104 protein-coding genes and 3 pseudogenes (1 of these 107 running past the window's edge) are annotated in these 114911 nt (G+C 57.9%); 55 read left to right on the forward strand and 52 right to left on the reverse strand.

What is annotated here, in order from left to right:
* Positions 1–118 precede the first annotated feature (118 nt).
* From pcaF to VRY85_RS03830, 4 genes are all read right to left on the reverse strand, one after another.
* Positions 119–1324, reverse strand: a complete 1206-nt coding sequence (pcaF, locus tag VRY85_RS03815; protein WP_414597282.1) for a 3-oxoadipyl-CoA thiolase — start codon at positions 1322–1324, stop codon at positions 119–121.
* 38 nt (positions 1325–1362) lie between these two features.
* Positions 1363–2373, reverse strand: coding sequence for a Bug family tripartite tricarboxylate transporter substrate binding protein (locus VRY85_RS03820; RefSeq protein ID WP_414597283.1), 1011 nt, complete (start codon positions 2371–2373; stop codon positions 1363–1365).
* 90 nt (positions 2374–2463) lie between these two features.
* The gene (locus VRY85_RS03825) at positions 2464–3186 is read right to left on the reverse strand and encodes an SDR family NAD(P)-dependent oxidoreductase (protein ID WP_414597284.1); all 723 of its coding nucleotides are present in this window, start codon (positions 3184–3186) and stop codon (positions 2464–2466) included.
* 291 nt (positions 3187–3477) lie between these two features.
* Complete coding sequence (locus VRY85_RS03830) at positions 3478–4413, reverse strand: LysR family transcriptional regulator (RefSeq protein ID WP_414597285.1); 936 nt, start codon at positions 4411–4413, stop codon at positions 3478–3480.
* A gap of 229 nt (positions 4414–4642) precedes the next feature.
* Between VRY85_RS03830 and VRY85_RS03835 the strand changes: the two genes are divergently transcribed.
* From VRY85_RS03835 to VRY85_RS03855, 5 genes are all read left to right on the forward strand, one after another.
* A complete protein-coding gene (locus tag VRY85_RS03835; RefSeq protein ID WP_414597286.1) occupies positions 4643–5824 on the forward strand; it encodes a CaiB/BaiF CoA transferase family protein in 1182 nt (393 codons plus the stop codon).
* Positions 5825–5877: 53 nt separating this feature from the next.
* Positions 5878–6882 carry an NADPH:quinone oxidoreductase family protein gene (locus VRY85_RS03840; RefSeq protein ID WP_414597490.1) on the forward strand — a complete coding sequence of 335 codons (1005 nt, stop codon included), beginning with the start codon at positions 5878–5880 and terminating at the stop codon, positions 6880–6882.
* A gap of 16 nt (positions 6883–6898) precedes the next feature.
* The gene (locus VRY85_RS03845) at positions 6899–7891 is read left to right on the forward strand and encodes a Bug family tripartite tricarboxylate transporter substrate binding protein (protein ID WP_414597287.1); all 993 of its coding nucleotides are present in this window, start codon (positions 6899–6901) and stop codon (positions 7889–7891) included.
* A 130-nt stretch (positions 7892–8021) separates the two neighbouring features.
* Positions 8022–8249 (forward strand): hexameric tyrosine-coordinated heme protein, encoded by a 228-nt coding sequence (locus VRY85_RS03850; protein ID WP_414597288.1) that lies wholly within the window; start codon positions 8022–8024, stop codon positions 8247–8249.
* Complete coding sequence (locus VRY85_RS03855) at positions 8233–8685, forward strand: PAS domain-containing protein (RefSeq protein WP_414597289.1); 453 nt, start codon at positions 8233–8235, stop codon at positions 8683–8685. Before VRY85_RS03850 ends, VRY85_RS03855 begins: the two co-directional genes overlap by 17 nt.
* A gap of 87 nt (positions 8686–8772) precedes the next feature.
* Here VRY85_RS03855 and lysS read toward each other — a convergent pair whose 3' ends face one another.
* From lysS to VRY85_RS03895, 8 genes are all read right to left on the reverse strand, one after another.
* Positions 8773–10299 (reverse strand): lysine--tRNA ligase, encoded by a 1527-nt coding sequence (gene lysS / locus VRY85_RS03860; RefSeq protein ID WP_414597290.1) that lies wholly within the window; start codon positions 10297–10299, stop codon positions 8773–8775.
* A complete protein-coding gene (locus VRY85_RS03865; protein WP_414597291.1) occupies positions 10296–11060 on the reverse strand; it encodes an SDR family oxidoreductase in 765 nt (254 codons plus the stop codon). Before VRY85_RS03865 ends, lysS begins: the two co-directional genes overlap by 4 nt.
* A 1-nt stretch (position 11061) precedes the next feature.
* Positions 11062–12166, reverse strand: a protein-coding gene (gene prfB, locus VRY85_RS03870) for a peptide chain release factor 2 (protein WP_414597292.1) whose coding sequence is annotated in 2 segments (ribosomal slippage) — positions 11062–12084 and positions 12086–12166 — 1104 coding nt in all. Because the reading frame shifts where the segments join, the coding sequence is not laid out codon by codon here.
* Positions 12167–12285: 119 nt separating this feature from the next.
* Positions 12286–14094 (reverse strand): methyl-accepting chemotaxis protein, encoded by a 1809-nt coding sequence (locus VRY85_RS03875; protein WP_414597293.1) that lies wholly within the window; start codon positions 14092–14094, stop codon positions 12286–12288.
* 81 nt (positions 14095–14175) lie between these two features.
* On the reverse strand, positions 14176–15048 hold the full coding sequence (locus VRY85_RS03880) for an ABC transporter permease (RefSeq protein ID WP_414597294.1): 873 nt from the start codon (positions 15046–15048) through the stop codon (positions 14176–14178).
* A gap of 25 nt (positions 15049–15073) precedes the next feature.
* The gene (locus tag VRY85_RS03885) at positions 15074–16306 is read right to left on the reverse strand and encodes an ABC transporter permease (protein WP_414597295.1); all 1233 of its coding nucleotides are present in this window, start codon (positions 16304–16306) and stop codon (positions 15074–15076) included.
* Positions 16284–17351: an ABC transporter substrate-binding protein gene (locus VRY85_RS03890; RefSeq protein ID WP_414597296.1), complete on the reverse strand. Its 1068-nt coding sequence runs from the start codon at positions 17349–17351 to the stop codon at positions 16284–16286. Before VRY85_RS03890 ends, VRY85_RS03885 begins: the two co-directional genes overlap by 23 nt.
* Positions 17348–18505: an ABC transporter ATP-binding protein gene (locus VRY85_RS03895; protein ID WP_414597297.1), complete on the reverse strand. Its 1158-nt coding sequence runs from the start codon at positions 18503–18505 to the stop codon at positions 17348–17350. The genes VRY85_RS03890 and VRY85_RS03895 overlap by 4 nt, the downstream gene beginning before the upstream one ends.
* A gap of 70 nt (positions 18506–18575) precedes the next feature.
* Between VRY85_RS03895 and VRY85_RS03900 the strand changes: the two genes are divergently transcribed.
* Positions 18576–19817, forward strand: coding sequence for a metallophosphoesterase family protein (locus VRY85_RS03900; RefSeq protein WP_414597298.1), 1242 nt, complete (start codon positions 18576–18578; stop codon positions 19815–19817).
* Positions 19818–23045, forward strand: coding sequence for an AAA family ATPase (locus VRY85_RS03905; RefSeq protein ID WP_414597299.1), 3228 nt, complete (start codon positions 19818–19820; stop codon positions 23043–23045).
* A gap of 16 nt (positions 23046–23061) precedes the next feature.
* Here the strand turns inward: VRY85_RS03905 and VRY85_RS03910 are convergent, their stop codons facing one another.
* Positions 23062–23895, reverse strand: coding sequence for a GlxA family transcriptional regulator (locus tag VRY85_RS03910; RefSeq protein ID WP_414597300.1), 834 nt, complete (start codon positions 23893–23895; stop codon positions 23062–23064).
* A gap of 263 nt (positions 23896–24158) precedes the next feature.
* Here VRY85_RS03910 and VRY85_RS03915 point away from each other — a divergent pair, with 263 nt between their 5' ends.
* From VRY85_RS03915 to VRY85_RS03940, 6 genes are read left to right on the forward strand one after another with little or no spacing between them, the layout of a single operon-like run.
* Complete coding sequence (locus VRY85_RS03915; RefSeq protein ID WP_414597491.1) at positions 24159–25412, forward strand: sarcosine oxidase subunit beta family protein; 1254 nt, start codon at positions 24159–24161, stop codon at positions 25410–25412.
* A 5-nt stretch (positions 25413–25417) separates the two neighbouring features.
* Positions 25418–25705 carry a sarcosine oxidase subunit delta gene (locus VRY85_RS03920; RefSeq protein ID WP_414597301.1) on the forward strand — a complete coding sequence of 96 codons (288 nt, stop codon included), beginning with the start codon at positions 25418–25420 and terminating at the stop codon, positions 25703–25705.
* Positions 25702–28656: a sarcosine oxidase subunit alpha family protein gene (locus VRY85_RS03925; RefSeq protein WP_414597302.1), complete on the forward strand. Its 2955-nt coding sequence runs from the start codon at positions 25702–25704 to the stop codon at positions 28654–28656. The genes VRY85_RS03920 and VRY85_RS03925 overlap by 4 nt, the downstream gene beginning before the upstream one ends.
* Positions 28649–29221, forward strand: a complete 573-nt coding sequence (locus VRY85_RS03930) for a sarcosine oxidase subunit gamma (protein ID WP_414597303.1) — start codon at positions 28649–28651, stop codon at positions 29219–29221. The genes VRY85_RS03925 and VRY85_RS03930 overlap by 8 nt, the downstream gene beginning before the upstream one ends.
* A gap of 30 nt (positions 29222–29251) precedes the next feature.
* Positions 29252–30136, forward strand: a complete 885-nt coding sequence (gene purU / locus VRY85_RS03935; RefSeq protein ID WP_414597304.1) for a formyltetrahydrofolate deformylase — start codon at positions 29252–29254, stop codon at positions 30134–30136.
* A 37-nt stretch (positions 30137–30173) separates the two neighbouring features.
* On the forward strand, positions 30174–30785 hold the full coding sequence (locus VRY85_RS03940) for a peroxidase-related enzyme (protein ID WP_414597305.1): 612 nt from the start codon (positions 30174–30176) through the stop codon (positions 30783–30785).
* Between the two features lie 54 nt (positions 30786–30839).
* Here VRY85_RS03940 and VRY85_RS03945 read toward each other — a convergent pair whose 3' ends face one another.
* Complete coding sequence (locus VRY85_RS03945) at positions 30840–31775, reverse strand: AEC family transporter (protein ID WP_414597306.1); 936 nt, start codon at positions 31773–31775, stop codon at positions 30840–30842.
* A 140-nt stretch (positions 31776–31915) separates the two neighbouring features.
* Between VRY85_RS03945 and VRY85_RS03950 the strand changes: the two genes are divergently transcribed.
* From VRY85_RS03950 to VRY85_RS03965, 4 genes are all read left to right on the forward strand, one after another.
* Positions 31916–32704 (forward strand): ABC transporter ATP-binding protein, encoded by a 789-nt coding sequence (locus VRY85_RS03950; RefSeq protein WP_414597307.1) that lies wholly within the window; start codon positions 31916–31918, stop codon positions 32702–32704.
* On the forward strand, positions 32701–33696 hold the full coding sequence (locus tag VRY85_RS03955) for an ABC transporter substrate-binding protein (protein WP_414597308.1): 996 nt from the start codon (positions 32701–32703) through the stop codon (positions 33694–33696). The genes VRY85_RS03950 and VRY85_RS03955 overlap by 4 nt, the downstream gene beginning before the upstream one ends.
* Before the next feature lie 69 nt (positions 33697–33765).
* Positions 33766–34494, forward strand: coding sequence for an ABC transporter permease (locus VRY85_RS03960; protein WP_414597492.1), 729 nt, complete (start codon positions 33766–33768; stop codon positions 34492–34494).
* A 71-nt stretch (positions 34495–34565) separates the two neighbouring features.
* A complete protein-coding gene (locus tag VRY85_RS03965; RefSeq protein ID WP_414597309.1) occupies positions 34566–35447 on the forward strand; it encodes an ABC transporter substrate-binding protein in 882 nt (293 codons plus the stop codon).
* 75 nt (positions 35448–35522) lie between these two features.
* Here VRY85_RS03965 and epsC read toward each other — a convergent pair whose 3' ends face one another.
* The 3 genes from epsC to VRY85_RS03980 all read right to left on the reverse strand — a co-directional run bounded on the left by epsC (position 35523) and on the right by VRY85_RS03980 (position 39239).
* The gene (gene epsC, locus VRY85_RS03970) at positions 35523–36479 is read right to left on the reverse strand and encodes a serine O-acetyltransferase EpsC (RefSeq protein WP_414597310.1); all 957 of its coding nucleotides are present in this window, start codon (positions 36477–36479) and stop codon (positions 35523–35525) included.
* A 136-nt stretch (positions 36480–36615) separates the two neighbouring features.
* A complete protein-coding gene (gene recJ, locus VRY85_RS03975; RefSeq protein WP_414597311.1) occupies positions 36616–38319 on the reverse strand; it encodes a single-stranded-DNA-specific exonuclease RecJ in 1704 nt (567 codons plus the stop codon).
* Positions 38301–39239, reverse strand: coding sequence for a hypothetical protein (locus VRY85_RS03980; protein WP_414597312.1), 939 nt, complete (start codon positions 39237–39239; stop codon positions 38301–38303). Before VRY85_RS03980 ends, recJ begins: the two co-directional genes overlap by 19 nt.
* 42 nt (positions 39240–39281) lie before the next feature.
* Between VRY85_RS03980 and VRY85_RS03985 the strand changes: the two genes are divergently transcribed.
* From VRY85_RS03985 to VRY85_RS03995, 3 genes are read left to right on the forward strand one after another with little or no spacing between them, the layout of a single operon-like run.
* Entirely contained in the window at positions 39282–40553 is a 1272-nt protein-coding gene (locus VRY85_RS03985) for a lipoprotein-releasing ABC transporter permease subunit (protein WP_414597313.1), read from the forward strand.
* On the forward strand, positions 40546–41241 hold the full coding sequence (lolD, locus tag VRY85_RS03990; RefSeq protein WP_414597314.1) for a lipoprotein-releasing ABC transporter ATP-binding protein LolD: 696 nt from the start codon (positions 40546–40548) through the stop codon (positions 41239–41241). Before VRY85_RS03985 ends, lolD begins: the two co-directional genes overlap by 8 nt.
* A gap of 43 nt (positions 41242–41284) precedes the next feature.
* Positions 41285–42091 (forward strand): TatD family hydrolase, encoded by an 807-nt coding sequence (locus VRY85_RS03995; protein WP_414597315.1) that lies wholly within the window; start codon positions 41285–41287, stop codon positions 42089–42091.
* Positions 42092–42176: 85 nt separating this feature from the next.
* On the opposite strand, the gene VRY85_RS04000 is transcribed toward VRY85_RS03995, so the two are convergent.
* Complete coding sequence (locus tag VRY85_RS04000) at positions 42177–42794, reverse strand: ABC transporter ATP-binding protein (protein WP_414597316.1); 618 nt, start codon at positions 42792–42794, stop codon at positions 42177–42179.
* A 344-nt stretch (positions 42795–43138) separates the two neighbouring features.
* Between VRY85_RS04000 and VRY85_RS04005 the strand changes: the two genes are divergently transcribed.
* The 9 genes from VRY85_RS04005 (at position 43139) to guaB (ending at position 57802) form a co-directional block, all read left to right on the forward strand.
* Positions 43139–45643, forward strand: a complete 2505-nt coding sequence (locus tag VRY85_RS04005) for a DNA internalization-related competence protein ComEC/Rec2 (protein ID WP_414597317.1) — start codon at positions 43139–43141, stop codon at positions 45641–45643.
* Between the two features lie 144 nt (positions 45644–45787).
* Positions 45788–47023, forward strand: a complete 1236-nt coding sequence (locus tag VRY85_RS04010; RefSeq protein ID WP_414597318.1) for a 3-methyl-2-oxobutanoate dehydrogenase (2-methylpropanoyl-transferring) subunit alpha — start codon at positions 45788–45790, stop codon at positions 47021–47023.
* A gap of 2 nt (positions 47024–47025) precedes the next feature.
* Positions 47026–48126, forward strand: coding sequence for an alpha-ketoacid dehydrogenase subunit beta (locus tag VRY85_RS04015; RefSeq protein ID WP_414597319.1), 1101 nt, complete (start codon positions 47026–47028; stop codon positions 48124–48126).
* Between the two features lies 1 nt (position 48127).
* A complete protein-coding gene (locus VRY85_RS04020; RefSeq protein ID WP_414597320.1) occupies positions 48128–49573 on the forward strand; it encodes a dihydrolipoamide acetyltransferase family protein in 1446 nt (481 codons plus the stop codon).
* Between the two features lie 109 nt (positions 49574–49682).
* Positions 49683–50639, forward strand: a complete 957-nt coding sequence (locus VRY85_RS04025) for an alpha/beta fold hydrolase (protein WP_414597321.1) — start codon at positions 49683–49685, stop codon at positions 50637–50639.
* 42 nt (positions 50640–50681) lie between these two features.
* A complete protein-coding gene (locus tag VRY85_RS04030) occupies positions 50682–51512 on the forward strand; it encodes a 3',5'-nucleoside bisphosphate phosphatase (RefSeq protein WP_414597493.1) in 831 nt (276 codons plus the stop codon).
* Between the two features lie 16 nt (positions 51513–51528).
* On the forward strand, positions 51529–52092 hold the full coding sequence (gene greB, locus VRY85_RS04035; RefSeq protein ID WP_414597322.1) for a transcription elongation factor GreB: 564 nt from the start codon (positions 51529–51531) through the stop codon (positions 52090–52092).
* 149 nt (positions 52093–52241) lie between these two features.
* On the forward strand, positions 52242–56297 hold the full coding sequence (gene purL / locus VRY85_RS04040; RefSeq protein ID WP_414597323.1) for a phosphoribosylformylglycinamidine synthase: 4056 nt from the start codon (positions 52242–52244) through the stop codon (positions 56295–56297).
* Positions 56298–56341: 44 nt separating this feature from the next.
* Positions 56342–57802: an IMP dehydrogenase gene (guaB, locus tag VRY85_RS04045; RefSeq protein WP_414597324.1), complete on the forward strand. Its 1461-nt coding sequence runs from the start codon at positions 56342–56344 to the stop codon at positions 57800–57802.
* Between the two features lie 76 nt (positions 57803–57878).
* Here guaB and VRY85_RS04050 read toward each other — a convergent pair whose 3' ends face one another.
* The gene (locus tag VRY85_RS04050) at positions 57879–59039 is read right to left on the reverse strand and encodes a YbfB/YjiJ family MFS transporter (RefSeq protein WP_414597325.1); all 1161 of its coding nucleotides are present in this window, start codon (positions 59037–59039) and stop codon (positions 57879–57881) included.
* A 67-nt stretch (positions 59040–59106) separates the two neighbouring features.
* Here VRY85_RS04050 and guaA point away from each other — a divergent pair, with 67 nt between their 5' ends.
* The 6 genes from guaA to VRY85_RS04080 all read left to right on the forward strand — a co-directional run bounded on the left by guaA (position 59107) and on the right by VRY85_RS04080 (position 66358).
* Entirely contained in the window at positions 59107–60693 is a 1587-nt protein-coding gene (guaA, locus tag VRY85_RS04055) for a glutamine-hydrolyzing GMP synthase (RefSeq protein ID WP_414597494.1), read from the forward strand.
* A gap of 422 nt (positions 60694–61115) precedes the next feature.
* The gene (locus tag VRY85_RS04060; RefSeq protein WP_414597326.1) at positions 61116–61937 is read left to right on the forward strand and encodes a type IV toxin-antitoxin system AbiEi family antitoxin domain-containing protein; all 822 of its coding nucleotides are present in this window, start codon (positions 61116–61118) and stop codon (positions 61935–61937) included.
* Entirely contained in the window at positions 61921–62868 is a 948-nt protein-coding gene (locus tag VRY85_RS04065; RefSeq protein ID WP_414597327.1) for a nucleotidyl transferase AbiEii/AbiGii toxin family protein, read from the forward strand. The genes VRY85_RS04060 and VRY85_RS04065 overlap by 17 nt, the downstream gene beginning before the upstream one ends.
* Before the next feature lie 12 nt (positions 62869–62880).
* On the forward strand, positions 62881–63864 hold the full coding sequence (locus VRY85_RS04070; protein WP_414597328.1) for an arsenic resistance protein: 984 nt from the start codon (positions 62881–62883) through the stop codon (positions 63862–63864).
* Positions 63865–64021: 157 nt separating this feature from the next.
* The gene (locus VRY85_RS04075) at positions 64022–65815 is read left to right on the forward strand and encodes a PHA/PHB synthase family protein (RefSeq protein WP_414597329.1); all 1794 of its coding nucleotides are present in this window, start codon (positions 64022–64024) and stop codon (positions 65813–65815) included.
* A 45-nt stretch (positions 65816–65860) separates the two neighbouring features.
* A complete protein-coding gene (locus tag VRY85_RS04080) occupies positions 65861–66358 on the forward strand; it encodes a MaoC/PaaZ C-terminal domain-containing protein (RefSeq protein ID WP_414597330.1) in 498 nt (165 codons plus the stop codon).
* 31 nt (positions 66359–66389) lie between these two features.
* On the opposite strand, the gene VRY85_RS04085 is transcribed toward VRY85_RS04080, so the two are convergent.
* From VRY85_RS04085 to VRY85_RS04110, 6 genes are all read right to left on the reverse strand, one after another.
* Positions 66390–66560: a hypothetical protein gene (locus VRY85_RS04085; protein WP_414597331.1), complete on the reverse strand. Its 171-nt coding sequence runs from the start codon at positions 66558–66560 to the stop codon at positions 66390–66392.
* A gap of 85 nt (positions 66561–66645) precedes the next feature.
* On the reverse strand, positions 66646–67464 hold the full coding sequence (locus tag VRY85_RS04090; RefSeq protein WP_414597332.1) for a quinoprotein dehydrogenase-associated SoxYZ-like carrier: 819 nt from the start codon (positions 67462–67464) through the stop codon (positions 66646–66648).
* Between the two features lie 4 nt (positions 67465–67468).
* The gene (locus VRY85_RS04095; RefSeq protein ID WP_414597333.1) at positions 67469–68482 is read right to left on the reverse strand and encodes a YeeE/YedE family protein; all 1014 of its coding nucleotides are present in this window, start codon (positions 68480–68482) and stop codon (positions 67469–67471) included.
* A gap of 11 nt (positions 68483–68493) precedes the next feature.
* Positions 68494–69789 carry an NAD(P)/FAD-dependent oxidoreductase gene (locus tag VRY85_RS04100; RefSeq protein ID WP_414597334.1) on the reverse strand — a complete coding sequence of 432 codons (1296 nt, stop codon included), beginning with the start codon at positions 69787–69789 and terminating at the stop codon, positions 68494–68496.
* Positions 69786–70139, reverse strand: coding sequence for a c-type cytochrome (locus tag VRY85_RS04105; protein WP_414597335.1), 354 nt, complete (start codon positions 70137–70139; stop codon positions 69786–69788). Before VRY85_RS04105 ends, VRY85_RS04100 begins: the two co-directional genes overlap by 4 nt.
* A gap of 238 nt (positions 70140–70377) precedes the next feature.
* Entirely contained in the window at positions 70378–70872 is a 495-nt protein-coding gene (locus VRY85_RS04110; RefSeq protein ID WP_414597495.1) for a ferritin-like domain-containing protein, read from the reverse strand.
* Between the two features lie 490 nt (positions 70873–71362).
* Here VRY85_RS04110 and VRY85_RS04115 point away from each other — a divergent pair, with 490 nt between their 5' ends.
* From VRY85_RS04115 to VRY85_RS04135, 5 genes are all read left to right on the forward strand, one after another.
* Positions 71363–72379 (forward strand): IS110 family transposase, encoded by a 1017-nt coding sequence (locus VRY85_RS04115; RefSeq protein ID WP_414597336.1) that lies wholly within the window; start codon positions 71363–71365, stop codon positions 72377–72379.
* 333 nt (positions 72380–72712) lie between these two features.
* On the forward strand, positions 72713–72901 hold the full coding sequence (locus tag VRY85_RS04120; protein WP_414597337.1) for a hypothetical protein: 189 nt from the start codon (positions 72713–72715) through the stop codon (positions 72899–72901).
* Positions 72902–73021: 120 nt separating this feature from the next.
* Positions 73022–73783 carry a glucosamine-6-phosphate deaminase gene (gene nagB, locus VRY85_RS04125; RefSeq protein ID WP_414597338.1) on the forward strand — a complete coding sequence of 254 codons (762 nt, stop codon included), beginning with the start codon at positions 73022–73024 and terminating at the stop codon, positions 73781–73783.
* Between the two features lie 4 nt (positions 73784–73787).
* Positions 73788–74654, forward strand: a complete 867-nt coding sequence (locus VRY85_RS04130) for an NAD-dependent epimerase/dehydratase family protein (RefSeq protein WP_414597339.1) — start codon at positions 73788–73790, stop codon at positions 74652–74654.
* Positions 74655–74693: 39 nt separating this feature from the next.
* Positions 74694–74909: a hypothetical protein gene (locus VRY85_RS04135; RefSeq protein ID WP_414597507.1), complete on the forward strand. Its 216-nt coding sequence runs from the start codon at positions 74694–74696 to the stop codon at positions 74907–74909.
* On the opposite strand, the gene VRY85_RS04140 is transcribed toward VRY85_RS04135, so the two are convergent.
* Positions 74834–75175, reverse strand: coding sequence for an Rpn family recombination-promoting nuclease/putative transposase (locus VRY85_RS04140; protein WP_414597340.1), 342 nt, complete (start codon positions 75173–75175; stop codon positions 74834–74836). The two genes, VRY85_RS04135 and VRY85_RS04140, sit on opposite strands and share 76 nt — an antisense overlap.
* Positions 75176–75529: 354 nt before the next feature.
* Here VRY85_RS04140 and VRY85_RS04145 point away from each other — a divergent pair, with 354 nt between their 5' ends.
* On the forward strand, positions 75530–77029 hold the full coding sequence (locus VRY85_RS04145) for an ImmA/IrrE family metallo-endopeptidase (RefSeq protein WP_414597341.1): 1500 nt from the start codon (positions 75530–75532) through the stop codon (positions 77027–77029).
* 994 nt (positions 77030–78023) lie between these two features.
* Complete coding sequence (locus tag VRY85_RS04150; RefSeq protein ID WP_414597342.1) at positions 78024–78923, forward strand: Abi family protein; 900 nt, start codon at positions 78024–78026, stop codon at positions 78921–78923.
* Positions 78924–79023: 100 nt separating this feature from the next.
* Here VRY85_RS04150 and VRY85_RS04155 read toward each other — a convergent pair whose 3' ends face one another.
* From VRY85_RS04155 to VRY85_RS04165, 3 genes are all read right to left on the reverse strand, one after another.
* Positions 79024–79692: a DUF4351 domain-containing protein gene (locus tag VRY85_RS04155; protein ID WP_414597343.1), complete on the reverse strand. Its 669-nt coding sequence runs from the start codon at positions 79690–79692 to the stop codon at positions 79024–79026.
* Positions 79664–79798 carry a hypothetical protein gene (locus VRY85_RS04160; RefSeq protein ID WP_414597344.1) on the reverse strand — a complete coding sequence of 45 codons (135 nt, stop codon included), beginning with the start codon at positions 79796–79798 and terminating at the stop codon, positions 79664–79666. Before VRY85_RS04160 ends, VRY85_RS04155 begins: the two co-directional genes overlap by 29 nt.
* 252 nt (positions 79799–80050) lie before the next feature.
* Entirely contained in the window at positions 80051–80254 is a 204-nt protein-coding gene (locus tag VRY85_RS04165) for a DUF5397 family protein (RefSeq protein WP_414597345.1), read from the reverse strand.
* 149 nt (positions 80255–80403) lie between these two features.
* Here VRY85_RS04165 and VRY85_RS04170 point away from each other — a divergent pair, with 149 nt between their 5' ends.
* The 3 genes from VRY85_RS04170 to VRY85_RS04180 all read left to right on the forward strand — a co-directional run bounded on the left by VRY85_RS04170 (position 80404) and on the right by VRY85_RS04180 (position 85813).
* Positions 80404–80709, forward strand: coding sequence for a hypothetical protein (locus tag VRY85_RS04170; protein ID WP_414597346.1), 306 nt, complete (start codon positions 80404–80406; stop codon positions 80707–80709).
* A gap of 152 nt (positions 80710–80861) precedes the next feature.
* Entirely contained in the window at positions 80862–82112 is a 1251-nt protein-coding gene (locus VRY85_RS04175; RefSeq protein ID WP_414597347.1) for a FliC/FljB family flagellin, read from the forward strand.
* Between the two features lie 179 nt (positions 82113–82291).
* Positions 82292–85813, forward strand: coding sequence for a methyltransferase regulatory domain-containing protein (locus VRY85_RS04180; protein ID WP_414597348.1), 3522 nt, complete (start codon positions 82292–82294; stop codon positions 85811–85813).
* 15 nt (positions 85814–85828) lie between these two features.
* On the opposite strand, the gene VRY85_RS04185 is transcribed toward VRY85_RS04180, so the two are convergent.
* From VRY85_RS04185 to rfbF, 8 genes and pseudogenes are all read right to left on the reverse strand, one after another.
* A complete protein-coding gene (locus VRY85_RS04185) occupies positions 85829–86335 on the reverse strand; it encodes an acyltransferase (RefSeq protein ID WP_414597349.1) in 507 nt (168 codons plus the stop codon).
* A gap of 42 nt (positions 86336–86377) precedes the next feature.
* A complete protein-coding gene (locus VRY85_RS04190; protein WP_414597350.1) occupies positions 86378–87121 on the reverse strand; it encodes a TylF/MycF/NovP-related O-methyltransferase in 744 nt (247 codons plus the stop codon).
* A gap of 19 nt (positions 87122–87140) precedes the next feature.
* Positions 87141–87893, reverse strand: coding sequence for a cephalosporin hydroxylase family protein (locus VRY85_RS04195; RefSeq protein ID WP_414597351.1), 753 nt, complete (start codon positions 87891–87893; stop codon positions 87141–87143).
* Entirely contained in the window at positions 87890–88714 is an 825-nt protein-coding gene (locus tag VRY85_RS04200) for an NAD-dependent epimerase/dehydratase family protein (protein ID WP_414597352.1), read from the reverse strand. The genes VRY85_RS04195 and VRY85_RS04200 overlap by 4 nt, the downstream gene beginning before the upstream one ends.
* Entirely contained in the window at positions 88711–89295 is a 585-nt protein-coding gene (gene rfbC, locus VRY85_RS04205; RefSeq protein ID WP_414597353.1) for a dTDP-4-dehydrorhamnose 3,5-epimerase, read from the reverse strand. The genes VRY85_RS04200 and rfbC overlap by 4 nt, the downstream gene beginning before the upstream one ends.
* A 231-nt stretch (positions 89296–89526) precedes the next feature.
* Positions 89527–89826, reverse strand: a pseudogene (locus VRY85_RS04210) (Zeta toxin family protein); the annotation flags it as partial.
* A gap of 37 nt (positions 89827–89863) precedes the next feature.
* Complete coding sequence (gene rfbG, locus VRY85_RS04215) at positions 89864–90934, reverse strand: CDP-glucose 4,6-dehydratase (protein ID WP_414597354.1); 1071 nt, start codon at positions 90932–90934, stop codon at positions 89864–89866.
* Entirely contained in the window at positions 90928–91698 is a 771-nt protein-coding gene (rfbF, locus tag VRY85_RS04220; RefSeq protein ID WP_414597355.1) for a glucose-1-phosphate cytidylyltransferase, read from the reverse strand. Before rfbF ends, rfbG begins: the two co-directional genes overlap by 7 nt.
* A 106-nt stretch (positions 91699–91804) precedes the next feature.
* On the opposite strand from rfbF, the pseudogene VRY85_RS04225 reads away from it, so the two are divergent.
* The 3 genes and pseudogenes from VRY85_RS04225 to VRY85_RS04235 form a co-directional block, all read left to right on the forward strand.
* Positions 91805–91993, forward strand: a pseudogene (locus VRY85_RS04225) (DDE-type integrase/transposase/recombinase); the annotation flags it as partial.
* Between the two features lie 238 nt (positions 91994–92231).
* Positions 92232–93311, forward strand: coding sequence for an IS110 family transposase (locus tag VRY85_RS04230; RefSeq protein WP_414597356.1), 1080 nt, complete (start codon positions 92232–92234; stop codon positions 93309–93311).
* A 16-nt stretch (positions 93312–93327) separates the two neighbouring features.
* Positions 93328–93645 (forward strand): annotated as a pseudogene (locus VRY85_RS04235) (integrase core domain-containing protein); the annotation flags it as partial.
* A gap of 279 nt (positions 93646–93924) precedes the next feature.
* Here VRY85_RS04235 and VRY85_RS04240 read toward each other — a convergent pair.
* On the reverse strand, positions 93925–95988 hold the full coding sequence (locus VRY85_RS04240) for a DUF262 domain-containing protein (RefSeq protein ID WP_414597357.1): 2064 nt from the start codon (positions 95986–95988) through the stop codon (positions 93925–93927).
* On the reverse strand, positions 95981–97420 hold the full coding sequence (locus VRY85_RS04245) for a DUF262 domain-containing protein (protein ID WP_414597358.1): 1440 nt from the start codon (positions 97418–97420) through the stop codon (positions 95981–95983). The genes VRY85_RS04240 and VRY85_RS04245 overlap by 8 nt, the downstream gene beginning before the upstream one ends.
* Before the next feature lie 220 nt (positions 97421–97640).
* Here VRY85_RS04245 and VRY85_RS04250 point away from each other — a divergent pair, with 220 nt between their 5' ends.
* Both VRY85_RS04250 and argG read left to right on the forward strand, forming a co-directional pair.
* Positions 97641–98018, forward strand: a complete 378-nt coding sequence (locus VRY85_RS04250; protein ID WP_414597359.1) for a hypothetical protein — start codon at positions 97641–97643, stop codon at positions 98016–98018.
* A gap of 98 nt (positions 98019–98116) precedes the next feature.
* The gene (gene argG, locus VRY85_RS04255; protein WP_414597360.1) at positions 98117–99445 is read left to right on the forward strand and encodes an argininosuccinate synthase; all 1329 of its coding nucleotides are present in this window, start codon (positions 98117–98119) and stop codon (positions 99443–99445) included.
* A 172-nt stretch (positions 99446–99617) separates the two neighbouring features.
* On the opposite strand, the gene argF is transcribed toward argG, so the two are convergent.
* Complete coding sequence (gene argF / locus VRY85_RS04260; RefSeq protein WP_414597361.1) at positions 99618–100565, reverse strand: ornithine carbamoyltransferase; 948 nt, start codon at positions 100563–100565, stop codon at positions 99618–99620.
* A gap of 114 nt (positions 100566–100679) precedes the next feature.
* On the opposite strand from argF, the gene VRY85_RS04265 reads away from it, so the two are divergent.
* Entirely contained in the window at positions 100680–100994 is a 315-nt protein-coding gene (locus VRY85_RS04265; RefSeq protein ID WP_414597362.1) for a DUF3579 domain-containing protein, read from the forward strand.
* A 50-nt stretch (positions 100995–101044) separates the two neighbouring features.
* Here VRY85_RS04265 and ogt read toward each other — a convergent pair whose 3' ends face one another.
* From ogt to VRY85_RS04325, 12 genes are all read right to left on the reverse strand, one after another.
* Complete coding sequence (gene ogt, locus VRY85_RS04270; RefSeq protein ID WP_414597363.1) at positions 101045–101605, reverse strand: methylated-DNA--[protein]-cysteine S-methyltransferase; 561 nt, start codon at positions 101603–101605, stop codon at positions 101045–101047.
* Between the two features lie 75 nt (positions 101606–101680).
* Entirely contained in the window at positions 101681–102916 is a 1236-nt protein-coding gene (locus VRY85_RS04275) for an OmpA family protein (protein WP_414597364.1), read from the reverse strand.
* Complete coding sequence (locus tag VRY85_RS04280; protein ID WP_414597365.1) at positions 102913–103797, reverse strand: motility protein A; 885 nt, start codon at positions 103795–103797, stop codon at positions 102913–102915. The genes VRY85_RS04275 and VRY85_RS04280 overlap by 4 nt, the downstream gene beginning before the upstream one ends.
* A gap of 130 nt (positions 103798–103927) precedes the next feature.
* Entirely contained in the window at positions 103928–104191 is a 264-nt protein-coding gene (rpsT, locus tag VRY85_RS04285; protein ID WP_414597366.1) for a 30S ribosomal protein S20, read from the reverse strand.
* A gap of 57 nt (positions 104192–104248) precedes the next feature.
* The gene (gene murJ / locus VRY85_RS04290; RefSeq protein WP_414597367.1) at positions 104249–105805 is read right to left on the reverse strand and encodes a murein biosynthesis integral membrane protein MurJ; all 1557 of its coding nucleotides are present in this window, start codon (positions 105803–105805) and stop codon (positions 104249–104251) included.
* Between the two features lie 12 nt (positions 105806–105817).
* On the reverse strand, positions 105818–106576 hold the full coding sequence (locus VRY85_RS04295) for a 3-hydroxyacyl-CoA dehydrogenase (RefSeq protein WP_414597368.1): 759 nt from the start codon (positions 106574–106576) through the stop codon (positions 105818–105820).
* A 50-nt stretch (positions 106577–106626) separates the two neighbouring features.
* Positions 106627–107283 (reverse strand): adenylate kinase, encoded by a 657-nt coding sequence (gene adk / locus VRY85_RS04300; protein ID WP_414597369.1) that lies wholly within the window; start codon positions 107281–107283, stop codon positions 106627–106629.
* A 93-nt stretch (positions 107284–107376) separates the two neighbouring features.
* The gene (gene kdsB / locus VRY85_RS04305; RefSeq protein ID WP_414597370.1) at positions 107377–108141 is read right to left on the reverse strand and encodes a 3-deoxy-manno-octulosonate cytidylyltransferase; all 765 of its coding nucleotides are present in this window, start codon (positions 108139–108141) and stop codon (positions 107377–107379) included.
* Entirely contained in the window at positions 108138–108365 is a 228-nt protein-coding gene (locus VRY85_RS04310; protein WP_414597371.1) for a Trm112 family protein, read from the reverse strand. The genes kdsB and VRY85_RS04310 overlap by 4 nt, the downstream gene beginning before the upstream one ends.
* Positions 108366–108393: 28 nt before the next feature.
* Entirely contained in the window at positions 108394–109476 is a 1083-nt protein-coding gene (gene lpxK / locus VRY85_RS04315) for a tetraacyldisaccharide 4'-kinase (RefSeq protein ID WP_414597372.1), read from the reverse strand.
* A complete protein-coding gene (locus VRY85_RS04320; protein WP_414597373.1) occupies positions 109473–109895 on the reverse strand; it encodes an ExbD/TolR family protein in 423 nt (140 codons plus the stop codon). The genes lpxK and VRY85_RS04320 overlap by 4 nt, the downstream gene beginning before the upstream one ends.
* Entirely contained in the window at positions 109892–110500 is a 609-nt protein-coding gene (locus tag VRY85_RS04325; protein ID WP_414597374.1) for a MotA/TolQ/ExbB proton channel family protein, read from the reverse strand. The genes VRY85_RS04320 and VRY85_RS04325 overlap by 4 nt, the downstream gene beginning before the upstream one ends.
* A 339-nt stretch (positions 110501–110839) precedes the next feature.
* Between VRY85_RS04325 and xseA the strand changes: the two genes are divergently transcribed.
* From xseA to VRY85_RS04345, 4 genes are all read left to right on the forward strand, one after another.
* Positions 110840–112204 carry an exodeoxyribonuclease VII large subunit gene (xseA, locus tag VRY85_RS04330; protein ID WP_414597375.1) on the forward strand — a complete coding sequence of 455 codons (1365 nt, stop codon included), beginning with the start codon at positions 110840–110842 and terminating at the stop codon, positions 112202–112204.
* Positions 112205–112325: 121 nt separating this feature from the next.
* On the forward strand, positions 112326–112904 hold the full coding sequence (sodB, locus tag VRY85_RS04335; protein WP_414597376.1) for a superoxide dismutase [Fe]: 579 nt from the start codon (positions 112326–112328) through the stop codon (positions 112902–112904).
* A gap of 148 nt (positions 112905–113052) precedes the next feature.
* Entirely contained in the window at positions 113053–114351 is a 1299-nt protein-coding gene (locus tag VRY85_RS04340; protein ID WP_414597377.1) for an acetyl-CoA hydrolase/transferase family protein, read from the forward strand.
* 65 nt (positions 114352–114416) lie between these two features.
* Positions 114417–114911: the beginning of an acetyl-CoA C-acetyltransferase gene (locus tag VRY85_RS04345; protein ID WP_414597378.1), read on the forward strand. Its footprint extends 711 nt past the window's final position; 495 of the gene's 1206 nt are visible here — the first part of the coding sequence; its start codon is at positions 114417–114419; its stop codon lies beyond the right edge, outside the window.

Consider the following 114911-nt stretch of genomic DNA (forward strand, 5'->3'; position numbering starts at 1 on the left):
GTTGGGGGGGGGGGGGTTTTGTTTTGTGTTTTTTTTTTTTTTTTTTTTTTTTTTTGTTTTTTTTATTTAAAAGGGGGGGGGGGGGGGGGGGGCCCCCCCCCCGCCAACCAACTGCTTATTAAACTCTTTCGAGCAATACCGCAATGCCTTGGCCAACGCCGATACACATGGTGCACAGTGCGTAGCGGCCGCCCGTGCGATGCAACTGGTTCACAGCCGTGATTGCCAGCCGTGCGCCGCTGGCGCCCAGTGGGTGGCCCAGAGCGATAGCACCGCCGTTGGGGTTGACGCGCGGGTCGTCATCCTTGAGGCCAAGCTGGCGCAGTACGGCCAAGCCTTGAGCGGCAAAGGCTTCGTTCAGTTCGATGACGTCGATTTGGTCGAGGCTGATGCCGGTTTGAGCCAGCAGCTTCTGGGTAGCGGGTGCGGGGCCGATACCCATGATGCGGGGAGCCACGCCTGCGGTCGCCATGCCCACCACGCGAGCGCGAGGTGTGAGGCCGTGTTTGGCGGCGCTGGCTTCATCGGCCAGTACTACCGCGCAAGCGCCGTCGTTCACGCCACTGGCATTGCCGGCAGTAACCGTGCCGTCGGGGCGAACCACGCCTTTGAGCTTGGCCAGTGCTTCCAGAGAGGTTTCACGCAGGTGCTCGTCATCCTTAACGATGATGGGGTCGCCCTTGCGCTGGGGAATCGTGACCGGGGTGATTTCCTCGGCCAGAATGCCCGCCTTCTGGGCGGCGGCGGCTTTGACCTGGCTGGCCAGGGCCATGCGGTCTTGGGCCTCGCGCTCGATGCCGAAATCGTCTGCAACGTTTTCAGCCGTTTCGGGCATGGAGTCGATGCCGTACATTTCCTTCATCTGCTTATTGACGAAGCGCCAGCCAATGGTGGTGTCGTAGACGGCATTGGCGCGTGAAAAGGCCGTTCCCGCCTTAGGCATGACGAAGGGCGCGCGGCTCATGCTTTCGGTCCCGCCGGCAATCATCAGGCCGGCTTCACCCACGCGGATGGCGCGCGCTGCCGTGCCAATGGCGTCCAGGCCGGAGCCGCACAGGCGGTTGATGGTGGCGCCCGGTACTTCGATAGGCAAACCAGCAAGCAAAGCAGACATGCGCGCGACGTTGCGGTTGTCCTCGCCGGCCTGGTTGGCGTTGCCAAACAATACGTCGTCGACCAGTTGCCAGTCGACTTTGGCATTGCGCTCCATGAGGGCGCGGATGACGATAGCACCCAGATCGTCGGGGCGGACGCTGGACAGGGCGCCGCCATAACGGCCGAACGGTGTACGTATGCCGTCGCAGATGAATGCTTGCTTGCTCATGTGTATTTTCTCCTGATTTGCGGTGATGACAATAACGTTTAGTTTACGGTAGCACCGGAGCGTTTAACCACATCGGCCCACTTTTCGGTTTCGGAAGCGATGAATGCGGCGAACTCTTCTGGCGACTCGGCAACGATGACAGCACCTTGTGCCGAGAATTTTTCGATGACCTCAGGGTCCTTCAAACCTTCGACAATAGCTGCATGCAAGGTTTTCACGACATCGTCGGGCGTGCCGGCCGGGGCAAACAGGCCGAACCAGGAAGTGGCTTCGTAACCTTCAACACCGGCTTCAGCGATGGTTGGGACCTCCGGCAGTTGCTCCGAGCGCTGAGCGGGTGTGACAGCCAGCGGTACGAGTGCGCCACTACGCACGTGCTGAATAGCGGAGGGCATGTTGTCGAACATGATGTCAACTTGGCCGCCGAGCAGGTCGGTCACAGCGCCAGCGCTTCCGCGGTAAGGAACGTGCAGCATGTCAACGTCGGCCAGCAGCTTGAACAGTTCGCCGGACAAGTGAATGGAAGAACCGTTGCCGGACGATGCGAAAGCCACTTCACCGGGGTGAGCCTTGGCGTAGGCAATAAGCTCTTCTACGCTGCGGTAAGGACGCTCAGGGTTGACCACCAGCAGGTTGGGAACCATGGCCACACGGGTCAGGGGCTGGAAATCATTGATGTGGTCGAAGTTCAGCTTGCTATACAGCGCGGCGTTGATGGCGTGTGTGCCTACCGTACCCATCAGCAGGGTGTAGCCGTCGGCCTTGGCGCGTGCGGCAGTCTGGGTGCCGATGTTGCCGCCAGCGCCGTCGCGGTTTTCGATGACCACGCTTTCGCCGAACTTGTTACCCAAGTACTGGCCGATGATGCGAGCCAGAATGTCAGTGGTGCCGCCCGCAGAGAAGGGCACAATGATGGTGACAGGCTTAGTGGGGAAGGACTGAGCGGCAGCCGTCGTCGGTGCCATGGCGCTCAAGCCGCCGAAAGACAAGGCGCTAGCGAGTGCAAGGGCGCGCAACACGTTGCGGCGGGTGTTTTTGAATGGACGCATAAAAACTCCGAGATAAACAAGGTAAGGGGTAAGGGTCAGCAACGTCGGGCAGTGTTGGAATTCATGCTGAGTCGGCCTTGAAAGGCTGGCTCAGGCGCCTCCCAACGAGGTGCCGCCGCAGACGTACAAGGTCTGACCGGTAATGAAACTGTTCTCCGGGTGAAGGAAGAACATGGCAGCCCTGGCGACGTCCTCGGGTGTGCCCAATCGCTTGACGAGGATGCTGTCAATGATTTTCTGGGTGCGAGGTGCGCCTTCAGGGTTGCTTTTACGGAAAAGTTCTGTGGCAATGGGGCCCGGGCCGATGGCGTTCACAGTAATGCCATCGCTGCCAAGTTCCATGGCCAGGGTGCGAGTCATGCCGATCAGACCCGCCTTGGTGGCGGAATAGACCACACGCTCCGGCTTGCCGAGAGCCGCGCGCGAGCTCATGTTGACAATTCGACCGTTGCCGCAAGCGCGCAGCGACGGCAGAACCGCCTGGATAAGAATCAGAGTGGCCTGAAAATGCAGGGCAACCACGTAATCGAGATCTTCCAGTGTTGCGCTGTCAATGGTCCCGGGGCGGGTGGCGCCCGCATTGTTCACCAGTGCCGTGATGGCGAATTCAGACGTAATGCGCTCGGCCTGTTCGCGGGTTTGCTTGGCATCCGTCAGGTCGGCCTGATACGACACCAAATTCGGGTGACTCCAGTCCGGCAGGACGTAGTCAAGATTAATAACGGTGCGGCCGCTCTCGAGCAGCATTTCGCTGATGGCGCGGCCAATGCCGGAACTGGCGCCTGTCACCAAAGTGGCTTCTTTCAGAGTCATGAGGCAGAGATGTTGTGGTGAGAAGGGAGAGTCAGCGCATACCGCCCAGGTCGAGTGCGACACAAGCAGAAAGTGGGAGCGCCGACATCAGCCGCCATGCCCTATGACTTAGGGCCCGGCAGGCCGGAGCCGCATCAAACTAAATCTCCAAAGGGTTTTATTCCAAGGGTTTTATTTGCGGAACGATATTCTACTAAAAAATTCGCCTATAGAACAATAGTTTGTAATTAGAACAAATTTAATGAGTCGGGAGGACCGAAAAAGGTCGGGGAAAGATCTGAAAAAGGGTTATCAAACTAGACTTGAGGGCCGCCGCCAGTGGACCTCGTGTTGGCGAACCTGCTCTGTAATGAAGTTCATCAATGTGCGGGTGGCAAGAGTCGGATAGCGGTTTGGGGCGGTCAGCAGGTATAAGCTGTCGCCGACGCCTTCGGGCTCGTACTCGGGGAGAACTTCGCACAACTGGCCTGCCTGTAGGTGTTCCCACACGGCATAGCGGGGTAGCAGGGCGACCCCCAGGTGCGATAGGGTCGCGTTAAGTATGTACGGGTAATCGCCGGACTGCAGTCGCGGCGCGACACGCAGCAGCATGGTGATACCGTTCATCTTGAGCTTCATATCGAAGCGGCGGCCATAAGAAGCGGGTGTGATCAGGGTGCAGCGGGTCAGTTCTTCCAGCCGCGTAATCGTGCCATGCTGCTCAATGAATTGAGGCGTGGCACATAAGCACCAGTGCACCGGACAGAGCTTGCGGGCGACATGATCTTCCGGCGGGGCCGAGGTGATTTTCAAGGCCACATCCACCTCGGCGCTGATTAAATCGCCAATGAAGTCATTAATCAGTACACGCAAGCTTACATCCGGGTATCGCTTCGCAAACTCAATGAGCACGGGCGCGAGATAAAGGTGGCCCAGGCCAGTGGGCAGGCGCAGGCGGACATCGCCTTTCACCACATCACCCAGGCTGTCGATAGCAGCCTGAGCCGTTTCCATCTCTTCCAACATGCGCAAGCTGTGCTCGTACAACAGCTGGCCGGCTTCGGTCACTTCTGTGTGTCGTGTCGTGCGTCGCAATAGCTGGGCACCCATGGCGTTTTCAAGGGCCTTGAGCTGGCGCGACGCGTTGGAGCGTGTCATGCGGGTACGGCGTGCCGCTTCGCTCAATGTTTCGCACTCAACGGCGGCGACAAACAGGCGCAATAGATTCAGGTTGAGGTTATTGTCCATTTTTATTCAACATAAAAGGAATAATTTGGGTAATTGTAGCGGTATGGTCACGGTGATAGCATTTCTTTCATACGAATAACGAAGTGGTTACGCGCCTTTGCGTCGGCTGCGTCCTTGAGGGCGCGGGCAAGCGAGGCAAATTTCAATTACGGCACCGCAGGTGCTTATGCAATGTGGCGAAGACGCTCTGGTCGACACGGCTGGGGGTCTTTACAAAGAGGCTTTTTCCATGGCAGAGAATCTTCCTTTCACCGGTTTGCGCATTTTGGATCTTAGCCAGGGGATCGCGGGGCCTTATTGCACTGAAATCTTCTGGCAACAGGGGGCGGAAGTTATCAAGGTGGAGCCGCCTGCAGGCGACTGGGGGCGCCATGTCGGTGTCAATCGCGACGGACAGAGCGCGGTGTCCACCAGTTACAACGGCGGCAAACAATCGGTCTGTATTGATGCGCGAACCGAGGCAGGCCAACAGGTGTTGCGCCGGCTGGCCGCACAGGCCGACATGGTGGTACAGAACTTTCGCCCCGGTGTGGCCGATAAGCTGGGCATGGGCTACGCCCAACTCGCTCAAGACCGCCCTGATCTGGTTTATGTGTCGATCAGCGGCTATGGCAAGGATGGCCCTTACGCTGCAGCGCCCGCTTCCGATTCAGTCATGCAGGCGGATTCCGGGCTGATGTTTTCCAACCAGGGGGTGGATAGAATGCCCCGCCGAGTGGGGTTTTTGCTGGCCGATATCGCCACAGCCCTTTACGCAGCGCAGCAGGCGACAACCGCTTTGTATCAACGCGCCGTGCAAGGTGTAGGCAGCCATATTGAGCTTAGCTTGTTTGAGGCTTGTGCCGCACTGCAAAGCAACGATATTGCCTCCTTCCAAGTGCTGGGCGACAAACCTGTCGGCGCGGTCAGTGCACCCAATGGCGTATTTGATACGGCTGATGGGCGGCTATCTGTTCTGGCCTTGAATAACGACCAGTTTGCGCGGCTGTGCAACGCGCTGGAGCGGCCTGAGTGGCTGGCCGATGAGCGCTTTGATAGTAACGAGAAGCGCATGGCGCATAGAGATTTTTTGCATGCTGCTCTGGCGGAGCAGTTGCGTGCCGCTGGGTCCGAGCACTGGGAAGCGAGTTTTCGCCAGCATGATGTCTTGCATGCGGTCGTGCGCGATTATGAAGACCTGGTCGCTCATCCCCAGGCCGTTCATTTAGGGATGTTCGAGCCCGTCACTCAGCCGGGTTTGGGAAATCTCTTCCTGCCTGGTTTGCCTGGTGGGCGTGGGCGCCGTCTGCAGCCTGCACCACGAATCGGTGAGCATACGGTTGATGTGCTTTCCAAAGCGGGTCTGGGCCAAGAGGAAATCAACCGCCTTTTATCGCAGGAAGTCATACGCCAAGCTCAGGCCGATAAGTAAGAGGAGAGACAATGAATATACAGCCCGGATTGAACATCAGCCCGTCAGAGACGATGCGTGCGCTGCAATGCGATGAGTACGGCAGTGTCGCGCAAGTGCGTTTAGTACAGAAAGAGGTGCCAGGCCAGCCCGGCCCTGACGAGGTGGTGATTGATGTGGCGTATGCCAGCGTCAGCCATGCCGTGGGCTTGATGGTGGAGGGGAAGTATCAAACCCGCCCGCCGTTGCCGTTCAGCCCGGGCACTGAAGCCGTGGGCGAAGTGGTTGCGGTCGGCAAAGACGTAACACGTTTGAAACCGGGTGATGCCGTTGTAGCGGTCGCACCTTGGGGGTGTTATGCCGAGCGCATCAAACTGCCTGAGTACACGGTTTATCCGATACCTGATGGTCTCAACCTGCTGGATGCCTTGCCCATTCCCATCTCTTACGGCACGGCCTATACCGGTCTGTTGTGGCGCTGCGGGCTCAAGCCGGGTGAATCTGTTTTGGTGCTGGGCGCTGGCGCAGGTGTCGGCCTGGCTGCTGTCGAATTAGCCACACAGATGGGGGCGCGAGTCATTGCTTGTGCCAGTACGGCGGAAAAGCGCCAGGCGGCATTGGAGCGTGGGGCTGTGGCCGCTGTCGTGCCCGGCCCGGACTTGGCCAGGCAGGTTAAGGAAGCCGCGGATGGGCGGGGTGCCGATGTGGTGGTTGACCCCGTGGGGGGCGAATTGTTCGGTTATGCGGTGAGAGCGGCGGCGCATGATGCGCGGCTGCTGAGCATTGGTTTTGCCAGCGGCTCCATGCCCGAAGTACCCGCCAACATCATGTTGGTGAAGAACTTAACTTTGCATGGGTTTTTCTTTGGGCGCTACATCGGCTGGACGCCCGCTAAAGAAAGCATTGTTCATGCTCCTGCTTTGCAACAAGCGATGCGAACGATGCTGACGTGGGCGCAGGAAGGACGTTTACGACCTTCTGTCGCCCGTGTGTTTCCAATGAGCGGCCTGGCCGATGCAATGGCGCTCTTACATAGCCGGCAAGTTGTCGGAAAACTCGCTATCAACATAAAAGAGTAAGAGAGGAGAATACCCTATGAGTACACTGTTCACTTCCCGTTTTTCCATGTGGGCCGGGCAGGCCGTCCTGTTGGCAATGAGTGTGGCCACACCGGCCGCAATGGCGGCAGACGCGTTTCCTGAAAAGGCCGTGAGGATGGTGGTGCCGTACCCACCGGGCGGGCCGACCGACCTGATGGCGCGCGGTGCAGCTCAGGCCATGACAAAGGCGATGGGGGAATCCATTATTGTCGACAACCGCGCAGGGGCCAGCGGCATGATTGGCGCCGATCAAGTGGCTCGTGCCACACCTGACGGCTACACCATTTTGGCTAATGCCTCGCTGCATGTGATCAACCCGCATATCTACGAAAAGATGAGTTACGACTCCTTCGAGGATTTCGTACCCGTTACTCAGTTGGCCGCCGTGCCGCTGGTGCTTGTTGTGCCCAAGGATTCACCTATTCAGACAGTTGCAGATGCGGTGGAACTGGCCAAAGAGAAAAAAGGCGCGTTGAATTTCGGCTCGGCGGGAACCGCGTCTTCGCAGCATTTGTCGGGTGAGTTGTTTAAAAAGCTGGCGGGCGTCGATATGCTGCACATTCCTTATAAAGGCAGTTCGCCCGCGCTGGTCGACCTGGTCGGTGGGCAGCTCGATCTGATGTTTGACTCCATGCCATCCGCCATGCCTTTCATTCAACAGGGCCAGCTCAGGGCCGTAGCAGTTACGACTCCCCAGCGTGTCGATGTACTGGCAGACGTTCCCACTATGGCGGAATCGGGTTTCCCTACATTTGATACCAGCACCTGGTATGCGTTGTGGGCTCCCAAAGGCACGCCAGAAAACATTGTCGAGAAACTGGCTTCTTATGCTCAGGAAGCGTTGCGCGACCCCGACTTGGTGAGGCTGTACAACGGTATGGGTGCGCAACCCGTGGGTTCTTCGCCCAAGGAGTTTGCCGAGTACACCCGCTCTGAAGAGAAAAAGTGGGCGGAGTTGATTCGCCTGGCCAACGTGCCGTTGCAGTAACCAGCGCTATTGAATACGGGCATGGCCGCGCTAAACCGCGCAAGCCAGCAATCTGCTTGGGGTTATGCCCGACCCAAAGCTCAGGCTATGGCATATTGGAAGTCTCCCGTCATACTAAAGAGAGGTTTCCATGTCAGACGCCTGGCTTCCCACCCTCAAAACTGCCAATGCCCAGGAAGGCTATGAGCTGGCGCTCAAGCTTTCCCGCTTGGCTGTGAAATTCACTCAACCTTCTGCTGAGATCCGCGACAAGCTCAGGCCGGTATATGGCGAAGACGCCAATGCGCTGATTGCGGTTTCCCAGGTTGTGGCCACCAACTTCCAGACGATTGCGGCAGCCAATGACTACTGGAAATGATGAGTTCGGTCTTGCGGAGCTGATTCTCGAGCAAACCAGTGACGCTTTGATCTACGCTGACTTGCAAGGTGTGATCCAGCGCTGGAACCAGGCGGCCTGTAGCCTGTTCGGCTATCGCTCCCAGGAAGCCCTGGGGGCCAGCCTGGACATTATCATCCCTGAACACTTGCGTGCGCCGCATTGGGCGGGCTACCACGCCGCCATGAAAAGCGGCAGTCTCAAGCTGCAGGGTCATCCCACCGTTACAAGAGCGGTCCACAAAAGTGGCGATAAGCTTTACGTGGAAATGACGTTTGCGCTAGTGAAATCAGCCGATGGAGCCGCCATCGGCTCGGTGGCCATGGCGCGCGATGTTACGGAAAGGGTTCAGAAGGAACGTGCGGCCCGTATTCAGCAGGCTGCAGAGAAGCAAGGCGAAACCCCTTCACGCAAATGAAAATGCTCGCGATAGCCGTACTATCGCGAGCATTTTCTGGTTTGGCTGTATTAGCCGCAGCGTCTCCCGCTGCGGCGGGCCGCCTGTTTACTGCGGGTCTTCCTTGCGCAAGTGCGGGAACAGGATGACGTCGCGGATGCTGGCGCTATCGGTCAGCAGCATAACCAGACGGTCGATGCCGATACCGCAGCCGCCGGTAGGGGGCATGCCATATTCCAGGGCGCGGATGTAGTCGGCGTCGTAATACATGGCTTCTTCGTCGCCGGCATCTTTGGCTTCCACTTGCTGCAAAAAGCGCGCGGCCTGGTCTTCCGGGTCGTTCAGCTCAGAAAAACCGTTGGCGATTTCGCGGCCCGTAATGAACAGCTCGAACCGTTCGGTGATTTCCGGGTTGGAATCCGATGCCCGTGCAAGCGGGGAAACTTCCACCGGGTAATCCACAATGTAGGTGGGGTTCCAGAGCTTGGCTTCAGCGGTTTCTTCAAACAGAGCTAATTGCAAGGCACCCAGCCCGGCGCGAGCCAGTACGGGGCCGTCGACATCGGCGCCCAGGCGGCGCAGTTCCTGGCGCAGGAAATCGGTGTCTGCCAATTGCGCCTCGGTGTATCCCGGGGCGTATTTCATGATGGCCTGGCTGATAGTCAGGCGGTCGAAGGGCTGGCCGAGATCCAGTTCGCGGCCCTGGTATTCAAGCACGGCACTGCCCGTGGCGTCGATGGCTGCGCTGCGGATCAGGCTTTCAGTGAAGTCCATCAGCCAGCTGTAATCCGTATAGGCCGCGTAGAACTCCATCATGGTGAACTCGGGGTTGTGCCGCGGGCTCACACCTTCGTTACGGAAGTTGCGGTTCACCTCGAAAACCCGTTCAAACCCACCCACGATGAGCCGCTTCAGATACAGCTCCGGGGCGATGCGCAGATACATTTCCATATCGAGCGCATTGTGGTGGGTAACAAAAGGCTTGGCGGCCGCACCGCCGGGAATAGGGTGCAACATGGGGGTTTCCACTTCCAGGAAACCCGCTTCCAGCATGTGGCGACGGATGCTGCCAATGGTTTTGCTGCGCGCCATAAAGGTGCGGCGCGTGTCGTCGGTCATGATGAGGTCGACGTAACGCTGGCGGTAGCGCAGTTCCTGGTCGGCCACACCATGAAATTTATCGGGCAGGGGGCGCAGCGACTTGGAAAGCAGGCGAATGCCGGCGGCGTGGACGGACAGTTCGCCCTTGTTGGTTTTGAAAATGCGGCCTTCCACCGCCACGATGTCACCGATGTCCCAGCCTTTGAAGGCGGCATAGGTGTCTTCACCCACCGTATTGCGGTCCAGAAATACCTGAATACGGCCCGAGCCGTCTTGCAAGGTGGCGAAACTGGCTTTGCCCATGACGCGCTTAAGCATCATGCGGCCGGCAACTTTCACCTGTTTATTGGCTTGTTCGAGCGCTTCTTTCTCTAGTTCGCCATAGGCTTGATGCAGGGCCGCTGCCTGGCTATCGGGCTGGAAATCGTTGGGGTAGGCAATGCCGTCGGCGCGCAGGCGGGCCAACTTGCCCCGGCGCTCCGCAATCAGGCGGTTTTCATCAGCGGCAAGCGGAGTGGGCGTCGGTTCGTTCATGTTTGGGAAGGGATATCGTAATTGCGTATGTCGTCCAGGATTTCGTGGCCGAAACGATCGCTGGTGACGTGTTGAAGGATGCGGCTTGCCGTTGATTCAGGGCTGGACAACAGCCCTTGTTCGTGTAACTGCAAAAAGCGGTCGAGGTCGGGGAATTGACGGCGATCGCTGCCGCGGATGTGTTCTTGCATGGCGGTGTCGATCACACCGGGCGCCACAGAAGCCACGCGCAGGTCGGGGTTTTCTTCGGCCAGTACACGAGTGTAGTGATCCAGGGCTGCTTTGGTGGAGCAATAGACTGGCCACCCGGCAGTGGGGCTGCGGCCCGCACCAGAAGAAATATTCACAACTCGCCGGTCTGCGTCCTTGGGCGTGGAGCGCAGAAAAGCGGCGGTCAGCACCATGGCGGCCACCACGTTCAGGTTGAAGGCGGTTTCGATGGATCCGGCATCGAACAGGCCATCAGCCAGGCTGACTGGGTCGACCGTGCCTGCGTTGTTCAGCAGCAGGTAATGTGAGGCCCCATCAGGCAGGGCGGCACTCATTAGCCCGGCCGCCGACTCAATGGAAGCAGGTTTGGAAAGGTCGGCCTGCAGTTGCTGCAACCGCGCACCGTGCCGCTTAGCGGATTCCGCCAGCTCAGGGCTGGTGCTGCGAGCCAGGGTGATGACCGTGGCGCCGGCAGATAAGAGCTGTTCGGCCATGGCCAAGCCCAGGCCGCGAGAAGCGCCTGTGATAACGGCGACGGTGGTGGTGCTCATGTCAGACTCCTTGTTTGAGACTGGCGATGATGAAGGGGTCGAGATCGCCGTCCAGCACTTTTTGAGTATTGGAGACCTCTACGTTGGTGCGCAGATCTTTAATACGGCTTTGGTCCAGCACGTAGGAGCGGATCTGGTGGCCCCAGCCCACATCGGTCTTGGAGTCTTCCAGTTTCTGCTGTTCTGCCATGCGCTCGCGCAATTCCTGCTCGTACAACCGCGACTTCAGCATTTGCATGGCTTCAGCGCGGTTGCGGTGCTGGGAACGGTCGTTCTGACATTGCACCACAATGCCTGTCGGCAAGTGGGTGATTCGTACGGCGGAATCTGTCTTGTTAACGTGCTGCCCCCCGGCGCCGCTGGCACGGTAGGTGTCGATGCGCAAGTCGGCCGGGTTGACTTCAACCTCGATGGAGTCATCGACCTCCGGGTACACGAATACGCTGGCAAACGAGGTGTGGCGGCCGCCCGAAGAGTCGAACGGGCTTTTGCGCACCAAACGATGCACACCGGTTTCAGTGCGCAAATGGCCGTAGGCGTATTCACCCGAGACTTTGATGGTGGCGGATTTCAGCCCCGCGACTTCACCTTCGGACTCTTCCAGCACTTCAGTGCGGAAATCCTTGTGTTCGCAGTAGCGCAAATATTGGCGCAGCAGCATGGAGGCCCAATCCTGGGCTTCTGTACCCCCTGCGCCCGCCTGAATATCCATAAAGCAGTTCATGGGGTCGGCGGGGTTGGAGAACATGCGGCGGAACTCGAGTTCTTCGAGTTGTGCGCCAATGGCATCGACATCGGCTTCGATGGCTTGCAGCGTGGCATCGTCATCGTCGGCCGAGGCCAGTTCGAACAGGTCGCGGGCATCCTGGAGGTTCTGGCTGACTTGGGTCAGTGTTTCAACGACTTTTTCCAGGCTTTTCTTTTCGCGGCCCAGTTCTTGGGCGTGCTTGGGGTCGTTCCAGACGTCCGGGCTTTCAAGTTCGGCATTGACTACATGGAGACGCTCGGATTTGGCGTCGTAGTCAAAGATACCTCCGTAAGGAGGCCTGACGCTCGTCGTAGTCTTCAATGCGGGCGGCTATCAGGTTCTGGCGTTCTGCTTCCATGGTCGTTCCGTAAAAAATCAGACCATCATTGTAGCGCGAGGAAGCGGTGAAGCCCCAGGCGCTGCACCCTGGCCTCTCGAACACGAACGCCACACGGAGGCCGGGCCCGTCGGTCACTTCTACCCGACCAGAATGCCGGATGGTTCTGGGTTCGCTGAGTGATACGGAGCAATGGGGGAGCCGCCCAGTGCCCAAGTGCGTTTTTCCTGCGGGCGGGGGGTGTCAATTCGGTGTGCGGAAGGGGGGATCACAGCGCCGTGTTTGCTGCGCAAGTTGTGTGCGCGTTCGCCGTCGGAACCCATGTCAAGAACGTCAGTCTCAGGGCTCTCCGCCAGCTTGAAGCGGCTAATCAATTCAGCCAGGCCTTTGGCCTGTTCTTCCTGGCTTCGGGTAGCCTGAGCCGCCAGGCCGACCTGGGTCACGGTTTCTGTTGTCAGCGCGTCGAGTTCAGCCACGGCGGTAGACACTTGGGCAATGCCTGTGGCCTGTTCGCGTGATGCTTCTGAAATGTCCGTCACCAGTTGGCGGGCCTGTTCGACGTTGTTGCGAATATCCCCCATGGCCTCGACCGTTTTGTCTACTAAGCTGGCGCCTGCATCCATATTGGCCACCGAGGTCTGTATCAACTTGGCGATTTCTCGTGCCGCTTCGGCTGTCTTGTGCGACAGGGTGCCGACTTCGGTGGCGACCACAGCGAAACCCTTGCCGTGTTGACCCGCGCGCGCGGCTTCCACGGCGGCGTTCAGGGCCAGAATGTTGGTCTGAAAGGCAATGGAATCGATCAGGTTGGTGATGTCTGCAATGGTGCGCGAGTTATCGCGCAGCGCTCGCATGGTGGTCAGGGCCGATTGGGCAATGTCATGGCCTCTTTGGGCGGCATCCGATGCGCCGGTTACGAAATCCCGCGCCATGATGGAGCCCTCTGCATTGTTCTGCACGGTGGCGGCCAGCTGTTCCATGGCAGCGGCCGTTTCCTGAAGGTGGCGCGCTTGGTCGTTGCTGCGCAGGTCCAGCAACGCGTTGCGCTGCGCGGTCTGATGGGCGGTGACAGCAATATTTTCGGCGCGTTGGCGCACTTCACCCACGGTGAGCGTCAGGGCTTTGCCGATGCCGTTGAGCGCCACCAGCAGCTTGCCCAATTCATCATGCCGCTCTACACGTACCTGGGCGGCCAGGTCGCCGGCGGCTAACTTCTCTGCCAGCGCGACGCCGGTATCCAAAGGCCGTTTGATGCCTCGGTACAGCATGCGAATTCCCAAGGCGCTACCCAGAAAAAGAATGGCAATCGCACCCAGCACAATGGTACTGCCGACCCAAATGTCGTGGCTGGCTTGTGCGACTTCGGCTTCATGGCGCTGGGACTGCATCTGATCGAATTGGTCAATCTGACTGGCAATCGCGGCCGCGGCGCTGGAATACTGCTGGCCGAAAATCAGCACTTTGGCCATGAGAGCATTGGGCAAAGCCACCCTGATACCGCCTTGGCCATCGTCGAACTGGCCACTGGCGGTTTCAATGGCTTCCTTTTCGACTTTCATGAGTTCAAGGTGGTCGGCGTAAGCGGCCTCTAGCGTTGCCATCTCTTCAGAGGTAAAGCCCGCGTTGCGGAAGCGTTCTAAGAGCGTGGGCCGGGCATCTGCCCCACGGTCGGAGGGCGTGCGCAAAAGGGCCAGGTGCCGTTCGTAGCTTTCCAGAAATTCCGGCTGTTCAGTGGATACAAAGGCCATGACGTCGCGGGTCATGGCCTGGGTGAGGTTTTTGTATTCCGTCGCCAGCAGGGTACTTTGATAGCGGCTTTCTTCCGTCTGGCGCAGGTGTTCAACACTGCGCGTGAGGTTGAAAATGGCGGTGACGACCAGCGCTGAAAGTACACCAAGTATCAGCAAAAAGGCGATAAAGCCTTTTTTTAGCGTCAGATTTTTGTTCATGAGTATGCATCCGTGAGGCGCCGGGTGGCGTAGTGGGGGATTTCCCGGATGCAATTATCAGAAATGAATATTACGTGAATGTTACGTCGTGTGTTCGGGAGCCGCTGTTGCCGCCGTGCGAATCCGTTCAGTGCGGCGGCGTAGCATTTCCAGAGTGAAGAGCAGGGCGAGCGACAGCAGAATCAGCAGGGTGGCGACAGCCAGTATCGTAGGGTTGATCTGCTCGCGCAGGCCGGCGAACATTTCACGCGGAATCGTGCGCTGTTCAGGGCCGGCCAAAAACAGCACGAGCACCACTTCGTCGAACGAGGTCACAAAGGCGAAGAGGGCGCCGGAAGCCACGCCGGGCCGGATGATTGGAATGACGACGTCGCGGAAGACTTTAAATGGCGACGCGCCCAGGCTCAGCCCGGCCCGGTAGAGCGACTGGTCGAAACCTGCCAGCGTTGCGGTGACGGTGAGAATCACAAAAGGCACGCCAAGTGCGGCGTGGGCAATGATGAGCCCGGTGTGGGTGGCCACCAGGTTAAAGCGTGTGTAGAAGAAGAACATGCCGGCCGCCACAATGATGAGCGGCACAATCATGGGCGAGAGCAGGATGGCGGTAATCAGGCGCCGCTGCGGCATGGCATCGCTGACCAGCCCGACCGCCGCCATCGTTCCCAGCGTTGTGGCAATAACAGTAGCAGCCAAGCCAATCAGAAAGCTGTTCTTGATAGCAAGTAACCAGTTTCCGGTAGTAAAAATACGTTCGTACCAACGTAGCGACCAAGCCTCGGGATCCAGGCGCAGCATGCCCGGCGTAAAGCTGAAGAAAGGCTCGGCGTTGAAGGACAGCGGCACAATCACCAGAATGGGCAGAATCAGGAAAAACAACACGGCCCAGGCGTAAGCGGCCACCAGAACGCGGCCTGCCCGCTGCCAAGGTCCGTAATGTATGGTCTGTTCGCTCATGCTCTGGTTCCTATTGGCTGGGGCGTCAACCCAGGCGAATATTGCGGGCGCCGACCAGCCGGTCGTATGTCCAGTACAAGGCCAGAATCAGCACCAGCAGCAGGCTGCCCAGGGCGGCTGCCAGGCCCCAGTTGCTGGATTGCTGCATGTGGAAGGCAATCAGGTTGGAAATCATCTGGCCATCGGTGCCGCCCACCAGGGCCGGCGTAATGTAGTAGCCCACCGAAATAATGAAAACCAGCAGAGCGCCCGCGCTCAACCCGGGCAAGCTCAAAGGCAGGACAATGCGCACGAAGGCGGCCAAGGGCTTACTACCCATAGACATCGCTGCTCGCATATAGCTGGGGTCCAGCCCTCGCATCACGCTGTAGAGCGGCAGAATCATGAAGGGCAACAGAATGTGCGTCATGGCGATAATGGTCGCCGTGCTGGTGTAAAGGATTTCCAGCGGGGCGTCGATGATATACAGCGCCTGCAGCACGGAGTTGACCACGCCATTGGTTTGTAGCAGTGCAATCCAGGCGGTAGTGCGCACCAGCAGCGAAGTCCAGAATGGCAAGAGCACGAAAATCATTAACAAGTTGGCCTTGCGCGAGGGGGCTTGCGACAGATACCAGGCCAGGGGGTAGCCCAACATAATGCACAGCAGAGTAATCACCAGCGCCATGCCCAGCGTTTTGCCGTAGAGCTGCAGATAAATACGGGCCGACTCGCGTTGCTGGATTTCGCCGTCGGCATTGCGTTCCAAGTCGAGTGCCGTTAAGTAGTGGTTGTCGGTATATACCGCGCCGACTTCATCAATGGCCCGCCAGAGCTCGGGTTGAGTCCAGCGTTTGTCGGCTTTATCGAGTAAAGCCGCGCCGTTGAGCAGGTCGTCGTCGCTCAAGCTGCGCATTTTGCGCGCGGTGGAATTAATAAGGCTGGAAGCGCCCGGGTAGGCGCGATTGACGGCGGCGGCCAATGCACCGGCGCGGCGGTCTTGCGCCAGGCCGCGCAGTTCACGGGCCAGGGTGGCGCGCGTGTTTTCTGATGGCGGGCCGTCGCCGTTCCAGGAAGACAGCGCCTCCAGTGTTTCGGGTATGAGTTCCACTACCGCAGGGTTGTAGACACTGCGGTAAAGCATGCTGGCAATGGGCGCGACAAAGGCGAAGAATATAAATGCCAGCAAGGGCGCGACCAGCAGCATGCTGGCACGCCTGCGACGTGCCAGCGCCTTTCGCTCTTCGGTGATCTCCTTACTGCTTAAGGAGCCATTCATTGAACTTCTCACCCAGGTTTTCGCCGTAGTCTGCCCAGAAAATGCCGTCTGCCTTCAGGCCGACATCAATGTGGGCAGTGGGCAAGTGCTTGGCAATTTCAGCATCCACCTGTGCCATGGACGATTTGCGTGGAGGGCCGTAGGCGACATCCTGGAAACCAGCCAAAGCTTTAGTGCTGGTGGTGAAGGCGACGAAGTTCAGGGCTTCTTGAAGTTTGGGCGTGCCTTTAACAATGCCCCAGGCGTCAAGGTCGTACAGGTGGCCATCCCACACAATGGTGAAGGGCTTGTCTTCGCGACGAATGGCATCAAAGAAGCGGCCATTGGCCGATTGCACGAACACTGCGCCGCCGTCGTTCAGCAATTGCGGGGCTTGTGACCAGCTGTCGAACCAGACGATTTCGTGCTTGATGCTGTCCAGCTTGGCGAACGCTTGAGCTAGGCCCTCGGGGGTGGCAAGGCGTTCATAGACTTCGGAGGCCGGTACACCGTCGGCCAGCAGCGCCCATTCCAGGTTCACTTGCGCACGCTTGCGCAAAGCGCGTTTGCCCGGGAATTTCTCCAGATCGAAGAAGTCCTGCATGGTGGTGGGCTTGTCGCCGGTCAGCGTGTCGTGGTTGTAAGCGTAGACGGTGCTCCAGACGATTTCGCCCACCCCGCATTCGTTTTCCAGGGCTTCAGGAATGAAGTCTTCCTCAGCCGGTGTGCCGTCGGGTGCTGCCTGAAGAATGTCTCGGGGAATAATCTCCAGCAAGCCTTCCGCACAAGCCCGTTCAAGGTCGATGGTTTCGATATCCACCACATCCCACTGAATATTGCCGGACTCCACCTGGGCCTTGATTTCAGCCACACCGCCGGTGTAGCTCTCGAAAAGCACCTTGTTGCCGGTGGCTTCCATATAGGGGTTGATCTGATGAACCTGCTGGGCCGCGCCATAGGCGCCGCCAAAAGAAACAACGGTAAGAGTTTGCTGGGCTGCCGCCGGAGCGGATGCGACAAGGCCGGTGGCCAGGGCGGCAGCACACAGCGTGCTGAGCTTCTTCATGGCGTATCTCCTTGGACTGCGCTGGGTTGGGGGTGAAAAGCGAAGCTGTGCTGCACGGACCAGTGCAGCTTGGTGGCCTGGCCTTCGGTCAGGGCGGGCGCACGATCGTCGTTCATGGTCTTGACGATAATGCGTGTGCCATCGGCCAGTTCAAAATAGTAGCGGATGAAATCCCCTACATAGTGCTGAGCCACGAAGCGGGCGTTCAGCACATTGTCGTCCTCGGGTATTGTATCTACATTGAATATTCTGAGCTTTTCCGGGCGTACCGAGATCAAGCATTCGCCCCGCGTTTGCTGGAAGTTGCCATGGGCGGCGCGCAGCACGGTGCCATCTTGCAAGGTAGCGTGTACGGTGCCATCAGGCCGCGCCGCGCCGGTGCCGCGTATCAGGTTGTTTTCACCAATGAAGCCAGCGACGAAGGCGTTAGCAGGCTGTTCGTAGAGCTGATCGGGCGTGGCGTATTGCTGCACCACACCATGGTTGAATACGGCAATACGGTCAGACATTGTCAGGGCTTCTGCTTGGTCGTGCGTGACGTAAACCATGGTGCAGCCGAGCTTGTCGTGCAGCCGGGAAATTTCAAACTGCATTTGTTCGCGCAGTTTTTTATCGAGGGCGCTGAGCGGTTCATCCATAAGCACCAGCGCGGGCTCGAAAATCAGGGCGCGGGCCAGGGCGATACGCTGGCGCTGGCCACCGGATAGCTGGCTGGGGTGGCGGTCGCCAAAATCCTCAAGCTCAACCAGTTTCAGATATTGCTCGACGCGCTGGCGGATCTGATCGCCAGGCATTTTGCGTACACGCAGTGGGTAGGCCAAATTCTGGGCCACCGTCATGTGTGGGAATAGCGCGTAATTCTGGAAAACCATGCCGATATTGCGCTCGTAGGGCGCGACGCGCGTGACGGACGTGCCGTCAATGACGATGTCGCCGCTGCTGACATGCTCAAAACCGGCCAGCATCATCAATACCGTGGTTTTTCCCGAACCTGAAGGCCCGAGCAGGGTGACGAATTCGCCACGGCGCACGTCCAGGCTGAAATCGCGCACCACCAAGCTGCGTCTGTCGTAGGTTTTCTTGACGTTTTTGAAACTGAGGAAAATATCAGTTTCCTCTTGCTGTGCGGGGTGCATGCCAGGGTTGATGCTCATCGGCAGCCTCAAATTATTTTCCGCCATTGTGGCAGACTAGGGAACCTTTGAGTATCGCCTTTTTCGACTTATGCGTTTCATTCATGCAGCTGACATTCATCTGGATAGCCCTTTAAAGGGTCTAGGTTCTTATGAGGACATGCCGGTTGGCACGTTGCGCGGCGCTTCCCGCGCGGCGTTCACGCGCCTGGTGGATGAGGCGCTAGCGCTGGAAGTGGACTTTATGGTCATTGCCGGCGACCTCTACGATGGCGACTGGAAAGACCACAATACCGGCATCTATTTTGCCCGTGAGATGGGGAGGTTGCGCAATGGGGGTATTCCCGCTTATGTGCTGCATGGTAACCATGACGCGGAAAGCGTGATGACCAAGCGGCTGGCCTTGCCCGACAACGTACATGTGTTCAAGGCGAATCGCCCCACCACGTTTGTTCTGGAAGCGCACAAGGTGGCGCTACATGGGCGCAGCTTTCCCCATGCCGCTGTAGAAGAAAACCTGGTGGCAGATTACCCACCACCTTTGGCGGGGCACTTCAATATTGGCGTGTTGCATACGGCATTGGAAGGTAATGCCCAGCATGCCAACTACGCGCCTTGCAGTCTGGAGCAGTTGCACACCAGTGGTTATCAATACTGGGCGCTGGGCCATGTGCACGAATACTGTGTGTTTCCCGGGCCGGTACCGGTGGTGTTTCCGGGCAACCTGCAAGGGCGGCATATACGCGAACAGGGGCCACGCGGCGCCGTGCTGGTCTCCTGTGTTGATGGTGCGGTGGTAAGCATCGAGCGCCTGGAAGTGGATGTATTGCGTTGGCACGAACTGCGCCTCGATGTCTCGGGCTGTGCCGCCTATGCCGAGGTGCTGACCTGCATCCGCGAGGGCCTGGAAGCGCAACTGGCCAGACAGGAGTCAGAAAAACCCTATGTGTTACGCCTGGTGCTGGAAGGCGAATCTGCCTTGCAAGGCGAGTTGGTGAGGCAGCAGACGCAACTACGCGCCGACGTCGTCGCCATCATGGCTGCACTAGCCGATGGCCGTTTGTGGTTGGAGAAACTGCAAGTGGTCATTCATGCGCCGCCGCTGAATGCAGCGGCAGGTGCGCCCGACGACCTAGCGGCCCTGCTTGCCGAGGCCGTGGCGGATCCTGAATTTAAGCAGGAGTTTTTACAAGGCCTGCAAGGTTTGCGTGATAAAGCTCCGTATGAGTTGTCGGGCGAGCCCTTGTTCAAAGCACTTAAGGCTGGGCAGGTGGACACCCTTTTACAAGACGCCGCAGCAGCCGTGCTTGATCGTCTTGGGCGGGAGGCTTGAATGCGTTTTGAATCCATAGAGCTGCTGCGTTACGGTCATTTTTCCGGTGAGCAACTGGCGTTTCCGCAGCGTGAGCATGATTTCCACCTGATTGTGGGCGGCAACGAAGCAGGTAAATCCACTTTGCGCCAGGCGTTTCGTGATCTGCTGTTTGGTATTCCCATGAATACACCCATGGCCTTTTTACATGCCGGCCCCGAACTCGCCTTGAATGCGGTGTTGGCCGGCGAACCAGGACGGCTGGCGATGGGGCGACGCCGCAAACGCGATGGGGGGCTGGTAGATGAGGCGGGTGAGAAACTCCCCCTGGATGCGCTGAACCCCTGGCTGGGGGGCGTGAGCGACGTCTTTTACGAACGCATGTTTGGTTTGGATCACCGGCGCCTGGAGCAAGGCAGCCGGGCCATGCTGCAGGCAGGTGATGATGTTGACGCTACGCTGTTTCAGGCTGCTGCCGGGCTGGCAACCTTGAATGGCGTGCTGGCGGGGTTGCGTGAGGAAGCAGCGAGCTTGTGGACGCCTCATCACAGCCGCCACCGCGCTTGGTATGCGGCTTCCGACCGATACAAAGAAGCCGATAAAGCGGTGAAGACAGCCACCGTTCGGCCCACGGCCTGGGCCGATGCAGAGCGTGAATGTCGCCAGATGGACGACGCTTTTGAGATGACGCGTGCCGAATGTACGCAGCTGCGCTTTATGCTGCGCGACATCGAGCGCCGCCGCCGCCTGGGGCCATTGCTGGTGCAGATTCGCGAATGTGAAACAGTGCTAGGGCAGTTGGCGACGATTCAGGACGAAGAATCACGCTTGCTGGAACTGGAAGCCGAGCTGCTTGCGTTGGATGAAACACGGCGACGTGTGGCGGCCCACCCAGCAGCCATTGCCCAATGCGAATCCCACGCAGGTTTGTTACGCGAACAATTAAGCAATCTGCTGCGGCAGCTGGGCAGGCAGGTGTCCACAGAGGCATCCGCCTCATCGTTGGATGAACTGGCGGCAGGTTTGCCGCCGCAGCCGTTGCGCCATGAAATTATCCAGCTATTGCAGGAGGGGCGCGAATTGCGTGCGCAACGCCAGACCTCAATGCAGGCCCAACAGGCCCGGTTGGCCGAAGTGGAAGAGTTTCGTGCCCGCGTCCGGGATCTGCCAGAAATAGCAGTCGGGCGGGCGTTAACTCAGGCATTGGAAGACGCCACCGCAGCCGGTGATATTGGCACGGCTTTGGATGGGCTCAAACGTAAGGCGCAGCAGGAAGCGCTTGAGCTTGACCGCAGGCTGGCTGCATTGCGCCAGCCGGAATTCGACGACATCACCGTGGCGGCTTTGCAGGCCATGTCGCCCTGGCCTGCGGAAGCGCTGGTCGAGCATGTTCAGCAGCGTCGGGATCTACGCGCTGAAGCCGATGCCGCCGATAAACGCGTACGTGAAGCCGGCCTCGAACTAAGTGCGGCTCAGCTCAAGGTCGAACAGTTCCGCCGTTCCCATCAGGCCGTGTCGCGCGATGAAGTGCTGGCGGCGCGGCGTGAACGCGATGCGCTATGGGAAAATCTGGTGGCTGGCCAAGAAAGCCTGGATGCTCAGGCGGAAAGCTTTGGCTCGCTGCTCAAACTCGCCGACCTGCTGGCCGACCGCCATCTTGAAGCAGTGGATGACGCCGCCCGCCTGCAGACGCTGGAACACGACTGCGAGCGCCTGCAAGTAGCTGTTCAAGGCTTACAGCAGGTACACGATGACGCTGCCGCCCGGCTGGCTGCCTTTGATGAACAATGGCGGGCCGATTGCGCACAACGGCGCCTGTCCGCGATGTCGCCGGCCGCTTTGCAAGGCTGGTTGCCGGGCCGCGAAGCTGCCTTGCAGGCGGACGAAAGGCTGCAAGCCACTCGCAGCGAGCTGGCGCGGCTGAACGAGCGCCATGACACACTTCTGCAGCGCTTGCTGGAGGCCATGCGTGCAGAAGCGATGGAGCAGGCTGGCGAGAACGCCGAAGCACTCGTAAAAGTAGCCAGCCTGGCTGAGGCGTGTGAAAAAGCTCGAGCCTGGCTGGCGCAGGCGGAAAAAGCGACAACCCGGCGCCAGGCGCTGACTGAACAGTTGCAACGCCTCGAACCACTGCTGCCCGCGCTTAAAGAGGCCTGCGATCGCGATGAGGCCGCCTATGAAAACTGGTCGGCTCGACGCCAGGCCGCGTTGTTGCGTGCTGGCTTGCCGGAGGATGCCGACGATGCGTATGTCGAGTCGGCCATCAGCCTGTGTGCCGATGCTGACGATTTATGGGTTCGCTTGCGTGAACGCCAAGCTGAACAACAACGGCTGCAAGCTGAACTGCAGTATTTCTCGCAAGATTCGGCGACGCTTGCCAACCGTTTAGGGGTCACGGATTTCCAAGCAGACACGGCCTCTGAGCACGTAACCCGTTGGGTGGCCCGGCTGGCGCCGTTGCGGGCGGCTGAACGAGACCGTGAACAGGCGAAAAAACAGTTAACCAGTCTGCTGGCGCGTCTGGCGGAGGAGGCCGAAGGGCGGGATCGCAAGCAAGTAGAAGAGGAGCTGGCAGAGGTCGACTTCTCGTCGCTGGCGGTTGAGGCTCAAGCATTGAGCCAGCGTCTGGAGCAGGCTGAACACCGGCGTGATGAGCTGGCTTTGCAACGCGAGAAGGCGCGCGCTGCTCTGGATGCGATTTCGGGCGGTGACGATGCCGCCCAGGCAGAAGCCCGCAAGCAGGAAGCCTTGGCAGATATGGCGGAAGTGGCCGAGCGATATGTGCGGGTCTACGCGCAGCATCGCCTGCTGGAGCACATCACGGAGCGGTATCGGGAACGCAGCCAAGGGCCGCTGTTGGTGCGGGCGGGCCAGTTGTTCGCCGAACTGACTTTGGGCGCTTACGACGGGCTGGTGATCGATGAGGATGGGGCGACCCTATGGGCGCGTCGGGTTGGCGGGCGCCTGGCGCCGTTGGACGGCTTGAGCGATGGGACACGTGACCAGCTCTACCTGGCATTGCGGCTGGCTGCTTTGGAGCTCTATATGGACAGTGCCACGGCCCTGCCATTTATAGCCGATGACCTTTTCGTGAATTATGACGATGGCCGCGCCTTGGCCGGCTTGCGGCAGCTGGCAGGCGTGTCGCGCCGCACCCAGGTCATTTTCCTGACTCACCACGCCCATATGGTAGAACTGGCCCAACAGCATTTGGCTGAACAAGTTCATGTGATTGAACTGGGAACTTGAACCCCCCGGAGCGCCCTCATTCCATGCGTAAGAACCGCACAGTGGGGGATTTCACCCCTTGGGCGCGCCGCTGAGCGGGGGTAACGCCAAACCGTTGTACAAAGCTTCGTGAAAAATGCGCGGCGTTGCTAAAGCCGGTGCTTAATGCGACGCGGGAAATCGGCAGGGCGGACTGCTGCAGCAGTTCATTGGCTTTATCCAGGCGCAGGTTGCGATAAAACTGCATCATGGGTTCGCCCAGTTGTTGGTTGAACAGGCGTTGCAGGTTACGCGCACTTTGCCCGCTGAGCATGCCAAGCTGCTCAGGGGTGAGCGGGTCGGCCAGGTGGGTATTCATCAGGCCGATGGCTGCCACCAGGGCAGGGTGGGTAACGCCGTATTGCTGTTCCAAGCTGGATTGTTGCGGGTCGCTAGAGGTTCGGATATCCGTGTGGATAAACCAATCGCTGACATGGGTGGCGAAGCCTGCACCGTGCTCCGCAGCAATCATGGCATGCATCATATCCAGCGCGGCCACACCGCCGGCGCAGGTGTAGCGGTCGCGGTCGATGACATACAGGCTGCGCTCGACCAGCAGATGCGGGTAAAAGTCGCGCATCGCCTGAACGTGCTGCCAATGTACGGTGAACCGGCGCCCCTCCATCATTCCATACCGCGCCAAAATAGCCGAACCGCCGGATATCCCGCCCAAGGTCACGCCTCGGCCGGCAAGGTTGCGCAAATAGCGCATCAATGCCGGGCTATCGTAAATCATAGGGTTGCCACCGGCAGCGACAAAGACCAGGTCGAATTTTTCTTGTACTTGCCCCCAGGGTTCGGTGTGAAAGCCGCCATTCGCGCTAGAGGGCATGAAGCCCCCGCTCTCAGACAAAAAAACACTTTGGTATAGCGGCCTTTCTGACAGCAAATTCGCGGCGCGTAAGGGCTCAACAGCAGTCGCCACCGACAGGAGCGAATAGCCGGGTGTGAGGATAAATCCAATACGAGCGGGGGGCGAAGCACGCGTCATAGCAGATTGTCTGAAATAGGCCTGATTTTGTCTTTTTAAGAATACTGTGTTTTGCGTGACTCCTGCAAAATGACAACTTAACCTTCTCCTTGGCGGACTTCGTGGTGGGCTATTCAATATTCAAGGTCATTAAAGAAGGGTTGACCGGCCAGCGTGGTTGGAAACCCGCATGGCGCAACCCGCAACCGCGCTCGCATTACGACTTTGTCATTATCGGGGGTGGCGGCCACGGTCTGGCCACGGCTTACTATCTGGCGAGCAAATACGGAAAAAAGCGCATTGCAGTGCTGGAAAAAGGCTGGATTGGCGGCGGCAATGCGGGCCGCAACACCACGATTGTGCGTTCCAACTATCTGCTGGAAGGCAATCAGCCCTTCTATGAGTTTTCCTTGAAACTGTGGGAAAACCTGGAACAGGAACTGAATTACAACGTCATGATGAGCCAGCGCGGCGTGCTGAACCTCATCCATAGCGATGCACAGCGTGATGCATTCCGGCGGCGTGGCAATGCCATGATGTTGAGCGGCGCCGATGCGGAGATGCTGTCGCTGGCTCAAGTGCGCGCCATGCTGCCGTTTCTCGATTACGACAATGCGCGCTTCCCCATTAAAGGCGGCTTGATTCAACGCCGCGCCGGCACGGCTCGGCACGATGCTGTGGTGTGGGGTTACGCCAGAGCCGCCGATGCATTGGGCGTGGACATTATCCAGAACTGCGAAGTACAGGGGTTCCGCATTGAAGCCGGGCGCTGTGTGGGCGTGGAAACCTCACGTGGCTTTATTGCTGCAGACGTGGTGGGGGCTTCGGTTGCGGGTAGTTCCGGCAAAGTGATGGCGCTGGCCGACATCAAGCTACCCATAGAAAGCCACGTTATGCAGGCTTTTGTTTCTGAGTCGGTAAAGCCGGCGGTGCCGTGTGTGGTGACCTTTGGCGGGGCAGGCCACTTTTACCTCAACCAGTCCGACAAAGGCGGGCTGGTGTTCGGCGGGGATTTGGATGGCTACAACTCCTATGCTCAGCGCGGCAACCTGCCCCTGGTGGAAGATGTGGCGGAATGCTTTATGTCCATCATGCCGTCGGCAAGCCGGGCGCGCCTGCTAAGAATGTGGGGCGGGCTGGTGGATATGTCGATGGATGGCAGCCCCATCATCGATCGCACACCGGTTGACGGCCTGTATTTCAATGGCGGCTGGTGCTATGGCGGTTTCAAGGCCACACCGGGCGCCGGTTATGTATTTGCCCACTTATTGGCTACGGGTGAATCCCACGAAGTGGCATCCGCCTACCGTTTTGACCGCTTCCGTACCGGCCACGTCCTGGACGAAATCGGCACAGGTGCCCAACCTAATCTGCACTGAACACCATGATTATTCACCATCCGCTCTTGGGCCCTCGCGACATGCGCGAATTTGTGTACTTAGGCGAGGCGGCCCTGATTGCGCGCCCGGACGGCATGTCGGAAACCGCTGCCGAAGATTTTCACACCTATTTGCATGAGCGCGTTAACCCGGCGGGCCTGCATCGAGAACTATGGTTTCATGAACAAGGCGACCGCTCGTGGCTGGTTGTCACCCGCAACACGGTCACACACGAAATTATGTCGGTTGAACTGGCGCGAGATGTTGCGCGGGCACAGGGGCGGGGGCGATGACACAGCGCAACAGACTGGCGGGCGGGCTGATCGACCGCAGTCATACGATAGAGTTCAGCTTCGATGGCAAGCGGTACAGCGGCCATACCGGTGATACCCTGGCGTCCGCCTTGCTCGCCAACGGCGTGCGCTTGGTGGGCCGTTCCTTTAAATACCATCGCCCTCGCGGCATCTGGTCGGCGGGCTCGGAAGAGCCCAATGCGCTGGTGCAGCTGCGTACGGGTGCGCGCAATGAGCCCAATACGCGTGCCACAACCGTGGAACTGTTCGATGGGCTGGAAGCGCACAGCCAGAATCGCTGGCCGTCGCTGGGGTTCGATGTCTTGGGCATTAACGATTTTCTGTCCCCATTTCTGGCTGCGGGCTTTTATTACAAGACCTTTATGTGGCCCCGTTCGTTCTGGGAAAAGGTCTATGAGCCGGCCATACGTCGCGCAGCCGGGCTGGGACGCCTGGCCGACGCGCCCGACCCGGATCTCTACGATCGCGGCTACTTGCATGCCGACCTGTTGGTCATCGGTGCAGGGCCTGCCGGCCTGGCGGCTGCACTCACAGCGGGCCGTGCGGGGGCGCGTGTCATTCTGGCCGATGAGGATTTCCAATTCGGCGGGCGCCTGAATGCCGAACGCATCAGCTTAAATGGCGAGCCCGCCGCCACATGGGTGGCTGCTGTGCTGGCCGAACTCGCCACGCTGCCCAATGTGCGGCTCATGAAGCGCACCACCGTATTCGGCGTGTTCGACCACGGCATTTATGGGGCGCTGGAGCGGGATGCCGACCATCTTCACACACCACTTGAAGGTAAGCCCAGACAGACATTCTGGCGGATCTACACCCAGCGCGCAGTGGTGTGCGCCGGTGCGACGGAGCGCTCCATTGCGTTCAGCAATAACGACCGGCCCGGCATTATGCTGGCGGGGGCGGTGCGGGCTTATGCCAACCGTTGGGCCGTCGCCGCCGACCGTAAAGTCGCCATTTTCACCAATAACGACACAGGCCACCAGACAGCCGCCGACCTTGCCCGTTTGGGCGTCGAGGTGGTTGCCCTGATCGACAGCCGCAGCGATGCGCCAGATTGCGCAGGGGTCGAGGTATTAAAGGGCGCAGTCGTGGTCAATAGCACAGGCCGAATGGGCCTGAAATCGGTGACGGTACAGCTGGCCAATGGCCGTCAGCGCACCATCGCTTGCGGAGCCCTGGGGGTGTCTGGCGGTTGGAATCCCAATGTGCAATTGACTGCCCACCATGCATGCAAACCGGTTTGGAACGAAGGCATTGCCGCCTTTGTGCCCGGGGAACGTCTGCCCGCAGGCATGTCGGTGGCAGGTTCCGCCGCGGGCTTAATCGCTACCGCAGATGTGTTGCGCAGCGGGGCCCAGGCAGCCGTCGAGGCTTTGGAAAGCCTGGGCCTGTCTGCCACGCCTTGCGAACTCCCTGATGCGAGCGACTCAACGCCCAAGCTGACGCCACTTTGGCATGTGCCGGGCAAAGGCCGGGCGTGGGTGGATCTACAGCACGATGTCACGATGAAGGATGTTGCGCTGGCGCACCGCGAAAACTTCCGTTCAGTGGAACACCTGAAGCGTTACACCACACTGGGCATGGCTACCGATCAGGGGCGAACTTCCAACCTGACTGGTTTGGCGGCCATGGCCGAACTCACCGGGCGCAGCATTGCGCAAACCGGCACCACCATGTACCGCCCGCCCTATACGCCTGTGAGCTTGGGGGCGCTGGCGGGCCGATCCACGGGCAAGGGCTTCCGACCCTACCGATTAGTGCCTTCTCATCATTGGGCGGTTGAACACGGCGCGGTGTTTGTGGAAACTGGCAATTGGCTGCGTGCGCAATATTTCCCTCGGTCAGGGGAAACGCATTGGCGCCAGAGTGTGGACCGTGAGGTGCTGGCCGTGCGCCGCAGCGTCGGCCTGTGTGATGTCACCACCTTGGGTAAGGTAGACGTGCAGGGTTCGGATGCCGGTGAGTTCTTGAACCGTATTTACTGCAATATGATGGGCACGCTGGCCGTGGGGCGCGTCCGCTACGGGTTGATGTTGCGCGAGGATGGGTTCGCCCAAGACGATGGCACAGCGGCCCGGTTGGCCGAAGACCACTACGTGGTGACGACCACCACGGCGAATGCTGTGGCCATCTTCAGGCATATGGAGTTCTGCCGGCAATGCTTGTGGCCCGATCTCGACGTGCAGTTGGTTTCCACAACAGATGCCTGGGCGCAATACGCCATCGCCGGCCCGAATGCGCGTCGCTTGCTGCAAAAGGTGGTGGATGCACCCTATGACATCAGCAACGATGCCTTCCCCTTCATGGCATGTGCGGAACTAACGATTTGCCAAGAGGTACGGGCCCGGCTATTCCGTATTTCCTTTTCCGGCGAACTGGCTTACGAGCTGGCGGTTCCTGCTCGTTACGGTGATTCCCTGATGCGTGTGCTGATGGAAGCCGGGAAAGAGTTCGACGTCACGCCCTATGGTACGGAAGCCTTGGGTGTACTACGCATTGAGAAAGGCCATGCCGCTGGGCCGGAACTCAACGGCCAGACCTCGGGCATCCATTTGGGCCTGGGCCGCATGGTTTCGCGCAAAAAGGACAGCATCGGCGCCGTGATGTCGCGGCGTATGGCGCTGGAAGACGCAGACGGGCACCGCATGGTGGGGCTGCTGCCGGTGGATGGGGAGTCTGCGCTTCCCGCAGGCGCCCATCTGTTTGACGAACAGGCCCCGCAAAATATGAGCAACGACTTGGGTTGGGTGTCCTCGGCGGCTTGGTCGCCCCATGTGGGCGGGCCCATCGCTTTGGCCTTCCTGAAACGGGGAGAGCAGCGCATGGGCGACATCGTGTGCGTGGCCAGCCCGGTGGATGGCGTGAATGTTCGAGCCCGGGTGACTTCGCCTGTATTTATTGATCCCGAAGGAGAAAGGCTGCGTGTCTGATTTTCGCTTATTTCAGGTGACCGCTTTAGGCGGCGCCCAGCCACGGGATGAACAGATTGGCGAACTGCGGATTCGTCAGAACGACAATGTGGCGCTGGCTTCATTAGCGGCGCGTGCCGGTCGGTTGGCTGTTGTGCAGGAAGCGAGCCGCCAGTATCTCGGGCACGATTTGCCCGGACCGCAAAGCATGACGCTGACACAGCCTATCCGCGCTTGGTGGGCGGGGCCTGAACAGTGGCTGTTCGAAGCTCCGCTTGCCAGCCATGAGTTGTTGGCTGACGAACTCAAACAGCAGTTTGGCGATCACGCGTCGGTCACCGAGCAGACCGGAGGTTGGTGCGCCTTTGAAATCACAGGGCCAACTTGCATAGACGTATTCGAGCGTTTGTGCAACGTTGATATCCGTGCCTTAAAATCCGGGGCTGCGGTGCGATCATCCATTGAGCACATGAGCTGTTTTGTTCTGTGTAATCAACCTGGCCAGTCCTACAGTATTCGAGGGCCTGGCTCCTCAGCGGTTTCCTTGTACGAGGCCCTGCTTGACGCGGCCCGCTCCATCGCTTGATTCTGAATTTACATATAGAGGTTTGTTTTCATGAGCACTTTTGTCTTGACCGTCACGTGCAGGTCAACCCGGGGCGTTGTTGCGGCCATCGCCGGTTATCTGGCGGACAACGGCTGCAATATCTCGGATAGCGCACAGTTTGACGATCAGGAAAGCGGCAGATTTTTCACGCGCATCACCATCCAGAGCCAGACTGGCGCCACCTTGCAGGAACTGAAAGACGGTTTTCGCGACATCGCCCAGAAATTCGGCATGACGTACGACTTTCATGATGCGGCTGAAAAGATGAAAGTGCTGATTTTTGTTTCGCGCTTTGGCCATTGCCTGAACGACTTGCTGTATCGCTGGCGTATCGGCGCTTTGCAGATTGATATTGTCGGGGTGATTTCCAACCATTTGGATTTCCAGAAAACCGTGGTCAACCACGACATTCCCTTCCACTACATTCCGGTGACCAAGGAAAACAAGCCCCAGGCCGAAGCCCGGCAAATGGAAATCATCCAGGAAACCGGCGCAGAACTCGTGGTGCTGGCGCGCTACATGCAAGTGCTGTCCGATGATATGTGTCGGGCCATGCCGGGGCGCATCATTAACATTCACCACTCCTTCCTGCCCAGCTTTAAGGGTGCCAAGCCCTATCAGCAGGCGTACAAGCGCGGCGTCAAGCTGATTGGCGCGACATCGCACTACGTGACATCCGATCTCGACGAAGGCCCCATTATTGAGCAGGATATCGCTCGCGTGACCCATGCGCAGTCGGTAGAGGACTATGTTTCTCTAGGCCGCGATGTGGAAAGCCAGGTGCTGGCACGGGCTGTGCATGCCCATATTCACCGCCGTGTGTTCATTGATGGTGAAAAAACCGTGGTGTTCCCTGCCAGCCCAGGCAGTTACGCAGCGCATCGGGTCGGCTAATATCAGTTTCAGCACTGATAACTCAAGGAGACATACCGTGCCGCAACCCGATCATATCTGCGCCTACCCGATTCCCGACGCCCACACGCTCGACGACGACTTGCAACAGGTGTTTGGCAAGTGCATCGACAAGCTGGGGCTGGTGCCAAACGTGCTGGCCACTTACAGCATCCGCCCGCAGCGTTTGCGCAACTTCATGGCCATGTATAACGAGCTGATGTTTTCGGAATCGGGCCTGAGCAAACTGGAAAGGGAAATGGTGGCAGTGGTGGTGTCCAGCGCCAACCGCTGCTATTACTGTTTGGTGGCGCATGGCCAGGCGGTACGGGCGCTCTCGGGCGACCCGGAACTGGGTGAAATGCTGGTGATGAATTACCGCGTTGCACAGCTCGATGCCCGCCAGCGCGCTATGTTGGATTTTGCCTGGAAGCTCACCACCACCCCAGCGGAAGTCGGCCCCGCGGACCGCCAGCGTTTGCATGACGTCGGCTTGAGCGCTGAAGATGTTTTCGACCTTTCAGAAACCGTGGCTTTCTATAATTTTTCCAACCGGGTAGCCACGGCACTGGATATGATGCCCAACCGGGAATACCACGGGATGGATCGCCCGGAGCCTTTCCAGCCGCCTGTGCCCGCCCCCAAGTCCTAAGCGGGTTAACGCTCTCCCGCCCGTAGCCGGGGGAGCGCACTTGCCGGCCCGGGGTTAGCTGATCAGCGCAATGGTGGCGCTAATCGTAATAAAAGATAGCACCGTGCCCAACAACAGCGTGGCCGAACAGCGTGCTTCAATGCCGTAGCGCATGCCGAGGATAGGGTAGATGCTCAGCATGGGCGCGGCCGCAAACAGCACACCGGCTTGGCGCATTTCCGGCGTCAGCCCTGGGAACAGCAAGAAAGCCAGGGCCGTTAGAGCAGGGTGCAAAATCAGCTTCGCCAGTGAAATGGCCGTCGCATCGCCCAGCATGCCGCGGGGACGCAGGCCGTGCAGGTTGCCGCCTACTGCAAAGAGCGCCACGGGGGCAGCCGCCATGGCCAGCATGTCGATCACCCGTAAGGCCACACCCGGTAAAGGGATGCGTAAGGCCGACAGCGCCAGCCCCAAGCAGATGGCAATCAGCAAGGGGCTGCGCATCAGGCGCTTGGCTGTCAGGGCCAGTCGCTTGATTAAGCCAGTGTTTTCCTGGCCGCCAGAAGAATCGGCAATCGCCATGGCCAAGGGAATCATCACCATACTTTCCACCAGAATCGTCATGGCGACGGCGCGTGACGCCGGTTCCGTACCCAGCACCATGGCGCAGATGGAGACCCCGATAAATCCGCTATTGGCCGATGACATGCCCAGGCCGGCCATGCTGCTTTCCGCCAGACTGGCATGCCGCAAACGGCGATAGGCGATCAGGCCGAGCGCAAATAATACGAGTGACGCCAGCGCATAACCGCCCAAAAAATCGATATCCATGGAATCGGCCAGCGGTTTGTTGGCCATGCCGCGCACAATCAGCGCCGGTAGGGCGATGGTGATGACGAACACGCCCATGCCGCGCGTGGCGTCCTGGCTGATGAGGCGTGTCATCACGCACACGTAGCCCAGGGCGATCAGGATGAATATGGGGGCAGTAATAGAGAGGATTTCGAGCACGGGACGATTGTACGTCGAGACACGTACGGCGATTTTTAATATTTCTTTTTGGAATATGCAAAGAAGATAAAAATGTTTTATCTCATAAGAGGATGGGCGTAAAGTGGAGTCCTATATACCGATTTAAGCATGTCCCCCTCATGAAATTCTCCTTTCAAAATATAGAGAAATCCTTTGGCGACCTGCGTGTCATCGAGCATTTCAGCCGCGAAATTGATCACGGTGAATTGGTGGCGCTGGTAGGGCCTTCGGGCTGCGGAAAATCCACGCTGCTGCATATGGCTGCGGGCCTGGAAAAGCCCAGCAGTGGCAAGGTGGTGGGCGACGGCAAGGCTATCAAGGGGCCACACCCCGAGCGTACGCTGATGTTTCAGGAAAACGCCCTCTACCCCTGGCTGACCTTGGAGCAAAACGTTGCGCTGGCACTGGAGTTTCAGCGCACCGACAAGCACAAAGCCCGTGAGCTTGCCCGGCAGTGGCTGGCCAAAGTGCAACTGGAGGGGTTTGAAGACTACTTCCCTAACCAGGTTTCGGGCGGCATGCGCCAGCGCACGGCCCTGGCGCGAGCCTTTATTTCTCAGCCCAAGGCGTTGCTGCTGGATGAGCCCTTTGGCGCGCTGGACGCGCTCACTCGTATGACGCTGCAAGACGCGTTGCGGCAGTTGATTAGGGAAGTCGCGCCGACAGTACTGCTGGTGACGCATGATGTTGACGAAGCGCTGTTCCTGGCGGATCGCATTCTGGTATTCAGCCCGCGGCCGGCCGTCGTGCTCAAAGAATTCAATCTGGCCCATCACGAAAAAACACACGATCTTTCCGAGTTTGCGCCCATGCGCCGGGAGATTCTGGGTTTGCTCGGCATTAACGCTGAAGCCGAAGCGCAAACCCCCGAACCGTCTATTCACTTCACCGAGGAAGTTGCAGCATGAAATTCGTTCGTACTTTAATTCCGGCCCTTGCAGCCTTAGCTATTGCGGGCCAGGCCTTCGCAGCAGAAAAGTTGCGGGTCGGGTATCTGCGCGTTATGGATGATGCGCAGGCCATTCTCGCTTATGAAGGCGGTTACTACGAAAAACACGGTCTGGACGTCGAGCTGGTGGAGTTTACGTCTGGCACCGACCTAATCAAGGCCATTGTCGGCGGTCAGTTGGATACCGGCGTCTTGGGCTTTACCAATGCAGCGTCCTGGTCCTCGCGCGGGGCCGACCTTAAAGTGGTGGGCGGGGCGCAACATGGCTTCCATGCCATTGTGGTGCGTGAAGACGCCAATATCGAAAGCGTGGCCGATCTCAAAGGGAAAACGTTGGCCTCACAGCGCGAAGGCAGCACGGCCGATACCGTTTTGCGCGGTGTGGTGCTGAAGGATGCCGGCCTAGAGCCGGGCGACGTCAACGTGCTGGGCGTGAGCCCGCAGGTGGCGGTGCAGTCATTGGTGGGTAACCGGGTGGAAGCCGCTTTCCTGTTCGAGCCCCAGGCGCGTATTGCACAACTCGTGGCTCCTGTGAAGCAAATTTACGAGATCGGCGAAGTCTGGCCTTTCCCCTGCATGGTAGTGATTACTTCCGGCGATGTTCTCAAAGAGCGCAAAGAAGCCGTATGGAAGTCGCTGGATGCGCAACGCGATGCTATTGAGCTGCTGCAAAACGAACCCGATGAAGCGGCCAAGTTTATCGCTTCCTACTTTATTGCCGAGCCCACGCTCAAGACACTGGACGGCAAGGAAATTCCCCGTGAAGAAGTGATTAGCGATGCCATCAAGAGTCAGACCTTCAGCCCCATTCTGACGCCTCAAGAACTGGATCGCATGCAGGAAATTGCCGACATTATGCAGGCGCAAGGTTCGCTCAAGACGCGTGATGGTTCGCCTTTCGATGTGTCGCAAATCATTGATTTGGAATGGCAGAAAGAACGCAAGCTCTGATGCCCGGGCGGTAGATAAGATTCAATGAGCACACAAAAACAAATGTCTGGCCCGCTGAAAAAAGCGGCCATGCTGGTGGCGATTCTGGTGATTCTGCTGATCTGGCAGGCGGCCGCCTGGTCGCTGCCAGATTTTCTCATGCCTGATGTGCCGGACGTCATGGTTCGGCTGTGGGAAGATATTCAATCCGGCGATTTTCGCAAAGCGCTAAGCGGCAGCCTGACCCGGCTGGGCTTTGGCTACGGCTTTGCCCTGTTGTTCGGGGTGGGCTTTGGTCTGGCCGGGGCCTTGCTGTTCTTCTTCAGAGAAGTTCTCAAAAACGCCATCATCATTTTGCAGTCGATTCCCTCGATTGCATGGGTGCCGTTGTTTCTCATCATGATGGGGTTCGGCAACCTACCCATGATTGTGGTGATCGCCCTGGCTGCGTTCTTCCCAGCCGCGTTGTCGGTAATGAATGCCACAGAAAGTGTGCTGGCCGTACATGTTTCCGCAGCCAGAGTCATGGGGGCCAGCCGGTGGGACATGGTGCGCCGGGTTTACCTGCCGGCCGTTATGCCGGAACTCATTACCGGTGCGCAACTGGCCTTTGGTAATGCGTGGCGGGCGCTGATTTCAGCGGAAATGTTAATCGGCTTCGGCCAGGGGCTGGGGCGCAATCTGGCATATTCCGGGGAAACGGCTGACATGCTGGGCGTGATGTCCAATATCCTGACGATTGCGATTCTGGCCACCTTGATTGATCAGGTCTTTCTGGAAAACCTCAAGCGCAGGGTGTTGCGTTATCAGTATGTGTGATTCTGTTTTCGAACGTGGGTCGCGTGTGCATTGCTTGAAGCGTCCAATGCTTCCTCAAGTTGGGTGTCACCATGTTGCATAGAAATACGAACTCGGGGCTTAAGCTCAACCCGTTCAGCGGCCCTCTCAAGATTCTGATGGCTGTAGTTGGCCTGAGTCTGGCGGGCCATGGGCCGGCGCTCTCCGAGCCGGTGAATGTCGCCACACAGGGCGGCTCTGTGGTCGCAGGGTCAGCGCTTTCTTCGGAAGCGGTGACCCTAGGCATGCCTTATGTCGTGCCGCCCCATGTGCCGGGCTCCAAGGTGCGTACGCCGGAAGGGCTGGCGCCGCTGCTGGCCGAACGGCTACAAAAACAGATGCCGCTGCAAGCGGTTGCTGTCCCCGTTGAAGAGAAGCAAGCGGCGGAGCAGAGCACCCATGCCCGGCTCGATGCGCTATTACTGCCGTTGAGCGACGCTGAAGCCCGTCAGCAGGCCGGCACGGTGATTCCCACGGGTTACCGGGCAGGCATCATGGCCATTATGCGAACCGATACCGATATCCGTCAGTGGGACGACTTACGCGGGCGCACAGTGTGTCTGGCGGAAGGCAGCGGCTTGGCAGGGCAAATGGAAGCGCGTTACGGTGCGATAGAAAAGGTTTTCCGTGCGCCCGCCGATGCCTTGTTGGATTTACGCATCGGCGGCTGTGATGCAGCGGTGCACGACAGCACGATGTTGCAGGCTTTGTTGCAGTTTCCCGAATGGCAGAAGTTCTCGGCCAGCTTGCCTATCCAGCAGGAGCGCGACTTAGCGTTCATTATTCCCGAGCACGCTGCAGCGCTTGCAGGCGTTTTGCAGGAGCAGGTACGCCAGTGGCAGGATAACGGGGTTCTGGCCAGCCTGACCAAACAGGCCGCGCAGGATATTGCTTTTGAAGTCTATATGGACCAAGAAGTGCCGGACTGCCACTGATGGCTGAGCCAAAATACCAAACAGGCCCGCAACGTAGCATGTTGCGGGCCTGTTAGTTTTTTTGGGGAAGGGGGCTTAACTTTGCTTGATCTGCGCACCGTTGCCGTTGGAGGGCATGCAGGCCGGGTCGCCGCCGCCCAAACCCTGGTAGCCCGCTTGGGTGACGTTGGCGCCTGGCGGCACATCGTTGATCAGCCAGACATTACCGCCAATCGTACAGCCCTTGCCCAGGGTCACGCGCCCCAGAATGGTGGCGCCTGCGTAGATGACGACATCGTCTTCCACAATCGGGTGGCGCGGCAAGCCTTTGGTGAGCGCTCCGCTTGCATCGGAGGGGAAGCGCTTGGCACCCAGCGTAACCTGCTGATAAATACGCACATGGTTGCCGATGATAGTCGTTTCACCGATAACAACGCCGGTACCGTGGTCAATGAAGAAATGCTCGCCGATTTGCGCCCCTGGGTGGATGTCGATGCCGGTTTCCGAGTGGGCGATTTCGCTGCACATGCGGGCCAGTAAAGGCAGGTCGAGCTTATACAACTGGTGGGCGATGCGATGATGAATCATGGCATGCAGGCCGGGGTAGCACAGAAGAATTTCGTCGACGCTGCGCGCCGCCGGGTCGCCTGCATAGGCGGCCAGCGTGTCAGAATCTAACAAGCGGCGAATGTTGGGCAGAGCCTGGGCGAAGGCCTGTACACGGTCAATGGAACATTGTTCCAGGGTGCTTTCGTCGGCGGTTCCCTGGCGATGCTGATACGCCAGTTCCAGGCGCACCTGCCCAAGCAGAGCGTGCAGGGCGGAATCCAAGGTATGGCCGACATAGAAATTTTCGCTTTCCTGGCGCAGGTCGATCGGGCCTAAGCGCATGGGAAACAAGATGCCGGTCAGGTCTTTGACCACGGCTTTCACTGCCTCGGGGGAAGGGAAGTTACGCCCGCCTGATTCCAGAGGACGGCCTTGTGATATGCGCCATTGCTGACGGATTTCCGCCAGTTCGGAAACGATGGATTGAATGTCAAATACAGCCATGTGTCGCGTACCTGTGTTCAGGGAAATGGGTGAATCATAGCAACCGGTGCCGGCTTGCAGGCATTTTGCCGTTCAAGCCGTCGGGCATTACCGTGTCAGCATACGTGCTCTGTCCGGCGGGTCAAGGTTGCACGGATCAGGCGGCTAAAGCATGCTCAACCACCAGTTGCACCGAAACCCGCCCCTGCCATTCGTTGCGATCCAGGCGGTAAGCGAGTTCCGCCCGTTCTGGCAAGGTGTCTGCGTGGTTGAACCAGATGGCATCGAAGCGTTGGGCGCCGCGCTGCAAGAACAGCTTCAAGTGTTTGCCTTTAAGCAGGCGCTGGTGCAGCACCGTAAACGTGTCGCGAAACACGGGGGCGGGAAAGCCGGCACCCCATACTTGTTCCTGCAACAGGCCCGCTACTTCGATGGTGGCAAAATCGGGCTCCAGCGAGCCGTCGGTTTCAATAATGGGCTCGAAGCGTTCGGCGCCCGAGAGCTCCCGCACGGCGGCATCGAACCCATCGACAAAACGTGAGTAGGCCGACTCCACCAGGGTCAGGCCGGCCGCCATGGCGTGACCGCCGAACTTCAGAATAATGCCCGGGTGGCGCTTGGAAACGAGGTCGAGGACATCGCGCAGGTGGACATCGGGAACCGAGCGCCCCGAGCCGCGTAAGGTGCCGTCTTCATTACGGGCGAACGCCAAAGCCGGGCGCCAGTAGGTTTCCTTGAGCCGGGAGGCCACCAAGCCCACCACACCCTGATGCCAATCCGGGTGATACACGCAAACGCTGGCGGCGCGGGCCGGGGCTTCGTGTGTCAGCACATTGAGGGCTTCTTCACGCATGTTCAGTTCGATATCGCGGCGCTCCTGGTTGATGGCGTCGAGTTGGCGTGCTAACGCTTGTGCTTGTGCCGCGTCATCGGTGAGCAGGCAATGTACGCCCAGACTCATATCGGCCAGGCGGCCCGCAGCGTTGATGCGTGGCCCCAGGGCAAAGCCTAGATCGAAGGCGGTGGCGTTGCGCGGCTCGCGGCCCGACACCTCAAAAAGCGCCCGTACCCCGGCTTGCATGCGGCCCGAACGTATGCGTTGTAAGCCTTGCGTGACCAGCAGCCGGTTGTTGGCGTCTAACCGTACCACGTCGGCAATCGTGCCCAAGGCGACGAGGTCGGAGAGGTCATCCAGGCGCGGCCCGTTGTCGGTGAAGGCGCCGCGACGCCGTAACTCGGCGCGCAACGACAGCATCAGGTAGAAAATCACCCCCACGCCCGCCAAATGCTTGGAAGGAAAGCCGCAATCGGGCTGATTAGGGTTGACGATGGCCAGTGCACTGGGCAAATCATCACCCGGCAGGTGATGGTCGGTAATGATGACGTCCATGCCTGCCTGGTGCGCTGCTTCAACGCCGTCGATGCTGGCAATGCCGTTATCGACTGTAATGAGTAAGTCTGGCTTGCCTGCGGGGTGAGCGGTGGCCAAATCTACGACGGCAGGCGACAAGCCATAGCCCGTCTCAAAGCGATCCGGCACCAAAAAATCGACGGTGGCGCCCATGCGACGCAAAGCCCGCAAGGCCACGGCACAGGCTGTCGCACCATCGCAGTCGTAATCGGCCACCACCAACATGCGGCGCCCGGCGGCAATGGCGTCGGCCAACAAAGCAGCGGCGCGTTCTGCGTGGGTTAAATGCGGCGGCGGAATCATGGCCGCCCAGGTGGGCTGGGCCTGGGCCGGGTCGTCAAGGCCGCGGGCGGCCCACAGGCGCGCCAGCAGAGGGTGGATGCCTGCGGCTTCCAGGCGTTGACGGTTGGCCGGGTTGTCGGCGCGATTAATCAATTGTGCGCGGACCACCAGCGCCTCCAGTTCTGTTTTTGGCCGCCAAACAGCCGGGCCAGAAAGCCAGACTTGGCGGGCGTGAGTTCAACAATCCGTTGGGTGCCGGTTAGCACCAGCGTGGGCATGCTGCCCAGCGGGGCGAATTCCTGGCGATCCAGTTTTTCAAGTTCCTGCAGCCAACTGCCCCAATCTTGCACAAGGGCCGGGCCATTCAGGCTACGCAGCACGCGAGGGGTATCGCTTGCGCTGGCTTCCAACTGCGAGGGCGCCGCACCGCCATACAGCCACACACTGTTGATCGGGCGCAGCCCACGGCTTTCGCGTTGCTGATTGACGGGATGATCAAACCACAGCATTTGCAGTTCATTCACCAGCCGACGCCAGGGGCGGCCTTGAACATCTTGCGTCCACCAGTCGTTAACCGAGGTGATGCTCACCAGCGCCGGGCTGGCGCAGGCGGGCTGGTAGTCGGGCGGGGGGGTGAGACGCCAGTGCAGGGTGTCAAATTTCGTAGCCGTAAAACCACTGTCGGCAAAGTATTCCGCAGCTGAATCAAATAGCGCGGCATTTTCTTCCGGCGTGATTTCCAGCTCATTGCCCGGAATCAATGCTGCACCATCGCGCGACGGCGCGACGTGAACCAGTTGCCCCAGCCATAGCGGGGTGGCGGCGTCAGACGCTATGCCCGCATGGCGGGCATGCACGGCGGCCAGGCCAGCGCTGGGGGGCTGATTGTCAGTCGCTCTGAACCCATGGTGCTGCAGCAGCCAGTATTCGTAGGGCGTGCAGAAGGTATCGGCGGGCGGGGCAGGTGTAACGTCTGCCTGCGCACTGGCCAGCCAAGCGGCCAGATGCGGTGCGTTTTTTTCAAGGTGGGAGGCTAGTTCCTGTGCAATGGCTGCGTCAGGAAGCGCTCCAGGTAGTACGATCTGCATTCCACGTATTGTAGTGATTATCGACCAAGGTGGCTTCAGAGCATGTCTTATGAATTCTGGATAGGCGCGCGTTACGCCGGTCTGGCGCGATCGCGCCGCCGGGGCCGTTCGGGCGACCGTTTTGTTTCCTTTATTGCCGCCAGCTCCATGGCCGGCATCGCGCTGGGGGTGGCTGCGCTCATCATCGTGTTATCGGTGATGAATGGCTTTCAAGTGCAAGTACGCGACCGCATGCTTTCCGTGCTGCCGCATATCGAGCTGTATGCGCCAGGGGTGCCGCACCAGCAGGTGCTGGAAGGCTGGCAGGATCTGGCCGCTCAGGTCGGTAACGACCCCGCGGTGCAGGGCGCCGCGCCCTTTGTGGCGGCGCAAGGCATGATTGCGCGTGGCCAGGCATTACAGGGTGTGCAGCTGCGCGGCATTGATCCGGCCCAGGAAGACGCCGTGTCTGAGCTTTCCCAACAGTTTATGGTGGGCAGTGCTGCCGACCTTCAACCCGGCAGCTTTGGCATCGCCCTGGGGTTGCAGCTGGCACGGGCTTTACGTGTCAACTTGGGCGATACCATTATGGTGCTGGCGCCCCAGGGGTCGATATCACCTGCGGGCTTTACCCCCCGCATGCGCCAGTTCACGGTTTCTGGTGTGTTTTCCACCGGCCATTATGAATATGATTCGGCGCTGGCCTTCATGAATGTGGAGGACGCCGCCCGGGTATTCCGCGACAGCGGCACCAGTGGTGTGAGGCTGCGCATTGCCGACATGCAGGCCGCGCCGCAAGTGGCAAGCCGCCTTGAGGCCGCTTTGCCGCGCGGGTTTCTCGCACAGGACTGGACTCAGAACAACCGCACTTGGTTTGCTGCCGTGCAGACTGAAAAACGCATGATGTTCATTATCTTGACGCTGATTGTCGCGGTGGCGGCCTTCAACCTGCTGTCCTCTCTGGTGATGGCAGTCAAAGACAAGCGTTCCGATATTGCCATTTTGCGCAGCATTGGCGCTACGCCACGCGAAATCGCGCGAATTTTCCTGGTTCAGGGGAGTTTGATCGGCGTGGTGGGCACCGCACTGGGCCTGGGCTTGGGCATGTTAGTGGCCTTTAATGTGGACGTTATCGTGCCGTTTATCGAGAATTTGCTTGGCATTGAATTTTTGCCTCAGCAGATTTATTTCATCAGCGAACTGCCTTCCGAACCGCAGGCACAGGACATCATCGTGGTTGGCGTGACGTCTCTGGTGCTGTCGCTGTTGGCTACTCTTTATCCGAGCTGGCGGGCATCGAGCCTGCAGCCTGCACAGGTATTGCGTCATGATTGAAGTTTCCACCACTCCCCCCGTGCTGCGAGCCGAAAATCTCGTTAAAAGCTATACCGAAGGTGGGGCCACCGTAGAAGTATTGCGCGACGTCAGCCTGCATATTGGCGCAGGTGAAATGGTGGCCATCGTCGGGGCGTCAGGTTCGGGGAAGAGCACCTTGCTGCATTTGCTGGGCTTGCTCGACACCCCTACCTCTGGCCATGTTGAAGTCGATGGCAAGCGGGTGGACGGCCTGAATGAAAGCGCCCGCAGCCGCTTGCGTAACCAACGTCTGGGTTTTGTCTACCAGTTTCACCATCTATTGCCGGAATTTTCCGCCGTGGATAACGTCGCCATGCCTTTGATTGTGCGGCGGGACAAACGCAATGCAGCACGTGAACAAGCGCGTGAGGTTCTAGCGCAAGTGGGCCTGGAGCACCGCATGGACCATTACCCCGGGCAATTGTCTGGGGGGGAGCGCCAGCGTGTGGCTCTGGCGCGGGCGCTGGTGACGCGCCCCGGCTGTGTGCTGGCCGACGAGCCCACTGGCAATCTGGATCGTTACACGGCGGAAAGCATGTTTGAACTGCTGCTACGCGTGAACCAGGAGTTTGGCACAGCCCTTGCCATCGTGACGCATGACCCGGCACTGGCAGCGCTGGCTCACCGACAACTGCTCATAGAAAAGGGGCAGCTTGCCGATTCCTGATGCGTGTCCGATGGAGCAGCCTTTGGCCCGGTAAGGAGGAAGAATGCTGATTGACACTCATTGCCACCTTGATGCCGTGGAGTTTTCCGAAGACCGCGACCTCGTTATCAAGCGGGCCGGGCAGCAAGGGGTTGGCGCCATTGTCATACCGGCTGTGGAGCGGGCTAACTTCTCTGCCGTGCAAACACTCGCGCGGCGGTTTGCCAGCGGGTATTACGCCTTGGGCATCCATCCCATAGCAGTGCCTGACGCCCAAGAGGACGACTTAGAATTCCTTGAACAGTGTCTGGAAGCGTCTTTGGACGACCCGCGTTTCGTAGGCATTGGGGAAATCGGCCTGGACTTTTTTCTGCCTAACCTCAAAGCGCCCGCCATGAGGGAAAAGCAGGAACGCTATTTCGATGCGCAACTGAAGCTGGCCCAGCGTTTTCAGCTGCCTGTCATCGTACATGTGCGGCGTTCACAAGACGATATTCTGAAATACCTGCGCCGCCATGAAGGGGTGACCGGCATCGCTCATGCCTTCAACGGCAGCTTCCAGCAGGCTGAACAATTCATCAGCCAGGGGTTTGCTCTGGGGTTTGGCGGGGCCATGACATTTGAGCGCGCTTTACAGATTCGCCGCCTGGCCGGCCGCCTGCCGATCGAAGCCTTGGTGCTGGAAACGGATGCGCCAGACATTCCGCCCGCCTGGCTGGGCAAGCCGGGTGGGGAACCGCCGCGCAACGAACCTGCTCAGGTGGCGCGCATCGGGCGCGAACTGGCAACGTTGCGCGGTCTGAGTTACGAAGAGGTGGTGGCAGCCACTGGCCGCAATGCGCAACGCGTGCTGCCACGGTTAGCGGGTTAGGTCGGGCGGCAAGATGGCAGCGTGTTGCAAGCGCCTCAATCGGGCCGGGCGCCCTTGCAAACAGGGCATATTGCTGGCTGAGCCTTTAGCCGCGCAGTGCATCCAAACTTAGCGGTTTTGCGCCACACGCCTCAACCAGTTGAGCATCGTGGCTGGCAAACAAAACCACCCGGTCTTGCGCCCAAACTCTGAATTGTTCGGCCAATATGGCGCGGGCGGGGGTGTCCAGCCCGTTGCTGGGGCCGTCCGCAAGAATGACGGCGGGGCGGCCCAAAGCACAGGCCGCGAGGAATACCTTGCGGCGTGTGCCGGTGGACATTTGCTCAAAGCGCTTGTCCAGGTGTTCTGCCAACCCCAGCTTGTCGGCCAGACCCAGTGCGGTCTCGTCGAGCTGCGTGTTTTTTTCCCGCGCGGCCTGTTGCAGCCATTCGCGCCCGGTCTGTTGGGGAAACGCCAAACAATTGTCTGGCACATAAGCCAGCGCCGCCTTGGCCACTTGCGGGGCGCACGCCATTGAATGGCCGTTTACCCAGACGTCTCCGGAGTCGGCCGCCATCACCCCTGCCAAAATGTTCAGTAGGGTGGACTTACCGGTATTGTCTTCATCGCTCAGCACCACACAGCCGGGTGAAAACGTGTAGTTCAGCCCCTGAAACACCAGGTGGTCGCCGTACCGCTTGCTAAGGTTTTCTATGCGTAACATGGGGCGCAGTGTACGTGATCCTTTTCAAGGCGACGATTCTGGTTTTCCTGTGTTTTTACCCTGACTCCGACTCTAGCTCTTCAGGGCAATCTGCCCAACCCGTTCAGTAAATAGGAGTGCGCTGTGGGGGCCGACCCCATAGGCGCGGGTTTCAGTGAGTGGATCTCTTTCATTCTTGGCTGTGTGCGTAATGATCGAATTGGCGGGCAGCACCTCTCGTTAGCTCGAAAATGAGGCAGAGATGGTGCGGGTCAGTTGCGTAAATCCCGAGCTGGACAATGCCATTCTCTAGGAGTAGCTTGAGCCTTTATTTCTGATTACGCTGGGGCTTTTGGAGCTTCAGCGTGGCAATCACTCGACTCTGTTTATTGGCGTTTGCGGGTGGCGTGGGGGCGGTGCATCTCCTTCCCGAACCGCCGCCAGTTGCACTGTGGGTGTGTGGTTCCGCTCTGCTGATTGTGGTGGCCGCGTGGTGGGGCTGGTATGCGCGGCGCGGCGTAATCGTTTCGCGGTTGTTGCTTGCCGGGTCGCTGTTATGGTTTTTGGCAGCCGGGGCGGTGGGGTTGGCCTATGGAACGGCCCGGGTGGAGGCTCGCCTGGCCGATGTGCTGGACTCCTCCAACGAAGACAAGGTTACGCGGGTGGTGCTGCGGGTGGCCGAGCTGCCGCGGCTGGAGCCGGAAAGCCGGATATTCGTGGCAGACGTGCTGTCGTCCATTCCGCAGGGCGTGCCCGGTCGCATTCAGGTGAGATGGAATTCCGGGGATTTTGCCGGGCCTTATGGGAGACGGCCAGGGCGGGGCGGCAATACGGAGTTCCCGGAAATCCTCCCAGGGCAGGTTTGGCGGATGGCGCTGATTCTGCGTAAACCGCATGGCTCGCGTAACCCCCACGGTTTTGATTATGAAGGCCATGTGTTTGCTCAGGGCATCCGCGCAACGGGTACCGTGCGTGGCACGCCGGTGCAAATTGGGGATGAGCCGTGGGCCAGCGTGTCAGTCGTGGCGCAACGTGCCCGGCATTATGTGCGCGATGCCATGCTGCCTTATATCGCTGAGCAACGATGGGGCGCGGTGCTACTGGCCTTGGCGATTGGGGACCAAGCGAGTGTGGACGCTGCCGATTGGCTCACCTTCAACCGCAGCGGCTTGACCCACTTGGTTTCAATCAGTGGTTCCCACGTCACCATGATTGCTGTGCTGGCCGGCATCGCCGTGAACTTTACATGGCGACGTTTGCGTTGGCGGGGCCGCGGCTTGTCGGAGCGGCTGCCCGCGCAACTGGCCTCAGCCTGGGTGGCGTTGCTGGTGGCCTGGCTTTATTGCTTGCTGGCAGGCTGGGGCGTGCCAGCACGCCGCACCTTTGTCATGCTGCTGGTGATGGGGGTGTCGCTGGCTTTGCGCCTTCCTTTGAGCCCCAGCCATGTGCTGGCGGCGGCCGCTTTTGTGGTGGTGGGGTTGGACCCTTGGGCACCGCTGTCTGCAGGATTCTGGTTGTCGTTTCTGGCAGTGTATGTGCTGATGGCCGCCACAGGCTGGTGGGGCCGGGGCGCGTTCACGCCGCAAGGCAGGCTGCCAAGGGTGGTGCGCAAGCTGCATGCGGCAGCGAGGTTGCAGATCTGCGTGACACTGGCGCTTCTGCCGCCGCTGGCTTTGCTGTTTAGCGAGATATCCATTGTGTCTCCATTGGCGAATGCTTACGCCATTCCGATTATCGGCATGCTGGTTACGCCGTTGGCGCTGCTGCTGGCGGGCATGGCGCTGGTGCCCGGCTTGGAGGTTGCGGTGGGCGCTGTAGCATGGCTGGCCCATGCGTTGTTGCAACTGTGTATGTGGCCGACTGAATGGCTGGCCGGGCTGCCGGGTGCCAGCCTGCCGGTGGCGGCGGCCCCCTGGTGGGCCACGGCGTTTGCCATGCTGGGTGTAGGTATCGCCCTGCTGCCACGCGGCTTCCCGTTCCGGTATTTGGGTTGGGCTTTTATGCTGCCCGTTCTTGTTTGGCTGCCGTCCCGGCTGGAGCCGGGGGATTGGGATCTTTACGCCCTGGACATCGGGCAGGGTAGCGCTGTGGTGCTGCGTACGGCTAGCCAAACGCTGGTATATGACACCGGGGTGCGGTACTCGCCGGATGCCGACGCCGCGCAACGGAATCTCGTGCCGTTTTTGCGGGCCAAAGGTATCAAGAAAGTGGATGTTCTCGTTGTGTCACATGCCGACCTGGACCACGTTGGCGGTGTACGCAGCGTACTTGAAAGCCTGCCTGTGGAGCAGTCCTATACGCCATTTGACTTGGCCGCCTGGCTGACTCATGAAGGTGGTTTGCTGGGTGGGCGCGAGCTTCCGCCAATGCCCAAGGCGGCCAGCCCCTGCTTTCATGGGCTGTCATGGCGGGTGGATGGCGTTGGCTTTGCGTTTCTCTGGCCACCGGGAGAGGGCAGCATAGACTTGGGCGCCGATACGCGTGAACGCAATCGCAATGCCTGCGTGTTGCGTGTTCAGGGCGCACATCATTCCATCTTGTTGCCGGGAGACATCGGCGCCGACGAAGAAAAAGCGCTGGTGCAGCGCGGCCTCGATGCTGCGGACATTGTGCTGGCCGCCCACCACGGCTCGCGCTATTCCTCGGCCCAGCCTTTTGTAGCGGCGACCCGGGCGCAGCACACGATTGCTCAGGCGGGAAGATGGAACCGCTATGGCCACCCGGCTAGTGCGGTGAGGCGGCGCTGGCAGGCGCACGGTTCAGCGTTCTGGGACACCGGCCTTGATGGCGCGATTATTGCTCGCTCAACCAAGGGTGGGTTGAAGGTCGAAGCCGAAAGAGATCGCCGCTCGCGCTATTGGTCAGAGTGAAATCATGGTTTGCCCGTCTTGCACAGAACAAGCAGATGCGCGATGATGAAACCAACCTTCACAAGAGGCCATACAAAAACAAGGGCGCCAGCATCAGGCAGGCGCCCGGCTACACGAAAACTCCACAAGATTTTCCGAGGCATTATGAGACAAACCCCGCCATTGCGGCTGCACGTGCCGGAACCTTCCGGGCGTCCCGGCCACGCTACTGACTTTTCCTACCTGCCCTTGAGTGCGGCTGGCGAAGTGCGCAAGCCTGCACTCGATATCGGCCACCGCGAAAATACCGATCTTGCTTTTTCTCTGATCCGCGTGCTGGATGATGACGGCCAGGCGGTCGGCCCCTGGGCTGAACCTGCCATCGACCCCGAACTCCTGCGCAAGGGCCTGCAGGTCATGATCAAGACCCGCCTGTTCGACGCACGCATGATGATTGCGCAACGCCAGCGCAAAATCTCCTTCTACATGCAAAGTCTGGGCGAAGAAGCCATTGGCACAGGCCAAGCACTGGCGCTGGAAGCCGGCGACATGTGTTTTCCGTCTTATCGGCAGCAAAACCTCCTTATCGCCCGCGATGTTCCGCTTTCTGCGCTGATGTGTCAGCTCTACTCCAATACCTGCGACCCGCTCAAGGGTCGTCAGTTGCCGGTGATGTATTCCATGCGGGAACAAGGCTTTTTCTCCATCTCCGGCAACTTGGCCACGCAGTTCGTGCAGGCGGTGGGCTGGGCCATGGCCTCGGCCATTAAGGGCGATACACGCATTGCCTCGGCCTGGATCGGCGACGGCGCCACGGCGGCGGCTGACTTCCAAACCGGGCTCACCTTTGCCCACGTTTATCAGGCGCCGGTGGTGCTGAATGTCATCAATAACCAGTGGGCGATTTCCACCTTCCAGGCCATTGCCGGGGGTGAGCGCACCACCTTTGCCGCCCGTGGCCTGGGCAGCGGCATTGTGTCCTTGCGGGCCGATGGCAACGATTTCCTGGCCGTGGTGGCTGTGTCGCGCTGGGCGATTGAGCGCGCCCGCAATAATTTGGGGCCGACGCTAATCGAATGGGTCAGCTACCGTGCCGGCCCGCATTCCACCTCCGACGATCCATCCAAATACCGCCCCGCCGACGACTGGGCGCGTTTCCCTCTGGGCGACCCTATTGAGCGCCTGAAACAGCATCTGATTCGCATCGGCCACTGGTCGGAAGAAGAGCATTACGCCACGCAAAAGCAATACGAGGCAGAAGTCATCGCTGCGCAGAAAGAAGCGGAAAGCCATGGCTCGCTGCTTACCGGCCAGACAGCCAGTGTGGAAACCATGTTCGAAGATGTGTACGCGGATGTCCCCTGGCATCTGCGCCGTCAGCGTCAGCAATTGGGGGTGTAGCGATGACGAATCTACAACAAAACGCAGGAAAGACGGCCTCCATGACCATGATTCAGGCGCTGCGCTCCGCAATGGACGTCATGCTGGAACGCGACGCCAACGTGGTGGTGTTTGGTCAGGACGTTGGTTACTTTGGCGGGGTGTTCCGCTGCACTGAAGGCCTGCAAGCCAAGCACGGCAAAGAACGCGTGTTTGATGCGCCGATCTCGGAAGGGGGCATCGTCGGGGCCGCAGTAGGTATGGCCGCCTATGGGTTGCGCCCGGTGGTGGAAATCCAATTTGCCGATTACTTCTACCCGGCCACCGATCAAATTGTTTCCGAAGCCTCGCGCTTGCGTTACCGCAGCGCGGGAGACTTCACCGCACCGCTGACCATCCGTATGCCTTCGGGCGGCGGCATTTACGGGGGCCAAACCCATAGTCAAAGCCCGGAGGCCTTGTTCACCCATGTGGCCGGGCTGCGCACCGTGATTCCCTCCAACCCTTACGACGCCAAAGGGCTGCTGATTGCCGCCATCGAATGCGACGACCCGGTGATTTTTCTAGAGCCTAAACGCCTGTACAACGGCCCGTTCGACGGCCATCACGACAAACCCGTCGTGCCCTGGTCGCGCCATCCCATGGGTAATGTCCCGGTGGGTTACTACAGCATTCCCTTGGGCTTGGCGAGCATTCACCGCCCGGGTAACCAGCTTACGATTCTCACCTACGGCACCATGGTTTATGTGGCCGAGGCGGCAACCCAAGAAGCCGGGCTCGACGCCGAAATTATCGATCTACGCACCTTGTGGCCGCTGGATATTGAAACGGTGGTGCGGTCGGTGCGCAAAACCGGCCATTGCCTGATTCTGCACGAAGCCACGCTGACCAGCGGCTTTGGCGCCGAACTGGCGGCGCTGGTGCAGGAACATTGCTTCTTCCACCTGGAAGCGCCCATTGAGCGCGTCACCGGGTGGGATACGCCTTACCCCCATGCCCATGAGTGGGCTTACTTCCCCAGCCCCAAACGCGTGGCCAACGCCATGCGAAGGCTGATCACCGGCGAGCCTGCGCTGCCGCCGCTGATTCCGGAAAACGAGTCCACAATTCAAGGAGATCACTGACATGGGCATATATGTCATCAAAATGCCGGATATCGGCGAAGGGATTGCAGAAGTCGAGCTGGTGGAGTGGATGGTCAAGGAAGGCGACACGGTTGCTGAAGACCAAGTACTGGCTGAAGTCATGACGGAAAAGGCCACGGTGGAAGTGCCGTCGCCCGTGCACGGCACGGTGCTGGCTTTAGGCGGCGCCGTAGGCGAAATCATGGCAGTAGGCGCCGAGCTGATCCGCCTGGAAGTCGAGGGCGAAGGCAATGTGGCAGAAGACGAAACCCCGGCAGTAGAAACCGAGGTGCAGGGCGAAGATCATATGGCCGGGGAAGGGGTCGCACCCGAACCCGAGGCCGATCTAAACAGTCAGCCCGATGCCGACTCAGGTGAGTCGCAAGAAGCCCTGCCTCAGGAGGAAGCGGCGTCTGACTCGGCAGCCGCAACCATGACTGGGGCTGCTGCGAACGGCCAGCCGGAGGTCGCTGCAGCCACGGACGAGCAGGTTCAAGCTCAGCCGCCAGCACAAGCACCTCAGCACATACAACACCAAGCTGTGGCGCAGGGGCGTCCGCTGGCCTCGCCCGCGGTTCGGCGCCGCGCCATGGAAGCAGGCATCGACTTGCAAGTGGTTCCCGCCACTGGCGCGCAAGGGCAGGTCACTCAGCAAGATCTCGATAATTGGTTGCGGCAAAGCGGGGCGGGTGCTTCGGCTGGCGACACCAAGCTCACGCCTGCGCCAACCGTGGCTTACACACGCCGCGAAGGAGTGGAAGAGATTCCTGTCGTGGGGCTGCGTCGCAAGATTGCAGAAAAAATGCAGCAGTCCAAGCGGCAAATTCCGCACTTCACCTACGTTGAGGAGGTCGATGTCACAGAGCTCGAAGCTCTGCGCCAGACACTGAACCAGCGTTGGGGCGAGTCGCGCGGCAAGCTGACCTTATTGCCGTTTATCGTGCGCGCCATGGTGCTGGCCATTAATGATTTTCCGCAAATGAATGCGCGGTTTGACGACGAAAAAGGCGTGGTGTCGCGGTATGTACCCGTCCACCTGGGGGTGGCCGCGCAAACCGATTCGGGGCTGATGGTGCCGGTGCTGCGCCATGCCGAAGCCTATGATCTCTGGGGTTGTGCAGGCGAAATCCGCCGCCTGGCGCAAGCCGCCCGCGATGGCTCGGCGCATCGAGATGAACTCTCCGGCTCCACCATCACCCTGACCAGCCTGGGGGCCTTGGGCGGCATTGTGTCCACGCCCGTTATCAATTACCCCGAAGTGGCGATTGTTGGCGTCAATCGGGTGGTGGAAAAGCCCGTTGTCATGAATGGCGCCATCGTCGTTCGAAAAACGATGAACCTCTCATCCTCTTTCGATCATCGCGTGGTGGACGGCATGCATGCGGCGGAATTCATCCAATGCATACGGGGGCTGCTGGAATGCCCGTCCCTGCTGTTTGTGCAGTAAATACGCAGGCCGCAGTGAGAAGGTGGCGGGCTTCTGTTGGTCCAGCCCGGGGCTGTTCGCGCCCCTGGGCTTACAATCAGGAGTCCGTTTTCCATCTCACGAGGATGCAATGAGCGAAGTGCCCAGCCCCTACGTTGTTGAACCCCGTTTGAATTATGTGATGTGCGCCAGCCCGGCGGGCATGCATCGCATGGCCTATTGGGAATGGGGCGACCCTCACAACGACAAGGTGCTGCTCTGCGTCCATGGCCTGACCCGCAGCGGCCGGGATTTCGATGTTCTGGCCGCACGCATGGCCAAGGAATACCGCGTGGTTTGCCCGGATGTTGTCGGGCGTGGGCATTCCGACTGGCTGATCAACCCATCCTATTACGCGATTCCCCAATATGTGTCAGACATGCTGACGCTTATTGCGCGGCTGAAACCCGGCCGCCTCGACTGGGTAGGCACCTCTATGGGCGGCTTAATTGGCATGGGGCTGGCAGCCGGGCTAGCCACTTCTGCCGCGCTGCGCCCCGCCAAGCCGGAACCTCGCCTGAGCAATGACCAAACCCTAACTCTGGGCCGCATGGTTTTGAATGATATCGGCCCCACAATCAACGATAGTGGCTTGGCGCGTATCTCTGAATATGTGGGCAAGGAAGAAATATTTGACAGCTTCGAGCAAGCGGTCGAATATGTGAAAAGCGTGTCGCAGGGCTTTGGCCCGCACGACAGCGCCGGCTGGCAAGCACTGACGCGCCACATCTTCAATCAGGAAGATGGCAAGTGGCGCAAACATTACGATTTGCGTATCGCCGAACCCATCGCCCAACAGGACGCCACGGTGCTTAAAGGGGCGGAAGCCGTACTCTGGGCCGGCTTTGAAAGCCTTGCCGAACCTGTGCTGGTGATACGCGGCGAAACCTCCGACCTGCTTACTGAGCAAGGGCTGCAGGAAATGCAGAAGCGCAATGTACTGGCGCGTGGTTTGACATTTCCCGGGGTTGGGCATGCGCCCACCTTGCGCTCTGACGACCAGGTCGAGGCGGTTGCCGCATTTTTGCTGGAAGAACAGGCCCGCTGATTCTCAGCGCCTGTTAAGTCGTTCACGGAGGATGCCATCATCATCTCAGCCGATCTTCACTGCCATTCGACCATGTCCGACGGTGTGCTTGCACCCGAGGATGTGGCCCGTCGCGCCCATGATAACGGGGTGACCTTATGGGCGCTGACCGATCACGACATTCTGGATGGCGTGCCTGCAGCGCGTGCGCAGGCGCAGGCGCTGGGCATGCGCTTTATCGCCGGGGTGGAGATTTCCGTTACCTGGGCCGGCCATACCGTTCACGTTGTGGGCCTGAATGTTGACGATACGCATACCGGCCTGGTCGAAGGGTTGCGCAGTATTCGCGTGGGCCGTTCTGAACGCGCCGAAGAAATGGGGCGCCGGCTGGACGCCATGGGCGTTGAAAACAGCTATCAGGGCGCTTTAGCTTATGTCAGTAACCCGGCCCTGATCAGCCGCACGCATTTTGCCCGGTATTTGGTGGAGAAAGGGTATTGCGCCAATCTCTCCGAAGTATTCAAACGCTATCTGGGTGAAGATTCCCAGGCCTATGTGCCCATGCAGTGGTCTACGCTGGAGCAGGCCGTCAACTGGATACTGCAGGCGGGCGGGCGAGCTGTCATTGCGCACCCCGGTCGCTACAACTACACGCCGGTGCAGTTCGACGCCTTGTTCACCCAATTCCGCGAATTAGGGGGCGAGGCCATTGAAGTGGTGACCGGCAGCCATGCGCCGCACCAGTACCGCGAATACGCTGACGTCGCCCGGCAATACGGGTTTCTGGCTTCTTGCGGTTCAGATTTTCACGGCCCGGATGAAAACCGCCTCGACCTGGGTCGGCTGCCCGCTATGCCGGACGATCTCACTCCTGTCTGGCACGACTGGGTTTAGGTTCAAAGGTATTGAAATGAGTAAGGCTTTTGTTAAGGAAGACCAACAGCAGGACGACGACGATCTCGAACTGGAAGCGTCGCCCCTGCCAGCAGGGGCAAAGAATTACATCACCCGCGACGGCTATACCCGACTGCGGGCGGAACTCGAACATCTCATGAACGTTGAACGCCCCGATGTTGTTCAAACCGTGTCATGGGCCGCTTCCAATGGCGACCGTTCCGAAAACGGCGATTACCTCTACGGGAAAAAGCGTTTGCGCGAAATCGACCGCCGCATCCGCTTTCTCACTCGCCGCCTGGAAATTGCAGAAGTCGTCGATCCCGCTGCCCAGCCCAATCGCGATCAAGTCTTTTTCGGCGCGACGGTGGTGTATTCCGATTCCGCTGGCGAAGAGTTCCGCGTCACCATCGTGGGCGTAGATGAAGCCGAGCCCCTGCAAGGTCGTATCAGCTGGATTTCGCCGGTGGCACGCGCACTGACTAAAGCGCATGAAGGCGATACCGTCGTCTTACGCACACCGGGCGGGGTGGAAGAGCTCGACATTCTGGAAGTGCATTACCCCGAGCCACAAGCCTGAACTCAGCGGGTGCTTCACGGCTGTGCCAAGGTGAGGATCACCGGTTCCAGCGGTGAAATCTTGAGGTACGCTGGGCTCGGGCGCCGGGAGGGCTGTGGAAGGGGTAAAATGGGAGGTTCAGTCCACCCTTTGCGCGCACTCCGTACACAGTGAACTCCATTCTGCATTTTCCCGGCTCAGCCGTCCTGTCCTCGTTCCGTCGTGAACAACTCCTTAAACGTTTCTCGGCCCTTGGCCTGCCCGTGGCGGATATTTCCGGCCAGTACGAACATTACGTATGGCTTGAATCTCCCTTGGATGACGCCGCTCAAAGCCAATTGGAGCGCCTGCTCGATTACGGCACTCCCCTAAACACCAAGTCAGAAGGCCGTAACACGCTGGTTCTGCGTGTGTTCCCACGCTTTGGCACGGTGTCGCCGTGGGCCAGCAAAGCCACCGATATCGCTCATAACTGCGGCTTAGCCGCTGTGCGACGCATCGAACGCGGCGTGCGCTACACCATCACACCCGAACGTGGCCTGCTGGGCAGCAAATCGCTGGATGAATCCCAACTGGCGCAAATCGCCGGCCTGCTGCACGACCGCATGACAGAAACCGTGGTTGATACCGCCTTTGACGGCCAGGCGCTGTTCGCCTCGCTGCCTGGCAAACCCACAACAACGGTTAACGTGTTGGGCGCAGGGCGCCAGGCATTGGAAGAAGCCAATACCGCGCTTGGCCTGGCTTTGTCGGAAGACGAAATCGATTACTTGGCCGATGCGTTCACGGGGCTGGGGCGCGACCCCACCGATGTCGAACTGATGATGTTCGCGCAGGCAAACAGCGAACACTGTCGCCACAAGATATTCAACGCCACCTGGGTCATTGACGGTCAGCCGCAAGAAAACACCCTGTTTGGCATGATACGCGCCACCCACGCGGCTCAGCCGCGCGGCACCGTCGTCGCGTATTCCGATAACTCAGCCATTATGGAAGGCGGTCCCGCCACTTTGTTCCATGCCGGCGCTAAAGATAGCCAAGGCCGCTACGGCCACCATCAGGCTGTAGTCCACACCCTGATGAAGGTGGAAACCCATAACCACCCCACAGCCATTGCTCCCTTTCCGGGTGCCTCAACCGGTTCCGGCGGCGAGATCCGCGATGAAGGCGCAACGGGCCGGGGCTCCAAGCCCAAAGCCGGCCTGGCAGGGTTCACGGTATCCAACCTGCGTTTCCCAGATGCCCTGGAGCCCTGGGAAGAGCGCCCTCATGGTCTGCCCGACCGCATTGCTTCGCCGCTGGACATCATGATTGAAGGCCCCATCGGGGCGGCAGCGTTCAATAATGAATATGGCCGCGCCAATCTGCTGGGCTACTTCCGCACGTTTGAACAGCATGCGGGCGGCCGCCGCTGGGGTTATCACAAACCCATCATGATCGCAGGCGGCATGGGCTTTATCGATAGCCGCCTCACACACAAAGATCCTCTGCCTCCCGGTGCGTTACTGATTCAACTGGGCGGCCCCGGCATGCGTATTGGCATGGGCGGTGGCGCAGCATCCAGCATGAGCGTAGGCGCAAATACCGCAGAGCTTGATTTCGATTCCGTGCAGCGCGGCAACCCGGAAATCCAACGGCGCGCTCAGGAAGTCATTGACCGCTGCTGGCAACAAGGCGAACACAACCCCATCATCGCCATTCACGACGTAGGCGCGGGCGGCTTGTCCAACGCGTTTCCTGAACTGGTGAACGACGCAGGGCGGGGCGCCATCTTCGAATTACAGCAAGTACATCTGGAAGAGTCTGGCCTGTCGGCAGCGGAAATCTGGAGTAATGAATCGCAGGAACGCTATGTTCTGGCCATTCTGCCCGAAGACCTCGAACGGTTCGACGCCCTGGCCAAACGTGAGCGTTGTCCCTATGCGGTTGTCGGCGTAGCCACTGAAGAGCGCCAACTGCGTGTCACGCACGGCGAAGGGCTGCCAGGTGTAGCTGAAGCCATCACGCCTCGGGCCGAAGGCGAACTGCGCCCGGTCGATGTACCCATTGATGTCATTCTGGGCAAAGCACCGCGCATGACGCGCGATGTGACGCGAGAAACCATCGAAGGTGAACCGTTCGACGTCGTAGGTATTGAGTTAGGCGAAGCCATTGAACGAGTGCTGCGCCACCCCACAGTCGCCAGCAAGAGCTTTCTCATCACCATTGGCGACCGTGCTGTCGGCGGCTTGACCAGTCGCGACCAAATGGTCGGCCCCTGGCAGGTGCCGGTGGCGGATTGCGCCGTGACGCTGGCCGATTTTGAAAGCGTGCGTGGCGAAGCGATGTCCATGGGCGAACGCTCGCCGCTGGCAGTGCTGGATGCACCTGCGGCCAGCCGCATGGCTGTGGCCGAAGCGCTGACCAACCTGGTGGCCGCTGATGTGCGTGCGCTTGAAGATATCAAGCTGTCCGCCAACTGGATGGCCGCGTGCGGCACCCCGGGCCAGGATGCCGCCCTTTACGACGCCGTGTCGGCGGCCAGCGAATGGTGTCAGGCGCTAGGCCTGTCTATTCCCGTGGGCAAGGATTCCCTCTCCATGCGTACCACCTGGGAGCAAAACGGTGAGCAACGCGAAGTCTGCGCGCCGGTGTCGCTGGTGGTCAGCGCCTTCGCTCCTGTGGGTGATGTGCGTGCCACGCTAACCCCGCAACTGCGCACCGATTGTGGCGATACTTCCCTTATTCTCATTGATTTGGGGGCAGGCAAGCAGCGCCTGGCAGGTTCGGTTCTTTCACAGGTTTACGGTGCCGTGGGCACGGAAGTGCCGGACATCGACGACGCCGACATGCTGGCCACCTTCTTCCGTACGGTGCGCGAGCTGGCAGCCGACGGCCTGGTGCTGGCCTATCACGACCGTTCCGACGGCGGCCTCTTGGCTACCGTGTCTGAAATGGCCTTTGCGGGGCATGTGGGTGTGTCGCTTAACCTCGACCTGCTCACCATCGACCCCCATGCCGAAGACTGGGGCGACTACAAAATCCGCCCCGAACAGGTGGCCGTGCAGCGCGACGAACTCACCCTTAAGGCCTTGTTCAACGAAGAGGCCGGTGCTGTCATTCAAGTGTCCCGCACCGAGCGCGACAACGTGCTGCGTCGCCTGCGCGAAGCAGGTTTGTCGCAAAACAGCTATGTCATTGGCGGCTTGAACACCGTGGATGAAATTCAGATCTTCCGCGACGGCAAATGCGTGTATCAACGCGCCCGCGCAGAGCTGGGCCAGCAATGGGCCGAAGTCAGCCGCCGCATTATGGCGCTGCGCGACAACCCCGAATGCGCTCAAGCTGAATTCGACCTGTGGAAGGACACAACCAACCCGGGCATGCAGGTACGCGTGGCCTTCGACCCGCAAGAAGACATCGCTGCGCCCTTTATTGCCACCGGCAAGCGGCCTCGCGTCGCCATTCTGCGCGAACAGGGCTGCAACAGCCAGGTGGAAATGGCCTGGGCCTTCGACAAGGCCGGTTTTGAGGCGCTTGACGTTCACATGACCGACCTCATCTCAGGCCGCAACCGCCTGGACGACGTCCAAGGCCTCGTGGCCGTGGGTGGCTTCAGCTATGGCGACGTGCTGGGCGCGGGCGAAGGTTGGGCACGCAGCATCCGCTTCAACAGCATGCTGGCGGACCAGTTCTCGGCCTTCTTTGGCCGTGGCGACACCTTTGCCTTGGGGGTATGTAACGGCTGCCAGATGCTGGCCGCCCTGGCTTCCCTGATCCCCGGGGCAGAGCACTGGCCGCGCTTCACCCGCAATATTTCCGAGAAATACGAAGCGCGTGTCACGCTGGTGGAAATCCCCGAGTCGCCCTCGTTATTCATGCAAGGCATGGCGGGCACGATTGTGCCGGTCGCAACCGCGCACGGCGAAGGCTTTGCCAACTTCGAGCGCCAGGGCGACGCTTCCAAGGTAATTACCGCACTGCGCTATGTGGACAACCACGGCAAGGTAACTGAGCAGTACCCGTATAACCCGAATGGCAGCGCCAACGGCCTCACAGGCGTGACCACCGCCGATGGTCGCTTCACCATCATGATGCCGCACCCCGAACGGGCGACGCGCAATGTGATGATGTCCTGGGCGCCTGAGCGCTGGGGGCCTGCCGACCAGGGCGGGGCAGATCAGCCGCATGGCGGCTACACCCCCTGGATGCGGATGTTCCGCAACGCCCGCGTTCAGTTAGGCTGAAGCGGCTTATCACGGTACAATTCATCTTTGCCCGGAGCTCGTACATGCGTCTCATCAAGAAAGCACTGACATTCGATGATGTCCTGTTGGTGCCTGCATATTCGGACATTCTCCCACGCGATACCAACCTGTCCACCCGGTTCACGCGCGATATCACCCTGAACATTCCTCTGGTGTCTGCCGCCATGGATACCGTCACAGAATCCGGCCTGGCCATTGCCATGGCGCAGGAAGGCGGTATCGGTGTGGTTCACAAAAACCTCTCTGCCGACGAACAGGCCCGGGAAGTGGCCCGCGTCAAGCGTCACGAGTTTGGTATTGTGATCGACCCCATCACGGTCACCCCGCAAATGTTGGTGGGCGACGCCATTGCCTTGCAGCGCGAACACGGCATTTCCGGCTTGCCGGTGGTCGATGGCGGCAAACTGGTGGGCATTGTCACCAACCGCGACTTACGCTTTGAAGACCGGCTCGACCTGCCTCTCAGGCAGGTCATGACCCCTCAAGAAAAACTCGTCACCATGCACGAAGGCGCCACGCTGGAAGAAGCGCAAGCGCTGATGCACAAGCATCGCCTCGAACGCGTGCTCATCGTTAACGACGCCTTTCAACTTCGTGGCCTGGCCACAGTGAAGGACATCGTTAAAAACACCACCCACCCCAATGCCTGCAAAGACGCTCACGGCCAGTTGCGCGTCGCCGCAGCGGTGGGGGTAGGTGAAGGCACGGAAGAGCGTGTGGCCAAGCTGGCGGCTGCTGGTGTTGACGCCATTGTGGTGGACACCGCTCACGGCCACACCAAGGGCGTGATCGACCGCGTGCGGTGGGTCAAGGAAAACTACCCACGCATCCAGGTCATTGGCGGCAATATCGCCACGGCCGCTGCAGCCAGGGCGCTGGTTGAAGCGGGCGCCGATGCGGTCAAGGTCGGTATCGGCCCTGGCTCGATCTGCACCACCCGCATTGTGGCCGGGGTCGGCGTACCGCAAATCTCAGCGATTGCCGATGTCGCCGAGGCGCTGGATGGCACAGGCGTGCCGCTGATTGCCGATGGCGGCATTCGTTATTCAGGCGATATTGCCAAGGCGCTGGCGGCCGGTGCCTCCACCTGCATGATGGGTGGCATGTTTGCCGGTACCGAAGAATCTCCCGGCGAAGTGGTGCTGTACCAAGGGCGTTCGTATAAGTCCTATCGTGGCATGGGCAGCCTCGGCGCCATGTCCGATGGTTCCGCCGACCGCTACTTCCAAGACCCGTCCAACAACGTCGACAAGCTGGTGCCCGAAGGCATTGAAGGCCGTGTTCCCTACAAGGGCAGCGTGCTGGCCATCATTTACCAGTTGGTGGGCGGTGTCAGGGCGTCCATGGGGTATTGCGGCTGCGCCACCATCGAAGATATGCGCAAGAAGGCGGAATTCGTGGAAATCACCGCTGCCGGCGTGCGCGAATCCCACGTTCATGATGTGCAGATCACCAAGGAAGCGCCGAACTACCGCGCCGACTGATCCCACTAACGCAAGCACCATCGAAGCCCCAGCCGGAAAATTGGCTGGGGCTTTTTTTACGCGCTTAACAATCTGACTACTGCGCGGGGGCTTGCTCGGGAAAAGGCTTCAACAGCAGCAGGCAACTAAGCAGCAGGGCGGCACAAGCAATATAAAGCGAACCGTCCAGCGTGGCGCCCAGATGCTTGTTCGCCAAGCTGAACATCACCGGCCCGGCCAACTGCCCCAAGGCAAAAGCCGCCGTCAGGTTGGCGATCAGCACACGTGCCCTGGTGCCGCCCGAGTTATGGGCTTGCTGCATGCCCAGCATGGTGATCACCATAAAAGTGCCACCCACGCAGACCGCAGCAATAATGATGCTGCCCAGGCTGGGCAGCACAGCAGGAATCACCACACCGACAGCCATCAACAATTGAGAAAGCAGCCACAGGAAGCGCAGCGAAAACCGCTTCAGCAATAAACCGCAGATCAGGGTAGAAACCGCCGCCGCCAGGCCAAACACAGGCCAGGCCAAGCCGAAAATGGCCTCATCATTAAGAAGAATACGCGCCTGGGCGGGCAGAAAGGTGGCGGGCAAGATATACCCAAAACCAAACAGGCCGTAGCACAGTATCAGTCGGAAATGGTTATGGTCATTGCCGCGCGCCAGAACGGTGCTGGCAGAGGGGGCGTTGGTTGGGATCTTCCAAAGTGGGTAAGTCGCCAACAGGCCAATTGCTGTCCAACCGCCCAGTTTCAGCCAGGTATGGCTGGAACTGACGCCACGCAGGTCGGCAGCCATGCACAACAGGCCGGCGAACGCAATGCCGCCGCCTACACCGGCAAATACCCAGCCTGCCTTATGAGGCGTTCCCGCTGCCGTCAGCCGTGCCAAACATAGCGATGCCGTTGCCACTAGCACCCAGGCGCTGGCCACCCCCGCAATAGAACGCCAGGCAATCCAGGTTGACCAGGTCGATGTCCATCCCATTAGCGCTGTGGTGAGCGCCACCAGCAGCAGGCCGACCCTGAGAAGGGTGCTTGCGCTCCATGGCAGAAAAGCGGCTGTCAGCGCACCGGCAAAATAGCCGAGATAGTTTGCACTAGCCAGCCACCCCCCTTGCGCCAGCCCCAGCCCAATATCCTTTTGCATAATGGGCAGCAAGGGCGTAAAAGCAAAACGACCAATACCCATGGCAAGCGCCAGAGAAATGAAACCGGCCCAGATAAGAGCGGGGGTGTGCGAGCTATTTGGCATGCTTATTCCTGCGAAAACCGGTGTGATACGTTACATTAACGCCTTGAATCCTCTATATGCTTTCACCATGCATCAGCGCATACTTATTCTTGATTACGGCTCCCAGTTCACCCAACTCATCGCTCGCCGCATCCGCGACACCGGCGTTTATTGTGAGATACACCCAGGTGACATAGATCATACCTTCCTCAAAGCACAAAACGGCCTCAAGGGCATTATTCTTTCAGGCAGCCATGCTTCTGCCTATCAGGAAGAAGCTCTGAAAGTGCCTGGCCAAGTGTTTGAGTTGGGGGTACCTGTCTTGGGCATTTGCTATGGCATGCAAGCCATGGCCCTGCAACTGGGCGGTAAAGTGGAGTGGTCTGATCAGCGCGAATTCGGCTACGCCGAAGTGCGTGCTCACGGTCACACTCGCTTGCTCGACGGCCTGCAAGATTTCGGCACCCCCGAAGGCCACGGCATGCTGAAAGTCTGGATGAGCCACGGCGACAAGGTGACGGCGCTGCCCCCGGGTTTCAAGCTCATGGCCTCCACCCCAAGTTGCGCGATTGCCGGCATGGCCGACGAAGCACGCGGCTTTTACGGTGTGCAGTTCCACCCGGAAGTCACCCACACTTTGCAGGGCGAAGCGATTTTGAACCGCTTCGTCACGGAAATCTGCGGCTGCACCCACGACTGGAACATGCCGGACTACGTGCAGGAAGCCATCGAGAACATCCGTAAGCAAGTGGGCGATGAGGAAGTCATCCTCGGCTTGTCCGGCGGGGTAGACTCTTCCGTTGCGGCGGCGCTCATCCACAAGGCGATTGGCGACCAGCTCACCTGCGTGTTCGTGGACCACGGCCTGCTGCGCCTGAACGAAGGCCAGCAAGTCATGGATACCATTGCCGGGCACTTTGGCGTTAAGGTCGTCCATGTGGATGCCTCCGAACAGTTCATGAGCAAACTCGTGGGCGTGACCGACCCGGAAGAAAAGCGCAAAATCATCGGCCGAGAGTTTGTGGAAGTCTTTCAGGAACAGGCAAGCAAACTCAAGAACGCACGCTGGCTGGCTCAAGGCACCATTTACCCGGATGTCATCGAATCGGCGGCCTCTAAAACCGGCAAGGCCGTGGCGATCAAATCGCACCACAACGTGGGTGGCCTGCCCGACACCCTCAACCTCAAGCTGCTCGAACCGCTGCGCGAACTCTTCAAAGATGAAGTGCGCAAGCTGGGCATCGCCCTGGGCCTGCCGCCCGCCATGGTCTATCGTCACCCCTTCCCGGGGCCCGGTCTAGGCGTGCGGATTTTGGGCGAAGTCAAGAAAGAGTATGCCGACCTGCTGCGCCAGGCCGACGCCATCTTCATCGAAGAACTGCGCAACACCATCGACCACAACAGCGGCAAAAGCTGGTACGACCTCACCTCGCAGGCTTTCGCGGTCTTCCTGCCCGTGAAATCCGTCGGCGTCATGGGCGACGGCCGCACCTACGAATACGTCGCAGCCCTGCGAGCCGTTCAAACCACCGACTTCATGACTGCAGACTGGGCCGAACTGCCGTATTCGCTGCTGAAAAAGGTTTCCTCAAGAATCATCAACGAAGTGCGCGGCTTTAACCGCGTTACGTACGATGTCTCGAGCAAACCGCCTGCGACGATTGAGTGGGAATAATTCCACGCCAGGCACCTGATGGCATGAAATGCTCAAAAGCCCGCGTAATTGCGGGCTTTTTTGTATTTTCGTCTGGCATGGAGTGTACCGACCCAGTGATTTGCTGAGCAGAAACCGCTGGGTCATTACAAGCTAGCATTGCAGCGGGGCGAGATCGCTGACCTGGAGCGTGAACGCCGCCGGCGCAAGCCGTGTTCAACCGCGTGATCTGGTCATGGTGTTTTTCATGGTGCGCGATGCGCGTTGCCAAATAAGCTGCCAAGGCGCGTTGAGCCTGCACGGCTGCCTGAACTTTCCGTTGGTCGGGCAATGCCATTCTGGTTTGTTTTCTACTTAAAATGATCACTATAAATGATCCTTTTTCTTCTCTTATAAACTATTTTGCCTTGGCAAGGGTTTATAAGAATAGTAATTTACTCTCTATGGGTGATCGAAATTCACGAAAGTTGAACCTTTTGCTAGCCGAGCTGAGCGACACTCGGCTCGTATCGAGCCGCTGGCTGCGGGCTCATGGTTACACCAACAGCCTCGTCTCACGCTATGTGAGCAGCGGCTGGCTGGTGTCGCCTGCTCGTGGGGTCTACATGCGCAAGGGCGGTCACCTGCAGTGGGAGGGAGTGGTACGCAGCCTGCAAATCGGGGAAGGGTTACCTCTACATGTCGGCGGTCGTTTCGCCCTGAGCCTGATGGGGCACGAGCACTACTTGCGTTTCGGGGAAGCGGGAACGATCACTCTGTATGGGCCCTCGCGGCCACCTAGTTGGCTCGGCAAACTTTCGTTGGAACAGTGTTTCGAGTTCCTGGGAAGAGGGGGGTTCGACCTGCTTCCTTCTTTGTTCACCGAAGAGATGTCCGAAGAGATGATGTCCGAACATGGGCTGGCTTGGCATCAGATCACATCGAGTACTGATGCCTTAGTCTGCTCTACACCCGAGCGGGCCATACTGGAGTTGTGCCACAGCGTTACCGATGCAACGTTAGTCTATGAGGTAGATGCGTTGATGCAAGCCATGACTACGTTGCGGCCGCGGAGGGTGGGCCTGATGCTGCATCACTGTCGGAGTATCAAGGCAAAACGGTTGTTTTTAGCGTTAGCTGAACGTCATCGTCATGCGTGGTTGCCTCATGTTCCATTGGATGGCGTAGATCTGGGGCGGGGCAAACGAGCGCTGGTGCCGGGCGGACGCTTGCATCCCACTTATCAGATAACCTTGCCGAGAGAACTTGATGAGCACCTTGTTTGAACATTGGGACCGTCGTTATACCGATCGTGTACGGCTGTTGCTTGATATTCTGCCGATACTTGGCCAGGAACCGCGTTTCGCGCTCAAGGGCGGTACGGCAATCAATTTGTTTGAGCACGATTTGCCTCGTCTGTCGGTGGATATTGATTTGGCGTGGTTGCCAGTACATGACTATGCTGAAGATGCAAAGCTGATCTCGGAAGCTCTTGAGCGCTTGGCCGATAAGCTGCGTGTCAGGCCGCTGCAGCTTCAAGTACAGTTGTCTGCGGGCGATGGCGCAAGCGTTACTCGATTGGTGGCCAGCCGTGGCCGTGCGCGGGTGCAGATCGAGACGACTCCGGTGATGCGAGGCACGGTGCATCCGGTGCGGAATATGGTGGTTCGCCCGAGGGTTGAGGAAATATTTGGCTTTGCGTCGGTTCAAGTGCTGAGCTTCGCCGATCTCTATGCCGGTAAGCTGGCAGCCGCACTGTCGAGGCAGCATCCGCGAGATCTGTTCGATGTCGGTTTGCTGCTGGAGGATGAGCGGACAGATCAGCTGCTCTGGCGCACATTTCTCGTCTACCTGACCTGTAGCCCTAAACCAGCGTGGGAGATGTTGGCTCCTCGCGTGCCAACAGATTTCGCGGCCATATTCGACGCGCATTTCAAAGGAATGACGGCTGAGCCTGTCGAAGCCGAAGCTTTATTAGATGTTCACGAGCGCTTGTTGGCGCGTGTGGCCGAGTGGCTGGATGAATCATCGTGTATGTTTCTACGGTCCGTGGAGCTCGAGCAGCCGGACTTCGGCCTGATCGAGCTAGGACATGCGGCAAAATTGCCAGGGGTACGGCGCAAGTTGCACAACTTGGCTAAGCGCACCGACGCTAAGCGACTGGCGGATCGGGCGTTGTTAGAAGAAACTCTGGAGCGGATTGTCAGCGCCAGATGAAAGGCACCCGATTTGACCCACTTCACCTCTGCACTCCGAGACCGCTTGGAGCTGCACCAAATCCTCATCTACTTTGCGGCGGTGCTGCTGGCTGCCGCTGTTGCGGTGCTGGCGCCTGCTATAGCGGCGCTGGAACAGGCGATTAATCCTGCGCTGGCTTTAATGCTGTTCGTGACCTTTTTGCAGGTGCCGCTGGCCGACTTGGGCCGTGCTGTCACCCACACGCGATTTCTGGCCGCGTTGCTGGTATCCAATTTCCTCATCGTGCCACTGCTGGTTGTGTTTCTGGTGCAGTTCGTACCGGCAGACCCGATGATTCGCCTCGGCTTTCTCTTGGTGCTGCTTACGCCGTGCGTTGATTATGTGGTGACGTTCTCGCATATTGGGCGCGCCGATGCCCGGCTGTTGCTGGCTTCTACGCCGCTGCTTTTGATTGTGCAAATCCTATTGTTGCCGATCTACCTACGTGCGCTTTTGGGAGTTGAAGCGGCAGCTGTGGTGCAACTTGGCCCGTTTGTCCATGCTTTTGTGTGGCTGATCGCTGTGCCCCTGAGCTCGGCGGCTGTCGTGCAGCAGTGGGCGCAGCGTCGCAAAACCGGTGCGCGTGTGCTTGGTGGATTGAGCGTGCTGCCCGTTCCGGCAACCGCCCTGGTGCTGTTTATCGTGGTAGCTGCAGTGGTGCCGCAGTCCGGTGCGGCGATCGAGGCCGCCGTGCGCGTGCTGCCGTTGTATGCCGTCTTTGCTGCGGTCGCGCCCTTCCTCGGGTGGGGTGTTGCTCGCTTCGTGGGCTTGCCACCCGCAGCCGGCCGTGCCGTCGCGTTTAGCTCGGCCACGCGCAATTCCCTGGTGGTGTTACCCCTAGCTCTGGCCGTGCCCGGAGGCCTCCCCGTGCTACCCGCCATCGTGGTGACCCAAACCATGGTTGAGTTAGTGGCGTCCGTCCTCTACATGCGTTGGATTCCCAAACTCGGGGGCTCGTCAATACCAGACCAATGAGTGCGCATGGGCTCACTGAGCCCACATCGGTCTACTTAACAGCGTCTGTTCAGGCGCGGTTGGGCAGGTCCTGTCACAAGCGCGTCAATTATTAACGTTACAATACTTTTCATATCTTTCATGACGTAAAAATTAAACAGCGAGAGTCTTTCCATAAATGAGTACTGTGTTTGATAGCGACGCCATCCGCGAACGGCAACGGCAGGCTGCCCAGTCGTTTGATGAACTGGTGCAAACCAGCATGGCGAAGGCTTTTAATGGGCTTTCCCCCATTGCCTTGTCCCTGGCGTATACCGATTGGGTTAAGAACTGGGCCAGCTCTCCCGGCCGACAATCTCTAATGGCGCAACGGGCGATGGAACTCTCGTTGCAAGCCATGCAGAACATCGCGAAGAGTCAGACGGCCGACATACCAGAAACCGATGCGAGATTTTCCGATTCAGGTTGGCAGCAATGGCCTTACAACGTCTTCAAAGAAGGCTATAAGGCTTACGACGCCTGGTGGCGCGAAGCGGCCGACCACGGCGACGGGCTGTCGCGCCATCATCAGCGCATGGTGAACTTTTTTGCCGGGCAGGCACTGGATGCGATGTCGCCTTCCAACTGGTTGTGGACCAACCCGGAAGCTAAGAAAAAAGCGTGGGAAACCAAGGGCGAGACGCTTAGAAACGGCATGCGTTTCTTCATGGAGGACCTGGAAGAAGCCTTGGCGGCCAGGCCCGACACCCCCAGCGAAGCACTACCGCCCTTGGCGTACGCCGTTGGCAAAGATGTCGCCGTCACGCCGGGCAAGGTGGTGTTCCGCAATCATCTGATCGAGCTGATTCAGTACAGCCCGACCACCGATAAAGTGCTGCCCGAGCCGGTGCTGATCGTGCCGTCGTGCATTATGAAGTACTACATTCTGGATTTGTCACCGCATAACTCCATGGTCAAGTACCTGGTAGATAAAGGCCATACGGTGTACATCATTTCGTGGCGCAACCCGGATGCCTCCGACCGCGACCTCAAAATGCAGGACTACCTGAGCAAGGGCGTGCTGGCCGCCATGGAAGCCACGGGTGCCAAACGGCTGCATACGGTAGGCTATTGCCTGGGCGGTACGTTCCTGGCCATTGTGGCGGCAGCGTTAGGTCGTATGGCGCGCAAGAAAGGCCAGCCGCGCACGCCAAAGGAACAGGCTCTGATTCCAGAAAACCTTCCAGAACTGGCCTCCGTTATTCTATTGGCTGCGCAGACCGATTTTGCCGAACCGGGCGAGCTGGGCGTTTTCATTGATGAAAAACAGCTTGCTTCTCTGCGCCAGACCATGAATGAACAAGGCTATTTGTCGGGCAAGCAGATGGGCGGTTCCTTTGTGTTCCTGGCATCGCGGGCGCTGCTGTGGGGGCGCAATACCCGCCGCTACCTGTTGGGCGAGGACGATGCCCGCTTCGACCTGATGAGCTGGAATTCCGACACCACCCGGCTGCCCGCGCGCATGCATTCGGAATATCTCACGGCCTTGTTCCTGAACAACGCTTTATCTGCCGGGCAGTACCGCTTTGCCGGGCATACGGTTGCGCTGAAGGATATTCAGGCACCCATGATGGTGGTGGCCACCACGCGCGACCACGTCTCGCCCTGGAAATCGGTCTACAAGGTTCAACTGCAGACCGACACGCACGTAACATTCGTGCTGGCTGCGGGCGGCCACAACGCCGGCATCGTTTCCGAGCCGGGGCGCCCTCGCCGCAGTTATCAGATTAATAGCATTGAAGATAACGCAGGCTGGGTGGACCCGGACGAATGGCGGGCCACCACGCCAGTGGTCGAGGGTTCCTGGTGGGTAGCTATGCATGAATGGCTGAAAGAACGCTCAGGCAAGCCCGTGACGCCGCCGGCCATCGACCCGGCCAAAGTGGTGTGCGATGCGCCGGGCGAATACGTGATGGTGCGGTACGCCGATTAAGTCCGATACGGAAATTCAGCTAGAACATAGGAATAAGGATTCAATATGAGTACGTCTGCGCATGATGCAGAATGGATGGAAAACGTCACTTACGATGAACTGCAGGTTGGCCAGAGCCAGCAACTGACCCGTACCGTGACGCAGGAAGATGTGCGGGCATTTGCCGCCGTGTCTGGGGATATCAACCCCGCGCATTTGAATGAAGCGTACGCCAATGAAACCATGTTCAAGGGCGTGATCGCCCATGGCATGTTTGCTGGGGCGTTGATTTCAGCGCTGTTTGGTACACGCTTTCCCGGGCCAGGTACCATTTACCTTGGGCAGGAACTGAAGTTCATCCGGCCTGTGCGCATTGGCGACACGCTTACCGTCGAGGCCACTGTCAAGGAAAAAGACGACGTCAAAAAGCGGGTTGTGATGGACTGCGTTGTGTCCAATCAGAACGGAGAAGGGGTGCTCAAAGGCGTGGCCCGCCTGATGCCGCCCACGGAAAAAGTCCGGGTTCGCGCGGTGAATGCGCCCCAAATCGAACTGGTCGAGTAGGGCGTTTGAAAGCAGGGAGAGATGGCCTTTGTCACCAGCCTAGCGCTTGACGCAGTAAAGGCCATCCAATCAATAGAACCATGAAGAGAATGGGCAGCCACCAACCCGGCCGCCCGGCTCGGTAAAGAGCAACCGAGCCAACGATGGTGATCACCAGAAAAAGCCCCGCCATCGCCACCAACTGAATCATTTCACCCGACATCCGTCATTGCTCCTAAATGTGCTGACGGAAATTTAACACCTTTGGCCGGCCTTCGGCGCGTGTCAGGGCGGGGCGCAGCTTGTACTCAGGCTTGCTGTATGTCGGCGTGATGCTCGACCTTGCGGCCTGTGTCTTCCACCCATTGAAGTGCCAGTTCACCAGCCTGCTGCGGGGTCAGGCCGAACTTCAAGTAAGGGTTGGCCGCCAGCGAACGGAAATAGCGTGCGTTGATTAAAGGCTGGCCGTTAAGTGTGGCCTCAAAGCGCTCAATGATGCGGGTGGGTGGCGTCTGGCCGCTCTTATCTTGCGCCAAGCCGGTCACCATGGGGTGGGAAATCATCGTCAGCACTTCAACCGGTGCGCCCAGCGCCCAGGCGTCTGGCACACGCACTCGCGCTTTCATTTCTGAAGCCGGGTCGGGCGCGGCCGGGGCAATACAACCGCTGACTGTCACCCGCACTGGACGTTCCGCTACCAAGGCGCGCCCGTCTTCGGTGTGGGCCACGGCTATCACGGTTTGCGACTCGCTTAGGCGAATCCGCGTGGCCAGGTTCACCGTTTGAATTTCCGGCCCGAACTCGAATATCGCCACTTCTGGCGTAGGGTTGCCGGGAGCAAACAATTCCAGGCGGGTAATGCGGGTGCCTTGCAGGGCTTGGGATGAAACGGTCAGGGGGACAGACGAGCCATCTTCCGCCACCAGCGGCAGAGTCAGTTGCAGGCCCTCATTCAGTACCTTGGCAGTGCCCACGCTGTTGCGGGCCGCATCGACCTGCTGCCAGGAGGTTGGCGTGGCATGTACCAAGCGTGGAGCCAGTGAGCCCAACAGGCCGGCGCCGGCCAGGCTAAGCCATTGGCGGCGCTTTAAGGAAAAGGAAGAGGAAGAAGAATTCTGCAAAGACATGGTTCTATCGGTGGAATTGCATCCAGGCCAGCCGTGCACCAAGCACAATAGCAGCGGCGGAAATCATGGAGCTGAACGACAAGGTGGATAGCCCGGTGAGGCCTTGGCCGATGGAGCAGCCCAGTGCCAGCGCACCGCCTGCGCCCATCAGTGCGCCGCCGGCAATATAACGCAGCATCTGCCGAGGCGTCTCAAAGCCCTGCAGGTTGAAGCGGCCACGCAATACGGAAAACAGCAGGGCGCCCAGCACCACACCTGCCACCACAGCAATGCCGAAACGCAGGCTCATGCCTGTGGCCAGCATGGCGTACTGGATGACGTCGCCCACGGGGGCCACAAAAGTTAGAGAAATGACTGGCAACGGCTCGAAATCATCGTTGCCCAGCCAACCCGTGACAAACCAGCCCGCAACAATCAGCAGGCCAATGACAAGGCCGCCGGCCAAGTCTGCAGCGCGTTGTGCAGGTGCAGCGGCGGGCTTGCGTAAAGCATAAGCCAGCAGGGCGGCCGTGGCCGCCACGGTAAGGGCCATGCGCGGCCAGCCAGCCGGCACAGTCAGCCATTCAGGGCGGATTGTTGTCGGCGTGGCCAGGGCCATGCGCAACGGCCCCAGTACACCGGTAAGCGTCATGTAGGCGGCAATGCCCAGGCACAGCAGCACAACCAGGGAGCGCAGGTTGCCGCTGCCCAACAAGACCAGGGCACGTGCGCCACAACCATTGGCCAGACCCATGCCGTAACCGAACAGCACACCCCCCACAGGCAACAGCAACCAAGAATAGCTGGGCATGAGGTAAAGCGACTTGCTCAAGTCGACCAGCCCCGCCAGCGCCAAGCCTTGGGTGCCGAGCAAGGCGACAGCAAGAGCCAGCGAAAAGGCCTGCAATTTGCAGCCGTTATCGCCAGACCAACGCTGTGCCAAACCGCGTTGCAGGCAGAACCCGGTGGCCTGCCCGCAGGCCCCAAAAAGCAGGCCGATGGTCAGGCCTGCCCAAAGTACCAGCTCGATATGAGTCATGTGGCCTTAACCTATGCGCGCGTGCCCCAGCTATCGAGCGCGATGGCCTGATACCAGGACTCACCGTATTCGGCTTCCAGCTTACGGAAGGTATCGTCGGCGTTGGCCGGGCTGACGCCACCCGAAGCTTCGATGATTTTGCCGTCCTCGATCTGATACGTGGCAGCCACGGAAATACCGTAGTCCGGCGCAATCAGGCTGTAGCAAGTGTTGGCAAAGGTAGCGATGGCGTGCGGTTTGCCTGCCAGCGCGCTGACGATGGCAGCAGCGGCTACCTTGGCCTGCGCATTGGCCGAGAAACCGGATTTCGGCATGGGAGAAGCAATGGTTGCGTCGCCCACCACGTAAATATCAGCCACCCGTTCGGATTCAAAGGTTTCCGCTTTCACCGGCACCCAACCACTTTCGTTGGTCACACCGGCAATCTCGGCAATGGCACCCGCTTTCTGCGGCGGAATCACGTTCAACACATCCGCCTTGTGGGTTTCACCAAACTCGGTTTCCACGGTGAGGTTGGCTGCATCCACGCGCACCACCTTACCGTCTTGGGAAAGGGGAACCCATTCGATGAGGTCGCCGTAGAAGCGGTCCCAACCCGCCTGAAACAAGCCCTGCTTGGAGAAGGCGTCTTTGGCGTCGAGAATCAGAACCTTGGATTTTGGCTTGTTGTGCTTGAGGTAATGCGCCACCATGCTGGCACGCTCATAGGGCCCGGGCGGGCAGCGGAACGGGTTGGCAGGCGCAACCATCACAAACGTGCCGCCGTCGGGCATGGCTTCCAGCTGTTCCTTCAGCAACACCGATTGCTTGCCGGCTTTCCAAGCGTGGGGAGCTCGTTCAGCAGCGGCTTCATCGTAGCCTTCCAACGCGTTCCAGCGGAAATCAATGCCGGGGGAAAGCAACAGCTTGTCGTAGGGCAGGGTGTCGCCGCGAGCCAGGCTGACCTGTTTCTTATCGGCATCCACGCCAGAAGCGAAATCATGCACCACCCGCACACCCATGGACTTCAGTTCGTCAAAGCCATGGCCTTGTTGCTCAAACGTACGCAGCCCACCAAAGTACAAGTTGGTGAACGGGCACGTGTAGTACGTTTTGGCGGGCTCGATCAGGGTGACATCAATGGCTGGGTTGTTCCGCTTAATGTATTTGGCCGCCGTGGCGCCGCCAAAACCGCCTCCCACCACCACGACCTTGCCGGCTGCACCACGCGCATAAGCGGGGGCCAGCATCAAAGCCGCGCCGGCTGCGGTTGCCTTGCCGACTGTCGTCAACCACTGACGGCGTGAAAAATTGCTGGACTGACTCATTTCTGGGCAACCTCTTGGCTGGATGGTGACGAGGAAATTTGTGAAAAATGCAGGGCGAGCGCACTGATTTGCTCATCGCTCAAGCCTTTGGCCAAGCGATCCATGACCGTTGTGCCTGCGGGCGGCGTATCGGCTTTGAATGCCAGCAGCTGTTTTTTCAGTATAGTTTCCGGCCTTCCCGCGATGGAAGGAATGCTGCCAGGGGAGCGGCCATCTGTGCCGTGGCAGTTGGCACAGGCAGCGGCCAGCACCTTCACGTCGAAGATGGGTTGATCCGCCGCCGCAAGCCCCGGCCCGGCCAAAGCCGACAGCAGGGCCAAGGCGCCTGATACTTTGATTGCTGTACGCATAAATTCTCGTTGTTCAGTGTTATGGCAAGGTAACGCATGGTAACGTCAGCTTCATGCATCAGGAACGAAATTCTGGGCAGTAGTATATGCCTGCTAGTTATAAAGAAGAGGCGTTGAATCGCCTATTCTCCGTGTCGGCAACCGCCGTTGCCATCGACGCACGAACAAAAAAACCGCTGATCGCCATGCTTGGCAACCAGCGGTTCCCTGCAAGGGCAGGGCAGCGGGGGTGAGTCATTTACACTTCAGCAGCCTTGGCATTGGCGCTACTTTCGGCGAGCATCGTCAGTTTCTCATCAGTCGCTTTCTCCTCGGCAAGGGTCTTTTTCAAAAGCTTGACCGCATCGGTATAGCCCAGTTGCTTGCCCAGTTCGCACAGCGTGCCGTAACTGGCAATTTCGTAGTGTTCCGCTTTCTGCGCGCCAGCAATCAACGCCGCATCGCGTAGCGCCCCCTTGGGGATGGCGTCAATCACTTCCTTGCTTTCCTCAACCAGCCCTTCCATGCCAACGCATTTCATGCGCTTGAGCTTGATGTCCAGAATTTCAACCACCTGATCGATTCTTTCCACCTGGCCCTGAGTTTCTTCCAAGTGCGCCGTGAAAGCTGCTTCAAGATCCGCGCTCTCAGCAGCGCGTGCCAGGCGAGGCAGCGCCTTGGTCATTTGCTTCTCGGCACTGTAAATATCAGACAGCTCATGAATGAACAGGTCTTCAAGGGTTTTAATAGCCATGATTCCTCCAGAAAAATAGCGGCGCAATGCCGCGACGATTGCACTGGAAACGTGGCAAGTTTGGTGCCGGGCCTGCAGCGACTTGCGTACCGGCCCTTTGAATTATTCGCGCGTGTCAGGGCGGCTTGGTCTTGAAACTGAAAATCGGCCCAACGGCGGTACACTGAATTCAGAAGGGCCTACCGGGCCACGGCATATGCCTACCAGGCGACTACCTATGCATACTGGGCGCCTGCCTATCATGCTGTCGAGCGACTAAAGGAAGCAGGGACGCAATGGAAAATTTCTGGAGCAGGCTTTTATGGATGATGGCGGTGTTTTCCACCGTTTTCGGCGTGGCGCTGATGCAGATGGTATGGACGCCTCCCCCCGGCAACGGGGTGATATGGCAGCGTAGAGGAAAACCCTGAAGGTGGATCCTCGCTGTCACGACATCTTGGTGTCAAAGTAGTGGTTCTATGAATAGCCACAAAAGACAGGAGGATCCACCATGAAATATACCGTATTCGGCATGGACATCGCCAAGCAAGTCATTCAACTGCATACCGTTAATCCAGAGACAGGTGAAGTTCAGCGCCATAAACTGCGACGCAACCAGGTGCTGGAGTTCTTTGCGCAACGCCAAGCGGCACTTATCGCTATCGAGGCGTGTGGCGGCGCTCACTGGTGGGCACGCAAACTGGTTGAGCAAGGTCATGAGGTGCGCCTGTTGCATCCGAAGAGCGTGCGCCCCTTTGTGTTGCGCAACAAGACCGATGCGGCGGATGCCCGGGCCATCTGGACGGCGGTTCAGCAGCCCGAAGCGCATGAGGTGGCCATCAAGACTGAGGTGCAGCAAAGCGTATTGGCCCTGCATCGCCTGCGCGCCCAGTTGATGAAGTTTCGCATCATGCAGACCAACGCCCTGCGCGGGCTGCTCTACGAGTTTGGCGTCGTTTTGCCTCAAGGCCACACCGCGCTTCTGAAGGCACTGCCCGATACCCTGGCAGCACTTGATACGCAGTTGCCTGCCATGTTGCTCGATAGCCTGCGCGAGCAATGGGCGCGAGTGCAGCAGATGCAGGTTGAGATCGATGTCATTGAACGCCGGCTCGCCGCCGTGTTGCGCGAGACGCCGCAATGCCAGCAGATTGCCGAGATACCCGGCGTGGGGTTGCTCACGGCAACCGCTGCAGTAGCCACCATGGGAGAAGCGTCGTCGTTCAAATCGGGGCGCGAATTTGCCGCCTGGGCTGGACTGGTTCCCAGGCAGCGCGGCACCGGCGGTCATGTGCGACAACTGGGGTTGTCCAAACGGGGTGACGTGTACTTGCGTACCTTGCTCATGCACGGAGCCCGCTCCATCGTGATACGCCACCGGAACGTGCCGTGGATAGCGGCGCTGCTGGCCCGGCGTCCGTACAACGTGGCAGTGGCGGCGGTAGCCAATAAGCTGGCGCGCACGATCTGGGCGGTGCTTGCTAAAGGCAGGCCCTATGACCCCGCCGCGTTCAGTGCGGTCGCGTAGGAACAGCAGATGACTCACGTCAACAATATTTTTTAGGTTTTAAAGGCAGCTTCAAGGAGTGATGGCGATAGATACGTGATGGCAAAATAGGTCGGACCGACGCGAGGAAAACCCGATAGGGATGATGAGCCTTGAGCTCGATGATCAGATGAGGACCTCGTCGTAGCGGATTCCATCAGGGCCAGCAGGCTTGTACCCTGCACCAACAGGCCGGATATAAGACTGCATCCTCACCTTTATGCCAAATCGTTAAAATCCGCTTGACTCTCCGGGAGGCGTCCATATAAGTTATCCCTATACGGCGGCGCCGTAGTCATTATTGGTGCTGTGCTTATGGTGCCGCCCGTGGCCGCAGGGGCAGGGCGCCTGATGGGCAGGTTGTGGTGGGCGCCGCCCATCGTCGGTTTTCTGGTGGTTACGTTGGCCGGGCCGATCGTTACCATTGCCACCGCCCCAAGCTTGGAAGAAGTTCTGGCAGGTTCGGCCCTAATAACAACAAGAAAGCCGCTGCAACCACTTTGACGCATTTTTTCAAGTGTGGTTTCCCTTGTAGGGTAAGCTGTCGTGCTACGATTTTCGGCTTTGACGCAATAAAATCGGCCTTGCGCCATTTGACCCCTGCGTACCAACCAAAACACGCTTATGCTCCAGATCTTTCCTGACGCCTCTTCCATTGCTGAGCATGTCAGCAGCATCCTGATCACCAAGATCAAAAGCAAGCCCGACGTTGTGCTGGGCTTGGCAACGGGCGGCACCATGGAACCGATTTATGCGCGGTTCGTTGAGCGGGTACGTCAGCAAAAAGTTGATGTCTCCAGGCTGACGTCCTTCAATCTGGATGAATACGTCGGCTTGGGGCCTGATCACCCCAAAAGCTACTCGGCCTATATGCGCCAACACCTCTTTCAGCACTTGGAATTCGACCCTACGCGCTTGCACGTGCCCGATGGACTCGCGCCCGACCTTGAGCAGCACAGCCGGGAATACTCCGCCAAGCTGGAACAAACAGGCGGCGTAGAACTGCAACTACTGGGCGTAGGCAGCAACGGCCATATCGGTTTTAACGAACCGGGCACGCCGTTCGACAGCCGCTGCCACGTGGTGCAGTTGTCAGAACGCACGCGCATCGACAACAGCCGTTTCTTCGAGGGCGATGCCATTGTTCCCGCTTCCGCCATCACCATGGGCATGGTGGAAATCATGCAAGCGCGCGAAGTGCTGCTGGTGGCCACGGGTGAAAACAAGGCCGAAATCGTAGCCGAATGGTATCGGCGCGAAGTCACCGAGGCCGTGCCCTTTACCATACTGAAAAAACACCAGCGCGCCCGAATCATTCTTGACGAAGCCGCCGCCAGCCGTTTACCTGCCGATGTGCGCAAGGCATTAATGGCCGCGTCGGCTTAACTCAGTGGCAGTAAACACGCTTCTACTTGTCGGTGGCGACTTATGCGAGCGCACCGCCAAGCTGCTTGACCCCTCGCACTGGCGCTGCATCGGCCTGCGCCGTCGCAAGGTCGAACCCGGCGCCGGCGACATAATTACCTGGCATCAGGCAGACTTGCAAAGCGCATCCAGCCTGGCTTTTTTGGCTGAAGAAGAATTTACCAGGGTGACCCACATTCTGTATGCCCCCGCACCCGGCAGCAGAACACCTGAAGCCTATGCAGATGTGTACGCCGATGGCTTGCCCAGGCTGTTGAATGCGCTGCCAATGCACACCTTAGCGCAGCTCCAGCGCTGCGTGCTGGTGGGCTCCTCTGCCGTGTGGGGGCCATCGGAAGCGTGGGTGGATGAGAACACCCCGGTGCAGAATACCGGCTTTCGGGCCGCAGCCTTGCTGAGCGCCGAAGCGGCTCTCGCTTCCATGCTGCCCCCGAAAATTGGAGTGGCATTGCGGCTGTCGGGCCTGTACGGCCCGGGGCGGTCACGCTTGCTGCAGGGCTTGCGCCAGGGCACCATCCAGGCCCCCGGCGGCCACGGGCATTGGGCTAACCGAATCCACATCGACGATGCCGCCCGTGCCTGTGCACACCTGCTTACGCTACCCGACCCGCAGCCGGTTTATATCGGTACCGACAGCCACCCGTTGCCTACAGCGGAACTCTACGACGGCATTGCCAGAATCATCGGCGCGTCACCGCCAAGCCGTCGCTCGCAACCGCCCAGTGGCAAAAGGCTGTCAAACGTAAGGCTGAGAAGCAGTGGATGGCAGCCGCAGTGGCCGTCTGCGCTGGAATGGTACGCTTCTACATACTCAGAGCCCGAGAACCACTAGCGTGGCGACCGGATCATGAAAAAATGTCGAGAAAATTCCATGCCTGAAACGCCAGAAAAGCGCGCTGAAGCAGAAGCGTATCGCCTCCTTATTGCCCAGCTCGATGTGCTGGATAAAGAAGTGGCATGCACAATAAAAAAATTTGAAGATACCGGCATGACAAGCATGATGAAAGACGATTACGTCGCCCTGCATGGGCTAGCGCATCGCATCATGGAAATGCGCCTTAAGTACGTGAAAGAAAGCGGCTTGTAATGGCTGGGAAGGGGCTGATTGGCATCACTCATATGTTGGAGGCCACGCATCACCCAGTCTTCATAGAGCAGCGCCGCATAGCCCATGATGCGAATACTCATGATGGGGTCTGCCGCAGATTGGTGTTCCAGCAATATCAGTAGATACAGTAAGTCGCCTTCACGGCGCTTAACCTGCCAGATGCAATCGGCACGCCGGTCGCGTTGGTGAGTGCTGATGAAGTTGGAGAGCAGGGCAGTGCTCCCGCGCAGACAAGTCGCATCCACTCTAGGGGAAAGCTGGAGCAGGGAAAATGGGTTGAGCCTGTGAACGTCCAATGTGGCAAAATACCTATGGCTACTGTCTCTACAACAGGTGATCCGATCTCCAGCGTATCATGTCCGCCATGACCAACAGCCCCGCATCCACTTCTTTATACAGAGGCTCACAAAAGGCATTGCATTCGAAGCAAAACTCAGTGGGGATGGTACATGGCACGGCTACCCCATCCCTTGGGAAGCTGTGCCACCGGAGATCGTCAGGGAATGGGTTACCGAAGAAAAAGTAAGCCGACGGCAAATCAAAAGACATTGGCAGCCGGATAAAGACGATCTGCATTGGGCTATCAAGGCAGGTGAGTCATGAACGATTTAAAACGTTTTGGTAATCCAGAACTCTTTGAAATTGCAGCTCGCTGGGTTCGTGACACCGAACCTCGTGAGCGCTTGCCACAAGAAGGCGGTTGGTCCACCGGAGACCTCCAGATCACGGTTGGCCGCCAAGTATTAACAGCGCGTCGTCACAACGATTCAGAAAGCAACTATATCGCTTGGTACCTCGCTCCATTGCTTGAGTGGTTACTACATCACTGGACTTCAATCCTTCATGAAGAAAACTACGCCTGGCCTGAAAGCACCGGTGCACCTGCCGCAACGGCGGTATTTGCCGCCTTGGGCCGATATATTGGCTCCATCAATGAAGAAGAGCAACTGAAATACATGGCGATACAAAGCTGGTGGAAACGGCATGCCTTAAGGGCAGCCGACCCCAGCGCGCTGTTTCCGGACATTTGTTTTCGTCGTCTGGGCGATGATATCGAAATTTCTTGGGCAGGCAGGCAGCCACAGCACGCCCCTGCTGGATTTGCTTTGACGTCTCCTCCGGGCTACGCCACGTTTGAAGTCGCTGCGGTTGCCAAGCCACTCTGGGAGTTCCTTGACTGGGCACTCAGCTCCGCGCAGGGAATAACGGAAGCTGATGATGCCGCCATCGGCAGATTGCGTGAACGCTTCCAGCTCCTGCAGAGAACACCGCTCAAGTCACTTGAACTCAAGTATCTGAACGAGCGGCTGCAAAACCTATTGCAAAACGTTCGTCAACCAACAAAGCTCAATAGCGCCAGCGTTCTTGTTGAAGGCGTACCTGCCATTGCCGAGCTGGATCCCGCCGTACTGATGTTCGGGGGTCTCAACCCCTCCATAGGCGCGCAAGATGCCGCACGACTAATACAGTTTCTGGAGGCACAGCAAGACGGCACAGAGACAGACAGTCTTACCAGGCTTGTAGATGACCGAGGCTGGAATCATGCCCTCGCCCCATACGAAGAAGGTTACGACCTTGCCGACGAGATCAGGGAAGAACTCAACATCCCCGCCGAACAAAAAAACGTCAACATCGGGAAATACCTGCACGACCTAGGTGTGACAATTAAAGAACTGGCGTTAGACACCACCACGATTCGTGGGGTTGCTATCGCAGGTCCTGGTTTTTCTCCGGCTATTCTTGTCAATACAAGTAGCCCGTTCAACCAAACGCGTGCGGGGTGCAACTTCACATTAGCGCACGAGCTATGCCACATTTTATTCGACCGCACTCGAGCAAAAAGGTTGTCGCATGTCAGTGGCCCCTGGACTTCCCCCCGCACCGAAAAGCGCGCAAACGCCTTTGCCGTCATGTTTCTTGCTTCCAGGGAGGCAGTTCGCACCGTATTTCAACAATACGGAATTGAAGAAACTAAAAAAGCAGCGCAAGCCTTGCAACTCGGTCATTCCGCGTTCATCGAACACATATATAACCTGGGTTTTATCGACGAAGCTACTCGAGAAGAGCTACGGCTCAAGGCGGACCCTCACCCGACGTGACGACGGCTAGGCGATGAGCCGACCGCACCTTGGGCAGCTCCAGGGTGTGGTGGTTTTCGAGTGTATTGGGAAAAATTACCCATCTGGCGATAAGTTTTTTTCTCCACTCAGCCGCGCAGCACCTCGTCCACGTTGCTCGCGTCAAACAGGCGATCCAGCCAGGTGTCGATTTGTTCTGAGTTGGCGGTGGCAATGGTTTGGATGGCTGAATCACCCCGGAAATGAACTGACCCCCTAAAGAACCGCCGCCCACCACCGTAAACACTTCAAGAAGGCCAGCCAAATCGGCCAAACGTAACAAACCAAAAATATTTTGTCGCAAGCCCTAAACCTTCCGAAACGCTAGCCGTAAACAAGCATGTACAGGAAATACAGGGCCTGCCCAGCACACTAGTGAAGGGCCAGGATTCCACCCGAAAGGGCTTTCCTGGTTAACCGGCAGTAACAAGCCGCTGCCATTTCCCTACAGGAGCATTGCAAATGTCTGTAATCAACACGGACAGCCGATAAGGGAATAAGTGGTTGATTTATAATAATAAAAACTATAACCACCCAAAATAATATACACAGCAATATACACAAATTTTCTGGCTCTCAATGGCCTTCAGTGGAACAACTTTTCCACCCTGGAACGCCTGAAATTAGTTGTTGCATGACTATAAAAATACCCTGTTGGCGTGTGCTGGACGTTGGTGGGCGTGAGTAGCGTCATAGTCACTTCTGCCGTGATTGCAAGAAAGTATCTGTTATGACAGGCGCATGCTGGTGCTTACGCTGGGTAGGACGCTGACCAGGCTTACTCCTTGTAGGTGCAAGAAGACATCGTTTCTAGCTCTCGTCCCCCCGTCTATCTAATAACGTCGAAGTCCGGTATAATTGTGACAACAAGACCCGCCAAGGCTATGCGCGAAAGCGTATCCTCAAACCGGCGGGTTACTCATTTCTGGGCCAGTACATCGCTAGCCGACAGGCCGCATCACGACATGAGCCTGCCATGACGACGCCGACATCCCCATTCACAAAGCCCTCGACGACCTACGATCAGCAGGCAGCCATCCTCCGGCAGCGTGGTATGCATGTCGATGATGAAGAGTCAGCCAAGTTCTACCTTCAGCATCTGAACTATTATCGCCTGAGTGCCTATTGGCTACCCTTCGAGATAAGCCACAATCCCCATCAGTTTCATCCGGGCACTCGATTCGAGGATGCGCTGAATCTCTATGTTTTCGACCGCAGTTTACGCTTGTTGGCTTTGGATGCCATCGAACGCATAGAGGTATCTGTTCGCAGCCAATGGGCTTATCACCTTGCCCATCAACATGGGCCACATGCTCATCTTGATATTTCGCTAGCAGCGAATCCCGCTCGATGGCATTCGGATTCTCTTAAATTGACCCAGGAAGTCCAGCGTTCGGATGAGGTTTTTATTCGGCATTTGAGGGCGACCTATTCTGAAACGCTCCCTCCCGTTTGGGCGGTTTGCGAGGTAATGTCCTTGGGATTGTTATCACGCTGGTATGGAAACTTGAAGCCTATGCCAACTCGCCGGGCGATTGCATCAATTTACGGGTTGGATCAAAAAGTGTTGGGGTCATGGCTTCATCACTTAGCATTGGTGAGAAATATATCTGCCCATCACGGACGTTTGTGGAACCGGGAGTTCACCATCACCCCATTACTACCGCGAGCCAAACCAGCGTTTTTGAAATCTCAGTTTCAACCAGGCTCTCGGAAGCTCTATAACGCCTTGGTAATCATGCTGTATTGTATGGATGTCGTTTCACCCAACCACAGTTGGCGCGACAGGCTGCTAACCCTGCTTGATCAGCACAAAATACCTGTAGCGGATATGGGTTTTCCAGTGCGCTGGAACAAACTATCAATCTGGCGATAGGTTTCTTGCGGTTTTGCCTGCGCGTGTTCCGATGCTGCATTTCAATGTTGTTATTTGTGCGGTATCGGAAGAGGTAGAGGTTAGTGCTTCGCTACAGCCATCAGCCCCGCAGCACATCTTCCACGCAGTTGGCGTCAAATAGGCGATCCAGCCAGGTGTCGATTTGTTCTGAGTTGGCGGTGGCAATGGTTTGGATGGCTTCGGGGGAAAGCGGGCCAAAGCGTTTGGCTAGCAGGCGCTGCAACACCAAGGCCTCACCTTGGATAATGCCTGTTTTCAAGCCCTTTTGGATACCTTTTTCGATGCCTCGTTTGATACCTTGTTCAATCCCCTTACGCATACCCCTCTCTTCATGCTGCAAGGCCCAAGCATCGAATCGTTCAGCTAATGTCATTTTCAGCTCCTTTAAGTCGCGCATCTTGGGCAGTGCCAGAGTATGGCGGCTTTGCCGCAGGACGACTGCTCGCATCCAGATCGCAAAGGTGCGGCGCAGTTCAGGGTGATTGGCCAGCAAGCCGTTCAACAGATCAATCAGTTGCAGCAGTGATTCGTTGCTTTCGGGTCGTTCTGCCTGGATAATCGCCGCCACCAGATTACGCATCGGCTTCAGGTCAGCCGAGTTGAACTGGTTTTCATCAATCAACAGGTATTTTAACTTGGGCAGGTAGTGCGCCACCAGCCCGGGGGCTCTCGGAATCAGGTCTGATATATCCGTAGCGGCTGTCCAGCGCCCGTTGCCGTTATACAGCACAATCGGCAGCACCGGCATCCAGGCTGTGCAGCCAGGCGTCGGGGATAAAACCCATCACCAGATCGCGTACGACTTCGGGCGAGGAAAACAGCAGTTTGTACGAGGCGTCGTCTTCGTGGTTCATGAAGATGACTGTACGCACTCTTGCTGTGAAAAAGCGGGCAGAAGCAGGGATTCATCCTTGCGGGGAAGTACGTAGCAGGCTGCTGCTCCGTTCTCAGCAGTCAGCTGCTTATAGTTAAAACCGGATGCTGATCCCTATTTCCCCGCATTGCTCCAGAGGTTGCCGAAAGTGCGTGAGCCGACTTCGCGCTGGCCATCAGATGAAATGTGGCTGTGCGGGAGGGCCGATGAAGGCTGCGTTCTTAAACGTGAATTAGTGTGCCTCGGGGTCATCAAGGATATGGGTGCGGCGATATACCGCTTTTTCACCCGTTTCCACCAGGACGATTTCAACCAGCCAGTCGCCATCTTCCAATTGCTCGACAGGCTCGCCGACTTCATATTTTGGGCCGAACGGCCCGAACGTCTTGATGATGCCGACAGGTACTGGCGGCGGCGCGGTCAAGGTGTGCAGCATCACGACCTCCATACTGTAGTTGCCTGATTACTCAGCGAAATTGTAGTCCATCCAGCATAATCCGGGCATCGACGCGCACGGATTCTGCACTGACAACCTTAGCCGTGGCTGCGATGGTTCTGGGGTACACCTACCAATAAGGCGACCCCATGCCACAAACTATATTGTCACGCCGCTGCTGGCCTGCCTATATGCTGACTTTGGCCTTTTACGCCCTGACTGGCCCCGCAGCCGCCTATACGCCAACCGCCACCACGCATACGGCAGAGCAGCAAGCCCCGCACGACACCCTCAACCCCCATCAAGCCTGGAACCTCACCACCGAAGAATGGCAGCGGTTCGAGGAGCTAATGGAGCGCCCTAAAGAATCACAGACCCTGGCCGTAAACACTTCAAGAAGGCCAGCTACACCGGCCAAACGTAACAAACCAAAAATATTTTGTCGCACGCCCTAAACCTTCCGAAACGCTAGCCGTAAACAAGCTTGTACAGGAAATACAGGGCCTGCCCAGCACACTAGTGAAGGGCCAGGATTCCACCCGAAAGGGCTTTCCTGGTAAACCGGCAGTAACAAGCCGCTGCCATTTCCCTACAGGAGCATTACAAAATGTCCGTAATCAACACCAACTATCTGGCACTTGTTTCCCAGAATAATCTGACCAAGTCGCAAAACGCTCTGGGTACTGCTATTGAGCGTCTGTCCTCCGGCATGCGCATCAACAGCGCCAAGGACGACGCTGCTGGTCAGGCCATTGCCAACCGCTTTACCGCCAACATCAAGGGTCTGACCCAGGCGACCCGTAACGCCAACGACGGTATCTCCATCGCTCAGACCACTGAAGGCGCTCTGAACGAAATCAACAACAACCTGCAGCGCATCCGTGAACTGTCGGTTCAGGCCGCCAACGGTTCCAACTCCGATACCGACCTGGCTTCCATCCAGGACGAAATCGGCCAGCGTCTGGCTGAAATCGACCGCGTGTCCGAGCAAACCCAGTTCAACGGCGTGAATGTTCTGGCCAAGGACAACAAGCTGACCATCCAGGTTGGTGCGCACGACAACGAAACCATCACCATCAACCTGAAGGAAATCACTGCTTCGACACTGAAACTGAATGGTTTCAGCGTGGCTGGTCCTACTGTTAATGCTAGTGGTCAGATTACTGATGCTGATGGTGTTGTTGCTGGTGCTGTTGCGGCCAGTCAGTTCCAGAGTGTTTTCGGTGCCGATACCCAGTTCACCGCGAGCGCTGTGTCTATGACCAATGCTGAGCAAATCAAGGTTGCTCAGAGTCTTGGTGTCGCTTCTGGCAGCGTAACTATTGGCACATCACTGATAGAAGACGGTCGTGGAAATTGGTACGCAACGGTTAATGTTCAGCCTGCGTCTGCTACTGAAGTGGAAAACCTGAACAGTCGTGGTATCACAGCAGGTTCCAATGGTAACGATCTGGCGACTGGTGCTACTTCCACTTTCTACGTTGCTGTTGACCCCACGTCGACCACTTCTACAGGTACCGATACTGCGGCATACGCGCTGACAGCTGATGATGTGACATTGACATCTCTGACCACGGGGGCCTCTTCCAACCCGTTGGCTAAGCTGGACGCTGCTTTGGCCCAAGTTGACCAACTGCGCGGCGAACTGGGTGCTGTTCAGAACCGCTTCCAGTCCACCATTACCAACCTGAGCAACACGGTTACCAACCTGTCCGCCGCACGTTCGCGTATCGAAGACGCCGACTACGCTGTTGAAGTGTCCAACATGACACGTGCTCAAATCCTGCAGCAGGCTGGTACTTCGGTTCTGGCTCAGGCTAACCAGGTGCCGCAATCGGTTCTGTCGCTGCTGCGCTAATCAGCGGCTACAGGTGAAAACCGATCAATCTGGATGGCTCAGGCTTTTCAGGTTTGACCGGCTGTAACCGAGTTGCTGTAATGGAGGGAATGTCGCTTTCAGGGTGGCATTCCCTTTTTTTGTTCTAATCATCCTTTCTCTAGGTCGGGTCTGTATCCATGACACACGCCACCCCGCGCTTGACTCCCTCTTTCTATGTGCAGGGCGAAACACCGCCGCAGCAGTTGTCCCCTTTATTGTCGCCGGTTCGTATTCGGGCGGTAGCGCACTTATATGGTGTGGAAACGGTAGCCTTGCAGCAAGCGAGAGTGCTGGAAATTGATTGCGGCCTGGGCAATAACCTGCTGCCCTTTGCGCTGGCTTACCCTGAAGCGACAGTCATCGGCATTGCCTTGGATGCGGAAGACTGCCTGGCTGGTCAAGAACTGGCCCGCAATATGGGGGCTGATAATCTGCACCTGTATGCTTTGAGCCTGGAGCAGATTGACGCCAATATCGGGCAATACGATTACATCATCATTCGCCGCTTGTACGGCACCTTGGCTATCGAGGCTGCAGATGCTTTATTGCAGACCTGCGCCGACCTGCTGGGGCCTCAAGGCATTGCCTGCGTGGGCTACGACATTTACCCCGGTGCCAAAATGGTGGAAGTCGTGCGCGATGCCATGCTCATGCATGCGCATAACAGTTCCGACCCGGCCCAGATTTTGGCTCAGGCAGAGGCTGCCACCGCCTTGTTTAACGAAGGCATGGCACAGGCTAACCCGCAGGCCAGGGCCTTGGAGAATACCGCTAAACAATTGGCCAACCAGTTGCGCTACGAGGGCGTGGATGCCGTTTTAGCCAACCCTGCAACACCCCGTTATTTTATCGAGTTCGCTGGCCAGGCCGCGCAAGCGGGTTTGGATTATGTTGGCGATAGCAATGCTACGCAAGACCTGGCGGAAGGTTGGGGCGGCAATGTGCAGCTAACTAATAGCCTGCTGGGTTTGGGGCAGGGGGGCGCGATGCGCTTACAGTACCTTGACTTGTCGACGGGACGAAGCGTGCGGCATTCTTTATTGGTGCCTGCTACTCAAGGCATGGGGCCGAGATATCAGCCCGATCTGGAAAAACTGACTGATCTAAGCTGGGCTGCGGGATGGAAAAGAGATTCCTGGGGATTGCCAGATGACGAAGGGTGTGCGGTATTTGTGAATCATCAGGGGCGGAAATATAAGACCTCTGATATGGTCGGAACGTTGATTCTGGATGTACTGGCTTTGGCCTGGCCAGGTAGTGTTTCTTTCTCGGCGTTGCGGCTTGCGGTTGAACGTATAAGTGCTGAGAGTGTAGAGGATTCTAGCGAAATGAGTCTAAAGATTCGTTCCTCCTTACTGAGGTTTATGAGATGGGATATCGTACATTATTGTTTGGGTTCTGGGCCATACGATACGTCGATATCCAAAGATGTAAGTTTGCTTTCAGGAATTTCTTATTTGATTAAGAAATCATCTGAAGATGTTAGGAATTCAACGACAATTGAGTCGGAAAAAACTTGGTTCCCGTTTAATTTATGGGGAGAATTGTTGAAAAATGATTTCGATATTGTTGAAAGACAGGGTTTGAGAGGAATAATAGGAGATGATAGGTTTTTAAACCTTGCGAAACAGGAAGGTATTGCTCAGGCATTCGAACCATTCGCAGATACTGGCCTAGTGATAAAAACGGATGCTTTGCTACAGGCAGAGCTTATCAGCAAGCTTTCATTTATGGGTGGGGTGTTGGCTGATCCGGAAAATTGGCGTGAGTTTTTACTGAAGAGCTTGAAGCAATTCGAAGGTGCCGTTCCCTACTGGGGGCTATATTTGTCCTCGATAGAACGTTGTTTGTTGCAAGAAGGGGCAACCGAAAGCATGGATGTGGCTGAGTCTCCGCTTCTTACGCCACAACAAATGGCACAACTAAATCGTGCTGAGAAGTTACTGGCAGAATTTAATTATGGTGAGGCTGAGGTGCTGACGCGGCAGTTCATTAAGCGCTCGCCAGATTTTGTGCGCGCACACGTGATGCTCGCTCGGTGTCAGGCAGAGACTGGTAGGTATACTGAGGCGTTTAGTACAATGGCTAAGATTGCATCGAGAAACAGATGGAAGGTCGATGCTTTAGTTGAATTGGTTACTATGCTTTTTGCGCAACGATTGCAAAGTGAGGCTGTACAGGTTGGGAGATTAGCCTTGATGCAAGATGCTAGTGATGGAAGAATGCTTAATAATTTGGGGCTGATTTGTATGCATTCACTCCAGTTACAAGAGGCAGAACAGTATTTTTCTGTTGCAATTAAAGAAAATCCTGATATTTTTACAGCGCGAATTAATCAAATCGCCGCTTTTTCGCGTCAAGGGAGAGTTAGAGAAGGTGTCGATGCGGCTTATAAGGCATTGCGGGATCGAGAGCACTTGCAAAGTGTGGCTTATCGGGAAGGCGTCTATGGGAATCTATTGTTTCTTAGTAATTACGATCCAGATAGATCTGCAGAGGAGATTTTTCAGGATTATAAAAAGTTTGAAGAGGATATATGTAAACCTTTATATGTTGAGTGGAAGAGACACAAGAATAATCGGAGTATAAATCGTCGTTTACGTATAGGCTATGTATCGGCAGATTATAGAAATCATGCGGTGGCAAAATTTCTTGAATCAGTATTTGAGCTGCATGATAGATCTGAATTTGAAATTTTTGCTTATTCAGATGTCAAGGTGGAGGATGCGGTCACTGAGCGATTTAAAGAGCTGGCAACTGAATGGATATCTATCGTTGGTTTGGACGACGCTTCAGTAGCGGCTCGGATACGGGCTGATGAAATTGATGTGCTAATTGATCTTTCTGGCCATACTGCGGGTAATCGATTAAGGGTTTTTGCTAGAAAGCCAGCTCCGGTTTCTGCTACATGGTTGGGTTATGGTTACACGACAGGGGTTTCAGCGATAGATTATTTCATCGGAGATCAATATTTTTGTCCTCCAGGGTGTGAAAATATTTTTGCAGAAAAAATATGGCGATTGCCACATTGTTTTGCTGCTTATCGAGCGAAGTGGGATGATATTAATACTCATCTTTCATGGGGGGCGCCAGCAGTAGGAAATGATTATATTACTTTTACAAGCTTATCTCGATCTATACGTATCAATAAGAGGGTTATACGAGCTTGGGCTGAGATCTTGGAAAGAGTTCCTAAATCTCGTTTGATTATTAATAGTGCGAGTTATGCCGATTCTCAGGTTTGTGATGAGTTTAGGCGTCAGTTTATGGATCTTGGTGTGAGTTCTGAACGCTTGCTTCTTGGTTATGATAGTCCGCCTTGGAAATCTTTAGGTATGACGGACATAGGTCTGGATTGCTTTCCTCATAACTCGGGTACGACGTTAATGGATATGTTATGCATGAATGTTCCCTATGTGACATTGGCTGATCGTCCGAGCGTCGGGCGCATGGGAGCATCATTCCTTCACGCGGCAGGTTGCCAGGAATTGATTGCTGAAAATGAAGGTGATTATGTTGAAAAGGCTGTTTCCTTAGCTAATGATTTAGAGCGTTTGGGAAAAATCAGAGATCATCTTTCTGGGTATATGAAAAACAGTCCGTTATTAGATGAGGCTGGTTTTGTGAGGGATTTGGAAACTGCTTATAAGGCTATGTTTTCAAAGTGGGCTAAGGAGTGATCATGATCTCCAGTGTCATGGGAGGAGGTCGGAATGACCTCGTGACCCTATTCGGGTGATGGGATTGCCTGCATATATTGCATATTCAGGTATTCTTCCTCTCACTATGGATCCTGCTCCAATCACACAACCTTTTTCTAAAATTGCTCCGTCGAGAAGTACGCAATTGGCACCAATCCAGACATCATCATGAATTTGAATTCCGCCCTTGCTTGGGCGGAAGCCTTGCTCCCGAATGGGGCGGTGAGGGTCGCGGAATTCGTGATTGGTGGGGGCGAGGGTGCAATTTGCGGCAATTGCCACCCTGTTGCCTATAATGATACCGTTTCCTGTGTAAAGTACGCATCCCGAGTTAATAACACAATCTTTGCCTATTTCGATATCGCCCATTCCACCGGCTGGTTTGATCTTGACAAAACTGTCGATTATGCTACCAGCACCAATTGAAATGCGTGTGCCGCGAACGGAGTCTTCGATATCAGACAGGGGAGAAATACGGGCGGTATCGTGGATAATGATCATTAGGGAGTGAGCAGGAGCGGAATTATTCTGATGGTTAAGATGTTATTTGAATACCAAGCCTTGCCCGGTAGGTAGTTCCAGAACTTCGTAGCCGCGTTGGGCTAGCCATGGGTCTTCTGCGGCTTTTTGTGCGTTGTAAACCATCCAGCCGTAGTCATCAAGGATGAGGATACCGCCAGGGCTGAGTCGGTGAAATAGATGTTCCAATGCTCCGATTTCAGCAGGTGCATTGTTCAAGTCGATATGCATAAAGGCTACCGTTTCAGGTGAGCACTGCTCAAGCACGTCAGGTACTTTTCCCTGGGTGATGGTAACGTTGTTGAACTCAGAGAAGCGCTCTTTGACCTGTGCATATAGCGTGGTGCTATGTTCGGGCATGGCGTGATGCAGCATGCTGCTGTCGTGCTCAAAGAGGTCGTAAAGATAGTAGTGACGATCGGTATTCCCGAAATCAACATAATCACAAATGATACGTGCAGTGGTTCCTTTGTAGCAGGCGCACTCGACAAAATCCCCTGGAATATTACGCGAAACTACGCTTTTTGCGGCCCAGGCAACTACGGCAAGACGCCAGGCAATTGATTTTTCAACATCGGTTGTGGCATATTTTAGATAAGCCTGCATAAAGGCTTCATTCTGCAAGAAACTAAGATTGCGATTAATGGTGAATAGATTGTCGCCTGCATATATGCCATCACGCATTTGTGTGCTATTGAATGCGGTACGTATCGCATTTTTGAATGCGGGTTGAGTAACGCCCCAAAAAGCATCTGATAATAAATTCATTTTTAGCTCGTTTCTCTGGTCAGGCGATACGACGCAAGAAGCCATCTGGCGCAGAAGTAATCAACAGTTTATCTTCGACAGATTTGTCGATCTGGAAATTTTTGTTGCTTTTCAGCCATTCCCAAACGGCAGTCTTGGGGTTGTTACCTTTACCCCAAGGACGGTCCGCCCAGACGTAATCATCGGGCAAATCCTCCACGAAGGTGTCAAACACCACACAGTAGCTGTCTACACTGACTAGATCAGCGTAGGCGTTCAGCTCGGCCAGTACGTGTTCGTGCGTGTGGTTGGAGTCCAAGAATACCAGTGTGCGTTTTCCTGCCGCTAGGTTTTGTACTTGAGAAATGACTTCGGGAGCAATGCTTGAGCCTTCGATGAGGGAAATTCTGTGCGCCAGTGGGTGGGCTTCTATGGCTGCACGATTGTGCGAACGTATATCGATATCTATGCCCAGCACTTGGCCATGCCCAAGTAGTTCAAGCATGGACGCGGACAGCATCACAGAACCTCCGTGCGCAACACCGGTTTCTATGATGAGATCGGGTTTCACCGCCCAGATGATTTCCTGCATGGCCATTGCGTCAGTAGGCAACTGGATCATCGGGCGGCCAAGCCATGAAAAATTATTCATGTACTTGCGTTCCAGTGCTTGGGCGCGCCACGCGACCGACAGAGCGCGAAACTCCTTATCGTTGGAAAAATCGGTAATGCGTTCGCATTTTTCGTTGCGGTAGTCTTCAGCCGCTGTGGGTGTCGTTTCCAGATAGCTCATGAAAGGCCCTTGGTTTTACGATATTGTTGAAGGAATTTTGGGAAATAGTCTTGGAAGGTTTGCGGTACAAGATGGAACTCTGAACGCAACCGGGTAGTGTCTATAGGAAGGAACTCCCAGGTGGGCGCATTGGGAGCGACCTCGAAAGAAAAGCCCATGTGTTCGGTCAGCATATCCATAATCTCCTGATTGCTGACCGCTTGCCCGCTGGCTACATTAATAATGCCTTGTGCCGACGATAAGGCAATATCAAGCAAAGCTTGCACGGTGTCATCAATGTGTAGATAGTCTTTGCGTGAATTGAGAGAAGTTTGCAGGCTGATATGTCCGGTACGAGCACCTTCCTCAAGCAGTTGGTCAATGAAGATATCCGGATCGGGACGCACGCCCACAATATTAGAAAGGCGTGCGACGCGAGCTAAAGGATGACCTCCATGCAGACAAAGGGATTCCCCCATCAGTTTGGATAGATTGTATAAGTCACCAGGAGTGTTAGGGTTTACAGTCAAAGGGCGATGTTCCTGCGTGTTATTGGCGCCAGTGTAGACACGTGTACTGGAAAGGTAAGTCAGCGATGTGAAATTGGCTTTGGACAACAACTCGCGTAGTACACAGACATGCGCTTCTACAGTATCAAGCGGGCGTTTCCGGAAGTCTGCAGTCAGACCAATGCAGTAGATGACGTGGCCTAATGCTTCTGAACTTAAGGGTTCATGCTTGAGAGGGGCTCGGTATTCGTAACCATTGTGATCCAGGTGTTGTATCAGGTGAGTACCGATAAACCCTGTACTTCCCAAGATGGTGAAATGTGCGGAACTCATAGGCGCTCTCCGTTTACTGTTTGTCCTGGATATGTTCCGGGCTGAATGATAGCGCGTTGTGCATCTCGTTCGGAAATGCTGGTCGGCGGAAGAGGCCAATCGATTTTGATCGTAGGATCTAATGGATTCAATCCATCTTCATCCGCCGGGCTGTAGGGGGCCGATACCAAATAAAGAATCTGGCTGTTTTCTTCCAGGGTCTGGAACCCATGCGCAAAGCCCGGTGGCACGACCAGGCTGTTTTGCTGTTCAGCCGACAAAATCAGCCCATACCATTGCAAAAAGGTGGGTGAATCGGCGCGTAAATCGACGGCCACATCAAATATGCTGCCCTGCAGGCAGGTAACAATCTTGGTTTCGGCGCACGGCGCATACTGAAAATGCAGGCCGCGTATAGTGCCGCGTTGTGTGGACATGGAATGGTTGATCTGCACAGGAGCGGGCAAGCCCAGGGCTGAAAATTCTTCTTGGCAATAGAACCGCGCAAAAAAACCCCGCTCATCGCGGATGGGCTTTCGCTGCAACTCTACCACCCCTGATAGTGGGGTTTCTTGTATCTGGAAACGATCGGTTGTTTTCATGGGGGTATCGAGTGTAACGGAGGCGTTTTACGGCGCTTGAGGTGTGGGTTTTATCGGTTGCTTCCTGACGAAGATCGTCCGCAGTAATTCGCACCAGTTTTCCGTCCTTGACAACCACAATGGCGGTATCCGTTTGGATGGCAATCTGGCGGGCTGATTTGGCGGCCCTTTGCAGTGCGGCTAACGAGGCGCGTAAGTCTGCGTTTTTGGCCGTGGAAATATCGGGTGTTTTCATTGGTTCTCTCCCCAGTCCAGTAGCACTGGTTCCAAGCCTGAGTTGTCGTACATTGCCCAATTATGTACTAGCGGCTTGTAATATTGCTCGAAGTTACGCAGCCCTGCTGCAAAACGACGTCGGATGACTGATTCAGGAATGTTGTGACCACCTTGACGAACTCGTTCGGCGACACGCCTGATGGCCGTTTCGGCGTTGGGCAGCGTTAGAAAATATAAACTGATCTGATATCCTAGCTTACGCCATTGTGTAATCTGACGGAGATAACCGCGGCCAGACAAGGTGGTTTCGAAGGCGGACCTCACCCTTCGCGGTACGAATTGTGGCGAGAATTCAGAGTTTGCCTATATAAGCAGCAAGGTCTTCCAGGCAGAGGGCAACAGCATCATGCCCTTCCTGCTGCTTGCGATACCAGTCCAGGGTGCGGGTAACGGCAGCTTCCAGCGTCCAGCGTGGTGTCACCCCCAGCGTTTGTCTTGCCAGCGCGGTTTCCAGAGCCAGCCAGCCCGCTTCAGGCATGCCGTTGTTGTCGTTGCCCCAGTAGGTTTCTCCTTTACCATAAGCCGCGCGTGCCAGGGTAATGACTTGCCGGACAGTGGCCGCTTCGTGGGGCAGGGGGCCAAGGTTGTAGGCATGAGCATTGGCCGTTCCTTCCCACAGTTGCTGCGCCAGGCAGAGATAGCCGTGCAGGGGTTCTAGCACATGCTGCCAGGGACGAATGGATTCGGGTTGGCGTATTTGCAAAGGCGTGTTGGCTTGCCAGGCGCGAACGGCATCGGGAATCAGGCGGTCGGCAGACCAGTCACCGCCGCCAATCACATTGCCCGCGCGGGCGCTGGCAATGGCAATGTCTTGCTTTGAGAGAAAAGCCTGCCGGTAGCTATCAATCACGATTTCACTGGCGGCTTTGCTGGCACTGTAAGGGTCATAGCCGCCAAGCGTGTCGGTTTCGCGGTAGGGGTAGGTGTTTTCCTTGGGGCGGTAGACTTTGTCTGTTGTCACTATCACCGCGACGCGGACACTATCCAGGCCGCGCAAGGCATCCAGCACATGGGCGGTGCCCATGACATTGCTGGCATACGTGCCCAAAGGGTCGGCATAGCCAGCGCGAACCAGAGCCTGGGCAGCCAGATGGAAGACGATTTCGGGCTGCGCCTGGCGGATGATGGCGGCGGTGTCTTCAGCGTTGCGTATATCGCAGAAATGGCTTTCCGTCTGTTCGTCCAGCCGTGCCAGCGTATAGAGATTGGGTGCAGTGTCAGGGGGCAGGGCAAGGCCGGTAACATGGGCACCCAGGCGAGCAAGCCAGAGCGCCAGCCAACTGCCTTTGAAGCCGGTGTGGCCGGTGAGCAGAACCCGTTTTCCTTGCCAGAAACCGGGTAAGGTGGTTGCCGTATTCACCATGTCTTCCAGGGAGCTTTACCTTCTTGCCAAAGAGATTCCAGCAGATTTTTTTCCCGTAAAGTGTCCATGGGCTGCCAGAAGCCGTTGTGTTCAAACGCCTGTAGTTCACCGCTTTGAGCAAGCGTGGTCAATGGTTCGTTTTCCCAACTGGTGCTGTCTCCTGCGATGAGATCAAGCGTTTTGGGCGACAGCACGAAAAAACCACCGTTGATCCAGCCGCTTTCTCCTCTGGGTTTTTCAGTGAAGCCATCTACCGCTGTGCCGTTGCGCAGCAATGCGCCATAGCGTCCGGGCGGGAGCACAGCTGTAATCGTGGCCTGCTTGCCGTGCGACTTGTGAAACTCGATGCTGTCCCCGATATGCACATCACTGACGCCATCGCCATAGGTAAAGCAGAAGGCTTCCTCATCCTGCAGGTATTCTTGCACACGCTTCAAGCGCCCGCCAGTCATGGTGTCTTCGCCGGTATCCACCAGCGTCACGCGCCAGGGCTCGGCCTTGCGCGCGTGGACTTCCATCTGGTTGTGGGCCATGTCGAAAGTGACGTCGGACATGTGCAGGAAGTAGTTGGCGAAGTATTCCTTGATGACGTAGCCCTTGTAGCCGCAGCAGATGATGAAATCATTGATGCCGTGGGCGGAGTACATCTTCATGATGTGCCACAGAATAGGGCGCCCGCCTATCTCGATCATTGGCTTGGGCCGCAGGTGCGTTTCTTCAGAGATCCGGGTGCCCAGGCCCCCGGCAAGGATAACGGCTTTCATAGTATGGTAGCTTTTCGTAACGACAATCCCAGCGGGCATTGTAGGACGAAAGACCGGAGTGAATTGGGGGAATAGGGCGGGTTTTTGTGGGGGCGGTTACTGAATCGTGTCGGTGTTTGTCGTCATTGATACCTATGCCAGGCGGATCGTTGGCTGGAGGGTATCCAGCAGCATGACGGCGGACTTCGTCCTGGATGCTCTGGAGCAGGCCGTTTACGACCGAAGACCGACGCCTTCCAACGGGCTTGTTCATCATTCCGATAGTAATACTGCGGGTGCCAGATGTCGCTGGACTAGCTATCCTCGACAGACCTGGTACCGAAAGGTCTTCCGGAGCACCTGACCCGCACTCTGATCGATGTCGCTGATCTGTCTTTCCTCGGACCTGTCGGTGCCCCGGGAGACCCGACGGTGAGGTCTTACCTCATCGATGCCTGTGACCCAAGAAGGGCCTGAACGTCTATCTCTTTACTGTCATGTCCACGCAATCGACTGTGGTGAGCCCATTAGCATTACTTGCTTGGAGATCCGTCATGAGTTTGCCAATTGATAACTGCTCGACCATTGTCGGTGGTGTGGACACCCATAAAGAGTTGCACGTTGCCGCCGTCGTTGATCACCACGATCGCTTATTGGGTAGCGCAAGCTTTCCTACGACCCGTCATGGGTATAAAAGCATGCTCGCCTGGATGCGTTCCTTTGGGACTCTCAGCCGGGTAGGTGTGGAATGTACTGGCACCTACGGAGCCGGTTTGCTGCGTTACTTTCAGCAGGCGGGCATTACTGTTCTCGAAGTGACCGCGCCCGATAAATCGGTGCGTCGCAAACGGGGCAAGGACGATACGATCGATGCAGAAAATGCGGCTCATGCCGCATACGCAGGCCGACGTACCGTCACACCCAAGACGCGCGATGGCATGATTGAATCCTTGCGCGTTTTAAAGGTGTGCCGCAAAACTGCTATCGCGGCTCGCCGCATTGCGTTGCAAATGATTCAAATGCAAATCATCTCTGCCCCAGACAAGCTACGCGAACCCCTGCGCAAGATGACGCGAATGCAGCTCATCCGAACGTTGGCAGCCTGGCGCCCTGACCTTAGCGGCTATCGGGACCTCACCACAGCCTATCGGATAACGTTCAAATCGCTCGCCCGTCGCTATCTGGAACTGCACGATGAAATCGCAGACCTGGATGTCATGATTAAAGCAATCGTGGACGATCTGGCGCCGGAGCTCGTCGCTCGTCAAGGCGTGGGTTATGAGTCGGCCTCACAGTTGTTGATCACTGCCGGCGATAACCCGCAACGTCTACGCTCTGAAGCGAGCTTTGCCGCGCTCTGTGGCGTGAGTCCTATTCCTGCGTCATCTGGCATGACGCAACGGCATCGACCCAATCGCGGCGGCGACCGAGCCGCCAATAGCGCCTTGCACATCATCGCCATTGGTCGATTGCGCCTGGATCCCAAAACGCAAGACTACATCGTGAAACGTACGGGACAAGGCTTATCTAAACTGGAAGTCCTGCGATGTTTGAAGCGCTACATCGCTCGGGAGGTGTTTTACATTCTACGAAGCCGTAATCACGAGATCAATCGGGCACAAATAGCAACTTGACAATTAGAAGGGCGTCAGAGGATCGCAATATGTGTCCATCCGCTATTCCGACCGGCTAAGCGAAGCCGGAATCAACCCGTCAGTCGGTAGCACGGGCAGTGCCTACGACAACGCACTGGCCGAGACAATCAACGGTCTGTACAAAACGGAAGTGATTCACCGCAGGGCGCCTTGGAAAACCAAGGCCGCAGTGGAACTGGCCACCCTGGAATGGGTGTCTTGGTTCAACCATCAACGCCTGCTGGAATCGATCGGAGACATCCCGCCGGCAGAAGCCGAAGAAAGGTACTATCGTCAACTTGCAGCACCCGCTGCGGAACCTGTTTTACTTTAACCAAACAGCCTCCGCGATTCCCGGTTCGATTCAGCTTGTCCCTGCATCGCGTCACCGACGATGAAGGCGTGCCCAGCGGAGAATTTGTCGTGCGCTCCGGCAATGATTATTACGCCGCGTCGGTTGACGCAGCTACAGGCAATGTGACTCTCAACACTGCTGACGTCACATTTCAAGATATTGTTAACGGTGTTGACGCAGACGTTACCCTGACAGACCAACTGGTTAAGGTTGGAGTTAACGCTGAAGGTGATGTCGCAGGCATGGTTACCATTAGAACTACGAAACCGCCTTTCTTTCGGGACTGGCGGTTTTTTCGATGTCCCCCCGAATCACCCCCACCATCTCCGCGCCATGCGCGGCAATACTCTCTTCCCCCCAATCCTCATACCCCCACATCATCAGGCTTTGCTTCAGGCTGTCTTCTTCCCCTTTTTTGTAATACTGCCGTTTGGCGGCGGGGCTGTGGTTGCTCATGCTGGAATTTTTGGCGTGGCTGACCAGGCACAGGTTGCCGAAGGAATTGAGTATGGCCTCGGGCAAGTGCGGGATATCGAATTTGGGGTTTTGCGGGTAGTAGTGTTCCACCGAGCTGCGGAAGGTGAAGTGGAAGTTGGCGTCAGCGCCTTGCCTCAGCCACAGCAGGTAGTCCAGGTAGTTGAATACGAGGTTGTTGGCGATGTTGCCGAAGGTGAGGCGGGTTTCGTCGATGTCGGTGTCCCAGTTCTTGGCCTGTAGTTGGCCTTGTCGTTGGTAGATGATTTCGTAATAGTCGGCTTCGCCGCTGCGGCTTAAGAAGCGGTCGTACATAAAGCAGCGGGCGATGGCTTCCATGTGTTGCAGGTAGGCGCTGCCGGTGACTTCCTGGGCGTGGTATAGGTAGTGCAGGGCGGCGTTCAGCCAGTGTTTGTAGACCAGGGTGGGGGTGGACACATGCATGGCTGAAAGCAGCATGAGTATGCGGCGGTTCAATGTGGGGCTGTGTTCTGTGGCGCCAAAGGTGTTGACGTAATCCGGGCCGCTGTTGCGCCATATCAGGCGTTTCAGGCTCCAGTGGTTTTCGTTTGCCAGGTGCTCGCGCTTAATAATGTAGTGGTCGAAGAGGTATTTGCATTTCAGCAGGTCGTAGGTGAACTGTTTAATGCGCTCTCCCGCGTCGGCGTGGCGCAGCAGTTCTTGCTTGAAAGCGGGTATCAGGTTTTTGTCATCCAGTGCAATATCTTTGCCTGTGGTGGTGCGCAGCACTTGTAGCAAAAAGTTGGGGAAGTTGATGACGCTGCCAAACCGTTCGCCCATGTCTTCCGGGTTGGGCAAACCTCGCTCTTGGCCGGAGGGCGTTTGCGAAGCCACGTTCTGGCCACGGGCGCCCTGGATGAGGTCAGTCAGCAGCATGCGTGTCTCGGGGGCGGTTTCAACCGGGTTGTGGGGGCTTTCCTGTGGTTCTGCTCCAGTCAGCGCCTCGTGCAAGGCTTCAAAGTTCTCTGGCAGCAGGCGGCTCCAGTCGCGTTCTCCAAACAGGCGGTGGCGCTGTTCGACGGTAAACCCCATTTGCACGTAGCGCTCCATATGGGAACACGCCTCCCATACGCGGCTCAGGGTGTGTAGCCAGGCTTTGGTTTGGTGGGCACTACCCGAATCGTGCAGCCGGCTCATCATCAGGGCTTTGAGCACTTCATGCTTTTCCAGCTGTTCCCCCCGGTTGTTCATTACTTCAAAATAGTGGTTCAGGTCGGTGTGTTCCGGCACTTCCACCCGCATGATTTGGGTGTTGTGGAATAGCTGTTCAGCAAACTCTGCCAGGCGCGTTGCCGCTTGGTTCAGAGTTTTGCGTGTGGCGCCCAGTACGGCGGGCACCAGGGTTTGGATGTTTTCATAACCGGCCCGGATGCTGTCGCTGTTCGCGGCATCCGGCAGTTCTCCCGTTGCGTGGGCCTCAAACGTACCCGAAAACAGGGCGTTCAGGGTTGCCAGGGAATGGGGGCGGCTTTCGAAGTTCAAGCATTGCCGCTGAAACCACTGCATGTCGAATTCAGTATGCTTGCCGGCTATGCGCTTGAAATACGTGGCCAACAGGAATAGGGTGGTCAGGCGCTGTTGGCCGTCTATCACTTCATAGACGGGGCAGTGCAAGGCGTCGTCGGCCTTGCGGAATACCACCAAGGTGCCAATGTAATACTGCCGGGCCTTGCCCACAGAAAATGCCCGGCTGTCGCTTATGTCTTGAATCAGCTGTTCGATTTCAGCCTGGCCCCATGCGTAGTTGCGCTGATACATGGGAATCTCATATGTGGCTTGCCCGTTGAGCAATTCCTGTATGGAAAGCTGTTTGATGGGGTTATTCATGGTAGAGCATGTCCTTGAACAACTGGGTGATCTCTTCGACTCGGGTGGCTCGCACCATGTCGCCACTCAGGCTTGGGTAATCCACGCTTAGGAAGTCGTCGGGTTGCACGGCTTCTTTTATCGTTAGAAAACGGTTGTTTTCCAACACGTAGTTATCCACGCTGGCCAGTTGCATGGTTTGCATTTGCAGCCTCAGGCTGTAGGCCCAGATAAAGGTTTTTTCCACCGCCCGGGCAATTTCCTTTAATCCGAACTTGTCGATGTAGGCGATCAGCAGGCAGTCGAACATCAGGCGCACATATGTGTCGCCGGTACGCCTGTGCCCCGCATAGCGGTTCAAGGTTTCCAGAATTCGGGGCGCAAAACCATCAAGCGGCACTTGGCTCAGCTGGTTTCCCACAACGAAGTCAACGGCTTGGTCATAATGCGCAATCATTTCAAAGAAATGGCGGCCATTGATAACCGGCTGGTCAAAGTGGAAGGGGAAGGCTGTGGTTGCGCTGCTCGCCGTGTCTGTGTCCACCTGTTGGTTGTGGTGTTTGAGGTATTGCTCCGCAAACAGCAATGGCTTCATATAAGGGTAGGGGGCCGGCTGGGCCATATTCACGCCTTTAAAGAGGTGGATATGCGCTTTGCCAAAGTGGCGGGCTGAGGCGTTGCGTGACCAGTTCCGAATGCGAAACAGGTAGTCGCCAAATAGCGTCGCCAGCTTTTCCGTCTCCACCCTTTCCCAATGGCTGACGGTTCGTGCTTTTTGCGGCTCATCCTGCGGGGCGAACTCACGCAGGTGGAAGGCTTTAAGCAGGTCGTGCGGCTCCAGGTCGCGCCCTCGGGCGTTCTGCGAATCGAAGAACTGGAACGCTTCGGAAATATCTCTAAGCTCAAACCACACGATCTCGCATTGATCGAGCAGAAAGGTAATCGTGTCTTCGGTGAATTCCGGGCGCGACACAATACGGCGTATCGTCAGGTAGTTGTTGCGCACATTGGCTTGCGAAAGCGGGTGTTCAATGCCGGGGTTCACGATGCGGGCGGCCAGGCTACTCAGGCGCGCCGCCAGCTCAGGGTTCTGAATGCGCGTTTCTTCCGGCCCGTGAACGCGCGCATCCACCAAGGCATGTATCGCCAGCACCAGGCTGACCGTGCGCTGCTGGCCGTCAACAATATTGCGGGTGTCGCCGTCGCGGTGCAACACAATGGTGCCAAGCCGGTAGGCGCCCGTACCTTTGTGGCGGTTAATGTCGGCAAACAGTTGGTGAACGTGGTGTGCCGTCCATTTATAAGGGCGCTGGTAGTTCGGGATATTCAGGTTGGGGCGGCTTAAAAACTCCGCAACGGTGGCCACCCCTTTTTTCAGGCCTTTTTCTGGGTGCGGCGGGTCAGGTTCAACGCCTGCATTGGGCGAGGGAGTAGCAACAGTAGACACAGACATACGATAACGACCAAGCGCGGTGCTTTAATGGGACTCAATGCAGCGCATTACTAGAGCCAAGTGCAGCGCGTTATGAGAAACAGAAACCGCGCAGCAGAAACCGCGTCAAAGTAACAAAATATGGCGGTAATGTCATGATCCGATGCCAGTAACGTCATGAACCACCTTCATTGGCACGCTACCTGCATTCAGGCGTAGAATGAGCTTAAGGGGAACTGTCATGCTACCGTTATTCAAAAAGTTGCCGGGCTACACCAGCCGGGGCAAATCCACGCCGGGGTTGGAACGCAAAGTGTTGCGCGCTATGCCTTACGCGTTTCTCACGATTATTTTTCTCTGTGGCCTGCCGTCGGTAATGGTGCGCTGGATGGAATGGCAGGGCAGCGAGCGTTCCGTTGATGCCTTCATTGGCCGTGTGGATATGATGGCTTTGGGTGTATTTTTTACACTGTTCAACGTGGCGGTCATGGTTACCATCGGGGCCATTCTTATTACGTTGATGAAAGGGCCGGGCTATGTGGCCGATGGCTACAAGCTGATTGACTCGGAATCGCCCGAGAAGCTCATCGACAAACCCTGGATTGGCGACCGCAAGTAAAGGGGGCGAATCAGGGCGCACGCAAGCTGTGCTTCATAGCCGGGCCGTGGGGGATATAATGGCATGTTATTTGATGTTATTCCCAAGGCCCGCCCACAATGACAACCATACTTGAAGACGTACCTGTCGGCCAGAAGGTCGGCATTGCCTTTTCCGGGGGATTGGACACCAGCGCTGCATTGCTCTGGATGAAGAACAAGGGTTCCATCCCCTACGCCTACACCGCCAACCTGGGCCAGCCCGACGAGCCTGATTACGAAGCCATCCCGCGCAAGGCGCTGGAATACGGCGCAAAAGTCGCGCGTCTGATCGACTGCCGCTCTCAATTGGTGGCCGAAGGCATTGCTGCATTGCAGGCGGGCGCTTTCCACGTCACGACCGCCGGTGTGGCGTACTTCAACACCACGCCGCTGGGCCGCGCTGTAACGGGCACCATGCTGGTGGCCGCCATGAAGGAAGACGACGTCCACATTTGGGGCGACGGCAGTACCTACAAGGGCAACGATATCGAGCGTTTCTACCGCTACGGCCTGCTCACCAACCCGGCTTTGCGCATCTACAAGCCCTGGCTGGATCAAACCTTTATTGATGAGCTCGGCGGCCGGACGGAAATGTCCGAATACCTGGTGGAACACGGTTTCGACTACAAAATGTCTGTTGAAAAAGCCTATTCCACCGACTCCAACATGCTGGGCGCCACCCACGAAGCGAAAGATCTGGAATACCTGAATTCCGGTATTCGCATTGTTGACCCCATTATGGGTGTGGCGTTCTGGCGCGACGATGTCAAGATCGACGCCGAAGAAGTCACCGTGCGCTTTGAAGAAGGCCAGCCGGTAGCGCTGAATGGCGTGGAATACGCCGACCCGGTGGAACTCATGCTGGAAGCCAACCGCATTGGCGGCCGCCATGGCCTGGGCATGAGCGACCAAATCGAAAACCGCATTATTGAAGCCAAGAGCCGCGGCATTTACGAAGCCCCGGGCATGGCGCTGCTGCACATCGCTTACGAGCGCCTGGTCACCGGCATTCATAACGAAGACACCATCGAGCAATACCGCATTAACGGCCTGCGCCTGGGCCGCCTGCTGTACCAGGGCCGCTGGTTCGACCCGCAAGCCATTATGCTGCGTGAAACCGCTCAGCGCTGGGTGGCACGCGCCATTACGGGTGAGGTGGTGATTGAACTGCGTCGCGGTAATGATTATTCCTTGCTCGACACGCGTTCTGAAAACCTGACATACCAGCCCGAGCGCCTGACCATGGAAAGCGGAGAATCCAGCTTCTCACCGCGTGACCGTATTGGTCAGCTCACAATGCGCAATCTCGACATTGTCGATACGCGCGAGAAACTGTTCACCTACTCCAAGGCCGGCTTGCTGACGGCAGGCGAGGGCACGACGCTGCCGCAGTTAAAGGGTAAGTAACCTCGTGTTAGCGTGAATTCGCTAACGCTGTAATAGAAAAAGGGTGCCGGTCGAAAGATCGGCACCCTTTTGCTTTATGTTTGACTAAACCGTGTGAACCTTGTTGCGCAGGCGCTTGCAGGGGCGACCGCCGTGCAGGTCGGCTAAGCTTTGGTTCAGCTGAGTTTTGCTATTACTGCTTACCCAGCAGCAGGAATTCCATCAGCGCTTTTTGTACATGCATGCGGTTTTCGGCTTCATCCCACACCACGCTTTGCGGGCCGTCGATCACTTCCGCGGTGACTTCTTCCCCCCGGTGTGCAGGCAGGCAGTGCATGAAGAGGGCGTCCGGGTGGGCCTGAGCCATCATTTCGGCGTCCACACACCAGTCGTTGAAGGCCAGGCGGCGCTCTTCGTTTTCGGCTTCAAAGCCCATGCTGGTCCAGACGTCGGTGGTGACGAGATGGGCGCCTTTGGTGGCTTCCATCGGGTCGTTGAACTCGCGCAAAACATGCGGTGCGACCTGGCCGGTGAGCTTGGGGTCGAGCTGGTAGCCTTTGGGGCCGGACACATGCAGAGTGAACCCAAGGATTTCCGCCGCTTGCAGCCAGGTGTAGGCCATATTGTTGGCGTCGCCAATCCAGGCCACCGTCTTGCCTTCGATGGAGCCGCGCATTTCCATAAAGGTGAAGATGTCGGCCAGAATCTGGCAAGGGTGATATTCGTTGGTGAGGCCATTAATAACCGGCACCCGCGAATGCGCGGCAAAACGCTCCAGGCGGGTCTGCTCGAAGGTACGGATCATCACGAGGTCGACCATGCGGGAAACGACTCGGGCGGTGTCTTCGATGGGTTCTGAGCGGCCCAGTTGCGAATTTGAAGAGGTTAAGTGAATGACTGAGCCACCCAATTGATACATGCCGGCTTCAAAGGAAACGCGGGTGCGGGTGCTGGCTTTCTCAAACACCATGGCCAGCGTGCGGTCGTGCAGGGTGTGGTGAGGCTGATAGCGCTTGAACTTGTCTTTAATGAGTTGGGCTCGCCCCAATACGTATTCGATTTCTTCGCGCGAGAAGTCGCGGAACTGAAGAAAATGCCTGAGAGGCCCGGTTTGACTTGTGTTCTGTGTAGCGTCCGACATATTCAGCCTTGTTCCAAAAGAACAATCTTACCTTTTCATACGGTTGGCGGCAAAGCATCCGGGTTTCTGCTAATAGGCTACAATTGGGAATGGTGGCGGCAAGAGTGATTTTTCATGACACAACAGGTGGAACAATTCATTATTCATGGCGTTACAAACAGTGGGCGGCGCTTTCGCCCCAGCGATTGGGCAGAGCGTTTAGCTGGGGTAATGTCCCAGTTCCGGCCTGAAGGCGCAGGCGGTGGCCCGCTTAGCTATTCCCCTTATGCAGTGCCCGTGAATATGGATGGCGTGCGTTGCGTTATCGTCGATAAACGCTTGCGTGCGCTGGAACCCCTTGCCTGGAAATTCGTCTGCGGGTTCGCTGCAGACAACGATCTTCAAACCAGTGAACGTGTGGTCGATAAAACCGCCGTTCCCATCGTTTAAAACCCCGTTTTTTTTGGGCTTAAATTATTAAACTAAAGCCCTAGCAGTGGTTAAAGCCCTGGCAGTGCAGCTTGCGGTTCTTCCTGTAAGGGTTGAATCGCTTTTTCGTGTTCCAGCAACCAGCGCTTGCGCTGCATGCCGCCACTGTAGCCCACCAGTGCATTTTTGCCGCCACTGCCAATCACACGGTGGCAGGGCACAACTATGCTGATGGGGTTGGCACCATTGGCCATGCCGACCGCACGTACGGCCTTGGGGCGGCCAATGCGGTTTGCCAGTTCCAAGTAGCTAATGGTTTGGCCGGCGGGAATGGTGCGTAATGCGGCCCAGACCGCACGCTGGAAGTCTGTGCCGCCTGTGCAGGTTTCCAAGGCGTCGATGGCGGCGAGGTCGCCTTCAAAATAGGCGGCCATGGCTTCTGAGGCGGCTGAGGTTTCAGTTGATTCGCGCATGTCGATATGCTGCCCCGCATACTGGGTGCGCAGCAATTGCAGCATTTTTTCTTCGTGATCGTGCCAGTCAACAATGCGCAGCCGCCCTTGTGAATCGGTGGCTAACAGCATTTCCCCTAGCGGCGTATCTAGGCGTTCCAGTAGGAATATCGTTGTCATAATGGTCTCCGCTGGGTTTATTTTAGCCATGGGCGACGCCCAGCGGGTTAACCAAATGTGTGGCGGCGGGGCGGCTTAGTCGCGTTTTTCCAGCATGAGCTCAACGCGCCGGTTGGCAGCACGCCCAGCCGGCGTGTGGTTGTCGGCGATGGGGCGGGTGTCGGCATAACCGACGGCCTTGAGGCGGCTGCGGTGAATGCCGTTGGCTTGCAGGTAGCGCACCACACTGCCGGCACGCGCACTGGAAAGCTCCCAGTTCGAAGGGTAGCGCGCATTGCGGCGTACCGGAACCGCGTCAGTGTGGCCTTCCACGGTGACTTCATGATTCGTTTCGGACAGCACGCCAACAATGCGGCGCAGCACCGCCAGCCCCGAAAGGCTGAGGTCGGCCTGGCTGCTGTCGAACAAAATCTCGCTGTTAATGCGGAAGCTCACCGAACGTTCATGAATAACGACTTCCACATCATTGCCTAAATCGCCCAACGACAGGCCCGCCGCCAGGGATTCGCCTTCGGAAGGCGTGTCGTCGTCGGGGACGGGGGGCGTGCTCTCAGCGTTGGCGGCCAACGCGGCGGCGGGTTGTGTGCTTTCGGGCGCTTTGGCAGGGCGGCGCGGGCCGATGAAAGAGGCCGCGAGGTCGGCAGCGCTCCACCCGGGGTAGAGCGCCTGAGCGCTGCGTGCCGGGGGAAGCTGGCTTGCGGCCTGCGCCATCTGTTGAGCGTCGCGTGGCAGCGGCCCGATGTCGGCAGGGTGAGGGCCAGGGGGGGAGGGGATATCCCAGGTAGCAGTCCAGCCGGGCAGCGGTTCGGAAACGGCTGCGGCATCGGCTAGGGCAGACTGCCCGGGAAACAGGCCGGGCCCGCCCGGTAGCAAGCCGGTGCCGCCGGCAGGCGCGGGGGCGTCGCTGGCTGGAGTTGGGTCGGCTTCAACTGGGGGGGAGGCAAGTGCTGCGGCATCTTCTTCTTCGCCATCTACAGGCGGCGGTGCAATGGTTTCCTCTACGCTTGCAAGCGTGATGGCACCCAGGTCTATCGATTCATCGGCCTCAGTGTTGCCGCTGAGGCTGCCCGCGAAGGCCAGCATGACAATCATGACCACCAGCAGCAGGGTCATCATGTCCAGGTAAGTAATAAACCAGCCTTCTTCCTGCTGCTGGACGGCAGGTTGTTCCAGGCCCCAGCGGCTGATCGTTTCGGGGCTTTTACTGTAGCGGCGTTGGTAGGCGCGGGCCTGCTTGAGCTCGTTTTCAAGCTCGTACAAGCGCCGCGCAACCGCGCGCGAGGGAAGCAGGTCGTTTAACCTGTCTCTCATGGGCGGCCGGCTCCCGGCTTTTGGGCCGTGCCTGCTGAGCGGGCCTTGGAACGCGTACCCAGGCCGCGCCGTTTCTTGTTATTTGCTTTTTTATCGGCGGCGGCAGCGCTGTGGTCGATAATTTCGTCGCGTACTTCCGCTACAAAGGCATTCAGCGTTTCGCGCATCAAGGAAGGGCTGCGCTTTTGGCTCATCATGGAAATGCCTTGCATGATGGTGTTGAGCAGCACTAAGCGCTGCTCGGTGCGGCGCTCAAGTTTGACGGCCACCGGCTTGAACACCAAGTTGGCCAGCAGCACACCGTAAAAGGTAGTCATGAGGGCCAGCGCCATCTGGCGGCCAATGGCTGTCATGTCGCCATCGCCCAGCAGAAACAGCAGGTTAACCAAACCGACCAGGGTGCCCAACATACCAAAGGCGGGCGCAAAGCCCGCCATCACGCGAAACAGCTGCGCTTCAGCGTGTTCTTTGGCCTTCATGCGCGCAATACGCCATTGCAGCAGGTCGAAGATGTCGGATTCAGGAACGTTGTCGATCACCAGCTGTACGCCGCTACGCAGGAAGGGGTTGGAAACGCCTTCCAGGCGCTGTTCCACCGCGCGGATATCGTCTTGCGCCCAGGTGCGGGAAATATCGACCAGGTCTTCGAGGTCTTTGTCGATATACAACTTTTCGTTGCGCATAATGGTGCGCAGCAAGCCAAAGACGCGCACGACTTCGCGCAAGGGGTAGGCGATAAAAGTGGCCGCTGCCGTACCTATGAGGACAATGCCCAGGCCGGGCAGGTCGAGGAATAATTGCGGGTCTTCTGCGGAGAAGAACAGCACAATGGCCAGCAGCAGTATGCTGGCGACAATGCCGATGAGGGTCGATGGGTTCATAGTGGAATTGTCGGCCAGTTTTGAAGGCGGCAATACAAAAAAATAGGGCGCCTAAGCGCCCCATTCTTTTTTTCCCGGGCGAGCCCCGGGTATTTTGCCGATCAAACCATCGTACAAAAATTAAACTTGCTTAAGCAAGTGCCTTGATGGCGGCTGCCAGGCGGCTCTTGTGGCGAGCAGCCTTGTTTTTGTGGATGATGTTTTTGTCGGCAACGCGGTCGATGACGCTGGTAGCTTTGCTGAAAACTTCGTTGGCAGCAGCTTGATCGCCGGCTTCGATAGCTTGGCGCACACGCTTGATAGACGTGCGCATCATGGAGCGAAGGCTTGCGTTGTGTTTGTTACGGGCGACCGACTGACGGGCGCGCTTGCGTGCTTGGGCGGTATTGGCCATGTTGCGTGTTCTTTCTTTAATGTAGGAGGTCTAACTGGCAAAGACGAACATCATATATTATGCGGCGCGTCGTGTAAAGTCTGCGGGCCGAAAACCACAGAGCCAGAGGGTGAGGAAATAGGCTGCGCCCACGGTGGCGAGCATTCCGCCCAGCCACAGAATGCGCAAGCCCGGCTGGCTGCCCATGGCAATCCAGTCGAAATGGCGGCCGGCGGCCACCAGCAGGGCGGCCAGCACAGCCTGAGCGGGCAGGGCGCGCACCATGAAGCTGCGCCAGCCTTGGCCCGGCTGGTAAATGCCACGTTTGCGCAGCGTATACACCAATAGCCCGGCGTTCAGCGTGGCGCCCAGCCCGATGGAAAGTGCCAGGCCCGCATGAGCCAGCACAGGCACCAGGGCGATATTCAGCAACTGGGTGGCCACCAGGCATATTGCGGCAATTTTTACCGGGGTGCGGATATCTTGGCGGGCATAGAAGGCGGGCGCCAGAATCTTGATGGCCAGCAGGCCGATCAGCCCCACGGCATACGCCATGACGGCCAGTTGCGTCTGGGCGACATCTTGAGCGTTAAACGCACCGTAATTAAATAAGGTAGCAACCAGGGCGTCGGCGCATAAAGCCAGCCCCAGGGCGGCGGGCAGCCCCAGCAGCAGTACCAGGCGCAGGCCCCAGTCAAGCAGGTTGTTATAGCCGGCGTGGTCGTCGCGCGCATAAGCGCGCGACAAGCTGGGCAGCAGCACGGTGCCCAGGGCTACACCCAGCAGGGCGGTGGGGAATTCCATCAGCCGGTCGGCGAACGACAGCCAAGTCACGCTGCCCGGGCGCAGCCAGGTGGCGATATTGGTGTTGATGAGCAGGGAGATCTGCGCCACCGACACGCCCACAATGGCGGGCAGCATTTGCCTGAGAATGCGGCGCACAATGGGGTCGCGCCAACTCACAGAGACCCCGGCGTTAAAGCGCGGCAACAAGCCCATGCGGCCCAGTGCAGCCCACTGTACGGCCAGTTGCAGTACGCCGCCCACCATGACGCCCACCGCCAGGGCATAGATGGGCACATCGAACCAGGCCACCAGAAAGAGGCTGGCGGCAATCATGCTGAGGTTCAGCAAAATGGGGGTGAAGGCGGGAATGGCGTAGCGGCTCCACGTGTTGAGCACGCCGGACGCAAACGCCACCAGCGACATGCACAAGATGTAAGGGAACATCATGCGCGTCATCCACACGGCGGCTTCAAATTCGGTTTGGCGCGTGGCTGAGCGCAGGCCGCTGGCGATCAGGCTGACCACCCAGGGGGCGCCGAGAATGCCCAATATCGTGACCAACATCACAGCCAGCGTCAGCAGCAGAGCGACGCGATCCAGCAGGCGGCGTACCTTGTCGTGGTCGGATTGGTTGCGCAGTTCGCCCAGAATGGGCACAAAAGCCTGTGAGAACGCCCCTTCGGCAAAGAGGCGGCGCAGCAGGTTGGGAATGCGGAAGGCGACCCAGAAAGCGTCGGTCAGAGGGCCGGCGCCAAAGGCTCGGGCGATGAGCACATCGCGAATCAGCCCGGTAATGCGCGACAACAGGGTAAAGCTGCTGACCGTAGCCGCCGACCGCAAAAGTCCCATGGTGTTAATGCATCACTTCGGCGCCAGGCGAATGGCGCCGTCCAGGCGAATGGTTTCGCCGTTAATCATTTCGTTAGTGACAATGCTGTGAACCAGCTTGGCGTAGTCGGCCGGCGTGCCCAGGCGTGAGGGGAAGGGGATGCTGGCTGCCAGCGAATCCTGAACTTCCTGAGGCATGCCGAACATCATGGGCGTGCCGAAGATGCCTGGAGCAATGGTGACGCAGCGAATGCCGGTCTTGGCCAAATCGCGAGCGATGGGCAGGGTCATGCCCACCACGCCGCCTTTGGAGGCCGAATACGCTGCCTGGCCGATCTGGCCGTCATACGCCGCCACCGATGCGGTATTGATGAGAACGCCGCGTTCACCGGTGGATTCTGGCTCGTTATTGCTCATGGCGGCAGCGGCCAGGCGGATCATGTTGAAGGTGCCCACCAGGTTGATGTTGATCACCTTCTGGAACATGTCCAGGGCGTGGGGGCCGTTACGCCCCACAGTGCGCGAAGCAGGCGCGATGCCCGCACAGTTCACCAGACCAAATAAAGAGCCGAGTTTCAACGCAGCATCCACGGCCGCTTGACCGTCGGATTCCTGTGTCACATCGCAATGCACAAACACCTGGCCGAGTTCCTGCGCAAGCGCCTGACCGGCTTCGTCCTGTACATCGGCGATCACAACTTTGCCGCCCTGTTCAACCAGCATGCGCGCCGTGCCCGCTCCAAGGCCGGAGGCGCCGCCGGTGACGATGAATACCTTATCTTTGATTTCCATCTTGATCTCTTTGTCTCTTTAGTGTGGTTGGTGATGGTGTGCAGGCGTCTTCAGGCAGACAACGCCTTGAAAATATCGTCGCGAATGTCTTCGACCGAACCGAGTCCGGAAATACGGCGGTAAGCAGGTGCAGCCGGATCTCCGGACTCGGCCCAGCTTTCGTAGTAGTCGACCAGCGGGCGGGTTTGCTCGCGGTAGACCGACAGCCGGTTCTTGACGGTTTCTTCCTTGTCATCGTCGCGTTGTACCAGGGGTTCACCGCTGACGTCGTCGATGTCGGCGACCTTGGGCGGGTTGAACTTCACATGGTAGGAACGGCCGCTGGCAGGGTGGGTGCGCCGACCGCTGATGCGCTCGATGATGTTCTCTTCGGGCACGACCAGCTCGACGACGTAATCCAGCTTTACGCCTGCGGATTTCAGGGCGTCAGCTTGCGGAATCGTGCGAGGGAAGCCGTCGAACAGATAGCCGTTCTGGCAATCCGCCTCTTTCAGCCGGTCTTGGACCAGGCCGATGATGATGTCGTCGGACACCAGCCCGCCCGCATCCATGATTTTCTTCGCCTCGATGCCGAGGGGAGTTTGTGCCTTGACGGCAGCGCGCAACATATCACCGGTAGAAATCTGGGGGATGCCAAATTTTTCCGTGATATAGGTGGCCTGGGTTCCTTTTCCCGCTCCGGGTGGACCTAGCAGAATCAAGCGCATGTATTCCTCCTGGGTAATAAGTGGTTCTGGATTATGCCGCAATGCAACAATTTATGCAGTAAGTGTGACACTTAAAAGGTTGGCTTTTAAGGGTTACCCCTGGCTTGCGCATTGGCGGCGGACACGTTCCAAGTCGTCGGGTGTATCGACTCCAGCGGCTGGGTGCGTGTCGGTAATATGGACGGCGATGGCATGGCCGTTTTCAAGGGCGCGCAGTTGTTCCAGCGATTCCCAACGCTCCAGCGGCCCCATGGGCAGGCTGCTGAACTGGCGCAGGAAGCCGGCGCGATAGGCGTACAAACCGATGTGGTGCAGGGCGTTGAGCCCCGAGGGTAAGGCTTCGCGGCTTTGAGCGAAAGCATCGCGTGCCCACGGTAGGGGCGCCCGCGAAAAATACAGTGCATGCCCGACGGCATTGCACACGACTTTCACCACATTGGGGTTGAACAGCGCGGCGGCATCCGTGATGCGGCTGGCGCAGGTGGCCATGGCGGCGCTAGCGTCGTTTTCCAGCAGCCGGGCCACCGCATTGATTAACTGCGGGTCAATCAGGGGCTCGTCACCTTGTACGTTGACTAGAACTGCGTCGTCGGGCAAGTTCAGTTGCTCAACGACTTCAGCCAGCCTGTCGGTGCCAGTGGCGTGGTCGGCGCGGGTGAGCAGCGTCGTAAAGCCGTGCTCCTGCCCGGCTGCCTGCACGCTGGCCGCATCGGTGGCAATGACTACTTGCCGGGCTTCTGAGGCCTGAGCGCGTTCGGCCGTGCGCACCACCATGGGTTTGCCGCAGATGTCGGCCAGGGGCTTGTTGGGCAGGCGGGTGGAAGCCAGCCGCGCGGGGACGACAGCGATAAAGCTCATGCCTGCGGGCTTTGTGGCTGCGATTCCGTTTGTGCTGGTTCGGCCTGCTGCGGCTCGCTGGCATCGAGGTCGCGGGCTTCGTTTTCCAGCATGATGGGCACGCCGTCGCGCACAGGAAATGCCAGGCGATCGGCGCGGCAAATAAGTTCCTGCTGTTGCCGGTCGTATCGCAGTGAGCTTTTGCAAATGGGGCAAACGAGAATTTCAAGCAATCGGGATTCCATGGCGACCCTGACAGGTGGAGTGGGTGAATCAAAACTCCGAGTTTAGTTCTTCTGCGTGGGTAGAGGCGAGCTTGAGCGATGAAATGGCTTTCAACATCTCGTGAGCATGGTCAAACCAAGCTGGGTCGGAGAAGCTCGGCGCCGGGTGAACACAATACAGGCGGGCATCGCCAAACTTGCGGCATTTCACTGCATCTTTGGGAGTGATGAGGATGGATTCCGCCTGCAACGGCTCGAAGGGAGACTGTTCGTAGTCGTAGTGGTCCGGCAAGGCGAGCGTGTGGGCGAGCGTCAGGCCGTGGTGGCGCAGCATATCGAAAAAGCGCTGGGGGCGGCCAATGGCCGCGGCTGCCGCGCACGGCCTTTGACCATGCTTGGACAGCCACTCCCGCCAGCTCAGGCTTTCCCCGCTTGCAAGGTGTTCGACGCGGGCGGGCTCCATGCTCATGTTCAGCACGCGGGCCAGCCCGAGCGAGGGCGGTGGGGCTTCGCCGGGCAACAGGTTGTTGATGATGAAGTCCACCGTTTCCAACCGTGTTGCCGGTTCGCGCAAAGGGCCGGCCGGCAGCAATCTACCATTGCCCACGCCTCGGCCATCCTGCACGATGATTTCAAGATCGCGCCCCAAGGCCAGATGCTGCAGGCCGTCGTCGCTAATCACTACATCCACCTGGGGGTATTGGCGGCGCAGGCGGCGGATGGCGGCTTGCCGGTCGGGGTGGACGCAGACGGGGGCACCGGTATGCGCGGCAACCAGGGCGGGTTCGTCCCCGAATAGGGCAGGGTCCAGCGTACCGCGCCCCGCCCGGGGTTTATCCGAAGGGCGAGCGCCGTAGCCACGGCTGATCACGCCGGGTTGCCAGCCACGCGCTTGCAAGGCTTCAACCAATGCAATGACGACAGGCGTTTTACCGGTGCCGCCTACATAGATATTGCCGACCACCACCACCGGCAGGGTGTCGTGGTGAATGCGGTCGGGGTGGCGCAAAAAGCCGGCCTTGCGGTGGTCGACTATCGCGCCGTACAGCTTGGAGAGGGGCCACATGGCCAGGCTGAACCCGCCTTTTTTGCTCCAGGCGGTGTGCAGAGCGCGTTCAATGCCTGCCTTCATGGCAACGCCTGCGTGGTGAAATGCACACGCTCGATTCCCGCTTGGCGGGCGGCTTCCATGGCGCGCACCACGGCTGCGTGCGAGGCTTGCGCGTCAGCGTCGATGACGAGCACCTGCTCAGCCGGTAGGGTGGGCGAGTCTGCCATCAGCTGTCGCAAGGCTTGTGCAATGTCGTCGGTAGTCGTGCCCGCAAGAAGCTGGCCCTGAACCGCGTACAGGCCGTCGTGGCTGACAGCGATGCGCATGGCGTCGCCCTGCTGCGCTTCGGCTGCCGCCCGTGGCAGGGTGAGTTGCAGCTGCTGGTAGCGATTGAAGGACGTAGTGGCAGCCAGAAAGATGAGAATCACCAGCAGCACGTCGATCAGCGGGATCAGGTTGATCTCGATCTCGTCATCGGGCTGGTTTTTCCGGAAGTTCATTGCGCGGCTCCACGGTCCAGCAAGCGGCTCAGGGCGCTGGCTTCGCGTTCCATGCGGTGCAGGAAGTGGTCGACCCGCGAACGGAAGTAGCGATGGCAGATCAGGGCGGGAATGGCGATGATGATGCCAAAGGCGGTGTTGTACAGGGCGATGGAAATGCCTCGCGCCAGCTGAGCAGGGTCGCCGCCGCTAGGCGTGTAGGAGGCGAAGATTTCAATCATGCCTACCACCGTGCCGAACAAACCCATGAGCGGGGCGACGACAGCGATAGTGGCCAGTGCGGGCAAGTAGCGGTTGAGCTGGTGAGCGACATCTTTGCCGACATCTTCCACGGCGATTTGTCGGTTCTGAGGGGTGTCGTGGCGGTTGACCAGTACTTCGGCCAGAACCCGACCTAGCGGTGACGACCCGGCCAGGCGGATAATGGCGTCGGTATCGTCATTGCGCTGGCGTACGACTTCCAATACCTGGCTAGATAAGCGCGGCGGCAGCACCCGGGGCGCACGCAGCGACAAAAAGCGTTCGATTATGATGGCCAGCCCCAGCACCGAAGTGCAGATCAGCAGCCAGACCGGCCAGCCGGCGGCGTGTATCAGGTTCAGCATCTGTGAATGTCCGATGGAAGATGATCTCGCATTCTACAATCCTCGTTTTAGCTGTGTTCAGTATTGGTTTTTTTTGGCGTGTCCCGCATGAAATGGGGCGGTGGGAAAAGTATCCACAGAAACTGTGGATAATTCTGTGCACAAAGCTGTGAAGTGCCGCATTATCGTTGGCGCAGAGGTTCATTGGTCAATTTTCAGTCATTTTCTCGTCATTTTAAAAACTCAATATAATCAATGGCTTACGGTGTTATCTTCAAGCATTTCTTTATTCGATGCCTTGCTGGCCTTGATATTTCAACATTCTGACAGTCTGAAGCAGGCTGTGGACAGCATTTCACTATGAGCGCTCAATTTTCGCTTGACAACGCACAAAAAGATGGCAATGAGCCCATCTGGACAGTCACTCAGCTAAACAGCCGGGTGGGTCGTCTGCTGGAAGCTTCCTTCAGCAGGATCTGGCTGCGCGGCGAGGTGTCCAACTTCACCCAGGCAGCGTCCGGCCACTGGTATTTTTCCATCAAAGATGAGCGGGCGGCGGTGCGGGCGGTGATGTTTCGCGGGCGTGCCCAGGCCGTGGGTTTTGTGCCGCGTTCTGGTGAACGTTTCGAGTTCCGGGTGACGGTCAGCCTGTACGAACCCCGAGGCGACTACCAGGTGCAGGTGGATAGCATGCGTCGGGCTGGGCTGGGCGACCTTCACGAAGCCTTTTTGCGCTTGAAGCAGAAGTTGGAAGCCGAAGGCCTGTTCGACCCAGAGCGCAAGCGTACGCCGGTGCAGATGCCTCAGCGTATTGGCGTCGTCACCTCATTGGCTGCAGCAGCCTTGCGCGATGTTCTGACAGCCTTGCAGCGCCGTGCGCCGCATGTGCCGGTGGTGGTGTATCCGGCGCCAGTGCAGGGTGCAGATGCGCCCGCCGCATTGGTCGAGGCCTTGCAAACAGCAGGGCAACGCGCCGAGGTCGACACGCTGCTGCTGGTGCGTGGCGGCGGCAGCCTTGAGGATTTATGGGCGTTCAACGACGAAGCGCTGGCCCGTGCGATTGCGGCCAGCCCGATTCCCGTAATCTGCGGGGTGGGCCACGAAACAGATTTCACCATTGCCGACTTTGTGGCTGATTTGCGCGCGCCCACGCCCACCGCAGCCGCTGAGCTTGCCTGCCGCCCTCGCGCCGACTGCCTGCAAGCCGTCGATGCCGCCTTCAATGCCCTGACCCTGCGCCAGATGCGCTTGCTGGAAAGGGCGTCGCTGCGCCTGGACCGCGCCCGCGCCGGCCTGGTGTCGCCGCGCCAGCGGCTGGCTCAACAGGCCGAACGGCTGGCGGCTTTGCGGCAGCGTCTTGATCAGGCTGCGGCACGCAGCCTGGAACGCGGGGTAGGGCGCCATGCCACGCTCGCAGCGCGGCTGGAACGTTGTCGCCCGCAAGTGGCGCAGCATCAGCGGCGGCTGACGGAGCTTGGCCTATCGTTGCAGCGCACACTGGAAATCACGTTGCAGCAACGGCGCCAGAAGCTGGCCGCCCTGACGCAAATGCTGGAGGCGCTGGGCCCCAACAGTGTGCTGGAACGCGGTTACTCCCTCACCCGTAATGCGGAAGGGAAGATCATAAAAAATGGGTTAGACTTAAAGGTTGGTGAAACGCTGCAGATTGAGTTTGGGCGCGGGAGCGCGCAAACTCAGGTTCTGGCGACGCATGGTCTTTTGTGAAGCCGGGTGCTCGGTTTACTGCCTATAGTGAATGGTCGCGTATCTGGGTGTAGCAAAAGCAGTGCCTGCCAAAATTTCGGCAGCTTCAACTCACTGATTTCATTTGAAAAGGGTTACGAACATGGCATTTACGCTTCCCCCGCTTCCATACGAGATGAATGCGCTTGAGCCGCATATTTCCAAGGAAACGCTTGAATACCACTACGGCAAGCATCACCAGACTTACGTCACCAACCTGAACAACCTCATCGCAGGTACAGAGTTCGAGTCGGCTTCCCTGGAAGACATCGTGCGCAAGTCCTCGGGTGGTGTGTTCAACAATGCCGCTCAAGTCTGGAACCACACCTTCTACTGGAACGGTCTGTCTCCCAACGGTGGCGGCCAACCCGAAGGTGCGCTGGCCGAGGCCATCAACGCCAAGTGGGGCAGTTTCGACGCTTTCAAGGAAGAGTTCAACAAGCAGGCCGCCGGCAACTTCGGTTCGGGCTGGACCTGGCTGGTTAAGAAAGGCGACGGCTCGCTGGACATCGTTAACACCAGCAATGCTGCTACGCCGCTCACCACCTCCGACACCCCCCTGCTGACCTGTGATGTCTGGGAGCACGCTTACTACATCGACTACCGTAACGCGCGCCCCAAGTACCTGGAAAGCTTCTGGAGCTTGGTGAACTGGCAGTTCGCCGCGCAGAACTTCGCTTAAGCGTCTTGGCTTCCATCAAAGGCGGCATGAGCCGCCTTTGATAATCGGCTTTGCCAGTCCCTACGAAGCGAATCCCGCTCGTAGGGATTTTTCTTTTCTGGCAACAAAAATCGTTTTTCAAATGAAAGAAAATAAGAATACTGAGGCAATGAAAGGTTCAAGCAACAAGCCAGCCCTCGCAACGCAACTGGAAGCGCTGATCCGGCCAGGCGATACGCTTTGGTGGGGGCAGGCGACAGCAGAGCCTCTGACGCTTACGCGGGCGGTCGTTGCACACCGGCATGCTTTGGCCCGGGATGGGCGACTGCGGGTGTTTGTGGGGATAGGCGTGGCCGACACCCTGCAGCCTGAGCAGGCCGATGCAATTGATTTCTTTGGCTATGCGGCGTCCGGCCCCCATAGAGCATTGGCTTCAGCCGGTGTGCTGGATATTCTTCCCAGCCATTATTCCCACCTTCCCGGCCTGATTCGCTCCGGCGCCTTGCCCGCCGATGTTGTGCTGGTACAGGTTTCGCCACCCGACGAACAAGGCCGTTACAGCATGGGGCAGGTGCGTGAGTACATCACCACTGCGGTTGAATGCGCCCGTGTCGTGATTGGTGAGGTGAATCCGGATGTACCCTGGACCCATGGCGGCCCCTATCTGAAGGCCGAAGATTTCGGCTTGCTCGTCGATGCCGAGCACCCCCCATTGGAGATTCTGGGGGCCGAGCCAGGCCCCGTTGAGACTGCCATCGCCGGCCACGTCGCCGGTTACATACAAGATGGCGCCACACTGCAAGTAGGCATTGGCAAAATGCCCGATGCGATTTTGGCGGCCTTGCACGACCGGCGCGATCTGGGCCTGCACAGCGGTGCGGTGACGGATGGGATTGCTGCGCTGGCTGAAAAGGGCGTTTTGACTCATGCCCGCAAGGGTATTGACGTAGGCATGGGGGTCGGGGCCATTCTGATGGGCAGTAAGAGGGTGCGTGACTGGGCGCACCGCAACCCAACCCTCACCATGCGTGGCACCGATTACACGCACGATCAACATGTGCTGGCCAGCCTGAATCAACTCACTGCAATTAATTCCGCCATTGAGGTCGATCTCACCGGCCAGGTGAATTCCGAAGTTGCAGGCGGTGTTTATGTGGGGGCGCTGGGGGGCGCGGTGGACTTTCTGCGCGGAGCCGCCCGCAGCAAAGGCGGCCTGCCGATTGTGGCATTGCCGGCCACCAGTCGTGGTATTTCACGGATTGTGGCTCAGCTTTCGGGGCCGGTCAGCACCCCGCGTTGTGACGCCGGCCTGATTGTCACCGAGCACGGTGTGGCGGATTTGCGTGGCCAGCCCTTGTCGCGCCGAGTGCAGCGCATGGTAGACATTGCCGCACCCGAACACCGCGAAGGCTTGGAACGACAGGCTCATGAAGTCTTGAAGCGCTGCGGCGCGGCATTCAGTGCCTGAGGCAGAAAAGGAATATTATTTGTGAGTCCCCTGGTATCTAGAAATTTTTATTTAGAGGTATTGAAATGAAACGAGCAGCTATCGTCTCGCCGTTGCGCACGCCTGTTGGCGCGTTTGGCGGTTCCCTGAAAGATGTTTCCGTGGAAGAAATGGGTGCCATCGTGGCGCGCGCCATTGTGGAGCGCACCAAGCTTGACCCTGCGCGCATCGACGACGTGGTGTTTGCGCAAAGCTACACCAACGGCGAAACCCCTTGCACGGGCCGCTGGGTGGCTCTGCAGGCGGGCTTCCCCATTGAAGTGGCCGGCATGCAGCTGGATCGTCGCTGCGGCGGCGGGGTGCAGGCGCTGGCGACGGCTGCCATGATGGTGCAGACCGGCGCGGCCGACGTCGTCATGGCTGGCGGTGTAGAAAGCATGAGCAATGTGGAGTACTACACCACCAATATGCGTTGGGGCAAGCGTGCCGGTTCCGTCACGCTGCACGACCGCCTCGACCGTGGCCGTGAGCGTTCTCAGCCGGAAGACCGTTTTGGGCGCATCAGCGGCATGATTGAAACC

The sequence above is a fragment of the Achromobacter sp. F4_2707 genome (assembly GCF_047501535.1).
Classification (GTDB): domain Bacteria; phylum Pseudomonadota; class Gammaproteobacteria; order Burkholderiales; family Burkholderiaceae_B; genus Yanghanlia.

Excerpts from the sequence above, each read along its gene's own strand:
- pcaF (WP_414597282.1), bottom strand. The coding sequence starts at position 1,324 with ATGAGCAAGCAAGCATTCATCTGCGACGGCATACGTACACCGTTCGGC.
- VRY85_RS03820 (WP_414597283.1), bottom strand. The coding sequence starts at position 2,373 with ATGCGTCCATTCAAAAACACCCGCCGCAACGTGTTGCGCGCCCTTGCA.
- VRY85_RS03825 (WP_414597284.1), bottom strand. The coding sequence starts at position 3,186 with ATGACTCTGAAAGAAGCCACTTTGGTGACAGGCGCCAGTTCCGGCATT.
- VRY85_RS03830 (WP_414597285.1), bottom strand. The coding sequence starts at position 4,413 with ATGGACAATAACCTCAACCTGAATCTATTGCGCCTGTTTGTCGCCGCC.
- VRY85_RS03835 (WP_414597286.1), top strand. The coding sequence starts at position 4,643 with ATGGCAGAGAATCTTCCTTTCACCGGTTTGCGCATTTTGGATCTTAGC.
- VRY85_RS03840 (WP_414597490.1), top strand. The coding sequence starts at position 5,878 with ATGCGTGCGCTGCAATGCGATGAGTACGGCAGTGTCGCGCAAGTGCGT.
- VRY85_RS03845 (WP_414597287.1), top strand. The coding sequence starts at position 6,899 with ATGAGTACACTGTTCACTTCCCGTTTTTCCATGTGGGCCGGGCAGGCC.
- VRY85_RS03850 (WP_414597288.1), top strand. The coding sequence starts at position 8,022 with ATGTCAGACGCCTGGCTTCCCACCCTCAAAACTGCCAATGCCCAGGAA.
- VRY85_RS03855 (WP_414597289.1), top strand. The coding sequence starts at position 8,233 with ATGACTACTGGAAATGATGAGTTCGGTCTTGCGGAGCTGATTCTCGAG.
- lysS (WP_414597290.1), bottom strand. The coding sequence starts at position 10,299 with ATGAACGAACCGACGCCCACTCCGCTTGCCGCTGATGAAAACCGCCTG.
- VRY85_RS03865 (WP_414597291.1), bottom strand. The coding sequence starts at position 11,060 with ATGAGCACCACCACCGTCGCCGTTATCACAGGCGCTTCTCGCGGCCTG.
- VRY85_RS03875 (WP_414597293.1), bottom strand. The coding sequence starts at position 14,094 with ATGAACAAAAATCTGACGCTAAAAAAAGGCTTTATCGCCTTTTTGCTG.
- VRY85_RS03880 (WP_414597294.1), bottom strand. The coding sequence starts at position 15,048 with ATGAGCGAACAGACCATACATTACGGACCTTGGCAGCGGGCAGGCCGC.
- VRY85_RS03885 (WP_414597295.1), bottom strand. The coding sequence starts at position 16,306 with ATGAATGGCTCCTTAAGCAGTAAGGAGATCACCGAAGAGCGAAAGGCG.
- VRY85_RS03890 (WP_414597296.1), bottom strand. The coding sequence starts at position 17,351 with ATGAAGAAGCTCAGCACGCTGTGTGCTGCCGCCCTGGCCACCGGCCTT.
- VRY85_RS03895 (WP_414597297.1), bottom strand. The coding sequence starts at position 18,505 with ATGAGCATCAACCCTGGCATGCACCCCGCACAGCAAGAGGAAACTGAT.
- VRY85_RS03900 (WP_414597298.1), top strand. The coding sequence starts at position 18,576 with ATGCGTTTCATTCATGCAGCTGACATTCATCTGGATAGCCCTTTAAAG.
- VRY85_RS03905 (WP_414597299.1), top strand. The coding sequence starts at position 19,818 with ATGCGTTTTGAATCCATAGAGCTGCTGCGTTACGGTCATTTTTCCGGT.
- VRY85_RS03910 (WP_414597300.1), bottom strand. The coding sequence starts at position 23,895 with ATGCCCTCTAGCGCGAATGGCGGCTTTCACACCGAACCCTGGGGGCAA.
- VRY85_RS03920 (WP_414597301.1), top strand. The coding sequence starts at position 25,418 with ATGATTATTCACCATCCGCTCTTGGGCCCTCGCGACATGCGCGAATTT.
- VRY85_RS03925 (WP_414597302.1), top strand. The coding sequence starts at position 25,702 with ATGACACAGCGCAACAGACTGGCGGGCGGGCTGATCGACCGCAGTCAT.
- purU (WP_414597304.1), top strand. The coding sequence starts at position 29,252 with ATGAGCACTTTTGTCTTGACCGTCACGTGCAGGTCAACCCGGGGCGTT.
- VRY85_RS03950 (WP_414597307.1), top strand. The coding sequence starts at position 31,916 with ATGAAATTCTCCTTTCAAAATATAGAGAAATCCTTTGGCGACCTGCGT.
- VRY85_RS03955 (WP_414597308.1), top strand. The coding sequence starts at position 32,701 with ATGAAATTCGTTCGTACTTTAATTCCGGCCCTTGCAGCCTTAGCTATT.
- VRY85_RS03960 (WP_414597492.1), top strand. The coding sequence starts at position 33,766 with ATGCTGGTGGCGATTCTGGTGATTCTGCTGATCTGGCAGGCGGCCGCC.
- VRY85_RS03965 (WP_414597309.1), top strand. The coding sequence starts at position 34,566 with ATGTTGCATAGAAATACGAACTCGGGGCTTAAGCTCAACCCGTTCAGC.
- epsC (WP_414597310.1), bottom strand. The coding sequence starts at position 36,479 with ATGGCTGTATTTGACATTCAATCCATCGTTTCCGAACTGGCGGAAATC.
- VRY85_RS03980 (WP_414597312.1), bottom strand. The coding sequence starts at position 39,239 with ATGCAGATCGTACTACCTGGAGCGCTTCCTGACGCAGCCATTGCACAG.
- VRY85_RS03985 (WP_414597313.1), top strand. The coding sequence starts at position 39,282 with ATGTCTTATGAATTCTGGATAGGCGCGCGTTACGCCGGTCTGGCGCGA.
- lolD (WP_414597314.1), top strand. The coding sequence starts at position 40,546 with ATGATTGAAGTTTCCACCACTCCCCCCGTGCTGCGAGCCGAAAATCTC.
- VRY85_RS03995 (WP_414597315.1), top strand. The coding sequence starts at position 41,285 with ATGCTGATTGACACTCATTGCCACCTTGATGCCGTGGAGTTTTCCGAA.
- VRY85_RS04000 (WP_414597316.1), bottom strand. The coding sequence starts at position 42,794 with ATGTTACGCATAGAAAACCTTAGCAAGCGGTACGGCGACCACCTGGTG.
- VRY85_RS04010 (WP_414597318.1), top strand. The coding sequence starts at position 45,788 with ATGAGACAAACCCCGCCATTGCGGCTGCACGTGCCGGAACCTTCCGGG.
- VRY85_RS04015 (WP_414597319.1), top strand. The coding sequence starts at position 47,026 with ATGACGAATCTACAACAAAACGCAGGAAAGACGGCCTCCATGACCATG.
- VRY85_RS04020 (WP_414597320.1), top strand. The coding sequence starts at position 48,128 with ATGGGCATATATGTCATCAAAATGCCGGATATCGGCGAAGGGATTGCA.
- VRY85_RS04025 (WP_414597321.1), top strand. The coding sequence starts at position 49,683 with ATGAGCGAAGTGCCCAGCCCCTACGTTGTTGAACCCCGTTTGAATTAT.
- greB (WP_414597322.1), top strand. The coding sequence starts at position 51,529 with ATGAGTAAGGCTTTTGTTAAGGAAGACCAACAGCAGGACGACGACGAT.
- guaB (WP_414597324.1), top strand. The coding sequence starts at position 56,342 with ATGCGTCTCATCAAGAAAGCACTGACATTCGATGATGTCCTGTTGGTG.
- VRY85_RS04050 (WP_414597325.1), bottom strand. The coding sequence starts at position 59,039 with ATGCCAAATAGCTCGCACACCCCCGCTCTTATCTGGGCCGGTTTCATT.
- guaA (WP_414597494.1), top strand. The coding sequence starts at position 59,107 with ATGCATCAGCGCATACTTATTCTTGATTACGGCTCCCAGTTCACCCAA.
- VRY85_RS04060 (WP_414597326.1), top strand. The coding sequence starts at position 61,116 with ATGGGTGATCGAAATTCACGAAAGTTGAACCTTTTGCTAGCCGAGCTG.
- VRY85_RS04065 (WP_414597327.1), top strand. The coding sequence starts at position 61,921 with ATGAGCACCTTGTTTGAACATTGGGACCGTCGTTATACCGATCGTGTA.
- VRY85_RS04075 (WP_414597329.1), top strand. The coding sequence starts at position 64,022 with ATGAGTACTGTGTTTGATAGCGACGCCATCCGCGAACGGCAACGGCAG.
- VRY85_RS04080 (WP_414597330.1), top strand. The coding sequence starts at position 65,861 with ATGAGTACGTCTGCGCATGATGCAGAATGGATGGAAAACGTCACTTAC.
- VRY85_RS04085 (WP_414597331.1), bottom strand. The coding sequence starts at position 66,560 with ATGTCGGGTGAAATGATTCAGTTGGTGGCGATGGCGGGGCTTTTTCTG.
- VRY85_RS04090 (WP_414597332.1), bottom strand. The coding sequence starts at position 67,464 with ATGTCTTTGCAGAATTCTTCTTCCTCTTCCTTTTCCTTAAAGCGCCGC.
- VRY85_RS04095 (WP_414597333.1), bottom strand. The coding sequence starts at position 68,482 with ATGACTCATATCGAGCTGGTACTTTGGGCAGGCCTGACCATCGGCCTG.
- VRY85_RS04100 (WP_414597334.1), bottom strand. The coding sequence starts at position 69,789 with ATGAGTCAGTCCAGCAATTTTTCACGCCGTCAGTGGTTGACGACAGTC.
- VRY85_RS04105 (WP_414597335.1), bottom strand. The coding sequence starts at position 70,139 with ATGCGTACAGCAATCAAAGTATCAGGCGCCTTGGCCCTGCTGTCGGCT.
- VRY85_RS04110 (WP_414597495.1), bottom strand. The coding sequence starts at position 70,872 with ATGGCTATTAAAACCCTTGAAGACCTGTTCATTCATGAGCTGTCTGAT.
- VRY85_RS04115 (WP_414597336.1), top strand. The coding sequence starts at position 71,363 with ATGAAATATACCGTATTCGGCATGGACATCGCCAAGCAAGTCATTCAA.
- VRY85_RS04120 (WP_414597337.1), top strand. The coding sequence starts at position 72,713 with ATGGTGCCGCCCGTGGCCGCAGGGGCAGGGCGCCTGATGGGCAGGTTG.
- nagB (WP_414597338.1), top strand. The coding sequence starts at position 73,022 with ATGCTCCAGATCTTTCCTGACGCCTCTTCCATTGCTGAGCATGTCAGC.
- VRY85_RS04135 (WP_414597507.1), top strand. The coding sequence starts at position 74,694 with ATGCCTGAAACGCCAGAAAAGCGCGCTGAAGCAGAAGCGTATCGCCTC.
- VRY85_RS04145 (WP_414597341.1), top strand. The coding sequence starts at position 75,530 with ATGAACGATTTAAAACGTTTTGGTAATCCAGAACTCTTTGAAATTGCA.
- VRY85_RS04150 (WP_414597342.1), top strand. The coding sequence starts at position 78,024 with ATGACGACGCCGACATCCCCATTCACAAAGCCCTCGACGACCTACGAT.
- VRY85_RS04155 (WP_414597343.1), bottom strand. The coding sequence starts at position 79,692 with ATGCCGGTGCTGCCGATTGTGCTGTATAACGGCAACGGGCGCTGGACA.
- VRY85_RS04160 (WP_414597344.1), bottom strand. The coding sequence starts at position 79,798 with ATGAACCACGAAGACGACGCCTCGTACAAACTGCTGTTTTCCTCGCCC.
- VRY85_RS04165 (WP_414597345.1), bottom strand. The coding sequence starts at position 80,254 with ATGCTGCACACCTTGACCGCGCCGCCGCCAGTACCTGTCGGCATCATC.
- VRY85_RS04170 (WP_414597346.1), top strand. The coding sequence starts at position 80,404 with ATGCCACAAACTATATTGTCACGCCGCTGCTGGCCTGCCTATATGCTG.
- VRY85_RS04175 (WP_414597347.1), top strand. The coding sequence starts at position 80,862 with ATGTCCGTAATCAACACCAACTATCTGGCACTTGTTTCCCAGAATAAT.
- VRY85_RS04185 (WP_414597349.1), bottom strand. The coding sequence starts at position 86,335 with ATGATCATTATCCACGATACCGCCCGTATTTCTCCCCTGTCTGATATC.
- VRY85_RS04190 (WP_414597350.1), bottom strand. The coding sequence starts at position 87,121 with ATGAATTTATTATCAGATGCTTTTTGGGGCGTTACTCAACCCGCATTC.
- VRY85_RS04195 (WP_414597351.1), bottom strand. The coding sequence starts at position 87,893 with ATGAGCTATCTGGAAACGACACCCACAGCGGCTGAAGACTACCGCAAC.
- VRY85_RS04200 (WP_414597352.1), bottom strand. The coding sequence starts at position 88,714 with ATGAGTTCCGCACATTTCACCATCTTGGGAAGTACAGGGTTTATCGGT.
- rfbC (WP_414597353.1), bottom strand. The coding sequence starts at position 89,295 with ATGAAAACAACCGATCGTTTCCAGATACAAGAAACCCCACTATCAGGG.
- rfbG (WP_414597354.1), bottom strand. The coding sequence starts at position 90,934 with ATGGTGAATACGGCAACCACCTTACCCGGTTTCTGGCAAGGAAAACGG.
- rfbF (WP_414597355.1), bottom strand. The coding sequence starts at position 91,698 with ATGAAAGCCGTTATCCTTGCCGGGGGCCTGGGCACCCGGATCTCTGAA.
- VRY85_RS04230 (WP_414597356.1), top strand. The coding sequence starts at position 92,232 with ATGAGTTTGCCAATTGATAACTGCTCGACCATTGTCGGTGGTGTGGAC.
- VRY85_RS04240 (WP_414597357.1), bottom strand. The coding sequence starts at position 95,988 with ATGAATAACCCCATCAAACAGCTTTCCATACAGGAATTGCTCAACGGG.
- VRY85_RS04245 (WP_414597358.1), bottom strand. The coding sequence starts at position 97,420 with ATGTCTGTGTCTACTGTTGCTACTCCCTCGCCCAATGCAGGCGTTGAA.
- VRY85_RS04250 (WP_414597359.1), top strand. The coding sequence starts at position 97,641 with ATGCTACCGTTATTCAAAAAGTTGCCGGGCTACACCAGCCGGGGCAAA.
- argG (WP_414597360.1), top strand. The coding sequence starts at position 98,117 with ATGACAACCATACTTGAAGACGTACCTGTCGGCCAGAAGGTCGGCATT.
- argF (WP_414597361.1), bottom strand. The coding sequence starts at position 100,565 with ATGTCGGACGCTACACAGAACACAAGTCAAACCGGGCCTCTCAGGCAT.
- VRY85_RS04265 (WP_414597362.1), top strand. The coding sequence starts at position 100,680 with ATGACACAACAGGTGGAACAATTCATTATTCATGGCGTTACAAACAGT.
- ogt (WP_414597363.1), bottom strand. The coding sequence starts at position 101,605 with ATGACAACGATATTCCTACTGGAACGCCTAGATACGCCGCTAGGGGAA.
- VRY85_RS04275 (WP_414597364.1), bottom strand. The coding sequence starts at position 102,916 with ATGAGAGACAGGTTAAACGACCTGCTTCCCTCGCGCGCGGTTGCGCGG.
- VRY85_RS04280 (WP_414597365.1), bottom strand. The coding sequence starts at position 103,797 with ATGAACCCATCGACCCTCATCGGCATTGTCGCCAGCATACTGCTGCTG.
- rpsT (WP_414597366.1), bottom strand. The coding sequence starts at position 104,191 with ATGGCCAATACCGCCCAAGCACGCAAGCGCGCCCGTCAGTCGGTCGCC.
- murJ (WP_414597367.1), bottom strand. The coding sequence starts at position 105,805 with ATGGGACTTTTGCGGTCGGCGGCTACGGTCAGCAGCTTTACCCTGTTG.
- VRY85_RS04295 (WP_414597368.1), bottom strand. The coding sequence starts at position 106,576 with ATGGAAATCAAAGATAAGGTATTCATCGTCACCGGCGGCGCCTCCGGC.
- adk (WP_414597369.1), bottom strand. The coding sequence starts at position 107,283 with ATGCGCTTGATTCTGCTAGGTCCACCCGGAGCGGGAAAAGGAACCCAG.
- kdsB (WP_414597370.1), bottom strand. The coding sequence starts at position 108,141 with ATGAGCTTTATCGCTGTCGTCCCCGCGCGGCTGGCTTCCACCCGCCTG.
- VRY85_RS04310 (WP_414597371.1), bottom strand. The coding sequence starts at position 108,365 with ATGGAATCCCGATTGCTTGAAATTCTCGTTTGCCCCATTTGCAAAAGC.
- lpxK (WP_414597372.1), bottom strand. The coding sequence starts at position 109,476 with ATGAAGGCAGGCATTGAACGCGCTCTGCACACCGCCTGGAGCAAAAAA.
- VRY85_RS04320 (WP_414597373.1), bottom strand. The coding sequence starts at position 109,895 with ATGAACTTCCGGAAAAACCAGCCCGATGACGAGATCGAGATCAACCTG.
- VRY85_RS04325 (WP_414597374.1), bottom strand. The coding sequence starts at position 110,500 with ATGCTGAACCTGATACACGCCGCCGGCTGGCCGGTCTGGCTGCTGATC.
- xseA (WP_414597375.1), top strand. The coding sequence starts at position 110,840 with ATGAGCGCTCAATTTTCGCTTGACAACGCACAAAAAGATGGCAATGAG.
- sodB (WP_414597376.1), top strand. The coding sequence starts at position 112,326 with ATGGCATTTACGCTTCCCCCGCTTCCATACGAGATGAATGCGCTTGAG.
- VRY85_RS04340 (WP_414597377.1), top strand. The coding sequence starts at position 113,053 with ATGAAAGGTTCAAGCAACAAGCCAGCCCTCGCAACGCAACTGGAAGCG.